This is a genomic window from Cupriavidus pauculus (assembly GCF_002858765.1).
In the GTDB taxonomy this organism is placed as follows: Bacteria; Pseudomonadota; Gammaproteobacteria; order Burkholderiales; family Burkholderiaceae; genus Cupriavidus; species Cupriavidus pauculus_B.
In genome coordinates, this window is sequence record NZ_PJRP01000003.1 from 309,284 (window position 1) to 421,799 (window position 112,516).

At 65.7% G+C, this 112,516-nt stretch carries 113 protein-coding genes and 1 pseudogene (2 of these 114 cut by a window edge); 54 read left to right on the forward strand and 60 right to left on the reverse strand.

Annotation, left to right across the window (positions count from 1 at the left end):
- Positions 1–1,581, reverse strand: partial view of a bifunctional aconitate hydratase 2/2-methylisocitrate dehydratase gene (locus tag CYJ10_RS09865; protein ID WP_101681311.1) — the 5' portion only. The gene continues 1,011 nt to the left of window position 1, outside the view; the window shows 1,581 of its 2,592 coding nt (coding positions 1–1,581); the start codon lies at positions 1,579–1,581; the stop codon falls past the left edge of the window.
- Positions 1,582–2,067: 486 nt separating this feature from the next.
- Between CYJ10_RS09865 and fliL the strand changes: the two genes are divergently transcribed.
- The 7 genes from fliL (at position 2,068) to fliR (ending at position 6,614) form a co-directional block, all read left to right on the forward strand.
- Entirely contained in the window at positions 2,068–2,556 is a 489-nt protein-coding gene (gene fliL, locus CYJ10_RS09870) for a flagellar basal body-associated protein FliL (RefSeq protein ID WP_066742072.1), read from the forward strand.
- A 149-nt stretch (positions 2,557–2,705) separates the two neighbouring features.
- Complete coding sequence (fliM, locus tag CYJ10_RS09875) at positions 2,706–3,716, forward strand: flagellar motor switch protein FliM (RefSeq protein WP_101681312.1); 1,011 nt, start codon at positions 2,706–2,708, stop codon at positions 3,714–3,716.
- Positions 3,709–4,176 carry a flagellar motor switch protein FliN gene (gene fliN, locus CYJ10_RS09880; RefSeq protein WP_101681313.1) on the forward strand — a complete coding sequence of 156 codons (468 nt, stop codon included), beginning with the start codon at positions 3,709–3,711 and terminating at the stop codon, positions 4,174–4,176. Before fliM ends, fliN begins: the two co-directional genes overlap by 8 nt.
- Positions 4,173–4,706 carry a flagellar biosynthetic protein FliO gene (gene fliO / locus CYJ10_RS09885; protein WP_101681314.1) on the forward strand — a complete coding sequence of 178 codons (534 nt, stop codon included), beginning with the start codon at positions 4,173–4,175 and terminating at the stop codon, positions 4,704–4,706. The genes fliN and fliO overlap by 4 nt, the downstream gene beginning before the upstream one ends.
- Positions 4,703–5,512, forward strand: coding sequence for a flagellar type III secretion system pore protein FliP (gene fliP / locus CYJ10_RS09890; protein ID WP_254775959.1), 810 nt, complete (start codon positions 4,703–4,705; stop codon positions 5,510–5,512). Before fliO ends, fliP begins: the two co-directional genes overlap by 4 nt.
- Before the next feature lie 12 nt (positions 5,513–5,524).
- Positions 5,525–5,794, forward strand: coding sequence for a flagellar biosynthesis protein FliQ (gene fliQ / locus CYJ10_RS09895; RefSeq protein ID WP_101681315.1), 270 nt, complete (start codon positions 5,525–5,527; stop codon positions 5,792–5,794).
- A 34-nt stretch (positions 5,795–5,828) separates the two neighbouring features.
- The gene (gene fliR, locus CYJ10_RS09900; RefSeq protein ID WP_101681316.1) at positions 5,829–6,614 is read left to right on the forward strand and encodes a flagellar biosynthetic protein FliR; all 786 of its coding nucleotides are present in this window, start codon (positions 5,829–5,831) and stop codon (positions 6,612–6,614) included.
- Between the two features lie 21 nt (positions 6,615–6,635).
- On the opposite strand, the gene blaOXA is transcribed toward fliR, so the two are convergent.
- Positions 6,636–7,460, reverse strand: coding sequence for an OXA-1206 family carbapenem-hydrolyzing class D beta-lactamase (blaOXA, locus tag CYJ10_RS09905; RefSeq protein ID WP_101681317.1), 825 nt, complete (start codon positions 7,458–7,460; stop codon positions 6,636–6,638).
- Positions 7,461–7,604: 144 nt separating this feature from the next.
- Here blaOXA and CYJ10_RS09910 point away from each other — a divergent pair, with 144 nt between their 5' ends.
- Positions 7,605–9,317 (forward strand): hypothetical protein, encoded by a 1,713-nt coding sequence (locus CYJ10_RS09910; RefSeq protein ID WP_308302966.1) that lies wholly within the window; start codon positions 7,605–7,607, stop codon positions 9,315–9,317.
- Here the strand turns inward: CYJ10_RS09910 and CYJ10_RS09915 are convergent.
- A complete protein-coding gene (locus tag CYJ10_RS09915) occupies positions 9,302–10,936 on the reverse strand; it encodes a methyl-accepting chemotaxis protein (protein WP_101681318.1) in 1,635 nt (544 codons plus the stop codon). The two genes, CYJ10_RS09910 and CYJ10_RS09915, sit on opposite strands and share 16 nt — an antisense overlap.
- A gap of 345 nt (positions 10,937–11,281) precedes the next feature.
- Between CYJ10_RS09915 and CYJ10_RS09920 the strand changes: the two genes are divergently transcribed.
- The 7 genes from CYJ10_RS09920 (at position 11,282) to CYJ10_RS09950 (ending at position 18,726) form a co-directional block, all read left to right on the forward strand.
- Positions 11,282–12,484, forward strand: coding sequence for an NnrS family protein (locus CYJ10_RS09920; protein WP_101681319.1), 1,203 nt, complete (start codon positions 11,282–11,284; stop codon positions 12,482–12,484).
- A gap of 137 nt (positions 12,485–12,621) precedes the next feature.
- On the forward strand, positions 12,622–13,065 hold the full coding sequence (locus tag CYJ10_RS09925; protein WP_101681320.1) for a nuclear transport factor 2 family protein: 444 nt from the start codon (positions 12,622–12,624) through the stop codon (positions 13,063–13,065).
- Between the two features lie 417 nt (positions 13,066–13,482).
- On the forward strand, positions 13,483–15,123 hold the full coding sequence (locus CYJ10_RS09930; RefSeq protein WP_101681321.1) for a sensor histidine kinase: 1,641 nt from the start codon (positions 13,483–13,485) through the stop codon (positions 15,121–15,123).
- Positions 15,124–15,269: 146 nt separating this feature from the next.
- Entirely contained in the window at positions 15,270–15,554 is a 285-nt protein-coding gene (locus CYJ10_RS34615; protein WP_257993212.1) for a hypothetical protein, read from the forward strand.
- Positions 15,555–15,574: 20 nt separating this feature from the next.
- Positions 15,575–16,510: a LysR family transcriptional regulator gene (locus CYJ10_RS09940; RefSeq protein WP_101681322.1), complete on the forward strand. Its 936-nt coding sequence runs from the start codon at positions 15,575–15,577 to the stop codon at positions 16,508–16,510.
- Positions 16,511–16,629: 119 nt separating this feature from the next.
- Positions 16,630–17,826, forward strand: a complete 1,197-nt coding sequence (locus tag CYJ10_RS09945; RefSeq protein ID WP_219621436.1) for an MFS transporter — start codon at positions 16,630–16,632, stop codon at positions 17,824–17,826.
- Positions 17,827–18,030: 204 nt separating this feature from the next.
- Complete coding sequence (locus tag CYJ10_RS09950; RefSeq protein ID WP_101681324.1) at positions 18,031–18,726, forward strand: hypothetical protein; 696 nt, start codon at positions 18,031–18,033, stop codon at positions 18,724–18,726.
- Here CYJ10_RS09950 and CYJ10_RS09955 read toward each other — a convergent pair.
- Positions 18,723–19,655: a LysR family transcriptional regulator gene (locus CYJ10_RS09955; RefSeq protein WP_101681325.1), complete on the reverse strand. Its 933-nt coding sequence runs from the start codon at positions 19,653–19,655 to the stop codon at positions 18,723–18,725. The two genes, CYJ10_RS09950 and CYJ10_RS09955, sit on opposite strands and share 4 nt — an antisense overlap.
- A gap of 133 nt (positions 19,656–19,788) precedes the next feature.
- Here CYJ10_RS09955 and CYJ10_RS09960 point away from each other — a divergent pair, with 133 nt between their 5' ends.
- The 9 genes from CYJ10_RS09960 to CYJ10_RS10000 all read left to right on the forward strand — a co-directional run bounded on the left by CYJ10_RS09960 (position 19,789) and on the right by CYJ10_RS10000 (position 31,038).
- On the forward strand, positions 19,789–20,877 hold the full coding sequence (locus CYJ10_RS09960) for a tartrate dehydrogenase (RefSeq protein WP_101681326.1): 1,089 nt from the start codon (positions 19,789–19,791) through the stop codon (positions 20,875–20,877).
- 219 nt (positions 20,878–21,096) lie between these two features.
- Positions 21,097–22,470, forward strand: coding sequence for a dicarboxylate/amino acid:cation symporter (locus tag CYJ10_RS09965; protein ID WP_101681327.1), 1,374 nt, complete (start codon positions 21,097–21,099; stop codon positions 22,468–22,470).
- Between the two features lie 15 nt (positions 22,471–22,485).
- Positions 22,486–23,760 (forward strand): glycerate kinase type-2 family protein, encoded by a 1,275-nt coding sequence (locus tag CYJ10_RS09970; protein WP_257993213.1) that lies wholly within the window; start codon positions 22,486–22,488, stop codon positions 23,758–23,760.
- A gap of 12 nt (positions 23,761–23,772) precedes the next feature.
- Positions 23,773–25,191, forward strand: coding sequence for a pyruvate kinase (gene pyk / locus CYJ10_RS09975; RefSeq protein ID WP_101681328.1), 1,419 nt, complete (start codon positions 23,773–23,775; stop codon positions 25,189–25,191).
- Between the two features lie 37 nt (positions 25,192–25,228).
- Positions 25,229–26,530, forward strand: a complete 1,302-nt coding sequence (gene eno / locus CYJ10_RS09980; RefSeq protein WP_101681329.1) for a phosphopyruvate hydratase — start codon at positions 25,229–25,231, stop codon at positions 26,528–26,530.
- Between the two features lie 64 nt (positions 26,531–26,594).
- Positions 26,595–27,563, forward strand: a complete 969-nt coding sequence (locus CYJ10_RS09985) for a tripartite tricarboxylate transporter substrate binding protein (protein ID WP_374703255.1) — start codon at positions 26,595–26,597, stop codon at positions 27,561–27,563.
- 209 nt (positions 27,564–27,772) lie between these two features.
- The gene (locus CYJ10_RS09990; protein WP_101681330.1) at positions 27,773–29,095 is read left to right on the forward strand and encodes an MFS transporter; all 1,323 of its coding nucleotides are present in this window, start codon (positions 27,773–27,775) and stop codon (positions 29,093–29,095) included.
- 33 nt (positions 29,096–29,128) lie between these two features.
- Positions 29,129–29,719, forward strand: a complete 591-nt coding sequence (locus tag CYJ10_RS09995; protein WP_101681331.1) for an RBBP9/YdeN family alpha/beta hydrolase — start codon at positions 29,129–29,131, stop codon at positions 29,717–29,719.
- Between the two features lie 125 nt (positions 29,720–29,844).
- Positions 29,845–31,038 (forward strand): porin, encoded by a 1,194-nt coding sequence (locus tag CYJ10_RS10000; protein WP_101681332.1) that lies wholly within the window; start codon positions 29,845–29,847, stop codon positions 31,036–31,038.
- A gap of 109 nt (positions 31,039–31,147) precedes the next feature.
- Here the strand turns inward: CYJ10_RS10000 and CYJ10_RS10005 are convergent, their stop codons facing one another.
- Positions 31,148–32,170: an AraC family transcriptional regulator gene (locus CYJ10_RS10005; RefSeq protein ID WP_101681333.1), complete on the reverse strand. Its 1,023-nt coding sequence runs from the start codon at positions 32,168–32,170 to the stop codon at positions 31,148–31,150.
- Between the two features lie 117 nt (positions 32,171–32,287).
- On the opposite strand from CYJ10_RS10005, the gene CYJ10_RS10010 reads away from it, so the two are divergent.
- The 5 genes from CYJ10_RS10010 (at position 32,288) to CYJ10_RS10030 (ending at position 35,612) form a co-directional block, all read left to right on the forward strand.
- On the forward strand, positions 32,288–33,346 hold the full coding sequence (locus tag CYJ10_RS10010) for a BKACE family enzyme (RefSeq protein ID WP_101681334.1): 1,059 nt from the start codon (positions 32,288–32,290) through the stop codon (positions 33,344–33,346).
- 26 nt (positions 33,347–33,372) lie between these two features.
- Positions 33,373–33,573, forward strand: a complete 201-nt coding sequence (locus CYJ10_RS10015) for a DUF1289 domain-containing protein (RefSeq protein WP_101681335.1) — start codon at positions 33,373–33,375, stop codon at positions 33,571–33,573.
- A gap of 163 nt (positions 33,574–33,736) precedes the next feature.
- A complete protein-coding gene (locus CYJ10_RS10020) occupies positions 33,737–34,714 on the forward strand; it encodes a Bug family tripartite tricarboxylate transporter substrate binding protein (RefSeq protein WP_101681336.1) in 978 nt (325 codons plus the stop codon).
- 81 nt (positions 34,715–34,795) lie between these two features.
- Complete coding sequence (locus CYJ10_RS10025) at positions 34,796–35,155, forward strand: ArsR/SmtB family transcription factor (RefSeq protein WP_101681337.1); 360 nt, start codon at positions 34,796–34,798, stop codon at positions 35,153–35,155.
- Positions 35,136–35,612, forward strand: a complete 477-nt coding sequence (locus tag CYJ10_RS10030; protein WP_101681338.1) for an SRPBCC family protein — start codon at positions 35,136–35,138, stop codon at positions 35,610–35,612. Before CYJ10_RS10025 ends, CYJ10_RS10030 begins: the two co-directional genes overlap by 20 nt.
- Before the next feature lie 58 nt (positions 35,613–35,670).
- On the opposite strand, the gene CYJ10_RS10035 is transcribed toward CYJ10_RS10030, so the two are convergent.
- Positions 35,671–36,567 (reverse strand): LysR family transcriptional regulator ArgP, encoded by an 897-nt coding sequence (locus CYJ10_RS10035; RefSeq protein WP_101681339.1) that lies wholly within the window; start codon positions 36,565–36,567, stop codon positions 35,671–35,673.
- 72 nt (positions 36,568–36,639) lie between these two features.
- On the opposite strand from CYJ10_RS10035, the gene CYJ10_RS10040 reads away from it, so the two are divergent.
- Positions 36,640–37,320: a LysE/ArgO family amino acid transporter gene (locus tag CYJ10_RS10040; protein ID WP_101681340.1), complete on the forward strand. Its 681-nt coding sequence runs from the start codon at positions 36,640–36,642 to the stop codon at positions 37,318–37,320.
- 59 nt (positions 37,321–37,379) lie between these two features.
- Here CYJ10_RS10040 and CYJ10_RS10045 read toward each other — a convergent pair whose 3' ends face one another.
- Genes CYJ10_RS10045 through CYJ10_RS10055 form a run of 3 tightly spaced genes read right to left on the reverse strand, consistent with a single transcriptional unit; the run spans position 37,380 to position 40,937 of the window.
- Positions 37,380–39,029, reverse strand: coding sequence for a long-chain-fatty-acid--CoA ligase (locus CYJ10_RS10045; RefSeq protein WP_101681551.1), 1,650 nt, complete (start codon positions 39,027–39,029; stop codon positions 37,380–37,382).
- 59 nt (positions 39,030–39,088) lie between these two features.
- Positions 39,089–39,937 (reverse strand): TauD/TfdA dioxygenase family protein, encoded by an 849-nt coding sequence (locus CYJ10_RS10050; protein ID WP_101681341.1) that lies wholly within the window; start codon positions 39,935–39,937, stop codon positions 39,089–39,091.
- 19 nt (positions 39,938–39,956) lie between these two features.
- A complete protein-coding gene (locus CYJ10_RS10055) occupies positions 39,957–40,937 on the reverse strand; it encodes a quinone oxidoreductase family protein (protein WP_101681342.1) in 981 nt (326 codons plus the stop codon).
- A 194-nt stretch (positions 40,938–41,131) separates the two neighbouring features.
- Between CYJ10_RS10055 and CYJ10_RS10060 the strand changes: the two genes are divergently transcribed.
- Complete coding sequence (locus CYJ10_RS10060; RefSeq protein WP_219621438.1) at positions 41,132–42,133, forward strand: AraC family transcriptional regulator; 1,002 nt, start codon at positions 41,132–41,134, stop codon at positions 42,131–42,133.
- 117 nt (positions 42,134–42,250) lie between these two features.
- Entirely contained in the window at positions 42,251–42,616 is a 366-nt protein-coding gene (locus tag CYJ10_RS10065; RefSeq protein ID WP_257993215.1) for a hypothetical protein, read from the forward strand.
- A gap of 40 nt (positions 42,617–42,656) precedes the next feature.
- Here CYJ10_RS10065 and CYJ10_RS10070 read toward each other — a convergent pair whose 3' ends face one another.
- The 6 genes from CYJ10_RS10070 to CYJ10_RS10095 are packed head-to-tail and all read right to left on the reverse strand — an operon-like array spanning position 42,657 to position 48,292.
- The gene (locus tag CYJ10_RS10070) at positions 42,657–43,106 is read right to left on the reverse strand and encodes an ion channel (RefSeq protein WP_101681344.1); all 450 of its coding nucleotides are present in this window, start codon (positions 43,104–43,106) and stop codon (positions 42,657–42,659) included.
- Positions 43,107–43,122: 16 nt separating this feature from the next.
- Positions 43,123–44,157: a DUF2955 domain-containing protein gene (locus CYJ10_RS10075; RefSeq protein ID WP_101681345.1), complete on the reverse strand. Its 1,035-nt coding sequence runs from the start codon at positions 44,155–44,157 to the stop codon at positions 43,123–43,125.
- Positions 44,147–45,298: an HlyD family secretion protein gene (locus CYJ10_RS10080; RefSeq protein WP_101681346.1), complete on the reverse strand. Its 1,152-nt coding sequence runs from the start codon at positions 45,296–45,298 to the stop codon at positions 44,147–44,149. The genes CYJ10_RS10075 and CYJ10_RS10080 overlap by 11 nt, the downstream gene beginning before the upstream one ends.
- On the reverse strand, positions 45,295–46,836 hold the full coding sequence (locus tag CYJ10_RS10085; RefSeq protein ID WP_101681347.1) for an efflux transporter outer membrane subunit: 1,542 nt from the start codon (positions 46,834–46,836) through the stop codon (positions 45,295–45,297). Before CYJ10_RS10085 ends, CYJ10_RS10080 begins: the two co-directional genes overlap by 4 nt.
- Positions 46,837–46,839: 3 nt before the next feature.
- On the reverse strand, positions 46,840–47,979 hold the full coding sequence (locus CYJ10_RS10090; RefSeq protein ID WP_101681348.1) for an AI-2E family transporter: 1,140 nt from the start codon (positions 47,977–47,979) through the stop codon (positions 46,840–46,842).
- A gap of 40 nt (positions 47,980–48,019) precedes the next feature.
- Entirely contained in the window at positions 48,020–48,292 is a 273-nt protein-coding gene (locus CYJ10_RS10095) for a hypothetical protein (protein ID WP_101681349.1), read from the reverse strand.
- Positions 48,293–48,456: 164 nt separating this feature from the next.
- On the opposite strand from CYJ10_RS10095, the gene ppk2 reads away from it, so the two are divergent.
- On the forward strand, positions 48,457–49,272 hold the full coding sequence (gene ppk2, locus CYJ10_RS10100) for a polyphosphate kinase 2 (RefSeq protein WP_101681350.1): 816 nt from the start codon (positions 48,457–48,459) through the stop codon (positions 49,270–49,272).
- Positions 49,273–49,297: 25 nt separating this feature from the next.
- On the opposite strand, the gene CYJ10_RS10105 is transcribed toward ppk2, so the two are convergent.
- The 13 genes from CYJ10_RS10105 to CYJ10_RS10165 all read right to left on the reverse strand — a co-directional run bounded on the left by CYJ10_RS10105 (position 49,298) and on the right by CYJ10_RS10165 (position 62,764).
- Positions 49,298–49,696 (reverse strand): hypothetical protein, encoded by a 399-nt coding sequence (locus tag CYJ10_RS10105; RefSeq protein ID WP_101681351.1) that lies wholly within the window; start codon positions 49,694–49,696, stop codon positions 49,298–49,300.
- Positions 49,697–49,739: 43 nt separating this feature from the next.
- Positions 49,740–50,327 (reverse strand): hypothetical protein, encoded by a 588-nt coding sequence (locus tag CYJ10_RS10110; RefSeq protein WP_101681352.1) that lies wholly within the window; start codon positions 50,325–50,327, stop codon positions 49,740–49,742.
- Between the two features lie 13 nt (positions 50,328–50,340).
- Positions 50,341–50,823, reverse strand: a complete 483-nt coding sequence (locus CYJ10_RS10115) for a glycine zipper domain-containing protein (protein WP_101681353.1) — start codon at positions 50,821–50,823, stop codon at positions 50,341–50,343.
- Between the two features lie 3 nt (positions 50,824–50,826).
- Positions 50,827–52,293: an efflux transporter outer membrane subunit gene (locus tag CYJ10_RS10120; protein ID WP_101681354.1), complete on the reverse strand. Its 1,467-nt coding sequence runs from the start codon at positions 52,291–52,293 to the stop codon at positions 50,827–50,829.
- Positions 52,290–55,463 (reverse strand): efflux RND transporter permease subunit, encoded by a 3,174-nt coding sequence (locus tag CYJ10_RS10125; RefSeq protein ID WP_101681355.1) that lies wholly within the window; start codon positions 55,461–55,463, stop codon positions 52,290–52,292. Before CYJ10_RS10125 ends, CYJ10_RS10120 begins: the two co-directional genes overlap by 4 nt.
- The gene (locus tag CYJ10_RS10130; RefSeq protein ID WP_101681356.1) at positions 55,460–56,710 is read right to left on the reverse strand and encodes an efflux RND transporter periplasmic adaptor subunit; all 1,251 of its coding nucleotides are present in this window, start codon (positions 56,708–56,710) and stop codon (positions 55,460–55,462) included. Before CYJ10_RS10130 ends, CYJ10_RS10125 begins: the two co-directional genes overlap by 4 nt.
- 50 nt (positions 56,711–56,760) lie before the next feature.
- Positions 56,761–57,003 carry an RNA recognition motif domain-containing protein gene (locus tag CYJ10_RS10135; protein ID WP_374703247.1) on the reverse strand — a complete coding sequence of 81 codons (243 nt, stop codon included), beginning with the start codon at positions 57,001–57,003 and terminating at the stop codon, positions 56,761–56,763.
- A gap of 135 nt (positions 57,004–57,138) precedes the next feature.
- Positions 57,139–57,510, reverse strand: a complete 372-nt coding sequence (locus CYJ10_RS10140) for a response regulator transcription factor (protein ID WP_101681358.1) — start codon at positions 57,508–57,510, stop codon at positions 57,139–57,141.
- Positions 57,511–57,670: 160 nt separating this feature from the next.
- Entirely contained in the window at positions 57,671–58,294 is a 624-nt protein-coding gene (locus tag CYJ10_RS10145) for a response regulator transcription factor (protein WP_101681359.1), read from the reverse strand.
- A 6-nt stretch (positions 58,295–58,300) separates the two neighbouring features.
- Positions 58,301–59,197: a sensor histidine kinase gene (locus CYJ10_RS10150; RefSeq protein ID WP_101681360.1), complete on the reverse strand. Its 897-nt coding sequence runs from the start codon at positions 59,195–59,197 to the stop codon at positions 58,301–58,303.
- A gap of 12 nt (positions 59,198–59,209) precedes the next feature.
- Positions 59,210–59,776, reverse strand: a complete 567-nt coding sequence (locus tag CYJ10_RS10155; protein WP_101681361.1) for a BPSL1445 family SYLF domain-containing lipoprotein — start codon at positions 59,774–59,776, stop codon at positions 59,210–59,212.
- A gap of 499 nt (positions 59,777–60,275) precedes the next feature.
- Positions 60,276–61,220: a DUF2950 domain-containing protein gene (locus CYJ10_RS10160; RefSeq protein WP_101681362.1), complete on the reverse strand. Its 945-nt coding sequence runs from the start codon at positions 61,218–61,220 to the stop codon at positions 60,276–60,278.
- 35 nt (positions 61,221–61,255) lie between these two features.
- Positions 61,256–62,764 carry a DUF3300 domain-containing protein gene (locus CYJ10_RS10165; protein ID WP_257993216.1) on the reverse strand — a complete coding sequence of 503 codons (1,509 nt, stop codon included), beginning with the start codon at positions 62,762–62,764 and terminating at the stop codon, positions 61,256–61,258.
- Between the two features lie 234 nt (positions 62,765–62,998).
- Between CYJ10_RS10165 and CYJ10_RS10170 the strand changes: the two genes are divergently transcribed.
- Entirely contained in the window at positions 62,999–63,988 is a 990-nt protein-coding gene (locus CYJ10_RS10170; protein WP_101681554.1) for a hypothetical protein, read from the forward strand.
- A 4-nt stretch (positions 63,989–63,992) separates the two neighbouring features.
- Here CYJ10_RS10170 and CYJ10_RS34620 read toward each other — a convergent pair whose 3' ends face one another.
- Entirely contained in the window at positions 63,993–64,133 is a 141-nt protein-coding gene (locus tag CYJ10_RS34620; protein WP_374703248.1) for a hypothetical protein, read from the reverse strand.
- A gap of 131 nt (positions 64,134–64,264) precedes the next feature.
- Here CYJ10_RS34620 and CYJ10_RS33660 point away from each other — a divergent pair, with 131 nt between their 5' ends.
- The 7 genes from CYJ10_RS33660 (at position 64,265) to CYJ10_RS10205 (ending at position 68,612) form a co-directional block, all read left to right on the forward strand.
- Positions 64,265–64,564: a TonB-dependent receptor domain-containing protein gene (locus CYJ10_RS33660; RefSeq protein WP_257993240.1), complete on the forward strand. Its 300-nt coding sequence runs from the start codon at positions 64,265–64,267 to the stop codon at positions 64,562–64,564.
- An 8-nt stretch (positions 64,565–64,572) separates the two neighbouring features.
- The gene (locus CYJ10_RS33665) at positions 64,573–64,986 is read left to right on the forward strand and encodes a TonB-dependent receptor domain-containing protein (protein WP_257993241.1); all 414 of its coding nucleotides are present in this window, start codon (positions 64,573–64,575) and stop codon (positions 64,984–64,986) included.
- Between the two features lie 67 nt (positions 64,987–65,053).
- A complete protein-coding gene (locus CYJ10_RS10185) occupies positions 65,054–65,734 on the forward strand; it encodes a Fe2+-dependent dioxygenase (RefSeq protein WP_101681363.1) in 681 nt (226 codons plus the stop codon).
- A gap of 2 nt (positions 65,735–65,736) precedes the next feature.
- Positions 65,737–66,813, forward strand: coding sequence for an alpha-hydroxy acid oxidase (locus CYJ10_RS10190; RefSeq protein ID WP_101681364.1), 1,077 nt, complete (start codon positions 65,737–65,739; stop codon positions 66,811–66,813).
- A 16-nt stretch (positions 66,814–66,829) separates the two neighbouring features.
- Entirely contained in the window at positions 66,830–67,447 is a 618-nt protein-coding gene (locus CYJ10_RS10195) for a TetR/AcrR family transcriptional regulator (RefSeq protein ID WP_101681365.1), read from the forward strand.
- A gap of 177 nt (positions 67,448–67,624) precedes the next feature.
- Entirely contained in the window at positions 67,625–68,032 is a 408-nt protein-coding gene (locus tag CYJ10_RS10200; protein ID WP_180862882.1) for a VOC family protein, read from the forward strand.
- A 130-nt stretch (positions 68,033–68,162) separates the two neighbouring features.
- Positions 68,163–68,612 carry a CBS domain-containing protein gene (locus tag CYJ10_RS10205; RefSeq protein WP_101681367.1) on the forward strand — a complete coding sequence of 150 codons (450 nt, stop codon included), beginning with the start codon at positions 68,163–68,165 and terminating at the stop codon, positions 68,610–68,612.
- A gap of 28 nt (positions 68,613–68,640) precedes the next feature.
- Here CYJ10_RS10205 and CYJ10_RS10210 read toward each other — a convergent pair whose 3' ends face one another.
- Both CYJ10_RS10210 and CYJ10_RS10215 read right to left on the reverse strand, forming a co-directional pair.
- Positions 68,641–69,522, reverse strand: a complete 882-nt coding sequence (locus CYJ10_RS10210) for a sensor histidine kinase (RefSeq protein WP_180862883.1) — start codon at positions 69,520–69,522, stop codon at positions 68,641–68,643.
- Positions 69,523–69,751: 229 nt separating this feature from the next.
- Positions 69,752–70,669 carry a helix-turn-helix transcriptional regulator gene (locus CYJ10_RS10215; protein ID WP_101681369.1) on the reverse strand — a complete coding sequence of 306 codons (918 nt, stop codon included), beginning with the start codon at positions 70,667–70,669 and terminating at the stop codon, positions 69,752–69,754.
- A gap of 234 nt (positions 70,670–70,903) precedes the next feature.
- Between CYJ10_RS10215 and mnmH the strand changes: the two genes are divergently transcribed.
- From mnmH to CYJ10_RS10240, 5 genes are all read left to right on the forward strand, one after another.
- Positions 70,904–71,965 (forward strand): tRNA 2-selenouridine(34) synthase MnmH, encoded by a 1,062-nt coding sequence (mnmH, locus tag CYJ10_RS10220; protein WP_101681370.1) that lies wholly within the window; start codon positions 70,904–70,906, stop codon positions 71,963–71,965.
- A gap of 636 nt (positions 71,966–72,601) precedes the next feature.
- On the forward strand, positions 72,602–73,657 hold the full coding sequence (locus CYJ10_RS10225; protein ID WP_180862884.1) for an acyl-CoA dehydrogenase family protein: 1,056 nt from the start codon (positions 72,602–72,604) through the stop codon (positions 73,655–73,657).
- Positions 73,654–74,256, forward strand: a complete 603-nt coding sequence (locus tag CYJ10_RS10230; RefSeq protein ID WP_101681372.1) for a class I SAM-dependent DNA methyltransferase — start codon at positions 73,654–73,656, stop codon at positions 74,254–74,256. The genes CYJ10_RS10225 and CYJ10_RS10230 overlap by 4 nt, the downstream gene beginning before the upstream one ends.
- Positions 74,253–74,933, forward strand: a complete 681-nt coding sequence (locus CYJ10_RS10235; RefSeq protein WP_101681373.1) for a glycosyltransferase — start codon at positions 74,253–74,255, stop codon at positions 74,931–74,933. The genes CYJ10_RS10230 and CYJ10_RS10235 overlap by 4 nt, the downstream gene beginning before the upstream one ends.
- A 36-nt stretch (positions 74,934–74,969) precedes the next feature.
- Complete coding sequence (locus CYJ10_RS10240; RefSeq protein ID WP_101681374.1) at positions 74,970–75,710, forward strand: PIG-L deacetylase family protein; 741 nt, start codon at positions 74,970–74,972, stop codon at positions 75,708–75,710.
- Positions 75,711–75,821: 111 nt separating this feature from the next.
- On the opposite strand, the gene CYJ10_RS10245 is transcribed toward CYJ10_RS10240, so the two are convergent.
- From CYJ10_RS10245 to CYJ10_RS10270, 6 genes are all read right to left on the reverse strand, one after another.
- On the reverse strand, positions 75,822–76,400 hold the full coding sequence (locus CYJ10_RS10245; protein WP_180862885.1) for a recombinase family protein: 579 nt from the start codon (positions 76,398–76,400) through the stop codon (positions 75,822–75,824).
- Positions 76,401–76,871: 471 nt separating this feature from the next.
- The gene (locus CYJ10_RS10250) at positions 76,872–78,278 is read right to left on the reverse strand and encodes an epoxide hydrolase family protein (RefSeq protein ID WP_374703249.1); all 1,407 of its coding nucleotides are present in this window, start codon (positions 78,276–78,278) and stop codon (positions 76,872–76,874) included.
- 264 nt (positions 78,279–78,542) lie between these two features.
- Positions 78,543–78,884, reverse strand: a complete 342-nt coding sequence (locus CYJ10_RS10255) for a hypothetical protein (protein WP_101681556.1) — start codon at positions 78,882–78,884, stop codon at positions 78,543–78,545.
- Between the two features lie 208 nt (positions 78,885–79,092).
- Positions 79,093–79,626 (reverse strand): cytochrome P460 family protein, encoded by a 534-nt coding sequence (locus tag CYJ10_RS10260; protein WP_101681376.1) that lies wholly within the window; start codon positions 79,624–79,626, stop codon positions 79,093–79,095.
- Positions 79,627–79,779: 153 nt separating this feature from the next.
- A complete protein-coding gene (locus tag CYJ10_RS10265) occupies positions 79,780–81,075 on the reverse strand; it encodes an MFS transporter (RefSeq protein ID WP_101681377.1) in 1,296 nt (431 codons plus the stop codon).
- 71 nt (positions 81,076–81,146) lie between these two features.
- The gene (locus CYJ10_RS10270; RefSeq protein WP_219621440.1) at positions 81,147–82,352 is read right to left on the reverse strand and encodes an MFS transporter; all 1,206 of its coding nucleotides are present in this window, start codon (positions 82,350–82,352) and stop codon (positions 81,147–81,149) included.
- A gap of 80 nt (positions 82,353–82,432) precedes the next feature.
- On the opposite strand from CYJ10_RS10270, the gene CYJ10_RS10275 reads away from it, so the two are divergent.
- On the forward strand, positions 82,433–83,248 hold the full coding sequence (locus CYJ10_RS10275) for an AraC family transcriptional regulator (RefSeq protein ID WP_101681378.1): 816 nt from the start codon (positions 82,433–82,435) through the stop codon (positions 83,246–83,248).
- A gap of 60 nt (positions 83,249–83,308) precedes the next feature.
- On the opposite strand, the gene CYJ10_RS10280 is transcribed toward CYJ10_RS10275, so the two are convergent.
- Positions 83,309–84,382, reverse strand: coding sequence for a sensor histidine kinase (locus CYJ10_RS10280; protein ID WP_101681379.1), 1,074 nt, complete (start codon positions 84,380–84,382; stop codon positions 83,309–83,311).
- Between the two features lie 619 nt (positions 84,383–85,001).
- A complete protein-coding gene (locus CYJ10_RS34625) occupies positions 85,002–85,382 on the reverse strand; it encodes an EF-hand domain-containing protein (RefSeq protein WP_257993219.1) in 381 nt (126 codons plus the stop codon).
- A gap of 316 nt (positions 85,383–85,698) precedes the next feature.
- Here CYJ10_RS34625 and CYJ10_RS10290 point away from each other — a divergent pair, with 316 nt between their 5' ends.
- The 3 genes from CYJ10_RS10290 to CYJ10_RS10300 all read left to right on the forward strand — a co-directional run bounded on the left by CYJ10_RS10290 (position 85,699) and on the right by CYJ10_RS10300 (position 88,028).
- Entirely contained in the window at positions 85,699–86,034 is a 336-nt protein-coding gene (locus tag CYJ10_RS10290) for an HdeA family protein (protein WP_101681380.1), read from the forward strand.
- A 67-nt stretch (positions 86,035–86,101) separates the two neighbouring features.
- Entirely contained in the window at positions 86,102–86,587 is a 486-nt protein-coding gene (locus CYJ10_RS10295) for an outer membrane lipoprotein (RefSeq protein ID WP_101681381.1), read from the forward strand.
- Positions 86,588–86,774: 187 nt separating this feature from the next.
- On the forward strand, positions 86,775–88,028 hold the full coding sequence (locus tag CYJ10_RS10300; protein WP_101681382.1) for a cupin domain-containing protein: 1,254 nt from the start codon (positions 86,775–86,777) through the stop codon (positions 88,026–88,028).
- Positions 88,029–88,053: 25 nt separating this feature from the next.
- Here CYJ10_RS10300 and CYJ10_RS10305 read toward each other — a convergent pair whose 3' ends face one another.
- Positions 88,054–89,043: an NADPH:quinone reductase gene (locus CYJ10_RS10305; protein ID WP_101681383.1), complete on the reverse strand. Its 990-nt coding sequence runs from the start codon at positions 89,041–89,043 to the stop codon at positions 88,054–88,056.
- 143 nt (positions 89,044–89,186) lie between these two features.
- Between CYJ10_RS10305 and CYJ10_RS10310 the strand changes: the two genes are divergently transcribed.
- The gene (locus CYJ10_RS10310) at positions 89,187–89,519 is read left to right on the forward strand and encodes a winged helix-turn-helix transcriptional regulator (protein ID WP_101681384.1); all 333 of its coding nucleotides are present in this window, start codon (positions 89,187–89,189) and stop codon (positions 89,517–89,519) included.
- 866 nt (positions 89,520–90,385) lie between these two features.
- Here the strand turns inward: CYJ10_RS10310 and CYJ10_RS35335 are convergent.
- From CYJ10_RS35335 to CYJ10_RS10330, 3 genes are read right to left on the reverse strand one after another with little or no spacing between them, the layout of a single operon-like run.
- A complete protein-coding gene (locus CYJ10_RS35335) occupies positions 90,386–90,847 on the reverse strand; it encodes a (R)-mandelonitrile lyase (protein ID WP_101681386.1) in 462 nt (153 codons plus the stop codon).
- A gap of 18 nt (positions 90,848–90,865) precedes the next feature.
- A complete protein-coding gene (locus CYJ10_RS10325; protein WP_257993221.1) occupies positions 90,866–91,717 on the reverse strand; it encodes a carboxymuconolactone decarboxylase family protein in 852 nt (283 codons plus the stop codon).
- Positions 91,698–92,093, reverse strand: coding sequence for a (R)-mandelonitrile lyase (locus CYJ10_RS10330; RefSeq protein ID WP_219621442.1), 396 nt, complete (start codon positions 92,091–92,093; stop codon positions 91,698–91,700). Before CYJ10_RS10330 ends, CYJ10_RS10325 begins: the two co-directional genes overlap by 20 nt.
- A 286-nt stretch (positions 92,094–92,379) precedes the next feature.
- On the opposite strand from CYJ10_RS10330, the gene CYJ10_RS10335 reads away from it, so the two are divergent.
- Positions 92,380–93,288, forward strand: coding sequence for a LysR family transcriptional regulator (locus CYJ10_RS10335; RefSeq protein WP_101681389.1), 909 nt, complete (start codon positions 92,380–92,382; stop codon positions 93,286–93,288).
- Here CYJ10_RS10335 and CYJ10_RS10340 read toward each other — a convergent pair.
- The 6 genes and pseudogenes from CYJ10_RS10340 to CYJ10_RS10365 all read right to left on the reverse strand — a co-directional run bounded on the left by CYJ10_RS10340 (position 93,285) and on the right by CYJ10_RS10365 (position 99,270).
- Positions 93,285–95,591, reverse strand: coding sequence for a xanthine dehydrogenase family protein molybdopterin-binding subunit (locus tag CYJ10_RS10340; RefSeq protein WP_257993222.1), 2,307 nt, complete (start codon positions 95,589–95,591; stop codon positions 93,285–93,287). The genes CYJ10_RS10335 and CYJ10_RS10340 overlap by 4 nt on opposite strands.
- Positions 95,588–96,070, reverse strand: coding sequence for a (2Fe-2S)-binding protein (locus tag CYJ10_RS10345; RefSeq protein WP_101681390.1), 483 nt, complete (start codon positions 96,068–96,070; stop codon positions 95,588–95,590). Before CYJ10_RS10345 ends, CYJ10_RS10340 begins: the two co-directional genes overlap by 4 nt.
- Positions 96,071–96,266: 196 nt before the next feature.
- Complete coding sequence (locus CYJ10_RS10350; protein WP_101681391.1) at positions 96,267–96,896, reverse strand: NUDIX hydrolase; 630 nt, start codon at positions 96,894–96,896, stop codon at positions 96,267–96,269.
- 3 nt (positions 96,897–96,899) lie between these two features.
- Entirely contained in the window at positions 96,900–97,541 is a 642-nt protein-coding gene (locus CYJ10_RS10355; protein ID WP_257993223.1) for an HAD family hydrolase, read from the reverse strand.
- A 221-nt stretch (positions 97,542–97,762) separates the two neighbouring features.
- The gene (locus CYJ10_RS10360) at positions 97,763–98,332 is read right to left on the reverse strand and encodes a YdeI/OmpD-associated family protein (RefSeq protein ID WP_101681393.1); all 570 of its coding nucleotides are present in this window, start codon (positions 98,330–98,332) and stop codon (positions 97,763–97,765) included.
- A gap of 28 nt (positions 98,333–98,360) precedes the next feature.
- Positions 98,361–99,270, reverse strand: a pseudogene (locus CYJ10_RS10365) (LysR family transcriptional regulator).
- 130 nt (positions 99,271–99,400) lie between these two features.
- Between CYJ10_RS10365 and CYJ10_RS10370 the strand changes: the two are divergent.
- On the forward strand, positions 99,401–99,799 hold the full coding sequence (locus CYJ10_RS10370; RefSeq protein WP_101681560.1) for a RidA family protein: 399 nt from the start codon (positions 99,401–99,403) through the stop codon (positions 99,797–99,799).
- A 282-nt stretch (positions 99,800–100,081) separates the two neighbouring features.
- Here CYJ10_RS10370 and CYJ10_RS10375 read toward each other — a convergent pair whose 3' ends face one another.
- The 3 genes from CYJ10_RS10375 to CYJ10_RS34635 form a co-directional block, all read right to left on the reverse strand.
- Complete coding sequence (locus CYJ10_RS10375) at positions 100,082–100,993, reverse strand: alpha/beta fold hydrolase (protein ID WP_101681561.1); 912 nt, start codon at positions 100,991–100,993, stop codon at positions 100,082–100,084.
- A 216-nt stretch (positions 100,994–101,209) separates the two neighbouring features.
- Complete coding sequence (locus CYJ10_RS34630) at positions 101,210–101,842, reverse strand: glutaminase (RefSeq protein WP_257993224.1); 633 nt, start codon at positions 101,840–101,842, stop codon at positions 101,210–101,212.
- Positions 101,808–102,188, reverse strand: coding sequence for a glutaminase (locus CYJ10_RS34635; protein ID WP_257993225.1), 381 nt, complete (start codon positions 102,186–102,188; stop codon positions 101,808–101,810). The genes CYJ10_RS34630 and CYJ10_RS34635 overlap by 35 nt, the downstream gene beginning before the upstream one ends.
- A 280-nt stretch (positions 102,189–102,468) precedes the next feature.
- On the opposite strand from CYJ10_RS34635, the gene CYJ10_RS10385 reads away from it, so the two are divergent.
- On the forward strand, positions 102,469–103,413 hold the full coding sequence (locus CYJ10_RS10385; RefSeq protein ID WP_101681394.1) for a histone deacetylase family protein: 945 nt from the start codon (positions 102,469–102,471) through the stop codon (positions 103,411–103,413).
- 203 nt (positions 103,414–103,616) lie between these two features.
- Here CYJ10_RS10385 and flgL read toward each other — a convergent pair whose 3' ends face one another.
- The 8 genes from flgL to flgE all read right to left on the reverse strand — a co-directional run.
- A complete protein-coding gene (gene flgL, locus CYJ10_RS10390) occupies positions 103,617–104,852 on the reverse strand; it encodes a flagellar hook-associated protein FlgL (RefSeq protein WP_101681395.1) in 1,236 nt (411 codons plus the stop codon).
- A 43-nt stretch (positions 104,853–104,895) separates the two neighbouring features.
- Positions 104,896–106,815 (reverse strand): flagellar hook-associated protein FlgK, encoded by a 1,920-nt coding sequence (gene flgK / locus CYJ10_RS10395; RefSeq protein ID WP_101681396.1) that lies wholly within the window; start codon positions 106,813–106,815, stop codon positions 104,896–104,898.
- A 243-nt stretch (positions 106,816–107,058) separates the two neighbouring features.
- The gene (gene flgJ / locus CYJ10_RS10400) at positions 107,059–108,081 is read right to left on the reverse strand and encodes a flagellar assembly peptidoglycan hydrolase FlgJ (protein WP_101681397.1); all 1,023 of its coding nucleotides are present in this window, start codon (positions 108,079–108,081) and stop codon (positions 107,059–107,061) included.
- The gene (locus CYJ10_RS10405) at positions 108,081–109,256 is read right to left on the reverse strand and encodes a flagellar basal body P-ring protein FlgI (protein WP_374703250.1); all 1,176 of its coding nucleotides are present in this window, start codon (positions 109,254–109,256) and stop codon (positions 108,081–108,083) included. Before CYJ10_RS10405 ends, flgJ begins: the two co-directional genes overlap by 1 nt.
- A 22-nt stretch (positions 109,257–109,278) precedes the next feature.
- The gene (flgH, locus tag CYJ10_RS10410; protein ID WP_101681399.1) at positions 109,279–109,983 is read right to left on the reverse strand and encodes a flagellar basal body L-ring protein FlgH; all 705 of its coding nucleotides are present in this window, start codon (positions 109,981–109,983) and stop codon (positions 109,279–109,281) included.
- Between the two features lie 8 nt (positions 109,984–109,991).
- Positions 109,992–110,777 carry a flagellar basal-body rod protein FlgG gene (flgG, locus tag CYJ10_RS10415; protein ID WP_101681400.1) on the reverse strand — a complete coding sequence of 262 codons (786 nt, stop codon included), beginning with the start codon at positions 110,775–110,777 and terminating at the stop codon, positions 109,992–109,994.
- A 55-nt stretch (positions 110,778–110,832) separates the two neighbouring features.
- Positions 110,833–111,576, reverse strand: coding sequence for a flagellar basal-body rod protein FlgF (gene flgF / locus CYJ10_RS10420; RefSeq protein ID WP_101681401.1), 744 nt, complete (start codon positions 111,574–111,576; stop codon positions 110,833–110,835).
- A 26-nt stretch (positions 111,577–111,602) separates the two neighbouring features.
- Positions 111,603–112,516: the 3' portion of a flagellar hook protein FlgE gene (gene flgE, locus CYJ10_RS10425; RefSeq protein WP_101681402.1), read on the reverse strand. The gene runs 328 nt beyond the window's last position; the window shows 914 of its 1,242 coding nt (coding positions 329–1,242); its start codon lies off the right edge, out of view — the gene reads right to left on this strand; the stop codon is at positions 111,603–111,605.

Sequence of the window (112,516 nt, forward strand, 5' to 3'; positions counted from 1 at the left end):
CATCACGCCGGTGGCGGCGGCAAAGGCCACCAGGCCCGAACCGGCCGGGAAGCTGATGCCGATCGGGAAGCGGGTGTGCGAATCGCCGCCGGTGCCCACGGTGTCGGGCAGCAGCATGCGGTTCAGCCACGAGTGGATCACGCCGTCGCCCGGGCGCAGCGAGATGCCGCCACGGGTGCTGATGAATTGCGGCAGCGTGTGGTGCGTCTTTACGTCGACCGGCTTCGGATACGCGGCGGTGTGGCAGAACGACTGCATCACCAGGTCGGCCGAGAAGCCCAGGCAGGCCAGGTCCTTCAGCTCGTCGCGCGTCATCGGGCCGGTGGTGTCCTGCGAGCCCACCGAGGTCATCTTCGGTTCGCAGTACGTGCCCGGGCGGATGCCCTTGCCATCTGCCAGGCCGCACGCGCGGCCAACCATCTTCTGGGCCAGCGTGAAACCCTTGCCGGTGTCGACCGGGTTCTGCGGCAGGCGGAACAGCGTCGACGGGGCCAGGCCCAGCGACTCGCGGGCCTTGGCGGTCAGGCCACGGCCGATGATCAGCGGAATGCGGCCGCCGGCGCGCACTTCGTCGAACAGCACGTCCGACTTGACCTTGAATTCGGCGATCACGGCGCCGTTCTTCAGGGCCTTGCCTTCATAGGGGCGCAGTTCCACGACGTCGCCCATTTCCATCTGCGACACGTCGAGTTCGATCGGCAGCGCGCCGGCGTCTTCCATCGTGTTGTAGAAGATCGGGGCGATCTTGCTGCCCAGGCACACACCGCCAAAGCGCTTGTTCGGCACGAAGGGGATGTCTTCGCCCGTGAACCACAGCACCGAGTTTGTGGCCGACTTGCGGCTCGAACCCGTACCGACCACGTCGCCGACGTAGGCCACCAGGTTGCCCTTGTCCTTCAGCGATTCGACGAAGGCCACCGGGCCGCGCTTGCCGTCTTCTTCCGGCTGGAACGCCGCGCCTTCGCGCTTGTTCTTCAGCATGGCCAGCGCGTGCATCGGGATGTCCGGGCGCGTGGTGGCGTCGGGGGCCGGCGACAGGTCGTCGGTGTTGGTCTCGCCCGGCACCTTGAACACGGTGATCGTCATCGATTGCGGCAGTTCCGGGCGGCTCGTGAACCACTCGGCATCGGCCCAGCTCTGCAGCACAGCGCGGGCGTTGGCGTTGCCCTTGTCGGCCTTTTCCTTCACATCGTGGAAGGCGTCGAACATCAGCAGCGTCTTCTTCAGCGCGTCGGCGGCCACGGTGCCCACTTCGGCATCGTCCAGCAGGTCGATCAGCGGCGAGATGTTGTAGCCGCCCAGCATCGTGCCGAGCAGTTCGGTGGCGCGGGCGCGCGAGATCAGGGCGGTCTTTTCCGAACCCAGGGCCACGGCGGCCAGGTACGAGGCCTTGACCTTGGCTGCATCGTCCACGCCGGCCGGCACGCGGTACGTAATCAGGTCCACCAGGGTCTGCTCTTCACCCGCCGGCGGGTTCTTGATCAGTTCGATCAGCTCGGCCGTCTGCTTGGCGGTCAGCGGCAGAGGAGGAATGCCAAGCGCAGCGCGTTCGGCGACATGGGCGCGATAGGTATCAAGCATGGGAACCTGCTGTTAATAGGGTTGTGACGGGTACTGCCTTGTCTCTTGTAGGCCGGCGGCGCAATACCACCAGCGGCGGCGTGATTGTAATCCGAAGTCCGCCGGAGATCAAATGTCTTATATCTTATATAAGAGTTAAATTGGCGGAAACACGATACGGCAAGGGCCGGCGGGTGAAGGACTGTTGCAAACCTGCAGATTAGGACTGTTCCGGCGACAAGCAAAGCTGTACCGCATCGTCCGTCGCAAAGCGCCTCATGCATTACATTTGCGTCATGAACCGCGGCGATCCGGCCATGCATGTCTTAAGTTCCGCGCCCCGCTATCGTTAACCAGCGTAGCAGGCGCAAATGGCGCGCCAATGCGCCCCTGCGCCCGATGCCCGCTCGCTCAAACGGCCAAGCTGAGCGGGTTTCCCCCTTTTTATCGGCCCTTTGCTTACCTGCAATTCAGGAAGAATGGCAGGCATTCCGACACAGGCATCTCATGGCGAACACGCTTTCCCCCTCCCAGACTGGCGGCACTTCGAGCAAGCGCGGCCGACTGCTGCTGATTGGCGGCGGCGTGCTGGTAGTGGTGCTGGCTGCTGGCGGCTTTTTCCTGGGCAGCATCCTTAGCAGCAATCATCAGCCGGCAGCACCGGCTGCCCCGGTCGTGCCGCCGCCGATCTTCGTGCCGCTGGATGCGTTCACCGTCAACCTCAAGAGCGAAGACGGCGACCGTTTCCTGCATACCGGCCTGTCGCTGAAGGTGGCGGATGCCGACACCCAGGGACGTCTGGCGCAGTACCAGCCGGAAGCACGCAGCCGCATTCTGCTGCTGCTCTCGGCACGCCAGCCGGCGGATCTGGCCACGGTGGAAGGCAAGCGCAAGCTGGCCCAGGACATTCAGGCGGCGATCAGCCAGCCGTTTGCCCCGGGTCTGCCGCCGCAGAAGATCCTGGATGTCTTGTTTACTTCGTTCGTGGTGCAGTAATTCTGCTGTCCGCACCGCGAACCCTGAGCCTAACCGATAGATATGAAACTGCCCGCCGAACTTCTCTCCTGCCGTCGCGTGACGCGCGACGTCTGAAGCCGGATATGGACCGTTTCATCCTCACAGCCGTTCACGGGGCAGGACACTAGATGGCCTACGACAAGTTCCTCTCGCAGGACGAGGTAGACGAACTACTGAAAGGCGTATCCGGCGAAGCCGATACGCCAACGGCCAGCGCACCGGTCGTCGAAGAAGGCGGCGTGCGGCCGTACAACCTGGCTAACCAGGAACGTATCGTCCGCGGCCGTCTGCACACGCTCGAGATCATCAACGAGCGTTTTGCCCGGGCACTGCGCACCGCGCTGTTCAACTTCATCCGCCGTGGCGCCGACATCTCGGTAGGCACGGTCAGGATCGAGAAGTACGGCGATTTCGTGCGCAACCTGCCGGTGCCGACCAACCTGAACCTGGTTCACATGAAGCCGCTGCGGGGCACCGCGCTGTTCGTGTACGACCCGAACCTGGTGTTCCTGGTGGTCGACAACCTCTTCGGCGGCGACGGACGCTTCCACACCCGTGTGGAAGGCCGCGACTTCACCCAGACCGAGCAGCGCATCATCCGCCGCATGCTCGACCTGACGCTGAACAGCTACAGCCAGGCCTGGCGCACCGTGCATCCGATCGAGTTCGACTATGTCCGCTCGGAGATGCACACCAAGTTCGCCAACGTGGCGGGCCCGAACGATGCCGTGGTCACCACCGCGTTCCATATCGAACTGGGCGCCGTGGGCGGGCAACTGCATATCTGTATCCCCTTCTCGATGATCGAGCCGCTGCGCGATCTGCTGATGAATCCGCTGCAGGACGAAGTCGAGGTGGACAAGCGCTGGCTCGGCCAGCTTTCCAACCAGCTGCGTGCCGCCGAAGTGGAACTGGTGGCCGAATTCGCGCACCTGCGCAGCACCGTGGCCGAGGTTCTGGCCATGCGTGAAGGCGACGTGCTGCCGATCGAACTGCCGGAGAAGATCTTCGGCAAGGTCGACGGCGTACCCGTCATGCAGTGCGGCTTTGGCACGATGAACGGCCAGTACGCACTGCGCGTGGAACGAATGATCAATTACCAAGACAGCGATCCCAACAAGGAAACCGATCATGACTGACGGCACTCAGGACAAGCCGGTCGATCCGATGGACGATTGGGCTAGCGCCCTGGCGGAGCAGACCAGCGTCGAACAGGCTGCGCCCGCTGCCGAAGCGGCCGCTACCACGGCGCCGGCAGCCCCGGCCATGCCGACCGCCACGCCCGCGGCTTCCACCGTATTCCCGCCCCTGGCACAGGAGGCACCGAGCGGCTTCCACAACGATATCGGGATGATTCTCGATATCCCCGTGCAGCTGACCGTGGAACTGGGCCGCACCAAGGTACCCATCAAGAACCTGCTGCAACTGGCGCAGGGCTCGGTGGTGGAACTGGACGGCCTGGCCGGCGAACCGATGGACGTGCTCGTGAACGGCTACCTGATCGCCCAGGGCGAAGTGGTGGTGGTGAACGACAAGTTCGGCATTCGCCTGACGGACATCATCACGCCGTCCGAACGTATCCGGAAGCTCAACAAATGACAGCCGCCTCGCGCCGGTCAGCAGCTGCCGTGCGCATTGCCTCGGGCATCGTCCTTACGGGCCTTGCCGTGACTGGTGCGCAGGCCGCTGATGTCGTGCTCAGTACTGCCCAGGCGGGCAACCCCGCCAGCAGTGCCGCCGCCAGCCATTCGTTCGCCAGCAACGCGCCGGCGATCAGTAGCGGCGGCAGCCTGGTCCAGGCGGGCCTGGGCCTCTTCGCGGTCATCGCGCTGATCCTGGCCATGGCCTGGGTCGCGCGCCGCGTGGGCCTGGTGCGCCACGGCGCCGGCACCGCATCGATCAAGGTCGTGAACAGCCTGACGCTTGGCACGCGCCAGAAGGTCGTGACCGTGGAAGTGGGCGATACCTGGCTCGTGCTGGGTGTCTCGCCCAATGAAATCCGCCCGCTCCATACGCTTCCGGCCCAGCCGGACAGCGGCGCGCCCACCGGTTCGCCATCGACCCCGCCGATGCAGGGCGGCTTTGGCGAACGCCTGATGCGCGCCATGCAGGAAAACCTCAAGAAATGAACTCGCCGCGTGCCGCCGCTGTCCAGCGGCTACCCGTGAAGCCCTTCGTGCGTCCGTCGCGCGTGGCGGCCGCCCTGCTGGCCCTGCTGCCGCTGGCGTTGTGGCTTGCGCCCGACGCCGCGCTGGCACAGTCGCTGCCGGGCGTGACCAGCCGCGCCGCCGCCGGTGGCGGCCAGGTCTGGTCGCTGTCGATCCAGACGCTGGTCCTGCTGACGTCGCTGTCGTTCCTGCCGGCGGCCATGCTGATGATGACCGGCTTCACCCGCATCATCATCGTGCTGGGCCTGCTGCGCAACGCGCTGGGCACGGCGTCGTCGCCGCCCAACCAGGTGCTGGTGGGCCTGTCGCTGTTCCTGACGTTCTTCGTGATGTCGCCGGTGCTCGACAAGGTCTACGCCGACGCCTACAAGCCGCTGTCCGAGAACCGCATCAGCCTGGAAACCGCGGCGCAGCGCGCCGCGGTGCCGGTGCGCGCCTTCATGCTGCGCCAGACGCGCGAGAAGGACCTGGCGCTGTTCGCCCAGATGGCCAAGACGCCCGAGATGCAAGGCCCGGACGACGTACCGTTCTCGGTGCTGGTGCCGGCGTTCGTCACCAGCGAGCTGAAGACCGCGTTCCAGATCGGCTTCACGATCTTCATTCCCTTCCTGATCATCGACCTCGTCGTGGCCAGCGTGCTGATGGCGATGGGCATGATGATGGTGCCACCCGCCACCATTTCGCTGCCGTTCAAGCTGATGCTGTTCGTGCTGGTCGATGGCTGGCAACTGCTGCTGGGATCCCTGGCGCAGAGCTTCATGAATTGACCGGAGCTTGAGATGACACCCGAGATGGTCATGACGATCGCCACGCAGGCGATGAAGATGACGCTGATGCTGTCCGCCCCGCTGCTGCTGGTGGCGCTGGCGGCCGGTCTGGTGGTGAGCCTGTTCCAGGCCGCCACGCAGATCAACGAAATGACGCTGACGTTCATTCCGAAGCTGATCGCGCTGTTCGTGACGATGGTGCTGGTCGGTCCGTGGATGATCAACACGTTCGTCGACTACATGCGCGAAGTGTTCCAGGGCATCCCCGCCCTGGCGCACTGACCCGTCCCCCTCTTCCCCGCAGGACCCAGGCACCGTGTTCGAGGTCACCACCGACCAGATGTACGGGTGGATCGCCGCCTTCCTCTGGCCTATGTTCCGGCTGATGGCGCTGATCTCGACCGCGCCCCTGTTCAGCGAATCCACCATTCCGCGCCGCGCCAAGATCCTACTGGCCGCCGCGCTGGCCACGATCGTGTCGCCCACGATCGGCAACATCCCCACCGCACCGATCTATTCGTACGAAGGCCTGCTGGTCGTCATGAACGAAGTGGGCATCGGCGTGGCCATGGGCTTCTCGATGCGGCTGATCTTTGCCGCCGTGCAGATGGCTGGCGAACTCATCGGCCTGCAGATGGGCCTGTCGTTCGCGGCGTTCTACGACCGCTCGTCGGGCGGGCAGACGATGGTGCTGTCGCGCTTTCTCAATATCGTGGCCACGCTCATGTTCCTGTCGCTGGACGGGCACCTGATGATGCTGGCCGCCCTGGTGGACAGCTTCCAGGGCCTGCCGATCGCCGGCGTGCCACTGTCCGGACACGGCTGGGGCATGGTGGCCCGGACCGGGTCGATGGTCTTTTCCTCCAGCACGCTGCTGGCGCTGCCGATGATTGCCGCGCTGCTGACGCTGAACCTGGCCATGGGTATCCTGAACCGTGCGTCGCCGCAGCTGTCGATCTTCGCGGTCGGCTTCCCGGTGACTCTGCTCGGCGGCATGCTCGTGATGTCGCTGTGCATGCCGGAGATGGGCGTCTACATGCAGCACCTGGTCGACACCGGCCTGCAGACCGCTGCCCAGGTACTCGATCAGCTCGCGCCCTGATCCCCGGCCGTGGCTACCCGGTCAGGGCAGCGCGCCCACCTGCCTGAGCACCGCGCGGGCGATTTCCTGCCGTTTCGCACCCACTTCGGGACGCGGCATGTCCAGGTTCATCGCGAATACATAGATATCGTCGCCGCGCGAGACCCAACCCACCCACCAGCCGACATCGACCTTGCCCGACGCGGCCCAGCCCGTCTTGGCGCGCAGCGTGTAGGCGGGCGTGCTTTCGATGGTCAGGATGTCGTCGAGCGCCGCGAAGCTGTGCTCGGAAATCAGCGGCACCTTGTGCGCGGCGGCGTTAGTCAGGAAATCGACCTGCTGGTACGTGGTGATCTGCAGCTGGCCGTTGAGCCAGAAGCGGTCCACCGGGCCGTCGACACCGGCATTGCCGAAATGCGCGGCACGCAGGTACTTGCGGTACTGCGCGGTCCCCACGCGGCGCGCCAGCGCCTGGTAGGCGGGGACGCAGGAGTTCTTCAGCGCCACGCGCAGCGCCACATCGCCATTGCAGGCCTCCGGCAGGATCGGCTTGCCATGCTGCAACCACACCTTGCCGTCCCACGGCAGCTTGTCGTTGTCAACATCGGCCACGGCGCCGGTTTCGAGCCCGATCAGCGAGTTGAAGATCTTGAAGGTAGACGCCGGCGAGTAGGCGGTGGCCGCGCGCTTCGGGTTGTAGGTGAGCATGCGCTGCTGGCGCACGTCGTAGACCACCATGGTGCCGTCCACGCCCGCGGCGTCGAACAGCGGCTTGGCGTCGAGGGGGACTTCTGCGGCATGCAGCGTCGTGGCGGCGCAGGCCACCAGCAACGGCATCAGGAAAAATCGGGCAAGTCTGTTTCGCATATCAACACGCTATGAATTTTGTGGTTATCGGGGTTGTCGTCATGCAGACGGTTGGCAATCCAGGCCCGGATCGTGGTGCGGAGCATAGGCGCAGTCCCGCAAGTCGCCAACCGGCGTAGCTGTAACACGCGTAACATGGCGGCCATGCCCGCCCCTGCATCCTCCCGCTCCACGGTCGCCATCGACCTGTCCGGCCCGTATCGGGTGGGCGAACACGTCGCGCGTCATCAATCCGTCTGGATGCTGGCGCGGATCTGGCTGGCCGCCTCGCGCGATCGCGAGGACCTGGGCGCGGCCACGGTGCGCGCCCGGTTTGCCGATGCCGCCAATGTGCGCATGATCGTCTCGCGTGCGTTCAACGACTTCGTCCGATGGGGCGTACCGGTAGGCTGGGGTCACGACAAGGCCATCGGCATTTCCGCATTGCGCGCCGATGGCCGCAGCCGCGGGCCGTTCTGGATGTCGGCCGCCACGGCCGGCAGGCTGCGCTTCACGGCGCACGGCAGGCCACTGGGTGCCACCGGCGTGGCGCGCTGGCTGGGCCAGGCCCCTGCCGGGGAAGCCGCACCGGCCGCCGAAGCCAGCAGCGAGGGGCTGCAATATGTGATGCGGGACATGGCGTTCTGGCGCCATCTGACACAGGCCATGCGCGGCGCGCAGGATGGCTTCGCGGGCGTGCTCGACCACGGCGTGGCGGAGTCGTTCCGGGCCGCCCACCGCACGGCGGCCGACGACTTCCAGCAGGCCTTGTCGCTCCTGAAGGAAAGCCTGGCCTGGCGCCGCAGCGATCGGCTGGACAAGAGCCGCGCGGCACTGCGGCGCTTCGAGCGGATCGTGGTGGCCGGGGGCGTCAACGCGGCGCTGCCCACCTTCGCGGCCATGGCGCACGTGGTGCGCGCCTGGGAACACTACGCGCGGGGCGAACTCGACGCGGCGCAGCGCGAACTGGCGCGCCTGTCGGGCGATGCCGAACTGCGCCCCGTCGTCCGCTATAACCCGCGCATCCGCTTCGAGACGCTGAACCTGGAAGCGCTGGTCCACAAGAGCATCGCCCTGCGACCCGATGGATCGAATGGGCCGAACGGGCTCGGGCCAGCCGCCGCGCAGGCCAGCGCATCGCAACGCCAGGATGCCGCACGCCTGGCGCTCGATGCGTTCGCCGGCGCATTGCAGGCGGCTTACGAGGCCGACTCGGTCGACGCGGTGCAGCACGCGGCGGCCAACATCGGCTGGTCGCTATGGCTGTTCTGGCTGTATCGGCTGGTCGATGTGGCGCGCGAGATGGCGCCGGGCGATGTCCAGCGGCAGGCCATGCGCTGGCTGGGCCTGTCGGAATGGATCTGCGACCGTTTCGGCGTGGGGGGGCGGGACGGCGTGGAACACGATCTTCCTGTTGCGCGTGGCGCGCGGCAGCGTCAGCGGCGGCCCGCCCGCGTCGCTTGCCGCGTTCCGCGCCGGGCAGCCACTGACGGTGGCGGCCGCCATCGACGCCCTGCGCCCGTTTCACGCACCGTTCGCGCCAGCCAAGGGCTTTGTGCGCTGGTCGTCCGTGGCGGCCTTCGCGCTGGAGGAACACGACACCGGCCGCGTGTGCTACAACGCGCTGCAACTGGCCAATCTTCTGCTGGAATCGGCCTGGCATCTCACGCACGAGCAGGGAGCATCGGCACAGGCCTACGACGCCATGGAGCGGCTGGCTACGCAGCTCGGCGCGCTGCGCGCCGCCGAGCGCGGCTTTTTCCATTCGGAAATCCGTGCCTTTCCGCCCGAACTGCGCGCGGCCGCCGCCGAAGCGGCACGCGCGCGGCGCGGACGGAAGGCCGCGACCTGAATCGCGTGAATCAGGCCTGGCCGTAGGCCATCTCGCCAGCCATTGCCCGACGTCGGCCTGCCGCCATACGGCCCGATGCGCCACCGCTGCCCGGCAGCTTGAAGAAGGCCACCGCGTCGGTCAGCATCTTGCCCTGGTCTTCGAGCGATTTCGAGGCCACGGCGGCCTCATGCACCAGCGATGCGTTCTGCTGCGTCACCTGATCGATCTGCACGATGGCCTGGTTCACCTGCTCGATGCCGCGGTTCTGCTCGGCCGACGCCGCCGCGATCTCGCCGACGATATGGGTCACCCGCGCCACGGCCTGCGTGACTTCGACCATGGTCTGGCCGGCCTCGCTGGCCAGCGTCGAACCCGCCTGCACCTGCGCCACCGAGGCATCGATCAGTTCCTTGATCTCCTTGGCGGCGTTCGACGACCGCTGCGCCAGGCCGCGCACCTCGCTGGCCACCACCGCAAAGCCACGGCCCTGTTCGCCCGCGCGCGCCGCCTCCACCGCTGCGTTGAGCGCCAGGATGTTGGTCTGGAACGCGATGCTTTCGATGATGCCGGTGATGTCCGCGATCTTCGACGAACTGGCGCTGATGCCCGCCATCGTATCGACCACGCGCCCCACCGTGCCACTGCCCTGCTGCGCCACTTCGGCGGCATTGCGCGCCAGTTCGCTGGCCTGGCGGGCGTTTTCGGTGTTGTGGCGTACCGTGGCGGTCAGTTCCTCGATGCTCGCCGCCGTTTCCTCCAGCGACGCCGCCTGCTGCTCGGTGCGGCTGGACAGGTCCATGTTGCCGGTGGCGATCTCGCCGGTGGCCAGCGCGATGCTGCCGCTGCTTTCGCGCACGCGCACGACCGTTTCGGCCAGCCGGTCGTTCATGTCGCGCAGCGCGGCCAGCAGGCGGCCCGGCTCGTCCTGGGAATCCACCTCGATCTGCATGCCGACCTCGCCCCGGGCCACCGTGCGCGCCACGTCGACCGCGCGCTGGATCGGGCCGGTGATGGCCCGCGTCAGCAGCAGCCCGCCGAGGATGCCGAACGCCACGGCGGCGATGGCCACCACGATCAGGAACGCGCGTTGCCGCGCGTAGTCGTCATCGAGATTGCGGATCATCTCCTGCTGGCGCTCGTGCGTGAATTCCGCGTAGTCGCGCGTGGCCTTGACCAGCGCCGCCAGCAGCGGCCGGCATTCGGCGTTCATCTTGGCAATGGCGGCGTCCTTCTTGCCATCGAGCGCCAGCCCGACGATGTCGGTTGCCACGGGGCCGTAGCGCGACTCGATGCGGTCGATCTCGGCCACCAGGTTGCGCGCGCCTTCGCTGGCGCCTTGGACCGCGATCATCTGCTTGAGCTTGCCCAGCCGCGCCGCCACATCGCTGTGCGCCTTCAGCACCTCGGCCTTTTCCAGGTCGAGATCGGCCTGCGTGGTCACCAGTACCAGGTTGCGTGCGGCAATGGCCCGGCGGTCCACAGCGGTACGCACCTGCGCGGCCACTTCGGCCCGGGCATTGAGCCCGTTGATATAGGCAGAAAAGCCTTCGGTGGACCGGCTCAGCGCACGTAGCGACAACCCGGACACCACCAGCACGACCAGCGCCAGCGTGCCAAACCCCGCAAGGAGCTTGGTCTTGATCGAAAGATCTTTGAATTTCACGGTCCTTCTCCCTCTTTTCCCGATTCATTGGCCCAACGGCAGGCCTAAAACGATTGGAGCCATGGCGTGCGCCATGGCCGACATCGCTGAGAGAACCCGTTCTATTGGTATTGGCAGGCGTCATGGCGCCGCGCTCGATTTAATGTCTGCTTTGTCTGGCTAACGGGTAGACATGGCATCGATTGACCCCTACCCGAGGAGGGGTTGAGGGTAAATCGCATCGGTGTTTTCACTTAAGCAACAGATTGCATGCGGCATTGCATCAATAAATTGCATTTCACATGCATCTTTCCTAGAATCGATTCCGTCACACCGCACGTTCTCCACGCCTTCGCGCTCCTCATCATGTCCGTCCTGCTGCAGATCTCCCCACCTTCGCGCACGCCGACCTATCGCGGCCTGCCTATCCTGGCGCTCGGTTTCCGTCCCTTCTACCTGCTGGCCGCGGCATTCGGCGCCATGGCCATGGCCGCGTGGGTGGCGATGTATCTGGGCTGGTGGATGCCAGCCACGCAACCCTGGCTGGGCAGCATGGCGTGGCACGCTCACGAGATGGTGTTCGGCTTTTCGGCCGCCGTCGTGGTGGGCTTTCTGTTTACGGCCGGCAAGAACTGGACGGGCCTGCAAACGCCGCAGGGGGCCTGGCTGGGCGCCCTGGCCGGCGTGTGGGTGCTGGCCCGCGTGCTGATGTGGACCGGGCCGGCCTGGGCGGCCATTGCGGCCGATGTCGCCTTTCTCCCCCTGTGCAGCCTGAGCTTCTACACCATCCTGCGCCGGGCCAAGAGCCAGCGAAACTATGGCCTGGCCATCGCGCTCGGCATCATGGGGGCACTCAATATCGGCTTTCATGCCGCCGTGCAGACCGGTCGCATCGACTGGGCGCTGCATGCGGCCGAAGCCGCCACCGGGCTGGTGGCCATCTTCGTGACCGTGATCGGCGGGCGCGTGATTCCGATGTTCACCGCCAACGCCATTCCCGGCGTGCGCATTCGCCGCTGGCAGCCGGTGGAACGCTGCGTGATCGCGCTGACCCTGCTGGCCACCGTCGCCGCCGCGCTGCAGGCGCCCGCCTGGCTGACCGGCGTACTGGCGCTGGGCGCGGCCGTCGCACATGGCGTGCGGCTGTACGGCTGGGATCCGCATCGCACGCTGCGCAAACCCATTGTCAGCATCCTGCACGTGGCCTATGCGTTCCTGCCGATCGGTTTCGTCCTGATCGCCGTGGCAGCGGCCGGCTGGCTTGACCGATCCACAGCCCTGCATGCACTGACTGTCGGCGTGATCGGCTGCGCCATCATCGCGATGGTCACCCGTACCGCGCTCGGCCATACGGGCCGCCGGCTCGAAACGGGCCGCATGGAGCATCTGGCCTATCTGTGCATGGCGCTGGCCGCCGTGGTACGGGTGGCCGGCCCGCTTTCGCTGCCGGACCTGAAGCCCCAGGCCATTGCCCTGGCCGGCGCCTTGTGGGTACTGTCGCTGGTCCTGTATCTGATCAAGTACACCCCATTCCTGGCTCGCCCGCGGCTGGATGGCAAGGAGGGCTGACCCGATGTCTCCCGGCCGCAACCCCGATGTTGCGGCCCCGATTGCTGTGATACGATGACTTACAACTGATGGCGAGCGTGAATCGCATCGGTTGCCCTTATCGACACCCAGGCAGTTCAGAACAATCGGGAGACATCATGCGTAAATTCACCGCGGCGCTGGGCGCTGCCATCGTGCTTGGCATTGCCGCATCGCCGGTGCTGGCGCAATCGGCCGACAACCAGGCCGTCACCTCCGCCGCCGAAAAGCTGCGCGTGGCCATGGTCGATCCGGACCAGGCAACGCTGTCGGGCCTGGTGGCCGAATCGCTGAGCTACGGCCACTCCGGCGGCCGCATCGACACAAAGACCAGCTTCATTGGCGATCTGCTCGACAAGAAGTCGGACTTTGTCAGCATCAGCATCACGGACCAGTCGGTGCACGTGTCCGGCGATGTCGCGGTGATCCGCCACACGCTGTCCGGTGAGACCCTGGACAGCGGCAAGCAGGGCACGGTGCTGCTCAAGGTGCTGCAAGTGTGGCAAAAGCAGAGCGGCCACTGGAAGCTGATCGCCCGCCAGGCAGTGAAAGCGGCTGCCTGAAGCCCGCACCTGCCTGTCTGGAAGTCCGGACATTGATAGGATGTCTGACATCTTCCGATAGGCATGAGCCGACAGGAAAAAGGGCGCACCCACGCGGGTTGCGCCCTTTTTTATTGCGCCCCGGCGAGGAAATGCGCCAAACGCCGCAGAAGCCGTGTGCCAGGGGACTTCCTGTACCATGTGGGCTCGCATTCCTGCGCATCGCCCATGCCTCCGCCAGGCCCGATGCGCTGGCATGACTTTCGGGACTCTCAGATCATCCCCGGCGTGACTGAACACTCGACCCCATCGACTTCCCCCGCCCCATCGCCCCTTTTCCGCGACGTGCTGGCTTTCCTGCGCGCCGTCACATTGGCGCAGCACGCCCGCGCTGCCGCGTTCACCGATTCCGGTACGCGATAAAGGCGCGAGACCACCATGCCAGACGCCGCCGAACAACAGCGCCCCGAGGAACGCCTGCTTGATATCGCAGCGTTGTTCGACGCCCTGCCCGAGTCGTACCTGGTACTCAATGCAGCCTTCGAGGTGGTCGCGGCCAACACGCGCTATCTGGCCATGGCCGGCCGCACGCGCGGCGACGTGATGGGTAAATCGGTCTTCGACATCAATCCTTCGCTGTCCGAATCGCAGATGGTGGCGCGCCGCGAGTGGCTGACCGTTACGCTCGACAACCTGGCGGAAGGCGAGTCGCGCCTGTCGCCACCGATCCGCTACGACGGCCACCCCGCCGGCCATGGCAATACCGAGCGCTACTGGCAGGCCAGGGCGTCACGCCTGGCCGGTGCATCGGAAGCGGCATTCGTGCTGCAGGTCATGGACGTGACCGAACAGATCGTCAGGACCGAGCAGACCCGCCGCGAGCACGACAAGCTGCGTTCGCAGGCGCAGCTGCGCCAGATGCTGGTGGAAGAAGCCAACGCGGCGCTGCAAACGCACCGCAAGCAACTGGAAGAACTGCTGTCGTTCGCCAAGGTCGGCGCGTGGGAACTCGACGTGGCCACCGGATTCATGGCCTGCACCGACCAGTGCAAGGCCAACATGGGGCTGCAGCCCGACGACACCATCGACGAGGCACGGGTGTTCGGCGAACTGATGCACGTCGACGACCGTGACGCGGTGCGCGCCGCGATGGCACACGCCATCGCCAGCCGTGACCATTTCGAGGTGGAGTACCGCGTGGTCTGGCAGGACGGCACGATGCGCTGGCTGATGTCGCGCGGCACCGCGCATTACCTCGAGGACGGCTCGGCCCAGTCGCTGATAGGCTTTACGATCGATATCACCGCGCGCAAGGCTTCGGAGCTGCACTACCAGGCGGTGGCACAGGAAGAACAGCGCGCCCGCGAAATCAGCGAGCGCGGTGCGCGCGCCATGGACCATTTCGTGGCGGCGGTCAGCCACGAACTGCGGTCGCCGCTGCACGCCATCCTGTGGTGGACCACCTTGCTGGAGCGCGGCACCGACCCGGCCCACGTGCGGCGGGCCGCCGAAGTCATCGAACGCAATACCCGCCAACTGGCCCGCATGGTGGACGACCTGCTCGACAGCGGCGCCATTGCCACCGGCAAGCTGTCGGTGGACCTGCGTCTGCTCGACATGGCGGCAGTGGCCGCCATGGTGGCCGAGGATCTGCGCCTCGATGCAGAGTCACGCAACGTGACGCTGATCGTGGCGCCAGCCCTGCCCTGCATGGTGATGGCCGATGAACACCGGCTCAAGCAGGTGGTGCTGAACCTGCTGACCAATGCGCTGAAGTTCGCGGAGCGCGGCACCGTGGAACTGGCCGTCGCGTCGGACGGTGTCGACGTCGTACTGTCCGTGCGGGATTCCGGCGCGGGCATCGCGCCCGAAGCGCTGGAGCGCATCTTCGAGCGGTTCGAGCAGGCGCACCGCGAACATGCCAATCGCGCGCCGGGGCTGGGCCTGGGGCTGTGGATGGTCAAGAACCTGGTGCTGATGCACAACGGCAGCGTGACCGCCCACAGCGACGGTCTGGGCAAGGGATCGATGTTTCGCGTGCAATTGCCGCTGGCGCAACTGTCAGGCAGGACGCTCTAGCCGGGATGCGGTCGCATGACGCCCTGAACGCGTAACCCGCGGGCACCGGCCTGGTGCCACCGCCCCGGTGCGTTGCCATTCTTGTGTACGATATGCGTAACTTTTGTATTCACTCGTTGCCCCGGCAGCGGGATATCGCGCCCGACATGGCAACCCGACGCACAAAATCCGCGGACTCCGAGCTGCCTGCCACGCAGGATCGCGGCGAACCCGCGGCATCCGAAGCCGCCGAGTCATCCGTCAACGAAGGCATCTACCAGGATCTGCTGCACGCGATCATGGAGCATCGGCTGCTGGCCGGCACCAAGCTCGTGGAAGAGCGGCTGTGCGAGGTGACGGGCGCCAGCCGCGCCAGGTCTTTCAGGTGCACCGCCCTGACCGTGCGCGAAACCGGCGCGCCCGACTTCTACAGCATCTTCAGCAAGGGCTGACCCGCCCGCCCCGCCCGCCCATGGACAAGCTGCTCGCCCTGAAGATGTATGTCGAGATCGTTGATGCGAAGGGCTTTTCCGCCGCCGCGCGACGCATGAACCTGGCCACGTCGTCGGTCACGCGCACGCTGGACGGCCTGGAGGCATCGCTGGGCACCGTGCTGCTCAACCGTTCCACGCGGAAGGTTACGGTGACAGAGGCCGGTGCCAGCTACTACCAACACGCCCGCCAGATCCTCGAAGCCGTGGCCGAAGCCGATGCCTCGATTGCCGATCACGGCGAACTGCCGGTGGGGCAACTACGGGTATCGCTGCCGGTCGCGTTTGGGCGCTGCTGCATTTCGCCCCATCTGGGCGCGTGGCTGGCGCGCTATCCGCAGCTTGAACTCGATGTCGAACTGACCGACAGCATCGTCGACCTGCTGGGCGCCCGCGTGGATATTTCCGTGCGGCTTGGCAGCGCGGCGGCCTACGACAACGTGATCGCGCGCGAGATCGGCCGCTTTCGCCGCCTGGTGGTCGCCAGCCCCGCCTATCTGGACCGGCACGGTACGCCCGCCGAGCCGGCCGACCTGGTGAACCATCGCTGCCTGCGCTTCAGCTTCGCAACCCGTGACCAGGTCTGGCGGTTCCACGCCGATGGCGGCGACAACGGCGTTGCCAGCGAGCCGGTCAGTGTCCCCATCAACGGGCCCTTCCGCAGCAACAATATCGAGGTGCTGCGCGACATGGCGCTGGCCGGTGGCGGCGTGGCCCTGCTGCCGGACTGGCTCGTCGATGCCGATATCGCGGCTGGCCGGCTGAGGGTGCTGTTCGACGACTGGTCCGTCACGCCGAACCAGTCCAATTCGGTCGTCACTGCGCTTTACCTGCCGAACCAGCGCGGCTCGCGCCGCATCGCCGCCTTTCTGGATTTCCTGGCCTCGCTGCCCGGCCCGACGGGCCAGCGCGACTGATTTCACTTTGGCCCGCTTTGCGCGGGGTGCAACGCTGCGTTGCGCCACATTGTGATTCCCGCAACGCCTTCGGGCGCCTACGCTCTGGACATCGCAACCCGATCTCCACTTCCAGAGCCATGCAAGCCCAAACTTCTCCCAACGCCGGCGCTTCCAGCGCCGCACCCATGTCCGGCACGCTGGTCGCACTGTTCTCGCTGTGCGCTGGCGTGCTGGTGGCCAACCTGTACTACGCCCAGCCGATCATCGAGCTGATTGCCCCTGCCGTGGGCCTGTCCACGCAGAGCGCCAGCGTGATCGTGTCGCTGACCCAGATCGGCTATGCCATCGGCCTGTTCTTCCTGGTGCCGCTGGCCGACCTGCTTGAAAACCGCCGGCTGCTGATGGTCAGCGGCGTGGCCGCGGCGGCCAGCCTGGTGGGTGCGGCACTGTCGTCGCAACCCGGCGTGTTCCTGCTGGTATCGCTGCTGCTGGGCCTAAGCTCGGTCAGCGTGCAGATCCTGATTCCGCTGGCGGCGCACCTGGCGCCCGAAGCGCTGCGTGGCCGTACCGTGGGCACCATCATGGGCGGCCTGCTGTCGGGCATCCTGCTGTCGCGGCCGTTGTCGAGCATGGCGGCGCAGTGGTTCGGCTGGCGCGCGGTGTTCTTCATCGCAGCTGCCATGACGCTGGCCACCGTGGCCATCATCGCGATGACGCTGCCGCGCCGCGTGCCGCAGCACCGCGCCAGCTATGGCAGCCTGCTGGCCTCGCTGTGGCACCTGTTCACGCGCTTCGCGGTGCTGCGCCAACGCGCGCTGCTGCAAGGCCTGCTGTTTGCCGCGTTCAGCCTGTTCTGGACCGCCGCGCCGCTGGAACTGGCCGCGCGCTACGGACTGTCGCAATCGCAGATCGGCCTGTTCGCACTGGTGGGCGCGCTCGGCGCCGTGGCCGCACCCATTGCCGGCCGCCTGGCCGATGCCGGCCACACCCGCGTGGCATCGTTCGCCGCCATGATCGTCGCCGCGCTGGCGTTCATCCCCGGCCTGATCCATGGCCATGCCGGCCTGTATGGCCTGGCGCTGACCGGCATCGTGCTCGACTTCGCGGTACAGATGAACATGGTGCTGGGCCAGCGCGCGGTCTACGCGCTCGACGCCCATAGCCGCGCCCGCCTGAACGCGCTGTACATGACCGCGATCTTCGCCGGCGGTGCGGTGGGCTCGGCCATCGCCAGCACGCTGTACACGCATGCGGGATGGCAGGGCGTGGTGGCGGCAGGCAGCGGACTGGCGCTTGTGGCGCTGGGCGCGCTGGCCATCACCGCGCGTCGCTGATCGCGGTTTCCCCTCTGCGCCCCTCTGCGCCCCTCGCCCGCGTCAGCGAGAGAGGGGCGCCACCCGTCAGCCCCTGCGCAGACAGTGGCTTTGCAGTGCATCAGGCCTCAATTGAACTTTGGGCGCCCGTTTCATAGAATCCAGCGCGATACCGTTCCGGCCTTGTTGCAAGACCACCCACAATCACTGCGCGGAGAATTACCGATGAAAGCCGTGCTTGCCCACATCCTGCGCAGAAAGCTGGCGTACGCGGACCTGCCGCTCTTCGTGCATATGCGCGACGAAAGCCTGCCCCCGCAGGTCCGGCTCAGCTTCATGCGCGGCTTCGCCTTCTTCGTCATGGCCTTTGGCGACCTCAACCGCCATGTGCTGCGCAGGGATCCGCCGCGCGACGCATGGCAGGAACAGGTCAATCTCCACACCTTCGAGGACGACCATCACTGGCCGTGGTATCTGGAGGATTTCGAGACGCTCGGCTGGGATCGTGTCACCACCACGACCGACGCCTTGCGCGAGCTCTGGAGCGACGACACCAGCCGCAGCCGCGTGCTGATGTACGACTTGTGCGCCATCGTGGCCGATGCCCACGGCCCGGAACGACTGGCTGTGATCGAAGCCATCGAGGAAACGGGCAATGTGTTGTTCTCGCTTACGACGCCGCTGGCCAACGCGCTCCAGGCGCGACTGGGCGCCGAACTGCGCTACCTGGGCGCCTTTCACCTCGCGCTCGAATCCGGCCATGCCCAGCACGCCGACCATCGGGCGCTGGCTGCCGTCGCGCTGTCAGACCCGCAGCGGCAGCACTGCTTGGCACTGGTGGACCGGGTGTTCGACGCCTTCGCCCTGTGGACCCACGAGGCCGACGCTCAGATCCACCACGCAGCCGCCTGCGCCCCCTAGCCGGCGTCGCGGCCGAAGGCGCTGAACTTCTTCGCCAGGAAATCCACGAACAGCCGGATGCGCGACGACAACTGGTGCCGCTGCTGGTACACGGCGTAGATGTTGGCTTCGGGCGTCACGTACTGCGGCAGCACCTGCACCAGCCTGCCGCTGCGCAGGTAACGTTCGACATCCCACTCGGCGCGCAGCACGATGCCGTGCCCTTCCAACGCCCAGTTCACGGCGATCTCGCCGTCATTGGTCGTCAGGTTGCCCCGCACGTGGACCGATTCCGTCCGCGCCTTCGCCCCCTTGACCGGCGCCAGCCGCCACACCCCGTAGGCATCGCTGCCCTGCCGGATGCCGATGCAGTTGTGGCGCGGCAGCTCGCCCGGCGTCTGCGGCGTGCCGTGTTCGCGCAGATAGCGCGGCGACGCGCATAGCAGCCGGCGGTTCGGTGCCAGCAGCCGCGCCACGATCCGCGCATCGGGCGGTTCGCCAAATCGCACGCAGACATCGAAAGCGTCCTCGCTCAGCGGCGGCGGATCGGCCGAAAGCTGCAGTTGCACATCCACGTCCGGGTACATGCGGCTGTATTCGGAGATCACCGGCGCCACATGCATGCGCCCAAAGCCCAGCGTGGCATTGACACGCAGCAGGCCGCTGGGCCGGCCCCGGGCGCTGGTCAGCAGTTGCTCCAGATCGTCCAGTTCGCCCAGGATGCGGCGCGCATGTTCAAGCAGCACCTCGCCCTCCGGCGTCAGGCTCATGCGCCGCGTGGTGCGCGTGACCAGCGGCGTGCCGATGCGCGTTTCCATCTGCCCCAGCCGCTTGCTGACCGCTGCCGTGGTGATGCCCAGATCCCGCGCCGCCGCACTGAGGCTGCCGGCCGTGGCCAGCGTCGTGAAGAAGCCCAGTTCCGACGGCTGGATCGCGCTGTTGGATGCCATCCTGCACCTTTAACCTGTGAGTTAAGAATGGTTTAACTTTAGTGCCGATCCAAAACTTCGTCCACCGTCCAGAATGCGTCCAACGCTCAAGGCAGCGGTGAAGCAGATTCCCAGACCAGACAGGAGACGAACCATGAAGACCTACAAGATCGCAACCATCCCGGGCGACGGCATTGGCAAGGAAGTGGTGCCCGCCGGGCGCGAAATCATGGAAGCCCTGGCCGCCGCCGGCGCCAGCTTCCGCTTCGAGTTCGAGAACTTCGACTGGGGCGGCGACTACTACCGCCAGCACGGCGTGATGATGCCCGCCGACGGCCTCGACGCGCTGCGCGACAAGGACGCCATCCTGTTCGGCTCGGCCGGCGACAACCAGATTCCCGACCACATCACCCTCTGGGGCCTGCGCCTGAAGATCTGCCAGGGCTTCGACCAGTACGCCAATGTGCGCCCGACGCGCATCCTGCCCGGCATCGACGGCCCGCTGAAGCGCTGCGCCCCCGAAGACCTCAACTGGGTCATCGTGCGCGAGAACTCCGAAGGCGAATACTCGGGCGTGGGCGGCCGCGTCCACCAGGGCCATCCGATCGAGGCCGCCACCGATGTGTCGATGATGACCCGCGTGGGCGTGGAGCGCATCCTGCGCTTCGCCTTCAAGCTGGCGCAATCGCGCCCCCGCAAGCTGCTGACCGTCATCACCAAGTCCAACGCCCAGCGCCATGCCATGGTGATGTGGGACGAGGTGGCCGTGCAGGTAGCCAAGGACTTCCCCGATGTCACCTGGGACAAGGAACTGGTCGACGCCGCCACCGCGCGCATGGTGAACCGCCCGAAGACGCTGGACACCATCGTCGCCACCAACCTGCACGCCGACATCCTGAGCGACCTGGCCGCCGCGCTGGCCGGCAGCCTGGGCATCGCCCCCACCGGCAATATCGACCCCGAACGCCGCTACCCGTCGATGTTCGAGCCGATTCACGGCTCCGCGTTCGACATCATGGGCAAGGGTCTGGCCAACCCGGTGGGCACGTTCTGGTCGGTGGTCATGCTGCTGGAACACCTTGGCGAGAACGAAGCCGCGCAGCGCGTGATGGCCGCCATCGAGGCCGTCACGGCCAACCCGGCCCTGCATACGGGCGACCTGGGCGGCAAGGCGAAGACCGTCGACGTTACCAAGGCCGTGTGCGATTTCCTGGTCGCCGGCAAGCAGGCCAAGGCCGCCTGATAGGCCGACTCCCCTCTCCCGCTCGCGGGAGAGGCGCCGGGGGAAAGGGGTGTGGCCGCTCAACGGCCACCGTAGCATCCCGAGAGGCCTGCCCTCTCCCCTAACTCCTCCCCCGCACGCGGGAGAGGGGAACCCGCGCCCCCAAACCTTGCGGTCCCAGACAACGGCCACCAGAGCCCCGACCGCAGGCGACTTACCTCGAATCAGCAGGAGACAGCCATGATTCAAAGGCTATTGGGCAAGCTGTATGTGCAGGTTCTGCTCGGCGTATCGGCCGGCATCGCACTCGGCGTGTTCTACCCCGACTTCGGCAGCAGCCTCAAGCCATTCGGCGACGTATTCATCAAGCTCATCAAGATGGTCTTTGCGCCGATCATCTTCGCCACCGTGGTGCTGGGCATCGCGCGCATGGAGAACATGAAGGAACTGGGCCGCGTCGGCGTGCGCGCCCTGCTCTACTTCGAGGTGCTGTCCACGTTTGCGCTGGCCCTCGGCCTGATCGTCGTGAACGTGGTGCAGCCGGGTGCGGGCATGAACGTCGACCCGGCGCACCTCGACGCCAAGGCCATCGCCACCTACACCCACGCGGCCGAACAACCGCACTCGTTCATCGACTTCCTGATGAACATGGTGCCCACCAGCGTGATCGATTCGCTGGCCCGCAACGACATCCTCCAGATCCTGGTCTTTGCCACGCTGTTCGGCATCGCGCTGTCCCATATCGGGCCGCGCGCCCGGCCGGTGGTCGACTTCCTGGATTCGTTCACGCACGGCATTTTCTCGGTGGTCGGCATGATCATGCGCCTGGCGCCGCTGGCGGCCTTCGGCGCCATGGCCTTCACGGTGGGCAAGTACGGCCTGGGTTCCGTGGTGTCGCTGGGCAAGCTGATGGGCACCATGTACCTCACGTGCCTGCTGTTCGTGGTCATCGTGCTGGGCGGCGTGGCGCGGATATCGGGCTTCAGCCTCTGGAAGTTCCTGCGCTACATCCGCGACGAACTGTTCACGGTGCTGGGCACCAGCTCGTCGGAATCGGTGGTGCCGCAGTTGATGCGCAAGCTGGAGAACGCAGGCGTGTCGAAGCCGGTGGTGGGCCTGGTGGTGCCGGCCGGCCTCACCTTCAACCCGGACGGCCAGTGCATCTACTACACGATGGCCGCCATCTTCATCGCCCAGGCCACCAACACCCCGCTGACGCTGACCGACCAGCTTGTGGTGCTGGGCGTGCTGCTGCTGACGTCGAAGGGGTCCGCTGGCGTGACCGGCTCGGGCTTCATCACGCTGGCGGCGACCCTGGCATCGATGGGCAAGATTCCGGTGGCCGGCATGGTGCTGCTGCTCGGCGTGGACCGCTTCATGTCCGAGGCCCGCGCCATCACCAACACGATCGGCAACGCCGTGGGCACGCTGGCCATCGCCCGCTGGGTGGGTGCCATCGACCAGCAACGGCTCAACGACGCGCTCGACGGCAAGCTGCAGGACGACCCCGAAGTGCTGGCCGATCCGACCCCGACACCCGCGCCGGCGTCCGCATCGTCGATCGGCACGCACCTGACCCGCGCCGCCGATGCCCACGCCGGCCTCATGCACTGAGAGGACGACATCGCCATGGACACCTCACAGGCAAGCGCGCTGCTGCGCCGCATGTTCGATGCCGCCATTGCCGCCGCGCAACCGTCGCTCACGCTGGCCCGCCACCTGCCCGAACCGCCGACATCGCCCAAAGGCCGCACCATCGTGATCGGCGCCGGCAAGGCATCCGCCGCGATGGCCCAGGCGTTCGAGGCCGCCTGGCCGGGGCCGCTCGAAGGGCTGGTGGTCACGCGCTACGGCTACGCGGTGCCCTGCCAGCGCATAGAGATCGTCGAAGCCGCACATCCCGTGCCCGACACCGCCGGGCACGACGCCGCGCGCCGCATGCTGGAACTGGTGTCCGGGCTGACCGAAGATGACCTCGTGGTCAGCCTGATCTCGGGTGGCGGATCGTCGCTGCTGCCGTTGCCGCTGGCTGGCGTGTCGCTCGAAGACAAGCAGGCCGTGAATCGCGCGCTGCTGAAATCCGGCGCCACGATCACCGAGATGAACTGCGTGCGCCGTCACCTGTCGGCCATCAAGGGCGGCCGGCTGGCGGCGGCGTGCCATCCGGCGCGCGTCTGCAACCTGCTGCTGTCCGATGTGCCGGGCGACGATCCGATCGACATTGCATCGGGGCCCACGGTGGCCGACCCCACCACGCGGCACGATGCACTGGAGATCATCCGCCGTTACGGCCTGGACCTGCCCGCGCATGTCTTGCGCGTGCTCGGCTCCGAGGCGGCCGAAGCCGTCAAACCCGGCGACCCCCGCCTGCCACGCATCGACACCACGCTGATCGCCACGCCGCGCATGGCACTGGAAGCGGCCGCAGCGGTAGCGCGCGACGCGGGGCTGTCCGTTCACCTGCTCGGCGATGCCATCGAAGGCGAGGCGCGCGACGTGGGCCTGGTGCTCGGCGGCATCGCGCTCGAAGCGGCCGACCACCGGCTGTTTCCCACGCCCTGCGTGCTGCTGTCCGGCGGCGAGACCACCGTCACCGTGCGCGGCAACGGGCGCGGCGGCCGCAACGTCGAATTCCTGCTGGCGCTGGCCATGACGCTGCGCGGCCACGCCGGCATCCATGCACTGGCCGGCGATACCGATGGCGTCGATGGCCAGGAAGAGATTGCCGGCGCCGTCATCGGCCCCGACACGCTGCGGCGCGCGTGGGCCCTTGGCATCCGCCCGCAGGACGCGCTGGCCAACAACGACGGACACGGCTTTTTTGCAGCACTGGGCGATGCCGTTATCACCGGCCCCACCCTCACCAACGTCAACGACTTCCGCGCGATCCTGATCGCGCCCTGATGGAGCAACCCCATGAGACGCCTTCGCAACGCGAAGATCGTGGCCACGCTGGGCCCCGCCAGCACGTCACCCGAGATCATCGATGCCCTGTTCGAGGCCGGCGCCGATGTCTTCCGCCTGAACTTCAGCCACGGCAGCCATGATGACCACCGGCAGCGGCTGGACACCATCCGCGCCATCGAACAGCAGCGTGGCCGTCCGATCGGCGTGCTGCTGGACCTGCAGGGCCCGAAGCTGCGCATCGGCACGTTTGCCGATGGCCCGATCGTGCTGGCCGCGCAGGCATCGTTCCGGCTGGACCTGGACCGCGATACGCCGGGATCGGCCACGCGCGTCAGCCTGCCGCATCCCGAGATCTTCGCCGCGCTGCGCGAAGGCGCGGAGCTGCTGCTGGACGACGGCAAGATTCGCCTGCGCGTAGACCGCTGCGGCGCCGAGTTCGCGGAAACCACGGTCATCAACGGTGGGCCGCTGTCCGACCGCAAGGGCGTCAATGTGCCCGGCGTGGTGCTGCCGCTGTCGGCGATGACCGAGAAAGACCGTCGCGACCTGGATTTCGGCCTGACGCTGGGCGTCGACTGGATTGCCCTGTCGTTCGTGCAGCGCGCCGAGGACATCCAGGAGATCAAGGCCATCGTGCAGGGCCGCGCCGGCATCGTCGCCAAGCTGGAGAAGCCCGCCGCCATCCAGAGCCTGGAGGCCATCGTTGCCGAGGCTGACGCCGTGATGGTGGCGCGCGGCGATCTGGGCGTGGAGATGCCGGCCGAACAGGTGCCGTCGCTGCAGAAGCAGATCGTGCGCGCCTGCCGCAAGGCCGGCAAGCCCGTGATCGTGGCCACGCAGATGCTGGAATCGATGATTGCCGCACCGGTGCCCACGCGCGCCGAGGCCTCCGACGTGGCCACGGCTGTCTACGACGGTGCCGACGCCGTGATGCTGTCGGCCGAATCGGCATCGGGCCGCTATCCGGTGGAGGCCGTGAAGATGATGGACAGCATCATCACGCGCACCGAGTCCGACCCGCTCTATCACGACGCGATCCAGGCGTCGCACACGCCGCCGCGTGCCGAAGCCGCCGACGCCATCGGCCACGCGGTGCGCCACGTGGCCGGGCTGCTCAAGGTGCCGGCCACTGTGGCGTACACCAGCTCGGGCTACTCCGCGCTGCGCATGGCGCGCGAACGCCCCGAGGTGCCGATCCTCGGCATGACGCCGCGCGTGGCCACGGCGCGCCGGCTGGCGCTGGCATGGGGCGTCCATGCCGTGCTGTGCCACGAAGTGGTCGACGTGCTGGAGATGACCGAACTGGCCAGCCGCACCGTGCTCAAGGAGCGTTTCGGCGAGCGCGGCCAGTCCATCGTGATCTCAGCCGGCCTGCCGTTCGCGGTAGCCGGCACCACCAATCTGCTGCGCATTGCGCAGGTCCAGTAACGGCAAGCAGGGCAACCAGGGTAACGAGGGCCATCCCATGTCAGTGATTCAGGAAGTGCGCGGCTACGAGATTCTCGATTCGCGCGGCAATCCCACCGTGGCGGCACAGGTGCTGCTGGCCGATGGCAGCGAGGGGTTCGCGGCAGCGCCGTCGGGCGCGTCCACCGGCTCCCGCGAGGCCATCGAGCTGCGCGACGGCGACACGCATCGCTACGCCGGCAAGGGCGTACGCCGCGCCGTGGGCCATATCAACGTCGACATCGCCCGCACGCTGGCCGGCATGCCTGCCGCAGACCAGGCGGAAATCGACCAGTGCCTGATCCGGCTCGACGGCACGGCCGACAAGTCGCGCCTGGGCGCCAACGCACTGCTGGCCGTCTCGCTGGCCACGGCGCGTGCGGCGGCTGCGTCGGCGGGCGTGCCGCTGTACCGGTACATAGGCTCCATCGGGTCCGGCAACGGTAGCGGCGACCTGCGCCTGCCCATGCCGATGATGAACATCATTAACGGCGGCGCGCACGCGGACAACAGCGTGGACATGCAGGAATTCATGATCCTGCCCGTGGGTGCGCCATCGTTCTCCGAGGCGGTGCGCTGGGGCGCGGAAGTGTTCCACACGCTCAAGTCGCTGCTCCGGCAGCGCGGATTCGCCACGGCCGTGGGCGACGAAGGCGGCTTTGCGCCGGACCTGAAGTCGAACGAGCAGGCGCTCGAAGTCATCATGCAGGCTATCGACGCCGCCGGCTTCTACGCCGGGCGCGATATCGCGCTGGGCCTGGACGTGGCCAGTTCGGAGTTCTACCGCGATGGCAGCTACGTGCTGCAGTCGGAAAACCGCCGCCATGACGCCGCCGGCTTTGTCGACCTGCTGGCCGGCTGGGTCTCGCAGTACCCGATCGTCACCATCGAGGACGGCATGGCCGAAGTCGACTGGGCTGGCTGGAAGCTGCTGACCGAACGCCTGGGCAAGCAGGTGCAGCTGGTGGGCGACGACCTCTTCGTCACGAACACGGCGATCCTCAAGGAGGGGATCGACTGCGGCGTGGCCAACGCCATCCTGATCAAGCCGAACCAGATCGGCACGCTGACCGAGACCCTCGCCGCCATCGACATGGCCCACCGCGCCGGCTACGCGTCGGTGATCTCGCATCGCTCCGGCGAGACCGAGGACACGACCATTGCCGACCTGAGCGTCTGCACCGCCGCCACGCAGATCAAGAGCGGCTCGCTGTCGCGCTCCGACCGCGTGGCCAAGTACAACCGCCTGCTCTACATCGAGGCCGAGCTGGGCTGCGCGGCCACGTTCGCGGGCCGCCAGGCGCTTTCGGTATCGATCTGAACCCGCATTTTCCCAACCACGACAAGAAGAGGAGACAACCTTGCGTAACTTCAACCTTCGGGCGATTCGGCAGGTCTGCGGCCTGTCGCTGTGCGCCATCGGCCTTGGCAGTGCGTCGATGGCCATGGCGCAGGAATGGCCGGCCAAGCCGATCAGCCTGGTGGTGCCCTTCCCGTCGGGCGGCACCACGGACATCCTGGCCCGCGCGCTGGGCGACCAGCTGTCGAAGAACCTCGGCCAGCCGGTGATCGTGGAGAACCGGCCCGGCGCGGGCGCCACGGTGGGTGCCGACTACGTGGCCAAGGCCAAGCCCGACGGCTACACGCTGCTGATGGGTGCCGTGCATCACACGATCGCCACGTCGGTCTACCGCAAGCTGCCGTACAGCTTCCAGAAGGACCTGGCGCCGGTGTCGACGCTGGCCATGGTGCCCAACGTGCTGGTCATCAACGGCGCGAAGACGCCCGCCAGGAACGTGGCCGAACTGGTGACCCTGGCGAAGAAGGCGTCGCCCGAACTGTCGTACGGCTCGAACGGCAACGGCACCGCGCAGCACCTGATCGGCACGCAGTTCCAGGCAGCCACCGGCACCCAGTTGCTGCATGTGCCCTACAAGGGAAGCGGCCCGCTGACCACCGACCTGCTGGGTGGGCAGGTGACGATGTCGTTCGACACGCTGACCACCGTGCTGCCGCACATCAAGGCCGGCAAGCTCAAGGCGCTGGCCGTCACCACGGCCAAACGCTCGAGCGTGTTGCCTGACGTGCCGACGCTGGAAGAAGCCGGCCTCAAGGGTTTCGATATCGGCACCTGGTTCGGCGTGCTGGCGCCGGCGGCCACGCCCAAGCCAATCGTGACGCGGCTGAACGCCGAAATCGTGAAGATCGTGAACTCGCCGGACTTCCAGCAGCGCATGGTCGCGGCCGGGGCGGAGCCCATGGCAAGTGCGCCTGAAGCCTTTGCCAAGCGCATCAACGACGAGACATCGAAGTTCGCCGTGCTGGTCAAGGAAGGCAAGGTGACGATCGAGTAACTGGACGCGCGGCGGACACGCCGCGGCTACGCAGCAACCCGAAGCGGGTTTTCCCGCACTGTCCCGTCAAGCAAAACGGATGTCCCGATAAGTCAAACCGTAGGCTGTTATTCCCCGATACTTCGCTGGGTCGCGGCAAGTCCGCGGCAAGCCAGCCGACCCCCGGCATTGTGCGGGGCGCGGCTGAGACTATCAGGAGACGGTTCATCATGTCGGGACTTCGTATTTCACGTCCTCAAGTTTTTGCCGGCGCGCCGAGCGCCCGGGCTTCACGCTACTACCCTTGGCTGGTCTTTGCGCTGAGCTTTGGCCTGCTGCTGTCCGACTACATGTCGCGGCAGGTACTCAACGCGCTGTTTCCGCTGCTGAAGGCGGAATGGGCGCTCACTGACGCCAATCTTGGCGCGCTGGGCGGTGTGGTGGCTCTCATGGTGGGCGTGCTCACCCTGCCGCTTTCGATCCTGGCCGACCGCTGGGGCCGCGTGCGCAGCCTGACGCTGATGGCCGCGCTCTGGAGCCTGGCCACGCTGGGCTGCGCCATCGCCAATTCGTTCGGCGAGATGTTCGTCGCACGGCTCTTCGTCGGCATCGGCGAGGCGGCCTACGGCAGCGTTGGCATCGCACTGGTGCTGTCGGTCTTTCCGCGTCATTTGCGGGCCAGCCTCAGTGCCGCATTCATCGCCGGCGGCGCGTTCGGATCGGTGCTCGGCATGGCGCTGGGCGGCGTGATCTCGGCCCACTTCGGCTGGCGCTTCGCGTTTGTCAGCATGGCCCTGTTCGGCCTGGTGATGGTGGGCTTCTACCGCCTGCTGGTCACCGAGGAACGCCTGCAGGCCCAGCGCCTGGCGCTGAATGAACAGGCCACCGCGGAACCGCGCCTCGGTCCGATGCCGCTGCGCGCACTGTGCAGCGCCCTGGTGGCCTCGCGATCGATTATCTGCGCCTACGTCGGCAGCGCCCTGCAGCTGTTCGTGATGGGTTCGCTGCTGGCGTGGATGCCCAGCTTCCTGGGCCGCTACTACGGCCTGTCCACCGCCCATGCCGGCCTGGGCGCCGCAGGCTTCGTCCTGGTGGGTGGTGCCGGCATGATCGTGTGCGGCGCACTGACGGACCGCGTGGCACGCCACGCCCCGGCCCGCAAATGGCTGATGGCCGTCACGTACAGCGTGCTCTGCTTCGCACTGCTTGGCTCTGCCTTCCACCTGCCTGCGGGCACCGCGCAACTGGTCCTGATCGCTGGCGGCATGATGCTGGCGGGCGGCAGCGCCGGCCCGGCCAGCGCCGCCGTGGCCAACCTGACCGATCCCCGCATCCATGCCAGCGCGTTCGCCACGCTGACCCTGGTGAACAACCTGCTTGGCCTGGCACCGGGACCGTTCTTTACCGGCCTGATGGCTGACCACATCGGTCTGGCGGGCGCCCTGCAGTGGATGCCTGTCGCCGGCCTGATCGCCGCGATCTGCTTCCTGATCGGCCGCCGCACCTATACCGCGGACCTGCAACGCCTGGCGCAACATCGCGCCGCAGCCTGACCGCGCATTTCCCAACACGCAAGCGATTCAACGATGTTTTTGTCCCCCGATATCACCGTGCTGCTGGTGCCCGGCCTGCGCGACCACGTGGCCGAACACTGGCAGACCCTGCTGCAAGCCGAACTGGAGGCCCAGGGCCAGAAAGTGGCGTCCGTGCAGCCCCTGGAACACGACAAGCTCAGCTGCGCCGCACGCATGGTCGCCCTTGACCAAGCCATCGCCGCCATCGACGGGCCGGTGGTGCTGGGCGCCCACAGCGCCGGCGTGATGATTACCGTGCACTGGGCCAGGCACCTGCACCATCGCGTGCCGGCCGGCAAGGTCCTTGGCGCGCTGCTGGCGACGCCCGCCGACCTGGAAACGCCGATGCCGCAGGGCTATCCGGAAGTGGCCACGCTCGACCAGCATGGCTGGTTGCCGATGCCACGCCAGGCGTTGCCATTCCCGACGTTGCTGGCGGCCAGCCGCAACGATCCGCTGGCCTCGTACGAGCGTGCCGGCGCCATGGCGCAGGACTGGGGCAGCGAACTGGTCGACCTCGGTCACGTCGGCCACCTGAATCCCGCGGCCGGCTTCGGCCCGTGGCCGCAAGCCATGGCGCTGCTGGCACGGCTGGCGCACTGAACCGCGGGACCACAAGCACCACAGCAAGGCGGCCCCGGCCGCGACACAACAACATTTTCGCAGCACCGTAGTACCCATTCCGACGGGAACCCCACTACACAAGACGTCAATAAGGAGACTGTTTCATGAAGCTCAAGGGCATGGCCGCCGCGGCCGCTTTGTTCGCCTGTACTGGCAGCGCATTCGCGCAATCCACCGTCACGCTGTATGGCGTGATCGACGCAAGCGTGGAATACGCGAACCACGTCGCCCCGTACTCCGCGGCAGGCTTTACCCCGAATCCGGGCGCCGGCGACACCGTATATCGCATGAACTCTGGCGGCCTGTCCGGCTCGCGTTGGGGTCTGCGTGGTACTGAAGACCTGGGCAACGGCCTGAAGAGCCTGTTCGTGCTGGAAAGCGGCTTCAGTGGCGACAACGGCACGATGCAGCAGAGCAGCCGCCTGTTTGGTCGCCAGGCATTCGTTGGCCTGCAGCACCAGACGTTCGGCCAGATCACGCTGGGTCGCCAGTACACGTCGCTGTTCGCGGCAATGGCCAACTTCATGCCGACGGCCTACGCCACGCAGTACGAGCCGGCAGCCCTGATGGCAGGCAACAACTTCCGCGAGGACAACGTGCTGGCCTACACGGGCACGTTCGGCCCGCTGACGGCCCTGGCGCACTTCTCGTTCGGCGCCGGCGTGCCGAACCTGCCGGCCGGCACGATCGCCTTCGGTGGCAACGGCGAAGTGCCGGGTGCCTTCCGCCGCGACAACGCCTTCGGCGCGGCCGCCGTGTACTCGTCGGGCCCGTTCGGCGCCGCCATTGCCTATGACCAGTGGAATCCGTCGATCAACAACGTCGCCGGCATCTACCAGGGCAACACCGCCACGCTGAAGAAGGCGTCGGTCGCGGCCAGCTACACGATCGGGGCGGTCGCCAAGATCATGGGCGGCTACCGCTGGGGCAAGGCCGAGAACAACGGCACGAATGCCCAGATCCAGCGCGACGACTACTACTGGATTGGTGTGAACTACCAGGTCACGCCGGCCGTCGGCCTGACGCTCGAGTACGACTACGACGACCTCAAGCGCGACTACTTCAACCGTACCAACGCGCCGAATCCTTGGCAGGTCGCCTTCGTGGCCAACTACGCGTTCTCGAAGCGCACGGACCTGTACCTGAGCACGGCCTACGCCAAGCATGCCGGCCTGACGCTCGATGGCGCCAACACGAACCAGCTGGCGTCGACCGGCGCCACGGGCAACAGCTACATCCTGGGCAACGGCCAGAGCAGCATGGTCGGCGTCAGCGTCGGCATCCGCCACAAGTTCTGATCATGTAGGGATCGGCATGGCCGGGCGGGGCACTCCTGCACCCCACCGCCCGGTCGTGTCGAGCTTCGTTTGGCCACTCCGGCGTGCGCGCTGGTGTGGCCGTTTTTTTTTATGGCGCCGGCGCCTCGTCCGCCTGTTCCTGCTGCGCCCGCCACTTCGACACGCTGCAGCCGTACTGCGCGCCAAACCAGCGCGAGAACGCGCTCAGCGACGAGAAGCCCAGCAGCGTGGCCACCTCGGACAACGGCCGCGCACGGTTCTCGATATAGCGCGTGGCCAGGCTGGCCCGTGCGTCGTTGAGGATGTCCGAGTAGGTGGCGCCGTCCTGGGCCAGCCAGCGATGCACGGTGCGCCGGTCCACGCCCAGTTGCTGGGCCACACGGTCGACCGAGCACATGCCGCTGGGCAGCAGCGCATGCACGAGCTTGCGCACCTTGTCGGTCATGCTGGTGTTCGACTGCGCCAGCAGCGTGCCCAGGTAGAGCTTGACCTGCTGCGCCATGACGGGGTCGTAGGACGGCAAAGGCGCTTCCAGGTCCCTGGCCACGCAGACAATGCCGTCGAAGTCCTGCCCGTAAAGGGCATGCATGCCGAACACGCGCATGCAGGCGGCCTGGCTAACGGGCGCCGCGTGCGTAAAGCAGATGCTGCGCGGACGCCAGGCCGGCCCCAGGAACAGCGTAAGCATGCGGAACATCACGCCAGCCGCCAGCTCGGTAGCCTGGCGCACGCTGCCCGGGGCATCGCTGAGCAGTTGCAGGCGGATCAGCACCACATCGTCGACGTCTTCCACGCGCATGACCAGCGCCTCGTTCTGCAGGCCCATGTAGCGGACCATCGACTCCAGCGCGCGGCGCAGCGTGGGTTCCTCGCGCACCACGAAGGCCAGCGGACCCAGGTTCGCAAATGGGCGCAGTTCGGCCATGCGCAGGCCGAAATCGTCGACCTGCGCGGCGCTGGCCGAGGCCTCCAGCAGCTTGCCCACCAGCGCTGCCGGTATGCGGATGTCGGGATCCAGCAACACGTTGCGGCTGATACGTGCGGCACGCAGCATCTGGTGGGGATCGAGCCCCACGGCCCGCGCCACATCCACGTAGTTGGTAAGGCTCGCACTGCGAAGAAAGTAGGACATCGCGTTTTCCCTGACTGTCCCGAAATGTAAATCGAGCGTCCCCGATCGTCAAATTGCGGCGCACCGATAGCCGATACTTCGATCACCGAAGCACGCACTCTACACAGGAGACAAAACATGCAATTCCTCGACGATTCCCTGCACCCCGAAAACATGGACAAGGTGGTCATCACCGTGGCCCCGTACGGCCCGGAGTGGATGCCCGAAGATTTCCCGGAAGACATTCCGGTCACCATGGAAGAACAGATCCAGAAGGCCGTTGATTGCTACAACGCCGGCGCCACCGTGCTGCACCTGCACGTGCGCGAACTGGACGGCAAGGGCTCGAAGCGCCTGTCCAAGTTCAACGAACTGATCGCCGGCGTGCGCGCCGCGGTGCCCGACATGATCATCCAGGTGGGCGGCTCGATCTCGTTCGCACCCGAAGACGAAGGCCAGGCCGCCGTGTGGCTGTCGGACGATACGCGCCACATGCTGGCCGATCTGACCCCGGCTCCCGACCAGGTCACCGTGGCGATCAACACCACGCAGATGAACATCATGGAACTGCTGTACCCCGAGTACCTGGCCGGCACGTCGCTGTCGAACCCGGCGTACATCGAGGCGTACCGCGAGATGACCGTGCCGGCCGGCCCGGGCTGGGTGGAAGAGCACCTGCGCCGCCTGTCGAACGCCGGTATCCAGCCGCACTTCCAGCTGACCGGCATCCACGCCCTGGAAACGCTTGAGCGCATGGTGCGCGCCGGCGTGTACAAGGGCCCGCTGAACCTGACGTGGATCGGCATCGGCGGTGGCTTTGACGGCCCGAACCCGTTCAACTTCTTCAACTTCATCCATCGCGCGCCGGACGGCTGCACGCTGACCGCCGAGTCGCTGCTCAAGAACGTGCTGCCGTTCAACATGATGGCGATGGCAATGGGCCTGCACCCGCGCTGCGGCATCGAGGACACGATCATCGACCAGCACGGCAACCGCATGACGTCGGTGCAGCAGATCGAGCAGTGCGTGCGCGTGGCGCACGAGCTGGGCCGCGAGATTGCCACGGGCAAGGAAGCGCGCGAGATCTATCGCATCGGCACCTGGTACGACAGCGCGGACGAAACGCTGGCAGCCCACGGCATGCTGCCGAACCGCCAGTCCGGCCAGAAGGCCCTGCCGCTGCGCCGCGCAGCCTGATCCATCCTTTCAGCCCAAGACCCGTCATGTCACAACCCACGGACACCCGGCCCGCCAACCCCTGCATCAACATCTGCCGCATGGACAGTGCGCGGCGGTACTGCCAGGGATGCCGCCGGACGTCGACCGAAATCGGCCTGTGGGACGGCATGACCGACGCGCAGCGCGCCTTCATCATCGAGGCGCTGCCTGCGCGGCGCGGTCAACCGGCGGCAGGCCAGTCCTGACCGCTCCCCCGCATTCCCCGGCGACGCGCCGCACAACGCATGCGGCGCGCGCCATCCGTTTCACCGGGTCCGCCAATTCCAACGCGACGACACTTTCCTCTACAGCCCAATGCGCGGGCAGGTCCGGCTTTCTATACCCACAAGACCTATCATGGAGACAAACATGCCGAACCAACCTGCCCCCCTTCGCATGCGCCGCGCCATCCTTGCGGCCATCATGACGCTGGCGATGCCGGCCGCCATGGCCTGGACCAGCAAGCCCGTGCGCGTGCTGGTGCCCGCGCCTGCCGGCGGCACCATGGATGTCATGGCGCGCGTGCTGGCCGAACAGCTGGCTGCCGACCTGGGCCAATCCGTCGTGGTCGACAACAAGCCGGGCGGCGGTGGTGCCATTGCCATCAACACGATGCTGGCCGCGCCCGCCGATGGCCAGACCATCATGGTGACGGCCACCAATGTGCTGACCGAAGTGCCGCAGGTGCAGAAGACGCCGTACGACACCATGAAGGACGTTCGACCGCTGGCGGCGGTTGGCCGCTCGCGCATGGTGCTGGTGGGCGCGCCGAACCTGCCGGCCAAGGATCTCAAGAGCCTGATCGCGTATGCCAAGGCCAACCCGGGCAAGCTCAGCTTTGCCTCGTACAGCGCGGGCACGGCATCGCACTACGCTGGCGCCATCATGAACCAGGAAGCCGGCATGGACCTGCAGCACGTGCCGTTCGCCGGCTCGGGCCCCGCGCTGGCGCAAGTCATGGGCGGCCAGATCCCGCTGATGTATGACGGCATGGTGACCTCGCTGCCGATGATCCGCGCCGGCAAGCTGCAGCCCTACGCCGTGGCGTCCCGGACGCGCTCGCCGCTGCTGCCGCAGGTGCCGACGTTTGCCGAGCAGGGCTATCCCGATATCGACTTCAGCAACTGGGTGGGCGTCATTGCGTCGGCGCAGATGCCGGCCGACGTGGCCCAGAAGATCCAGAGCGCGGTGTACAAGGCCGCGGCCAACCCCAAGGTGCGCGAGCGCCTGGAGACGCTTGGCTACGAGCCGATGCCGGTGCAGTCGCTGCAGGACCTGAACCAGTCCCTGCACGCCGAATACGACCGCAACGCCGGCATCGTCAAGACGTTCAACATCAAGCCGTAACCGCATCACCCCGCCACCCGCAACACGCTACCCCCCAGGCCGTTATTGCAACGGCCTTTCTCTTGCCCTATAGTTAGCTTCATGGCTAACTATCAAGACTCGGTGAGCGACGTCTTTCACGCGCTTGCCGATCCCACCCGCTGCGCCATCGTCTGCGCGCTGGTCGGCGGCGCGCAGACGGTGTCGTCGCTGGCGGCGCCGTTCGACATGGCGCTGCCGTCGTTCATGAAGCACGTGACGGTGCTGGAACGCAGCGGCCTGATCCGCACCAGCAAGGCCGGGCGCACTCGCACCTGCGAACTGGTGCCGGAAACGCTCTCGCAAGCCGAGCAGTGGCTGGCCGAGCAGCGCGCGGTGTGGGAAGCCAGATCCGACCGCATGGTCGATTTCGTCGAGCGACTGCATCAAGAGGAGCAAACCCATGCCGGAAAACGCCGCTGAATCCCGCGATCTCGTGATTTCCCGCGTGCTGCGCGCGCCAAGGTCCGCGCTCTGGCGCGCCTGGTCGGACCCCGCCCTGCTCAAGGAATGGTGGTGCCCCAAGCCGTGGACCACACAGGTGCGCGACTTCGACCTGCGGCCGGGCGGCAACTTCCATACCTTCATGCAGGGGCCGGACGGCGGCACCAGCGACAACCCGGGCTGCTTCCTCGAAGTCGTGCCGCAATCGCGCCTGGTGTTCACGTCGATGCTGACTGGCGGCTGGCGCCCGCACAAGCCCTGGCTCGGCTTCACCGCGATCATCACGATGGAGGACGACCCCGGCGGCAGCCGCTATATCGCCCGGGTCATGCACCCCGACGACGCCACGCGCGACCAGCACGAGAAAATGGGCTTCTTCGACGGCTGGGACACCGTCATCACGCAACTCGACGCCTTCGCCTCGACATTGCGCTGAGCTGGGCTGGGCTGAACCGAGCGCGCCTGGCGATGGTGGGCTCGGCCGCGTGGCGCGTTCAGGGCGGCAGCAGTGCGGTCCGGGCTGCCGCCAGCACTTCGCTGGTCAACCCCTCCAGCAGGCCCGATGCCGCGCGTGCGTGCTGCCAGTGCAGCGGCACGTCCAGCGGCGTTTCGGGCACCAGTTCCACCAGCGTACCGGCCTTCAGATAGCCATCGATCATGGCCTGCGGATGCATGCCCCAGCCCATGCCGGCCAGCGCCGCCGTGACAAACGCATACGACGACGGCAGGGTGTGCCGGGGCAGTTGCACTGGCCTGTGACATAGCCGGTTCACCCAGCGCGCCTGCAGTTCGTCCTTGGCATTGAATACCAGGCTCGGCGCCTGGGCGAGACTGCCGGCTCCCACGCCGGCGGCGAGATGGCGCGCCACGAACGCCGGGCTGGCCGCCGCCACATAGCGCATGGCCCCCAGCGGACGGCTGTTGCATCCGGCCGCCGGCCGCGCCGTGGCCGTCACGGCGGCCAGTACGGCGCCGCTGCGCAGCCATTCGGTCGTGTGGTCCTGGTCGTCGACCGCCACCTCCATCAAAACCGGATGCCGCGCCGCAAAGGCCGCAATCGGTTGCGCCAGCCAGGTGGCCAGGCTGTCGGCGTTCACGGCCACCGGCAACGGCACACGGGCCTCGCCTTCCGTCGCCAGCGCCGGCAGCGCCCCTTGCAACGCCTGTTCGAGCAACCGCACGTGATCGACGTGCTGGCACAGCCGGCGGCCGGTTTCGGTGGCACGGCAGGGGCTCTCGCGGATCACCAGCGCGCAGCCCACGCGTTCCTCCAGCATGCGGATGCGCTGCGAAATGGCCGACGGCGTGACATGAAGGGCGCGGGCCGCCCGCTCGAAGCTGCCCTCGCGCACAACGGCGGCCAGGGCGGAAAGCGCGGCATAGTCGAGCATGATGGAGTCTGGCTAATGTCGATGAAGATTGTTTAGTTTGTCTTCACCGCACGCCGATGGCAAGCTTGCGCCATGAATCCGACCGACGTCCTGACTCCCGCCGTGCCACCCGGTTTTGCCGTCCTGCTGCAGGGCCTGGCCCTGAGCCTGGGCCTGATCGTCGCCATTGGCGCACAAAACGCGTTCGTGCTGCGCCAGGGCCTGCGCCGCGAGCACGTGGGCAGCGTGGTGCTGCTCTGCGCACTGGCCGACGCGCTGCTGATTGCCGCCGGCGTCATGGGCATGGCCCGCGCCCTGGGTGAACGGCCCGCGCTGGCCGCCGCGCTGGCACTGGCCGGTGCGGTGTTCCTGGCCTGCTACGGCTGGCAGGCATGGCGCCGCGCGCACCGGCAGCAAACGCTGCAGGCTGCAGATGCCCCGGCCAGCGTCGCCCGAGGCGCCGTGCTGGCGCAGGCCCTGGCCTTCACGTTGCTGAATCCGCATGTCTACCTGGACACCGTGCTGCTGGTGGGCAGCATCGGCGCGCAACAGCCCGCCGCCATGCGTGGATGGTTCGTGGCGGGTGCCAGCGTCGGCAGCCTGGCCTGGTTCGGCGCGCTGGGATTCGGTGCGCGATGGCTTGCGCCGTGGTTTGCCAATCCGCGCGCCTGGCAGATGCTGGACCGCCTGGTCGGCGTGACCATGCTGGTGCTTTCGGCACTGCTGGTGCGGCACGCCATCGGCGGATTCCGAGCCCTCGACTGGCTGTCGTAAACGCAAAAAGGCCGCCCTCCAAGCCGGGGAGGGGGCGGCCATCAATTTTCCCTTTCGCCTCAGGCTGCTTTCTTTTCCCGCAGCAGCTTCTTGTCAATCTTGCCCACGCTCGTCTTCGGAATCGCCGCGACGAACGCGATACGGTCGCTTTCCGGCACCGCGAACTTGCTCAGGCGCTGCGCTTCCACGTGGCCAAGCAGCACCGTGCGGATCTGCTGGGCATCTACCTCGATGCCAGCCTTGCGCACCACGTAGGCCATCGGCCGCTCGCCCCAGCGTGCGTCGGGCACGCCCACCACCGCGCATTCCTGCACGCCGTGTACCTGGGTAACGAGGTTCTCGATCTCGATCGACGACACCCATTCGCCGCCGGTCTTGATCACGTCCTTGAGCCGGTCCACGATCTGCACGAATCCATCCTCGCCCCTCACCGCCACGTCCTGCGTGTGCAGGTAGCCATCGGCCCACAGGTCTTCCGATGCGGACGGCTTGCGGAAGTACGACTTGGTCAGATACGGCGCGCGCAGCACGATTTCGCCCTGCGCCTTGCCGTCGTGCGGCACGTCGCGCATATCGGGGCCAACGATGCGGAAGTCGGCCAGCGGCACCGGGCGGCCCGTGGCGCAGCGCATGCGCACCTCCTCTTCGCGGGTCAGCGGCACATGACCCGGCGGCAACTGGGCCAGCGCCACGATGGGGCCCGTCTCCGACATGCCGTAGCCGGCAAAGATGTCGATGCCGCGCGCCAGCGCCGCCTCGCACAGCACAGGCGGCAGAGCCGATCCGCCGATGATCATCTTCCAGCCCCACAGGTTGTGCGCGCCTTCGTCCGCCGCCTGCAACAGCATCTGCAGGATGGTCGGCACGCAGTGCGAGAACGTGACCTTTTCGGTCTTGTGCAACTGCAGCAGCGTCGCCGGCACGTAGCGGCCCGGCAGCACGGTGCGCAGGCCCAGCATGATCGCCACGTAGGGCATGCCCCAGGCCATCACGTGGAACATCGGCGTGATCGGCATGTACACGTCTTCGCGGTGCATGCGCTGGCCTTCACGTGGCGCGCACAGGCTGGTGGCCGTGGTCAGCGTGTGCAGCACGATGTCGCGATGGCTGTAGCACACACCCTTGGGGTCTCCCGTGGTGCCCGTGGTGTAGAACGTGGTGGCCTTGGTGCGCTCGTCAAACTCCGGGAAATCGAACTCCGGCGCAGCGGCGCCCAGCAGGGCCTCGTATTCGCCCTCGAACGGCAGGGTGCCGGCAGGCACGTCCTGGCCATCGGCCATCAGCACGAAGCGCGGCTGGCGTACCAGGCCGTCGCGGATCTGCTCCAGCACCGGCAGGAAATCCGGATGTACCAGCACCACGTCGGCGCCGGCGTCGTTCAGCGTGTAGAGGATCTGCTGCTGCGACAGCCGCACGTTCACCGTGAACAGGGTAGCGCCCATCATCGGCACGCCAAAGTAGCACTCCAGGTAGCGATGGCTGTCCCAGTCCATCACGGCCACGGTGCTGCCGTGACGCACGCCCAGGATCCCCAGCGCATTGGCGAGCTTGCCCAGGCGCTGGTGGAAATCGCGATACGTGTAACGCATCTCGCCTCGATAGCTGATCTCCTGATCGCCATACAGGCTCATCGCGTTGGTCAGCAGCTGCTTGACCAGCAGCGGGTAGGCGTATGCCGAGGGGGTGGTAACGACGAGGTTGTCCTTCATGCCTGCTCTGTCCTTCATGTCCATCACGTCTTGCGGGTTCTGCATGATCCGTACGCGGATCAGTACGGCACGCTGCCGATGATGCCGGCGCGTTCCATCTTGCGGTGGCACGGTGCGTAGTCCATCACCGCGTAGTGCTGGGTGGCCGTGTTGTCCCAGATCGCCACGCTGTTGGGTTCCCAGCGCCAGCGCACCTGGAATTCCGGGATGTACGCCTGCGACACCAGATAGCGCAGCAGGTCGGCCGCGCCCGGGTTGGCATCCTGGCCGTAGCGCACCCGCGCTGGCGTGTGGTAATTGGTGAAGTGCGAGGTGAACGCGTTCACGTACAGCACCTTCTCGCCGGTATCGGGATGCGTGCGCACCACCGGGTGTTCCGCATCGGGGAACTGGGCCTTGAGCGCCAGCCGCTTTTCGATCGGCATGGCCGCGCCGAAGCTGGCCTCGATGCTGTGGCGGGCGCGCAGGTCGGCAATCTGTTCCTTGACTGTGTCGGGCAGCCGCTCGTAGGCCAGCGCCATGTTGGCCCACATCGTGTCGCCACCGACCGGCGGGCATTCGATGCAGCGCAGCACGGCGCCAAACTGCGGCGCCTCGCGCCAGGTGGTGTCCGAGTGCCAGCTGTTCTCGTAGCGGTCGTTCGGCTGGTCCGGGCGCTTGTAGATGCGCACGAGGCCCGGATATTCCGGATCGCTGCCCGCGACCGGGTGGTCTTCCAGCTCGCCGAAGCGGCGGGCAAATGCCACGTGCTCGGCACGGCTGAACTGCTGGTTGCGCAGGAACAGCACGCGGTGCTTCAGCAGTTGCGCACGGATCTCCCCAAACAGGTCGTCGTTGCGCACGGCTTCGGCCAGATCCACGCCCACCAGCTCGGCGCCCAGGGCACAGCTTAGTTGTTGTACTTTCATGACTGTCTCCTCAAATTCCTCAGACGACGAAGATCGACGAACCCGTGGTCTTGCGCGACTCCAGGTCGCGATGGGCCTGCACCGCGTCTTCCAGCGCATAGCGCTGGTTGATCTCGATGCGGATACGACCCGACCCCACGTGGTCGAACAGCTCGCCAGCCAGTTCGGCTTTCTCGGCCGGGTCAGCGATGTAGTCGGCCAGCGCCGGACGCGTCACGTAGAGCGAACCCTTCATGGCCAGCAGCACCGGATCGAACGGCGGGATCGGACCCGAAGCCGTACCCACGCAGACCAGCAGCCCACGGCGCTTGAGCGAATCCAGCGACGCCATGAAAGTGCTCTTGCCCACGCTGTCGAACACCACGTTGGCGCCCACGCCGTCGGTCAGCTCGCGCACCCGCGCAGCCACGTCCTCATGGCTGTAGTTGATGATGTGCTGGCAGCCATGGGCCCGTGCAATCTCGCCCTTCTCTTCGGTCGACACCGTGCCGATCACGTTCAGCCCTAGCAGGCGCGCCCACTGCGAGACGATCAGCCCCACACCGCCGGCCGCCGCGTGCAACAGAATCGTGTCGCCCTTGCGGAACGTGTGGATGCGGCGCATCAGGTAGGCCGACGTCAGGCCACGCATGGTCATAGCGGCGGCCGTCTCGAAGCCGATGGTCTCCGGCAGGCGGATCAGCGGCGCGGCCGGCACCAGGCGCTCGGTGCTGTAGGCACCCAGCGTATTCAGAAAGCCGGTGTACGTCACGCGGTCGCCCACGGATACATTGGTCACACCGGCACCCAAGGCCTGCACCACGCCCGACGCTTCCACGCCCATGCCCGCGGGCAGCGGCACCGGGTAGGTGCCATTGCGGAAGTACGTGTCGGCGTAGTTGAGGCCCACCGCCACGTGACGGATGCGGACCTGACCCGGTCCCGGGTCGCCTACCTCGACGTCTTCGTAGCGAAGCACCTCGGGTCCGCCGGTTTCATACATTCGCACTGCCTTGGTCATGGGAATCATCTCCAGAGTTTTGGGGCGGCACCACTTGCGCCGCCATGACCTCAATGTAGAAGTTGCCGGTCCCCACTGCTTTGCACCGCAATCCGGAGACTTTGCATTTCATGCCACAGCCACCTATCATCGCGCCAACGACGCGTCATGGCCCCTTGCATGTGACGCGCGCAAAACGATATCGGGAGACCCTCTTGAAAACCCTGGTACGCGCCGCAGTGATGACCAACTTCTTCGACGTCGCGCGCGGCCTCGGCGTCAATCCGCTGCCGCTGCTGCGCACGGCACGGCTGAGCCAGGCGCTGCTGGCCGACCCCGAGCAGCGCATTCCGGTCCAGGCCTGCGCCACGGCGCTCGAAGCCGCTGCGGACGCCACCGGTTGCCTCACGTTCGGCCTGCGCATGGCGGAGTCTCGGCAACTGTCGGACTTTGGCCTGATGAGCCTGCTGATCAGCCAGCAGGCCACCTTGCGCGACGCGCTGGAAACCATCATCCGCTACCGGCACCTGGTGAACGAATCGGTGGCCATCCTGCTGGAGGCGTCCGACAAGGTCGTGTTGATCCGGCAGGAAGTGGTGCTCGATACGCCCTCGCGCCAGGCCACGGAACTGGCGCTGGGCGTGATCTTCCGGCTCTGCCGCGCGCTGCTGGGGTCGCAGTGGCACCCACAGAGCGTCAATTTCACGCACGCGGCACCGCCAGACCTGCAGGTGCATCGCCGCCTGTTCGGCTGCCCGCTGGAGTTCGGCAGCGAGTTCAACGGCATCGTCTGCCTGGCCGCCGACCTGGACGCGCCGAACCCGACCGGCAATCCGGCCATGGCCCGCCACGCCGAGCGGGTGGTGGAATCCCTGCCGCGCGCCAACGACGTGTCGGTCGGGCGCGAGGTGCGCAAAGCCGTCTACCTGATGTTGCCCATGGGACGCGCCACCAGCGAAGCCGTGGCGCAGGGGCTGGGCATGAGCCTGCGCACCATGCAACGCCAGCTCGACGCCTCTGGCGAGACCTTCTCGGACATCGTCAACGGCGTGCGGCGTGATTTGGCGCAGCGCTACGTCGCCAACCCCGACTATTCACTGCTGCGGGTGTCGGAACTGCTGGGCTACGCCTCGGCCGCGGCGTTCACGCGCTGGTTTTCCGCACAGTTCGGCGAGGCGCCGATTGTCTGGCGGCGGCGGCACGCCAGCCCGCGTTGACGGGTACACGAGGTCGCTCATGCTGCCCTTGCGGCGCGGGACCGCTGCGCCTAGGCTAAGGAAACGTCACTACGCGTCACTGAGCACCCTACCCATGAACCCGAAAGCGGAGCCCGCATGCCGAACGTCATGAAGCCGTTGCAGTACCTGATCGTCGCCACCGGCGCGCTGAGCATCAGCCTGGGCGCAATGCCCGCGCAGGCGCAGCAGATGCCAAGTTCGGGTGCCGCGGCCATCTCCGATGCGGTACGCGAAGGGGGCAATCCCTATCGCCCACCCTCGGCGGCCAGCGCGAATCCGGCAGACGCAAAGCGTGACCGTTGCGAGGCATTGCTGCAGGAGCTCAACGGCACCTCGAAGCAACGCGCCTACACGTCGCCCGGCACCGCCACGCAAAGCGCACAGGGTCGTTCCATCCCCAAGCTGGAGCGTGACAACTCGCGCAAGCAGCTTGAGGAAACCTACCGCGCCAACTGCACCTGAGCGCGAATATCAACGCGGACATCGGGCGATGGCCCGTGCGTCATGACGGCCCGGCCTCCCGCAGCCGGGCCATCTGATTCTTGACCACGTCAAGCACCGCGGCCGTCATCAGCGCCGTGGACAGTCCGAACATCAGGATGCCCAGCGCCGATTCGATCGGCCCCAGCATGCGCCAGCGGGGCGACATCACGATATCGCCGTAGCCGAGCGTGGCGAAGTTCACCGCCGAGTGATACAGCGCCGCCCCGAGCGTGTCGAACTCGCCCAGCATCATGAACAGGCCGGCCCACACCACCATCTGCGCGAAATTGCAGAACAGCGTCAGCAGCATCACGGCCGCCAGCAGCACGGCATCCATCCACAGGGGCTCATGCCCCTGCCACGTGTTCTGGAACCGCGCGTAACGCCGCAGGCACAGCGCCACAGCCCCGCACTGCAGCAGCAGGCACAGCAACATCACGGGCGCGGCAATCAGCAGGTGCAGATGCATGACGGTCTCTCCCGGTTCACGCCGGCACCGGCGCGCGAGGCCGCTCCAGCAGCGCAATCATCAGCCACGCGTACAGCGACACCCCGACGAACAGCCCCATGCGCACCATGAACGCCTGGTAGACGTCCTTGCCCGCGGCGCTGTCCGCCACCGACTGGCCCAGCAGGATGATCATCGTCACGAAGCTGTTCAGCCAGAAGCCCGGGGACAACCGCCCCGACCGAAGTCGGAACAACCGGCGCGCCACCCACAGCCCGAACAGCAGCATCCAGAGGAAGAACATCCAGATATGGACGAAAAGCCCCAGCGCCAGCCAGCACAGGATGGCCAGCGCCCCGCCCATCAGCGTGGAGCCCACCAGCTCCAGGGCCGCACCGCGCGCCGTGGTGCTGCAGCTCAGCCGCCCCAGACTGACGGCCTTCATGATGATCGGCAGGTACGCGGCCGGATCGGCCATCGCCAGCAGGAACGGCGGCATCACCACCAGCGTGGCGCGCAGGGCCATGCCATCGGCGTCGCCCGCTGCGGTACTGGGCTTCGGCGGCATGCGCATGCCGCCCGGTTCCGGAATGAGCTGATAGCAGATGCCCAGCATCAGCACCGCACACAGCAGCCCGCGCACCAGCGCGCCGATCACGGTCAGTGCCAGCGCGCTGTTGGCGGTGCCCGCCGCCGAAATCAGCGTGACGCCCGCCACCAGGAACGTCGACACCAGGTTGTTGCCGCCGCGCAGCCCATGGCGGAACGCCAGGAACAGGCACAGGCCCGCCATCAGTACCCCGGTCAGCGGCGCATGCCGCAGGAACGGCACCAGCAGCATGCCGCTGCCGGTCGTCAGCAAGACCACCAGCGCCATGCCCACGCTGGCCTTGAACGATAACGGCCGGTCCAGCGTCGCAAACAGGAAGACCGCCAGCACCGGCGCCATCACGGGCACCGCCCATTGCATGCCGAAGCTGACGGCCAGGCAGGCCGCCGTGCCCAGCGCCATCCGCAAGGCGCGACGCGCCAGCATCTCGCGCATGGCCGACGCGGCAGCGTCAGTAGACATACGACACCCAGCTCATGACACGCAGGAATGCGCGGCCCAGCAGGTTCAGCGGATTGCCCTCGTTCGGAAAGGCCATCACCTCGGCCTGCCCGCCCACGCGCACGCCGCGCATCGTGGACAGTTGCCCCGGGTCGATGTCGACAATCACCGGAAAGCGCTGCGCGGGGCGCAGCCAGTCGCGGCTGTTCTGGATGGTCGGCAGCGTGCCGGGCGGCGTGCTCTGGCCCGCGCTGACGCCGTAGCCGATGCTGCGCACCTTGCCCGTCAGCACCGTGCCGGGCAACGCGTCGAGCACGATCCGCACCGGCGAGCCGGGCGCCAGATGGCCAAGGTTGTTCTCGGTCATGTCGGCGCTGATCCAGACATCGTGGATGGCAATCAGCGTCATCAACGGGGCGCCTGCCGCCGCGTACTGGCCCACCTCGGTACGCAGGTCGGTAATCAGCCCCGCCGTTCGCGCCCGCACCTGCGCGTTGGCCAGGTCGAGTTCGGCCTTGTCCACGGCGGCGGCGGCGCTGCGCAACTTGGCATTGTCGTCGTCGCTGCCGCCCTGCTGCTCGCGGGCGCGCTCCACCTCGGCACGTGCCGCCGCCACCTGGCTGATGGCCTGCGTATGCGTGGCCCGTGCCACTTCCAGGCGGCGCACGGAGACCGTGCCCGGGTCCTCGCGATACAGCCGCTCCAGCCGCTCGCTGTCCTGCTGCGCCTTGAGCTCGTTGGCCTGCGCGGCACGCAGCGACGCCCGGGCAGAGTCGATGCCGGCGGTATTGGCGCCAATCCCGCGCCGGGTGGTTTCCAGGTCGGCGCGCGCGCGGTCCAGCGTAATCCTGTAGTGCTGCGGATCCACGTCGAACAGCACGGCACCCGCCGCTACGTTCTGGTTGTTCTGCACGTAGACGCGTGTCACGCGGCCCGGCACCTCGGAAGCCACCGGAATCACGAACGCCTGCACCCGCGCCTGCTGTGTGTAAGGCGTGAAGCGGTCGGCCAGCAGATACCACGCCAGGCTCAGCACGATCAGCACCACCACCCAGCGCAGCGCCTTGTGCGACGGGTCGCCCGTCGTCGGCTTTGCAGGCGGCGCGGGGGCATCGGCCCGTTTGTCGTCGATCGCGGTATCGTCGGTTCGCGTGTCGTTCATGGCCGCGCGCTCCCCGTCTTTGCCGGCAAGCTGGCCGCCGGCAGCGGCGACACCTCGTCGATCAGCCCGCCCCAGTTCGTGCGCTGCTGCATCTGGGTCCGCGTACCGGCGTCAAGCAGCGGCGCGGTGGTGTCCCATCCGCCGCCAAGTGCCTTGTAGAGCCCGATCAGGTAGTTCACGGCGTTGCCTCGGTTGACCAGATAGGCGTCCTGCTGCGCAAACAGCGCGCGCTGCGCGTCGAGCACGCGCTGGAAATCGGAATACCCTTCGCGGAATACCGTGTTCGCCAGCGACAGCGACCGCTCGGCAGACTGCGCCGCCTCCCCAAGGATGCGCTCGCGCTGCAGCGCCTTGGCCAGGCCGCTGGCCGCATCGTCGGCTTCGCGTGCGGCCAGCCGCACGGCTGACTGGTAGTCCACGATCAACTGCTGCAGCCGCGCATCCTGCACGCGCACGTTGTTGACGATGCGCCCGTAGTCGAAGATGTTCCAGCGCACGCTGGGCCCACCCACCAGCAGCAGGCCATTCTGGGTACCCGGCAGCGAAGCCGCGGTCCAGCCGATGCTGCCCATCAGCGTGACGGCCGGATACAGGTCGGCCTTGGCCACGCCGATCAGTGCGGACTGCGCCGCGATGCGCCATTCGGCCGCACGGATGTCCGCGCGACGCAGCAGCAGGCTGGCAGGCACATCCTGCAGCACGGCATGATCGATCAATGGCAGCACCCCCTCGCGGTCGGCGGCGTCGGCCAGCTCGGGCAGCGGCCCCGGCGGCCGGCCCAGCAGCACGACCAGCGCATTGCGTGCCTGGCCGATCTGGTTTTCCAGTTCCGGAATGCTGCTCAGCGTACCCAGGTACTGGGTACGTGCCTGCTGGAAGTCGAGTTCATCGCTCTCGCCGCCCTTGAACAGCCGTTCCGTGATCTCGAAACTGCGCTTCTGCAGCCGCGCGTTGTCGCGTGCGATGCGCAGTCTGGCCTCGGCCGTGCGTACCGCGAAGTACGTCGTGGCCAGTTGCGCGTGCAGCAGCACCAGCACCGCCTCCCGGTTGGCCTGCGCGGCAAAGTACCCGGCATCGGCCGATTCGATGGCCCGCGCGAAACGCCCCCAGAAATCTAGCTCCCAGCCAACGTCCACACCGGCGCTGTATTCCCAGAGCCGCGCGCTCTGCGCGGTGGGCCCGGATTGGCGACTGTGGACGTACATGGCTGACGCGCTGGCCTGCTGCATCTGCGGATAGCGGCCCGCCAGCGCGATACCCAGCTGGGCACGCGCCTCCATCACGCGCAGCCCGGCAATCCGCACGTCGGCATTGCCGGCGTCGGCCTCGGCCATCAGCGTTTCGAGTATCGGGTCGCCGAACACCTGCCACCACTGGCGCAGGTCAGGTTCCGCCTGCTGGACACTGGCCAGGTCGATGGCATCGCTGCGCCACGTGGCGGTCCACGCCTCGGGCTGCGGCTGAAAATCCGGCCCCACCCGCGCGCATCCGCCAAGCACGGCGGCCAGGGCCAGCCAGGCACGGGCGGAGGCGGCCACGGCTTACCCCCTGGTGATGTCGGCGCCGGTGATGTCGGGCACGCTGCGCGGCTCCGTTTCGCCCTCGACGCGCGGTGGCGGGTCCTCCACCCATTGCCAGAACAGCTGATAGCCCACTGCCAGCACGATCGGGCCAACGAACAGCCCGATCACGCCGCCGGTGACCATGCCGCCCAGCGCGCCGATCAGGATCACCGGCATCGGCACGTCGACCCCGCGCCCCAGCAGCAGCGGCTTGAGCACGTTGTCCGACAGCCCCGCAATGAACACGTAGATCGCGAACACGATATTGGTGCCAGTAGCACCCTCCGCCGCGAAGACCAGCACGATCACGGGCACCGTGATCAGCGTGGCCGGTAGCTGCATGATGCCCAGCAGCAGCACCGCCAGCGCCAGCAACCCCGCGCCCGGCACGCCCTTGATGACGAAGGCGATGCCGATCAGCAGCATCTGGATGAACGCAATGCCCACCACACCCTGGGCCACGGCGCGCACGGTCGCCGTGCAAAGTGTGGTGATGCGGGGCCCGCGTTCCGGCCCGGAGATACGCGACGCAATTTGCACCGCGCTACGCGTGCCCAGTTCGCCGTAGGCCATGATGATCCCTGCGATGATCAGCGCGCCCACGAAGACCAGCAGCCCCACGCCCACCCCGCCCATCGCACCCAGGACCCCGAGACTGGCGGCCTTGATCTGCGGCCCCAGCTTCTGGATCAAGCCGCTGGCATCGGTAGACGCCATCTGCCAGGCGTCATGCACCCGCTGTCCGATCACGGGCCAGCCGGCCACCGATTCGGGCGGCGGCGGGATGGTGAACTCGCCGGTCTTGGCAATCGCCATGGCATGCTCGACCGATTCGATCAGCGCGATGCCAAGCAGGTATGTCGGCACCATGACCACGGCAATCACAAGCACGATGATCAGCGTGGCGGTACGCCCTTCGCCGTCAAAGACCTTGCCGCGCAGCCGCACCTGCAGCGGATACATCGTGATGGCCAGGATGACCGACCACAGCAGCAGGTTCATGAACGGCTTGAATATCTGGAAGCAGAAGACCGCCAGCAGCGAGATCAGGCCAAACCGGATCAGCGTGTCGATCAGCGTGCGCGACGCGGTCGCGCTGGAATACGGAGCTTGCAGCATCGGTTGGCCTCCCTTGTGCGGCGGGACAGCGGGCACGCCATCAGGCATCCTGGCGCCTGCGCGCAATCAGGACCGCGACGGCGCCAACGGCGAACAGCACGACGCAACCCAACAGCCAGTCGCGGGCGAGCACGTTCACCAGGTAGCGTGGCGGGTCGCTGCCGGTCCGGAACATCTGCACCTCCAGGCCGCGCATGGCCATCCTGAACAGATTCAGCTTGTCCGGCATCTGCCCGCTGGGATCGCTGAAGAAGATGCCCACCACGGCCAGCCACAGCGCCCCCGCCATCAGCACGACACCGCATTTATGCATGATGGCCAACTCGAACAGGTTCTGTCAGTAGAGTCAGTCAAGCACCGGTGCAATGCAATTGGTCCTTGGGCCAAGCATTGGACCAAGGTCCATTGCCAAAGCACTGCGCAGTGTCCAGATTGATACTCAGGGAAAGTGTCCCCACCGAGACTCTGGGAGCAGACATGGCAAAACAACGGCGTGCCGAAAGCGAGGCGGAAGCCGGCACCGCGCTGGGCCGCAAGGACTATGACAACGCACTGGCCGCGCTGCATGTGGAACTGGTACACATGCAGAACTGGATAAAGGCCAGCGGCACCAAGGTGTGCGTCGTCTTCGAGGGACGCGACGGCGCCGGCAAGGGCGGCACCATCAAGGCCATCACCGAGCGCGTCAGCCCCCGCGTGTTCCGCGTGGTGGCGCTGCCTGCCCCCACCGAGCGGGAAAAGACCCAGATGTACATGCAACGGTACATCCCCCACCTGCCCGCCGCGGGCGAGGTGGTGATCTTCGATCGCAGCTGGTACAACCGCGCCGGCGTGGAGCGCGTGATGGGCTTTGCCAGCGACGAACAGGTGGACGTCTTCCTGCACGCCGTGCCGCTGATGGAACGCGCCATCGTCGGATCCAACGTGCTGCTGCTCAAGTACTGGCTCGAAGTCACGCCGGAAGAGCAGACGCGCCGGCTGCAGTCGCGTATCGAGGACGGACGCAAGACCTGGAAGCTGACGGAGATGGATCTGAAGTCGTACAGCCGCTGGTACGACTACTCGCGCGCCCGCGACGCCATGTTCGCGGCATCGGATACCGAATTCGCCCCGTGGCACGTGGTGCGCTCCGACAACAAGCGCAGCGCCAGGCTGAACATCATCAGCCATTTGCTCGCTTCCGTGCCCTACGAACGGATCAAGAGCAAGAAGATCACGCTGCCGGCGCGACAGAAGCCGGGCAACTACAAGGCGCCCGACTATCCGTACCGCTACATCCCCGAGAAGTACTGAGCGCCGCCCCGCCGTCCCGTGGCGGTCATTCCTTGATCATCGTCTTCTTCCAGTCGCCACTCGACTGCTGGCAATACCATCCCGTCCAGCGTTCGGGCTGCCGGCCCGGCTGACGTAGTTCGCTGCGTACCTTGCGGCAACGCTGGCCGCTCTCGGTACGTGTCTTGAGCGGCGTGAACGTGCCGTCGGTGGCCTTGCTCTTGGGGTTGGTGGTACTGGCGTCCAGGTGAAACGGCACGCTGGCACCGTCGTCGGAATCCGACAGTGTCTTGCCAAAGGCCGTGCGCAGTTCCGCCACCTGGTCTTTGTCCAGCGTGCCGATGATCGTGCCGTTGAGGAAGTGATCGAAATACGCATGCGCTGGCCAGGCCAGGCCCAGCAGCGCGGCCGCGCACAGGCCATGCCATTTCGCAGTGTGTTTCAAGGCGGCCTCCTTGGCTGCTTGCCGGACAGGATGAAAAACCCGACTACTTCGCGGCCCCCGGTGTGACCGATACCGCGACTGCCTCAGTATAGACAGCCTGCACGCGGTCGCCCTTCTTCACGGACTTCATCTGTTCGGGGTCTTCGACCATGAGGTCCACGGTGTGGCCACGCGGCCCCTTGACCGTGACGATGTTCTTTTCCTTGTCGACCTTGACGACCTGTGCCACCACGGTCACCTCGCGTCCCACCCGGCCACCCGGCTTGGCGCCGGGCTCGGAGCGCTCGGCGATCTCGCGTTCCTGCATGGTCGCCGCGCCGGCGCCCTTCTTCAGGCTCACCGTCAGGGCTTCGGTGTACTCGACGGCAACCTTGTCGCCCACGCGCAGCTGGTCGAAGTTGCGCGCCTCGTCGCCCACGGTCATGTCCACGACCTTGCCTGCCTGGGTCTTGAGCGTGACCTTGCGCGTTGCCGTGTCGATGGCGGTGATGGTGGCGTTGACCTTGGCCGTGCCGGTCGCCGTGGTCTGCCCGGCAGACCGCTGCACGTCCGTCTTCACGTCCGGCTGGGCGTATGACACCGTCGAAACGCTGAGCAGCACCGCTGCTGTAATGGCGACTCGCTTGAACATATGACCTCCTTGGTTATTGGATCGTGTAGCCGCGCCCCTGCATGCAGGCCGAGTACGCGCGGTAATAGGTGTTCATGGCCCCGGATTGCTGCGACTGCGCGTTGGCTTGCGCGTTGCGCTGGTTCTGGCGTGCCCGGTGTCCGCCCGCCATCGTGCCCACTGCGGCGCCGGCGGCGGCGCCCTTCCCGGCATCGCCCGCGATGGCGCCAATGACCGCGCCTCCCGCCGCGCCACGCGCCGCACCGCCCACGCGTTCCCCGCCCCCTACGGCCGGGCCGCTGGGCGCAGGCGGCGGTGCGGCAGCCACGGCCGCCGGATCGATACCGGTGTTCGACTTGGCCCACGAATAACAGTAGCCGTCATCCTCTTGCTGCTTGGCCTGGCTTTGGCCCTTGGCCGGATAGGCGATGGGTTTCGATTGCGCGAGCGCGCCCGCGCTCAGGCCAACCAGGACAGTGGCGGCAAGCAACGCCGCCGGAATGCTCGATCTGGACATGATTCACTCCTTGGCGGGGCCGGCCGACTGGTTGACGCTGGCCTGGTGTGCGCTGTCGACGGGCCACCCGCCGCCCAGCACCTTGTAGAGCTGGACCAGCTGGCCAAACTCCGTGCCGCGCAACGTCGACTGTTCGAGTTGCGCGGAAAACAGCGAACGCTCGGAATCGAGCACCTCCAGGTAGCTGGTGTAGCCACCTTCGTAGCGGTCGCGCGCCAGCAGCGCGTAGCGCGACAGGGCATCCACCTGGTCGTTCTTGGCCAGCAGCTGGCTGCGGGTGTACTGCACGCCGGCCAGCGCATCGGCGACCTCGCGGAAGGCGGTCTGCACCGACTGCCGGTAGCCGTACAGCGCCTGTTTCTGGCGTGCCTCGGCCTGCTTCACGTCACCGGCAATCGCACCGGCGGTGAAGATCGGCACGCTGATCAAGCCACCGTACGACCATGCCCTGGATGAACCCACCCATAGCCCGGACAGCGCCGTGCTGGCCGCGCCGAACATGCCGGTCAGCGAGATCGTCGGGAAATACTGGGCGCGTGCGGCGCCAATCTGCGCGTTGGCCGCCACCAGCGACTGCTCTGCCTGCAGCAGGTCCGGGCGCTGTTCCAGCAACGACGACGGCAACCCCACCGGCACCACTGGCAGAATCAGTTCGTCGATCGACTTGCCCCGCGGCATGGCGCGCGGGTTGTCGCCGATCAGCACCGCCAGCAGGTCTTCCTGCTGGGCCACCAGCTGGCGGAACTGTTCTACCGATGCCTGGGCCGACGCATACTCCGAGCGCGACTGCGCATACTCGACCTCCGACACCACACCGCCCTGGAACCGTTCGCGAAACACCGTCAGCGCGCCCTCGCGGCTGGTCAGCGTGTCCTGCGCGATGCGCAGGCGGTTGTCGAGGTCGCGCAATGTGATGTAGCCACTGGCCACCGCTGCCACCACGCTGATCTCGGTGCTGCGGCGCGCCTGTTCAGACGCCGCCCACTCGGCCCGGGCGGCCTCGGTCATGCGCCGGATCCGCCCGAACAGGTCAATCTCCCAGGACGCATAGACATCGGCTTTGACCGAGTTGAACGGGTTGTCGATGGGCAGCACCGTGCCGCTACTGGTGCTGATGCGCTGCCGGCCGCCACCCGCCTCGGCACCCACCTGTGGGAACAGCCCGGCCCGCGTGGTCATCACGCGCCCGTAGTATTCCTCCACGCGCGCCGTGGCAATCAGCACGTCGTAGTTGTGTGCACGCGCCGCGGCGATCAGGTCGTCGAGCACCGGATCACCAATCTGTGACCACCAGTATTGCGTGGTCACCACGTCGGTCGCCTGCGGCGACTCGGGCCCGAAACGGTAGGTCTCCGGCACCACCACATCGGGACGCACGTAGTCCGGGCCCACGGTGCAGCCGCCGGCCAGCAGTGTCATCGCCGTCAGCCCCGACACCAGGGCGCGCGCTGGCCAGCCGCGTTGGCTCATAGCGTGCCTCCGGTAGGCGCGGCGGGGTCGGTACCCGCCCCGGCGTCCTTCTCGGCCTGCGTGGCGAGCTTCTTCTTGCTCTCGCGCTCCAGGCCCCAGAAGAACATCGGGATGAAGAAGATGGCGATCACCGTGGCGCCGAGCATGCCGCCGATCACCCCCGTGCCCAGCGACTGGCGGCTGGCCGCCGACGCGCCACTGGCAATCGCCAGCGGGATACAACCGAGGATGAACGCCAGCGACGTCATGATGATCGGACGCAGCCGCATCTTGGACGCTTTGACCGCCGCGTCATACGGGCTCAGCCCCTCCTTGACGCGCATTTCCACCGCGAACTCGAAGATCAGGATGGCGTTCTTGGCAGCCAGCGCAATCAGCACCGTCAGCCCGATCTGGAAATACACGTCGTTCTCCATGCCCCGTATCAGGATGCCGACCAGCGCACCGAACAGCGCGAACGGCACGGCCAGAAGCACCCCGATCGGCAGCGACCATTTCTCGTACTGCGCCGCCAGGATCAGGAACACCATCAGCAGGGCGAACGCGAACACCATCGCCGCCGTGGACCCGGCCTTCTTTTCCTCGTAGGCCTGCCCGCTCCACGCATAGCTGTAGCCTGTGCCCAGCACCTCGGCCGCCACTTCCTCCATGGCCTGCAGCGCCTGGCCCGAGCTGTAGCCCGGCGCGGCGTCGCCCGTGATCTTGGCCGCCGGGAAGTTGTTGAAGCGCGTCACCAAATCGGCGCCGGCCACCCAGCGTGCGGTGGTCACGGCCTTGATCGGCACCATCTCATTGTGCGAGTTGCGCACGTAGACCTTGTCGATGTCCTCGGGCTTGGACCGGTATTCTGGCTCTGCCTGCAAGATCACCTGGAACAGCCGGCTGTTCTTCGGGAACTGGCTCACATACAACGAGCCGAACATCGTCTGCAGCGCGGAGTACACCTGCTCCACGGGCACGCCTTGCGTTTCGGCCCGCTCGCGGTCCAGGTCCACCAGCAGCTGCCGTGAGCGCGTGTTGATCGTCGAACTCACGCCGCGCAGTTCCGGCCGCTGCCGGGCCTTGGCGATAAAGGCGTGGGTGCGTTCCTCGAGTTGCTGGTAGGTGCCGTCACCGGTGCTCTGCAGCCAGAACTCGAAGCCGCCCGTGGTGCCAAGACCTGGGATCGACGGCGGATTCACGGGTATCACCAGCCCCTCGCGGTAGGTGGAGAACTCCTTGTTCGCCTGCGCGATCAGGTCGGCCGCGCTCTCGCCCTTGCCACGTTCGTGGAAGCCCTTCAGCGTGATGAACAGCGTGCCGGCGTTCGACTTGTTCTGCGAATCGATCAGGCTGTAGCCATCGGGCACCGCGACCGACTTGACGGCGGGCTGCTTCTCGAACCATTCGGCGGCCCGCTTCGAGAGCGCGCCAGTACGGTCCAGACTGGCCGCATCGGGCATGATCACCGCGCCCAGCAGATAGCCCTGGTCCTCCACGGGCAGGAACGACGACGGAATGCGGATGAACATCAGCACGGCGGCCACGATCAGCGCGATGACGATGCCAACCGAGATCGCCGTGCGCCGGATCACGGCCTGCACGGTCGAACCATAGCCTTCCACCAGCCGGTCGAAGCTGCGGTTGAACCAGCGAAAGAAGCGGTTCTTCTCATGGCTGCCGGGCTTGAGCAGGATGGCCGCCAGCGCCGGCGACAACGTCAGCGCCACCACCCCGGACAGCAGCACCGACACCGCCAGCGTGATGGCGAACTGCTTGTAGAGCTGGCCTGTGATGCCGGACAGGAATGCCACCGGGATGAACACCGCCAGCAGCACGAGCACGATGGCGATCACCGGGCCGCCCACTTCGTCCATGGCGGCCTTGGCGGCCTCCTTGGGCGGCATGTGGAACTCCATCATGTTGCGCTCGACGTTCTCGATCACGACAATGGCGTCGTCCACCACAATGCCGATGGCCAGCACCATGCCGAATAACGTAAGCATGTTCACTGAAAAGCCGAACGCGGCCATGGCAGTGAAAGTGCCGATGATCGACACCGGCACCGCCAGGATCGGCACCAGCGTGGCGCGGAAACTCTGCAGGAACAGGTACACCACCAGGATCACCAGGATCACCGCGTCGCGCAGCGTATGCACCACCTCGTTGATCGACTCCTGCACGAACTCGGTGGTGTCCAGCGCGACCTCGTACTCCAGGCCCGGTGGGAACGTCTTCTTGGCCTCTTCCAGCGCCTTGCGTACCTGCCCGGCCACGGCCAGCGCGTTGGCGCCCGGCTGCTGGTACACCGCCAGCAGCGTGGCGGTCTTTCCCTTGTAGCGGCTGCGCAGCGAGTAGTCCTTCGAGCCCAGTTCGGCGCGGCCGATGTCCTTGAGGCGCACCAGTGCGGCGTCGCCCGATGCCGCGCGCAGGATGATGTTCTCGAACTCGGCCGGTTCCGTCATGCGGCCCTTGGTGGTCACCGGGAACGTCTGCTTGACCGGGCCGGACGTGGGCGAACTGCCGATACGGCCCGCCGAGAACTGCTCGTTCTGGTTGGCAACCGCATTCTTGACGTCCTCTGCCGTGATGCCCAGCTGGGCCATGCGGTCGGGCTTGAGCCAGATGCGCATGGCGTAGTCCGGCGTGCCGAAGATGGCCGACTGGTTGGCACCCGGGATGCGCTTGAGCGAATCGAGGATGTAGATGCTGGTGTAGTTGTCGACGAAGGTCTGCGGGTAGCTGTTGTCAGGCGAATAGACGGCAATCACCATCATGAACGCCTGGGAACGCTTTTCCACGGTCACGCCCTGCTTGGTCACGGCGTCGGGCAGGGTCGGAAGGGCCAGATTCACCCGATTCTGCACATCCACCTGCGCCAGCGACGGGTCGGTGCCAATCTCGAAATACGTGGTCAGCGTGATATTGCCCGTGGACGAACTCGTGGACGACATGTAGAGCATGTTGTCCGCGCCGTTCACCTGCTGCTCGATCGGGGCGGCCACGTTCTGCGCCACCACTTCCGAGCTGGCGCCCGGATACGTGGTCGATACCGTGATGCTGGGCGGGGTGATGTCGGGAAACTGGGCGATCGGCAGGTTGAACAGCGCCACCAGCCCACCCACCACGATGATGATCGACAGCACCGACGCGAAGATCGGGCGGTCGATGAAGAAGTGGGACAGTTTCATGACGCCGCACCCTTGCCGGCTTCCGCCGCGCCGGGGGCGCCTGGCGCCGCTGGCCGCGAAGGGGGTGCCGACGGAGGCACCGGAGACGGCCCGTCGCTGGGCTGACGCGGCGCGGCCGCCACCGGCTTGACCGGGGCGCCCGGCGCCAGGCGTACCGAGCCATCGACGATCACGGTATCGCCCTCACGCAGGCCCGAACGCACCACCCAGTTTCCCTGCGACCATTCGCCCACGTCGATCACGCGCGATTCGGCCTTGTTCTCCTTGCCCACCAGCCAGACGGATTGGCCGCGCTGGCCCTGCACCACGGCTTCCTGCGGCACGGTGATGGCCTTGGTGCGCACCGCGCCAATCAGGCGCACGCGCACGAACTGCCCCGGACGCAGCATGCCCTTGGTGTTCGGCATCTCGGCGCGGATCAGGTAGGTGCCGGTCTCGGAGTTGAACGACGCATCGGCAAACGCGATACGGCCGCGCTGCGGATACGTGGTGCCGTCGGCCAGCACGATCTCCACCTCCAGCGCGCCGCGTTCGGGCATGCGGAGGGCGCCGGACGCGGTCTGCGACTGGTATTGCAGCACCTCGTTTTCGGACAGGCTGAAGTTGATCCAGATCGGATCAAGCTTGGCCACGTACGTGAGCAGGCTGTTGGTGGCGTCGATGTACGAACCCACCTGCTTCTTGGCGTAGCTGGACAGGCCATCGACCGGCGACGAGATAGTCGTGTATCCCAGATTCAGCTTGGCGTTCGTGACGTTGGCCTTGGCCGCTTCCACGGCGGCGGCGGCGGCCTGCTCCTGGCCCGTGGCTTCGTCCAGGTCCTTCTGGCTCAATGCGTTCTTGGCGGCCAGCGGCTTCACGCGCGCCAGATTCGAGCGCGCGGTGGTCAGCCGCGCCTGCTGCTGGGCCAGTTCGGCCTGCGCGGCGTCCAGCGCGGCCTGGAACGGCTTCTGGTCCATGCGGAACATGACCTGGCCGGCCTTGACCATCGTGCCTTCGGTGTACAGGCGCTGTTCCAGGAAGCCGCTCACGCGGGCCCGGATCTCCACCTGCTGGGAGCTTTGCGTCTCGCCCACGAACTCGTACGTCAGCGGCACGTCGTGCAGCGTCACCTTGACGACGCCCACTTCGGACACCGGCGGCGCGGCCGGCGCCTTGGCCTCCTGCTTGTGGCAAGCGGACACCGCCAGTGCGGCCAGGACCAGCAATGCCCAACGACCGCGCTTGGATTCCAGACCGCTTGCCATCGTCGTATCTCCTGCCCGCGCCGGCCATGGGCCACGCGAGACTTGTGCGATTACCTGAAGTGTTCGCGCAGGATCAGCGCATTGATCTTGTGGCCGTTCCAGAACACGCCGTGGATGCGCGGCACAAGTTGCTGCAGCGCGGCCGTATCCACCGTCCGGAACGTCAGCGTCATCGACGGCCGGGTGCCGTCGCCTTCCTGCTGCTCGATCTCGTCGGCTGACGGAAAGCCATAGCGGCCAAGGAATTCCCTGACCTGCTCCTCGGTGGTGTCCGGGTGGAGGTTGGAAAGCATCAGTAGCGCCATTTGCCGGTCCTCCTGTTTCGGGCTGCGAGCCAAGCGTGCTGCAGGGCGCCTGCTGCACGCCCTGATAAGAGTTTGCCTGTTGGGGCCTGAATGACAATTGGACCAAGGACCAAAGGCATGGGGCTAAGGCATCACGCTACGAACGAGGTCCACCAGCTGGACGGCATCGAACGGCTTGCGCAGATAGCCGACAGCACCGGCCGCCAACGCCTTGTCGCGTGCCTCCGGCACCTCGTGGGCCGTAATGAAGATCAGGGGGAGCGCCAGCCCGGCCAGTTGCTGCTGGACTTCCAGCCCGTCCATGCCCGGCATGCAGACATCGAGAATCACGCAGAACGGCCGGTAGGCGGGCTTGCCCTGGATGCTGGCAAGAAAATCGGTGCCACTGGTGAACGTGTCGACCGTGATACCCGCGGCACGCAACAGCCGCGACGTGGATCGCGCCACAGACGCGTCGTCGTCGACAACCACCACGAAGTTTCCGCTAGCACCCATTTGCACGTTGCGCAGCCGATCGTAAGCACGTAATGCCTAGGCTACGAGACAGGCGAGGCGGGCGATATTGGCCCATGGTCCAGCGGCGATTCCGAACGGAGACAGACAGGGCGCGGCAGAACACCGCGCCCGGGCGGGAAAACGCAAAGCCAGATACGGCTCAGGCGGCCGGATCGGCCACCATGCCCATCCGGTCGGCAATGCGGACCAGGGCCGGCAGGGAATCCACTTCCAGCTTCTGCATGACGTGGGCGCGATGCACCTTGATGGTCTTCTCGACGGTGCCAAGCCGGTTGGCCACCTGCTTGTTGCGGAAGCCCGTGACGATCCAGGCCAGCACCTCGCGCTCGCGCGGCGTCAAGCGGTCGATCTTCTTCTTCAGGTCGCGCAATTCGCTGGCCAGCGCAAACTGGCGCGTGGCACAGTCGCAGCCCTTGCTGACCGCAGCCAGCAGTTGCACGTCGGATACCGGCTTTTGCAGGAAGTCGATGGCGCCGGCCTGCATCGTCAGCACCGCGCTGGCCACATCGGCGTGCCCGGTCAGGATGATGACCGGAATCCGGCTGCACAGCGCCTGCTGCAGGTCGATGCCGCTGATATCGGGCAGTTGCAGGTCCAGCAGCATGCAACCGGGTGCGTTGTCCAGGTCGGCTTCCTCCAGAAACTGGCTGGCCGAGGCAAACCCGGCGGTCAGATAGCCGTGCGCGCCCAGCACACGGCCCAGCGCCCGTCGCACGCTGTCGTCATCGTCCACGATGTAGATGGTGGTCCTGGTTGCGAGCATGGAGTCCTACCTCCGGGAAAATGCAGTCCTGAACCGGGCCGCCACGACCGCCGGCGAGCGATGATGCGCCGCGGACGAAGCAGAGTGTTCGGTGCGCAGCAGGCACTCGAACGTCATGCCCCTGTCGCTGTTTCGGATGGCGCGCAGCCGACCGCCATTGCGTTCCATGAGCGCGCGGCTGAACGACAGACCAAGGCCCATGCCCTTAGGCTTCGACGAAAAGAACGGCCGGAAGATCTTGTCGAGATCGCCCTCGGCCACGCCGCAGCCGTTATCGCGCACGGATAGCTTCAGCACGCCGTCCTGTGCGGACGCGCTGACCGATACCTTGCGCGCGCCACGCGCGGCGGCTGTTTCCACGGCGTCCAGCGCATTGACCAGCAGGTTCAGCAGCACGAGCTGGATTTCCATCGGATCGCCCACGGCGCGCGGCAACTCTCCGTCGGTCGCGCCATCGACGGTCACCTCGCGCGCCCTGGCTTCGTCGTGCACCAGTTCCAGCGCACGCGCGATCACTTCACCGATCTGGAACGGCACCAGATGTGGGGCCTCGCCACGAATCAGCGCCCGCACGCCCTTAACGATGTCGCTCGCGCGCGAGGCGTCGCTGACGATGTCATCGAGGATTTCGCGGATCTCTCCCTGATCGGGCGTGCCAGACATCAGATACTCGCGCGCGGCCTGGGCGTTGCTGGTAATGGCGGTCAGCGGCTGATTCAGTTCATGCGCCAGCGACCCCGCCAGTTCGACCATGCCGGGGCGGCTGGCGATGTCCGAGAAGGGACTGGAGTCGACCACGCGCTGGGTATCGCCCTGGCGACGCGGCGAGGCGCGCGGACGTGGCAGTACGCCCATCGCAAGCGCGACGGACGCCCCCATCAGCAACATCGTGACCCATCTCATGACCAAGCGCGTTCAGATATCGAGCTTGCTGATCTTGGTGCCTTCCAGCGACAGGTTGGCCATCAGCCCGGCGTTGGTCAGCACGAACCCGATGATCGGTGCGCGGGCCGTGTTGGTGTCGACCTGCCCGTTTGCGCCGATGGTCGCCAGCGCCACCGAGCCGTCCACGCCGGCCGTCCAGCCCTTGCTGGCCTGAAAGGCCTGCAGCGCGGCGTCGGTCATGAACATCATGATGAGCGCCTTGGACTGTGCGCCGGCCAGGAAACCGAACGATGCGGTAGTGGTGCGGTAATAGCCCACCGGCGAATTGGCCACCCTGAGCGACCCTTCGCCATACTCCGCGCCGACGATAAAGCCGGCGGCCAGGATTTTGGGGAACACGAGTATGCCCTTGGCCTGCTGCGCCAGCGCCTGCGCCGAACTGGCGGACGCGAACAACTTGCTCATGGTGCCGTCCACGCCGGCATCAATCTCGCGGCGCTTGGCCGCGGCATCACTGCCAGACATGTTGGTGGTACAAGCAAACAAAGCCGGCGCCAATGCCAGTGAAGGCAGGCTCACGAACAACCGTCGATTCATCATGGTCTCCCAGACATAACGGGGAGCAAGCCAGGGCGAGCAGGCCCTACAACGGGCAGCGGCCAGCTACGTGCCGCGGCGCCAGATCCATGAAACGTCCCTGGGCGTGCCTACCCCACGCCAAATACGATCGATCCTTATTGCTTTTTCTGGATATTCCGTTAGTGCCATATCAAAGTAGGTCGATGACCTGCCGATTGCAATCTTTACTTCCCTTGATATGTAAAGATGAAACACGGTCGAAAAAAATATCAGAACGCCGCCTGCTTGCCATTAATCTGGCATTCATATTCAACGTCTCGTCAAGGGTACGTGATACTGCACGGCGGGACGCCCGGCCAATACTTTCTGCGAAATCACCCCGAAATTAAACAGCCTGCTTAGCATCTGGCCGTTTGTCATCCATCGTGGAAACCGGAAGTAGAAATGCCCTGACCGGTATTGCTGCCGGTCAGGGCATTGTTGCGAATTGGAGATGTCGTCAGGGGCTTGCGCCCGCCTAGTCTGCGCTGCCCCCCGTCACGGGTTGCAACAGTTCCGGCGCCACCTTGCTCCACCCCGCGCCCGGATCGAACGTCTCGATACCTGCGGCCCGCTTGCCGGTGTCGCGGCCCAGGTCGCGTTCGTAGACCTGGCCGTCGTGGCTGACCATGAAGCTCTTGATTCCGGTTTCGCCATACCGGGCGGGCCACGCCAGCACTGCAAATCCGCCGAACAGCTTGCCGTTGACCAGGTACGTGTACTTGCCGCCGGGCGCGGTCGGGCCTTGACCGTTGAGCAGCTTGTAGCGGTAGCCGTTATACCCGTCCGATTCAGTGCGATGGCTCGACACGGCATCGATGAAGGCCGGTCCGAGCGGGCTTTCCGGTTCGCCTGTCCGGGTCGGCCAGTAAAGCCCGTCCTTCTTGCCGGGCGAACTGACCAGCTTGCGCGCATAGACCGTTAGGCCATTGCCTTCAGGGTTGCTCAGCGCGTAGTCGTGCTGGGCGTCATAGATGGCCAGCATGGTCTGGATGGTCGACAGCTCGTTCCGGCCGATGTGTCGCAACCGGATCTCAGTGACGCCTTGCTTCACATCGAAATGCCAGCGTCCGTTGGACTTGACCAGCGGAATCGGCAGCGTCCAGCCGTTGTTGCCGACCGCCACGCGCGCAGTGCCGTCGTCGCCACCCTCGATGCGGTGCGACTGGCTCCATGCCGACAGGAAGCGATACCTCAGATCCGCACCCACCGGCGGGATCATGCGGCGGGATTCCTGTCCCAGCAGCGCTGTGATGGCCGCGTCATTGCTGGTGGCCACGGCGTCACCGAACGCGTTCATGGCGGCCTCGGGCGTATCGAACGCCTTCTGGGCCTGCGCAGCGGACATGAGCACCACGCTCAGCACCACCGGCAGAACGGTACGCGCGATGCGCGACGGCAGGATTGCTTTCATTGCACGCATGCCTGACACCTCGTGATTGTCATCGCTATCTCCGGCTACCGGCGGCCGCCGCCACCACCCCGGCCACCGCCGCCACCACCAAATCCGCCGCCACCGCCCCGGCCGCCACCGCCCTGGAAGCCGCCACCGCCGCCTCCGCGGCTGGCGCCACCGCCGCCCTGGAAGCCACCGCCGCCACCGGCACTGCGCTGCGCCGCGCCCTGTCCGCCGCCCCCCGAACTGGCGCGTCCGCGATCGAGGTCACGCTGCGACGCCGCACCACTTCCGCCCACGCCCTGGAATGCGTTGTCCCGGCCACCGCCGCTGTAGCTGGTGCGGTTTGCGCCCGCGCCGCCACGGTCGCCCGCCCCTCCGCGATCCGTGGACAGCCTGTCGCCGGTACTGGCACGATCGCCGCCAACACCCTGGCCACGGTCGCCCGCGCGGTTGCCAGCCCGGTCGCCACCCCGGTCTGCCGACCGGTCGCCCGCCCGATCTCCGGCCCGGTCTCCAGCCCGATCCGCACTGCGGTCGCCAGCCCGGTTGCCCGAGCGATCACCTGCGCGATCGCCACCCCGGTCACCCTCGCGGCCCCGGAAGTCGTTGCGCCGATCGGCGCCGCCCACGTTGTTGCCGAATTTCTCGCGCGAAGCATTATCGCGATAGGCCACGCCCTTGCGGTGGCTGGAGTCGTGCTTCCACTTGTTGCCGCCTTCCACGTTGTTGCGGTTGAAGTTGCGGTCGATGTTGGTGGCGCGGTTCACGTTGATATTCACGTCGCCGCCGCCCCAGTTGCAGTTGCCGAAGATGGCGCCGGCGGCCGCCAGGCCTACGCCCCAGGCAAACCCGGTGGCCAGCGCGGCGCCCGGGTAGTAAGCCGGATACGGCGGCCAGTAGTAGGGCGGATAGCTCGGGTAGCCCCAACTACCGTAGGCAGTGGCCGGGTTGTACGCCGGCACGTAGATCACCTGGGGATTCGCGGGCTCGATGATGATGGTCTGCTGCGTGCCGCTGCTTTGCGTAGCTGGCTGAACCGTCACATTCTGCTGCTCGTTCGACTTCAGGTTGCCGGACTGCTGGGCCTTGTTGCGCAGCCGCTGCACGGCGGCCAGCACGTCCTTTTCCTGGGCCAAAAAAGCGTCGCCAAGCTTCTGCGTCCAGTCGAGCTTGTCGTTCATCGGCTCCAGCACCTGCGGAAACGCCACCAGCGACTTCACGCTGACGTCCCATGGCTGGTCCTGCACGGCCTTCACGGCCGCATCGCCCTTGAGGCTCGAATTGGCCTTCAGCCAGCGCGCGGCCTGGACGATTTCCAATGGATAGGTCGCCGCCATCAGCACCTGCGACAGCACCGAATCCGGATACAGCGCGATAGGCGCCACCAGCGCCTCGATTTCCTCTGGCTTGAAGGTCTGCTGCTCCGATGTCGCCTGCTGGCCCTGCGCAGACGGCTGTGCCGGCGCCGGCTGCGCCAGGACGCTGCCTGTAGAGACCACCAGGCAGGCAAGCATCCAGTGGCCGATGCATCGCATGCGCCGCATATATCGCCCGCTGCCACCCGTCATGGCGTCCCTCCGCAAAATGGTGCCGACGTCCCCTTCTCCGGCTATCAGCACAAGATATAGATGGCGGCCAGACGCGCCGCAATGGAACCTTGGGCCAATAGGTCGCTTTGGCCCGCCCGCCCGGCCATGCCCATACGGCTTTGGTCCAATTCGCAAGCCGCCTCGCGCTGGCGTACGCTTTGCAGCATTGCCGACCGCCGCCGGTCCTATCCGGCCGACCCCCCAATGGGCCGCATGACGCTTCCAGGATCCGGTTTCGTCCGTCGGCGCTGCCTGGCCGCGCTGCTGCCCGCCGTGCTGCTGTGGGGCGGCGCGGCGCCGGCGCACGCGCAGCAATCGCCCGATTTCAACGTGGTATTCGGTCCGGCCGTGCAGCGCCAGGCCAATGCGGTGCTGACGCTGATGAGCTTTTCGGTGGTCCCGGACCTGGCGTCGAGTTCGCTGTCGATCTCGAATGGGCAGACTGCCAACCCCGGCATCGTCATGTCGCAGCTGGGCGGCGGCTTCACCCTCAGCAAGTCCACGCCGATCTACATGGAAGGGTCGATCGCCTACAGCCGCTACGACCCCACATTCGTGGCATCGAACGGCACGGAGTCGCGCGAACTGCCCACCCGCTGGAACACGGTGGCGGGCACCGTGGGCATCGGCTGGGACTTCCCGTTGACCGAGAGCCGGGAACTGGTGTTCCGCCCGATCTTCAACGCGTCGCTGGGCAATGTGTCCAGCGACCTGCGACTGGCGCAAGGCTTCCTGAACCGCAGGAGCGACCGCACCATCAACTTCCTCGACGGCGGATCGCTCAACGCCTACGGGCTAGGCGGCTCGGTCATGATCGACTGGGAACACTACCGGCCCGAGCACGACATCGACGTCGAACTGCGCTACACCAATATCCACCTGAAGAGCTTCGGCGGGTCGTCGGATGCCGTGCAGGGCTCGGCCATCGCCCAGACCGCCAACCTTTATGCGCGCTATCGCGCCCCGACCGGCTACTTCGCGATGGACCGCCCGGTGCGCTACGTGCTCGAGCTGTCGCACTCGCATTACCTCGGGGCCCAGGCCGGGGCGCTGGGATTCAACTATCTGACGACGCTCGGGATGGGTCTGGAACTGGACACCACGGCGCACGAGGTTTTCGTCACGCGCGTGCGCGCGGTGGTGCGCTACGTGTTCGGCAACAACGTGTCCGGGGTATCGCTGGGCCTGGCGGCCAGCTTCTGAGCGCTCACACCCCGTCCGCCCCGCCGCCCAGCACCTTGTATAGCGTCACCAGGTTGCCCTGCCACGTCAGGCGAAGCGTGACGAGGTCCTGCTCCGCCGCGTACAGCGAACGCTGCGCCACCAGCACGCTCAGATAGCTGTCCACGCCCTTGCGATAGCGCGCCAGCGACAGGTCGTAGGCAGCCTGGCTTGCATCGGTCAGCCAACTCCACCAACGTCGGCGTATTCGTGAGCGACCGCGTCTAGCTGACTGAACAGGTCTCGCTGCTCGGCAGCCTGCGCTGGGACTTCTTCCGCAGCGAATACGAGACCAGCGCCTCGACGGCGGGTGGCACGGCGGATTCCAAGAAACTGAGTCCGGCCATCAGTGCGATCTGGGAACCGACCAAGGACGCCATGCTCTATGCGTCGTTCTCGCGCTCGTACCGGCCGGTGGGCACCGATATCACCTTGGCCGTGGGCGGCGTGCAGACCGAGGTGCCTAAGGCCGGTGCCGCCAGCGAGCCGGCGCGGTCGCCAGCGGTTTTTCCGACAGCGGCGAGGGCCGGCGCATACGCGGCACGGAGTTTGGGCTGACCGGCCGGATCACCACCAACTGGTCGGCCAATCTGGCCTATGCCTACCTGGATGACGAGGAGACGTCGGCCACCAGACCGGCGCTGGTTGGCAATGTGGCGCCCGGCGTGCCGCACCACAACATCACGCTGTGGACGGCGTATGACATCCCGCACGCGCTCGTGCCATTGCCGGGCAAGCTGACACTGGGCGGCGGCGTCCAATATGCGTCGGGGTACTGGGCGAATTCGGACAACACCGACCGCGTGCCCGACACCTTCTCGCTCGACGCCATGCTAGCGTTCCAGCAGGGCAAGTTCCGCGCATCGCTCAACGGCTACAACCTGACCAACAGCCTGAACTATGCGTCGGCGTTCAACGCGTCACGGGCCCGGCCGGCTTCGGGCCGCGCCGCGCTGCTCAACGTCGGCATGACGTTCTGATCCTGCCGAATCTGGCTGGCCCCTTCACTGTTCGCAGGGGCTGGCCATCCTTTGAAGAATCCCCACAATGCTGATCCGCATTCCCGATGTCCTGACGCCTGACGAAGTCCGCACGCTCAGGCAGCGCCTGGAAGCGTCCGACTGGGTAGACGGCCGCGTCACGGCCGGCGACCTGGCCGCGCAGTCCAAGGCCAACCTGCAATTGCCGATGCACACCGCCGAAGCCCTGGAGCTGGCCGACGGCATCCTGAAGGCACTGGGCCACTGCCCGGCCTACCATTCGGCTGCGCTGCCGCTGCGTGTGCTGCCGCCAATGCTCAACCGCTACGAAGCCGGCATGACGTTCGGCACGCACGTCGACAACGCCATCCGCACCATGCCCGGCACGGGCGGCATGCGCATGCGCGTCGACGTCTCCACTACATTGTTCCTGTCCGACCCCGACGAATACGACGGCGGCGAACTCGTCATCGAAGACCTGTTCGGCACCCACGCCGTCAAACTGCCGGCCGGACATATGGTGGTGTATCCTGCCTCGTCGCTGCATCGGGTCACGCCCGTCACGCGCGGCTGCCGCTGGGCCTCGTTCTTCTGGGCCCAGTCGATGGTCAAGGACGATGGCATGCGCACCACGCCGCACGCGCTCGACATGACGATCATCGGCATCCGCAAGCGGCTCGGCGACGACGCGGTGCTGTCACTGGTCAACCACTATCACAACCTGCTGCGGCGCTGGGCCGAGCCTTGACGATGATTCCTGCCGATACCGTTTCCGTGCTCGACTACGAACGCCGCTTTCGCGAACGCGTGCATCCGGCCGTTGCGGCGTATATCGCCGGGTACTCGGCCGATGGCATCACCCAGCGCGACAACCAGACGGCCTTCGAGCGCATCCGCCTCATGCCGCGCGCGCTGGTCGACATGTCGCAGGCGTCGGCGTGCTCGGAACTGTTCGGTCAGGCGCTCGACTATCCGGTGCTGATCGCGCCCACCGCGTATCACAAGCTCGTGCATCCCGACGGCGAACTGGCCACCGTGCACGCGGCATCGCTGACGCGTACCTGGATGACGGTCAGCACGCAGGCCAGCGTATCGCTGGAAGACATCGCCCGCACATCCACCACGACGCTGTGGTTCCAACTCTACCTGCAGCCGCGCCGCGACGACACGCTAACTCTGGTGCGTCGCGCCGAGCAGGCCGGCTACCGGGCCATCGTGCTGACGATCGATGCCGTGGTCAATGGCATCCGCAATGTCGAGCAGCGTGCGGGATTCCGCCTGCCCGACGGCGTCAGGGCTGTGAATCTGGCGGACCTGCCACCCCAGCAGGCCCACGACGCCAGCCACGGCAGCCCGGTTTTCCGGAGCATGCTGCGCCACGCGCCCACCTGGCAGGACGTGGCATGGCTGCGCAGCCAGACGACGCTGCCGGTGCTGGTCAAGGGGCTGCTCAATCCTGCCGATGTCCGGCCCGCCTTGGATGCGGGGGTGGCAGGCATCATCGTCTCGAACCATGGCGGCCGCACGCTGGACACCGTACCGGCCACCATCGACGCGCTGCCGGCCGTGGCACAGGCCGTGAATGGCGCGGTGCCGATCCTGCTGGACGGTGGCATCCGGCGCGGCACCGATATTGCCAAGGCCATTGCGCTGGGCGCCAGGGCCGTGCTGGTCGGCCAGCCGATCCTGCACGCGCTGGCAGTGGGTGGCATGCCCGGCGTGGCGCACATGCTAACGATGCTGCAGACCGAACTGGAAGTGGCGATGGCCCTGCTGGGCTGTCCGCGCCTTGAGGCGCTGGACAGCGCCGCCATCCAGCAGCGATAGACGAGGTCGCCGCGCAATGCCCCAATCCAAACCCAGCGCGCCGCTGCGCCCGCGCAAGACCCCGCGCCAGGCACGTGCCGGCGAGACCGTGGCCGCCATCGTCGAGGCAGCCGCCCAGGTGCTGGAGGCCGGCGGCGTCGAAGGCTTCAACACCAACGCGGTGGCTGATCGTGCCGGCGTCAGCATCGGCTCGCTCTACCAGTACTTTCCCGGCAAGGATGCGCTGACCGTGGCGCTGATCCAGCGTGAAACCCAGCGGTTTCGCGACGACATGGCGTTTGCGCTGACCCGGCGCGGCGGCAGGGCCGCGCTCGAATACCTGCTGGGCGCCTGCGTGCGACAGCAATTGCAGCGGCCCATGCTGGCCAAGCTGCTAGACATCGAAGAAGCGCGGCCCGCGTTGCGCGACGAAGTGGATTCGGCCGAGCTGCAAGCCCTGTTCACCACGATCGTGGGCCGCGTGGTGCCAGATCCGGCCCAGGTCGAGATGGTGGCTGGCGACCTGTTTGCCATGATTCGCGGCATGGTCGACGCCGCCGGCGAGCGCGGCGAACGCGATATCGAAAGCCTGGAACACCGGCTGCGGGCAGCGATTTTCGGCTATCTGGCCCGCGTCGGCAAACGCCGAATGTGAGCACGCCCTGTTCGCGAGCCTGCGTCACAGCCGCCTGGAACCCCGGCCTGACGCGGGTCTTGCGGCCATGTGGCACATGCCTCCAATGCGAGTTGTGGCGACGGGTCGCCGCCAATAATCTGACGTCCTCGGGCGAGCCGGGCAATGGTGCCCCGCCGCCAGCATGAGAGACCGACGATGACTGACGTTACCCATACCATGAAGCTCAACCACCTGAGCTTTCCCTCCGCCGACACCGCGGCCACCGCTCGCTTCTTCGAGCAGTACCTGGGATTCACAATCGCCGGGACGTGGCAGCAGTCGTTCATCCTCAAGCGCGCAGGCTTCGACGTGGTGATCGACCATGCAAGCGACTACGTGCCCGAATGGCCCGGCAATTTCCACTTGGGCTTCGAGCTGCCGACGCTCGAAGCCATGCGTGACCTGTACGCGCGCTTCCAGAACGATGGCGTGAAGCTCGAAACCAGCGTCTTCAACAACGGGCGAGGCTCGCGCTTCTTCTGCCGCGCACCGGGCGGCGTGATGTTCGAGCTCAATACGCGGTCCGATGCCTCCCCCGAGTATCAGGGGACGTTCGACGACTGACGCACGCCGGCCGGCGCTTCAGCTTCCGGCCGATGCTGCCGTTATACCTACCGTGCACATGTCACCCGCGCGTCCGCCTGCCGCAGCATGTGGCGACGCGCGTGCCTGATCTAGCTGAACGGAGCCAGTAGTGAGTATTGACAGCATCATGTCGAAACAGGTGGCCACCGTGGTCTTCGATGACACGTTGGCAACCGTGAAGGATATTTTTGACGCCGCGAACTTCCACCATCTGCTGGTGGTGGAGGACGGCAGGCTTCACGGCGTGGTGTCGGATCGCGACCTGCTGCGGGCCATGAGCCCATTCATCGGCAGTAATGTGGAATCGGCCAGGGATCTCAATACCCTGAACCGGCGCGTCCACCAGATCATGTCCCGCCAGCCGATCACGCTGCGCCCGGAAGCCGCCATCGCCGACGCGATCGACCTGTTCCTGGCGCACCAGGTATCGTGCATTCCCATCGTGGACGAACAGTTCCGGCCCGTCGGCATCGTCAGCTGGCGCGACATCCTGCGCGCCATGCGCCCGGAGCCCCAACAAGCCGAGCCCGACGCAGCCGCCGCGACCGACGCGGCCTGATTCCCCTGGCGCCAACGCGCCGGCTTGCCTAAGCGGCGGGCGCGTACAACGGCAGCGCCACGGTCACCGTGGTCTGTCCGTCGCCCGACGTAGCGGCGATGGTGCCGCCATGCAGTTCGACGATCGAGCGGCAGATGGCGAGACCAATCCCCATGCCGTCGTCCTTGGTGCTGAAGAACGGCTCAAAGATCCGGGCGAGTTGCCCCGCTTCGATGCCGCGACCGTTGTCGATCACCTCGATCACGGCCATCCGGTCGGCGCCGTGCCGCGTGCGTAGCGTGACGCGGGCGCTGCCCGGCGGGCCGTCGCGCCTGGCTTCCACCGCGTTGAGCAACAGGTTGAGCATGACCTGCTGGATCTGCACGCGGTCGCCATGTACCGGCGGCAACGTCGGATCGAGATCGAGCCGGAGGTCGACGCTGGCGACGCTAATCCGGCAATCGGCCAGCGGCAGTACCTCGCGCAGCGCTTCATCCAGCCGAAAGGGCTGGGGCGGCAAAGGCTCGCGACGCATCAGCGCACGCAGGCTGCGGATCACGCCCTCGGCGCGCTCGGACTGCTCCTGGATACGGCGAATGCCGTCGGTGATTTCTCCGGCCATCGGCGCGTCGCGATGCATCCAGCGCGCGATGGTGCCAGCCTCGATGCGGATGGCGGTCAGGGGCTGGCGGATTTCGTGCGCGATCGAGGCCGCCAGTGTGCCCAGCGTGGCCACGCGAGACAGATGCACCATCTGGTCCTGCAGGCACTGGATGATGGCCGTATCGCTATGGCACGGTCCCGTGTCGGGGCCGGCACCCCTGAGGTTTTCCTGAATACGCCGCTCGATGGCTAGCGCGACCTCACGCACCATGCGGATGGCGTCCCGCTGGAATGCCGTTCCCGAGGACGGGTCACTTTGCGGTGTCATAGCCGGCATCTCCCATTGGCAAACAATAAAACACCGCAGGCGGCCGGGGACAGAAGCTTGTGGCTTCTGGTGGCGCGCCGTGCGGCAGTCAGACGTAATCTACGTCATGTATCAGACATTGACTTGTCAATTTGTGACGCGTCTGGGATGTTTGCGCGCTGGATTGCCGCTTTATGTGTGACGAAAATGCCACCCCATCGACCAGCTTCCGGTGGCCGCCGGGCCAGCGCTAGCCGAGATAGCGGCGGCGCCAGACGCCGGGCGTCATGCCCATGTGCCGCGTGAACACGCGCGTGAAATGGCTCTGGTCGGAAAACCCGCAAACCATGGCCACCTCGGCCAGTGGCACGGCAGCGGCGCCGCGCAGCAGTGCGCAGGCGCGTTCCAGCCGCTGGGCCATTAGCCACTGATACGGGGTCTGGCCGGTGGTATCGCGGAATGCACGCGTGAAATGGCTGCGCGACAACTGGCAGGCGTCGGCCACATCGGCAATCGACAGGTCGCCGTCGATCTTGGCCGCCAGAAATTCCTTGGCCCGGGCCACGCTGCGCGGCGACAGCAGGCGATTGACCTTGCGTGACGCCACCGGCTCCTCGCCATACTGGCTCACCAGGTGCACGCCAATGGTCAGGCTCAACTGGTCGATGAACAGCCGGCAGGCATGCTCGGGATGGCTCAGCGCGGGCACCATGGCCTGGGCCAGGTGGGCCAGCACAGGGTCGGGCTGGCCGGCGGCCTCGCGCAGTGCGCGCTGTCGCGCACGACCCATCTCACTGCTGGTGCGCTCGATGAAGCTGCGCGGCAACTCCATCAGGATGAAATCGAAACGGGTCTCGTAATCGGCCTTGTAGTCTTCGGACAGGCTGCGGACGTAGATGTCGCCCGCCGCGAAATCGTGCGTGCGCGCGTGGCGCCCGGCAATGATGCGGCGACGGTGGCCAGCCTCCAGGGCGATGCCCGCGACAAAGCCGCGCTCGGCCGCAGGCATGGCAATCTGACCCGACTCCAGGCGCGAGCTCTTGCGATGGAACTGGATGTCGCTACTTGACAGGGCCTGGTCGGCGCCGAGCTTGTCCGCCGAGCAGCCGAACGTATCGACCAGCCCAGGCGGACCCTTCGGGGCGGAGGTGGTTTGGGTTGTCGACATGGCGAAAGTCCGCGATGAATCATGATGATGCCGCCTGATTCTTACCGGATCCTTGCAGAAGCAGGGCGGCGCAGCATAGCACGCAGGCCCCGGCCGCCGCATGGCGCCGCCGCCGGCTTTTCGCATCCTTGCGGGCCGGCCGCTGCCCGCAAAAATCTCGGCCATCCCGGGCGGCCTCCGTTACAGTAGGCGTCATCCCCGAACCATTTCCCTGCCCGCTCTGCCCGTGCTCTCATGAAGCCCTTTGTGCGCGTAGAAGACCGCCACGCCTTCGACACCATCATCGACGCGCGTTCGCCGGCCGAGTTCGAGATCGACCATATTCCGGGCGCGATCAACTGCCCGGTGCTCGACAACGAGGAACGGCGCATCGTCGGCACGCTGTACAAGCAGGCCGGTGCCTTCGAGGCCCGCCGGGTTGGCGGCGCCATGGTGGCCGCCAACCTGGCCCGACACCTGCGCGAACGCTTTGCCGACCGGCCGCAGGACTGGCGGCCGCTGGTCTACTGCTGGCGCGGCGGGCTGCGCAGCGGCGCGATGACCACCTGGATGCGCATGGTGGGCTGGGACGCCCAGCAGCTGGCTGGCGGCTACAAGTCATGGCGACGGCATGTCATCGCCGCGCTGGAAGCCCTGGCGCCGCAACTGCCACTGGTCGTGATCTGTGGCGCCACCGGCAGCGGCAAGACACGGGTGCTGCAGGCCCTGGCGGCCCACGGCGAGCAGGTGGTCGATATCGAACGCCTGGCGCGGCACAAGGGATCGCTGCTGGGCGCGCTGCCAGGCGTGCCGCAGCCCTCGCAGACCGCTTTCGAGACGACACTGGCCGACGCCATCGAGTCCATCGACCTGTCCCGCCCGCTGTTCGTCGAAGGCGAAAGCGCGCGTATCGGCCAGCTCAACCTGCCGGTGCCCATGGTGGCCCGTATGCGCGACAGCCTCTGCCTGGAAATCGAGGTACCGATGCCGGCGCGGCTGGCCTTCCTGCTGCGCGACTACGCCTACCTGGGCGACCGGCCCGAATGGCTGGCCGAACAGCTCGGGCGGCTCAAGGCCCTGCACGGCAAGACCACCATCGACGCCTGGCAGACCATGGCGCGGGCCCGCAACCTGCCGGACCTGTTCGCCGAACTGGCTACCCGGCACTACGACCCGTCCTACGCGCGTTCACAGCGCAAACACTTCCATCGGTGGGACGATCGCATGACCATCACCGCAGACAGCCTGTCGGCCGAGGGGATCGACGCGCTGGCCTGCAGCATTGCGGATCGGGTCAGGGCGCGCTGGCCGGGGTAACACCGCCCGGCTGCGGCAGCCTAGCCTATCCGTGGTAACTGGCCAGACCGAAGCGGCAACTCAGACGATGTACGCCTTGCGCTACACCATCTGGCGAGCGGGTTTACAGCATCCCGTTATCGCCGCTGCGCGCGCACCAGGAACGAATGATGCGAATCCTCGCCCATACGGATCAACCGGATGGCTGCGATGGATCGCATGCGCTATAGCGACGACGACCTGGAGACACAACGGCAACAGGCCCTGATCGAACGAGAGATACTTCCCGTCGGCCACCGGATACAACGGTTGCGCCGCGAGATTCGCGCGCCTGCAACATCTGCGGCTCCTGAAGCAGAAGGGATACCCTGCCGCACATTCCGAGCGGCTGCTGGCACTGCTGTGCCGCACGCTTGCCGCCGACCGGGCCTATCGGCGGGCCATGTTGAAGGCGATCGGGGTCCGCACACCATAGTTCGTGGTCGGCCACGGCCACTCGGCTTTCGCTTGTAACCGCTACAACCAATCGGCAAATATGGGCCCACGCCGGGCCGGCCAGCATGCCGTGCGGCCGACGCTCCGCGTCTGCGAATCCCGTGCCATGGGTCTCGGGGACATCCGGTGGTATTGGCAGGAAACTTGCGGAGCGCCGTGCATGTGAACGCAACGCCCGCCACCATGGCCCCGAACGACACGCTCGGATCACTGATCGCCCGCTACGCTACGCCTGACGGCATCCCGCTGCCGGGCAACGGACAGACACTGGCCCGCTGGCGACTATTCTCGGACATCGCCGCCACGCACGGCGCCATCGCCATCAAGCTGTTCGAGGCGCATGCCGACGCGCTGGCCATCCTGATGGAAGTCGCGCAGGGCCGCCCCGAAGCCAACACGCGCTGGGCAGTCTGGGCCGCCGAGCCGCCCGACGCACGCGTGCAGGCGCGGGCTGCCATGGACACCGGCATCCGCGCGCTGGCGGCGCGCACCGGCCTGGCGGGCGGCAGGCCGCTCCGGCTTGACGGTCGCAAGGCGTGGTGTTCGGGCGCGCAGGCCGTGTCGCACGCACTGGTCACCTGCCACGACGGCAATGGCGGGGCGCTGATCGCGGTCATCGACGTGCACGGCCCCGGAGTGCGCATCACCAGGGAGGGCTGGCACGCCGTGGGCATGCGCGACACTGGCAGTGGCGACGTCATACTGGATCAATGCCCCGCCCTGCAAATCGGCCGTGCAGGCGCCTATCTGGATCGGCCCGGGTTCTGGCAGGGCGGCGCGGGCATCGCCGCGTGCTGGTACGGTGCCGTGCTGCCCTTTGCGCAGGCCGTGCGGCGTGCGGTATGCCGCCATGGCGATCCCCACGCTGCCGCGCATCTGGGCGCCATCGACAGCGACTTGCGCGCGGCAGCGGCCTTGCTGCGAGAATCGGCTGACTGGATCGACACACACTCGCAGACCGACGCCTACGTGGCAGCCATGCGAGTGCGCTGGGCGGTCGAGGCCACCGTCCAGCGTGCGATGCAGCGCGCGGGCAACGTGCTTGGGGCAGGCCCGCTCTGCCGCGATGCGCGGCTGGCCGCGCTGTTCGCGGACCTGCCTGTACTCCTGCGGCAAAGCCACGCGGAGCGCGATCTGGCCAAACTGGGGGACAGGCTGAGCCAGGCTACTGGCGACGGCGATGTCAGCCATGGCAGCGAGCACGACTACCAGCTATGACACCCACCGACGCCACCACCGACTTCGCCGGGCTCTTCGAGCAGGACGACCCCTGGGGCTTGGCATCGCTCTGGTACGAGGCACGCAAGCGCGACCTGCTGATGGCCGCCCTGCCCGAGCCCCGCTACGCCCGGGCGCTGGAAGCTGGCTGTGCCACTGGCTTGCTGACCGAGCGGCTGGCCGCGCGCTGCGACGCGCTGCTGGCCGTGGATGTCGTACCGCGCGCCATCGCACGTACCCGTGCGCGCGTGGCGGGCGTGGCGCATGTCGAGGCACGCGTGGCGAACCTGCCGGACGTATGGCCCGTCGGCCGTTTCGACCTGATCGTGCTCAGTGAGCTTGGCTACTACTTCGATCGCGCGCCGTGGCTGCAGACCGTGGCCCACGCCGCCGAGGCGCTCACGCCAGCCGGCACCCTCCTCGCGTGCCACTGGCTGCGTCCGTTCGCGGAGCGCCGCCAGCCGACCCGCCATGTCCATGCTGCCATCGCGCGCCAACCCGGTCTGTTTCGGCATGTACGGCATGTGGAGCCAGACTTCCTGCTCGATGTCTGGTCTCGCAACCCTGCACCGCTGCGCAGCCGGGAGCCCACGCGATGATCGGTGTTGTCGTGCCCGTCCATAACGAAGAGGCGAGCCTGGAGGCGTGCCTGCTTGCGCTGCGTGCCGCCGCGCTTCACCCTGGCCTGCAGGGCGAACCGGTGATGCTGGTCGTGGTGCTCGACGACTGCAGCGACCGTTCGCTGGACATCGCCAGCCGCCATGCACCGGCGCAAGTTACCTGCCTGACCATCGCCGCGCGCAATGTCGGCATCGCACGGCACGCCGGTGCCGAACTGCTGCTGGCCCTTGACGCACGCTGGCTGGCCTTCACCGATGCCGACAGCCGCGTGGCACCGGACTGGCTTGTGGCACAACTGGCACTGGCTGCCGATGCCGTGTGCGGTCTGGTCACCGTCGACGACTGGAGCGAGCATCCCCCGCATGTCTCGATACGGTTTGCCGCCCGCTATCAGCGCACCGACGATCACCGCCATGTGCACGGCGCCAATCTCGGCGTCTGCTCGCAGGCCTATCGCCGTGCCGGCGGATTTCCGCCCCATGCCAGCAGCGAGGATGTGGCGCTGGTGCAGCGCCTGCTTGCGCTGAACTCCCAGATCGCGTGGAGCACGCTGCCACGCGTGGTGACCAGCGCCCGCGCCAATGGCCGCGCGCCCGGCGGCTTCGCCGATCACCTGGCGATGCTGGCTTGCCTTTGCGACGAGACCCTGCGCTAGCGCGTGACGTCACCCGACTGACTTTCGCTGATATCGATGCCGCGCCTCCAGATCCCCGAACCGCTGACCGTCATTTCTCCCCACCTGGACGACGCCGTCTTCAGTTGCGGCGCGCTGCTTGCCGCCGCCCAAGATGCCGTCGTCGTAACCGTGCTGGCGGGCGTTCCCGGCGCCGGGATCGAGGTGCCAGACTGGGATCGGGCGGCAGGCTTCAGCAGCGTGACGCAGGCCATCTCGCAACGGCGCCGCGAAGACGCACGTGGCCTGAACCTGCTTGGCGCACGGCCTGACTGGCTCGACTTTCTCGACGGGCAGTATGGTCGACAGCACGGCGCAGAGGAGATCATGGCCGGGCTGGCCGCTTCGCCGTCGATGCAACGCGGCGGTACGGTCGTGGCCCCGATGGGCCTGTTCCATAGCGATCACGTGCTCGTCGGCAAGGCGTGCATGCTGTTGCGCGCCACCATATCGACCATGCAGACAGCCGATACGGCGGAAGGCGGTGCGCCGGTGCCTCCGGTGTATTGGCTGTTCTATGAGGACGCCATCTACCGCCGATTGCCCGGCATGGTGCAAAGCCGGCTGATAGGCTGGTGGCAGGCCGGCCTGATTGCCGCCCCGGTGCACTTTCCGCTCGCACCCTGGCAAACCCTGAAAATGGCGGCGGTCGAGGCCTACGCAAGCCAGTTGCCGTTGTTCAACGCCGGCCAACTCGCGGACATCGGCGTGCCCGAGCGCTACTGGTCCCTCGACATCGTGCCGGCAAAAGGCACGTAAATGCCAATGAACAGCGCCCCGTGGCACCCGGGCATCAGCGTGGTGGTGCTGACCTTGTGGGCAAGATTTGCATCGCGCCACCCGATCGTACATGCCGCATGGGAACTGGCGTCACTCCGCGTGGACGTCCCGAATCCGCATGATGGTCTGGCGCGACACCTTGAAAGTGCGGGCCAGTTCGCTGACGGAAGCGCCGCAGCGGAGGGCCGCCCGGATTTCATCGTGCATGTCGGTTGCCAGTGCCGGACGGCGTCCCAGGCGGCTGCCGCGCTCCACGGCCTGTTCCGCGCTGGCCTTCATCCGCGCGCTACGCGTGTCGTGTTCTAGGCCCTCGACGGCCTGCAGTGTCCGAAATGCTACCGAGGCGGCATCGGTCAGCATCGCCTCGCCGGTTTCCACACAGTGAAGTTTCACGCCGAGCGACCGGAATCGCTCGACCGTGGCCACCACATCGCGAACCGAACTGCCAAGACTGCAGAGCCGCAGGGTTGCCACTAGGTCACCGGCACGCAACCGTCTGAGAAGCTGCTGCATGCGCGGGCGGTCCAGCGCGGCAACGGAGGCCGGGCTGCATTCCCACCACGCCTGTCCGAAATCCACGACATATCCGGCGGCGTCAAAGCTGACGCATTCGCCTTCAAACTCGCGAAGGGTGGAAGCCTGATTGGTATAGACGTGGGTCGATGGCATGGGGCGGTGCGTGACCGATAGTGAGTGCAAGCATATCAGGGATGTCCTGAACCCGGACATTCCGGACAACACTGCAATGTACCGCCGGCGGCGGCGTCCTTCTTACAATTTTCTCAAAGGCATTGGATATGTCTGGGTAGCTGTTTCTGGGGGAAAACAATTGGCAGGCATCCGGGCGCGTGGCGCAAAGCGGCGCGGTCCTGGTGCAGTCATGTGATATCGGCGTCTTCCGGACTTGCGAACGGGCCATGGCCGAAGGGCTGGCCTGGGGCAATGACTGGATCGACCGCAACCGAGTCAGGCGAAGTGGAGCGTGGCGGCGTGGAGAAGACGGTGGCGCTATTGGGGATCTGGCGCGAGATCGGTGGCGCCTGACGAGCCCCGCCCACATACCGTCATGTGGGCGGGGCAAGGACGACCATCGCATGCGACACGCGATGGCGCGGATGGTCGCCCCGCCCTGTCACCCGATCACGACTGCGCGCCGCGCAACGGCCGGAAGCTTGCGCGCAGTTCCTCGGAGAACGCCTTCGGCTGTTCCCAGGCCGCGAAATGGCCACCCTTCGACAGTCGGTTGTAGTGAATCAGCTTCGGATACGCACGCTCTGTCCAGCTGCGCGGGGCGGCGTAAATCTCATCCGGGAACACGCTCACGGCCACCGGAATCTTCAGGTTCTTCACATCGAAGAACGGCAGCTTGTTCTCCCAGTACAGCCGCGCCGACGACACCGCCGTTCTGGTCAGCCAGTACAGCGTGATGTTGTCGAGCACATCGTCGCGCGTCAGACCTTCGCTCTTTCCGTCGAACACCCGCGCAATCAGCGCGTGGCTGGCGGCGTCGTGGTCGAGCATCCACGAGGCCAGGCCGATGGGTGAATCCTCGATGCCATAGAGCGTCTGCGGACGATTCGCCATCTCGATCGCGTACCCCAGCCCGTGCTTGAAGAACGTGTCGAGCTGGTCAAAGGCATGGCGCTCTTCGGCCGACAGCCCCGCCGGTGCCGGTTCGCCATACTTGAGCGCCTTCGAGATGTCGGCAGGCACGGTCGCCGGCATGTTGACGTGAATGCCAAGCAGCCCCAACGGTGCGATCAGCGCCATCTGCTCCGAGATGGCGTCACCCCAATCGCCGCCCTGCGCCACGTACTGCCGATAACCCAGGCGTTGCATCAGCACGATCCACGCACGGGCCACACGCACGGGGTCCCAGCCCGTGGTGGTCGGCTTGCCGGAGAATCCATGCCCCGGAATCGACGGGATCACCACGTCGAACGCGTCGGACGCCTGGCCGCCGTGGGCCGTCGGGTCCGTGAGCGGGTCGATGATCTTCAGCTGCTCGATGACCGAACCCGGCCACCCGTGCGTGATGATCACCGGCAGCGCATTGGGGTGCTTCGACCGCACGTGGATAAAGTGGATGTCGACGCCGTCGATGGTCGTCTTGAACTGCGGCAGGGCATTGAGCCTGGCTTCGACCTTGCGCCAGTCATACTGGGCGGTCCAGTAGCGGGCAAGCTGCTGCACGGTGTTTAGCCGGACGCCTTGCGATGCGTCGGTGACGGTCTCGCGGGTCGGCCAGCGCGTAGCCAGAATCCGTTGCCGCAGGTCGACCAGCGCTTCCTTCGGAAACGACACGCGGAACGGGCGGATTGCATCGGTCGGCACAAGCGTATCGGTCGCGCCTTCGGGCGCCTGCCCGGCCATCACGTCGCCGGAGAATGCGGCGATGCCCATGCCGTAGCCCGCCACCGCGGCGGATACTCCGAGGAAGCCCCGCCGGGTGAATCTTCTCGATTCCGGCGTTGCGTGGGTCGCGTTGGTCGCGTGGGTCGAATTGTTCGAGGCGTTCGGGTTGTTCGAGTTGTCAGGGGTGTTCACGGAGCCCTCCATCACGTCTGATTGATGTCTCGCCGGCCCACCACCATTGGGGGCGCAACGTTGATCGCATGATGAAAGGGAGATGTATCCGGCTTGTGTGGCAAAGCCTCAGGAATTGTATCGACGTGTGGTGTGGAAAATCGCGATGTCCGCCGACCTGCTGGCCCTCTGTTGAGGACGCGGGACGAGCGCGAGCGACACTCGCGTCGGCGTCGCGCACAGCCCCGGTGCGGATGGCGTCCGATCAGACACCCATCCGGCAGTTCACTTCTTTGCGCCGTCGGTGTACGGGTCGGGCTTGCCGGTCCGGGCACCGTCCAGATACGGATCGGGCTTGCCGACCTTGGCGCCGTCAGTGTACGGGTCGGCCTTGCGAGGTGCCAAGTCCGTGCGGGTCGACGTCTTGGCACCGCCGGCGTACGGATCGAACTTGTCGGCCTTTGCGCCGTCGGTGTACGGGTCGGGCTTGCCGACCTTCGCGCCATCGGTGTACGGGTCGACTTTCCGCAGGGTGCGGCCCGAGTTGGTCTGCGCGTGGGCCAGTTGCACGGCGCTCACGGCCGTCAGGGCGGCAACGATCAACATCGGTACGGTCTTCTTCAGCATCATCATTTTCCTCTCGAGTAAAAGGCCGGATGGGACTCTCCGGCGACAGAAAAAACCTGGGAACGCAAACCACGAAAGCCCGCACACGGCGGCGCCGGCGTAGCTTGCGCGATGCCGGCTTAGCACTTTGTCGAAATCGCCCGCTTTTTTTGTCATAGCACGATGAGCCGGCGCCACGGTGCCGTGCAGGCCTGGCGGCTGCGCGCTATCACGGCGCGAGTCGCGTGAATACGTAGTCGCGGTTCTTGACGAGCGAGGCGTGGCAGGCGAAGCAGGTTTGATGCTGCGCAAGATCGGCGGGCTTGCCGTCGATAAAGCGTCCGTAGCCCCAGCCGCCCGATGCGGCGTACTTCTTCGAGTCCTTGACCATGACCTGCACTGTGGTGGCATGCCCAGGCACCAGGGCCGACTTGAACTCGGGCGATTGCGTGTATTTCCACGCCAGCTTGACCAGTACCGCGCCATCCGGGAACGGCAGCTCGCCGCGCTTGTACGCATTGATGGCGATCTTGTTGCCAACCACGGTGCGCAGTTCGTTCAGCGGCTCGCCTTCCAGGGCGGGGCCAACCAGCTGCCAGTTGCGGTAGCCCTCGGGCAGGGTCACGCCGTAGATGGGCGACGCGTTGGGATTGCCACTCTTGACGGGATTGGTACTCGCGCCGGACTGCGCGGCGGCAACGGTGGCGCCCGTGAGCAAGGCAGCGGCGACCGCGGTCAGGGCTACGACAGACATCAGCTTCATGGTGGCTCCGCGATAATCGGTGATCGGGATTCCATTAGGCGACGAGGACGTATCGCGGGTGTGTCACCGCGCCACGTCCTCGTATCAGCATGCGTCAGTCGTCTGGCTGGATACGTAGTGATACAAAACCCCGCGTCCGGTCGCGGGGCGGGCTTACTCGCTGGCGGGCTGCCCCCCCAGCGAAGCCCCCTTGGTCTCAGGCAACAGCAGTACCGTCAGCAGCACCAGGCCATATGCTGCGCCCGAAAAGATGGCAATGGCTGTGGCAAGGCTCGCGGTGTGGCTCAGCACCCCGACCAGACCCGGAAACAGCGCCCCGATGCCACGGCCGAAGTTGTAGGTGAAGCTCTGGCCGTTTGCGCGCGATTCCGAGGGATACAGTTCCGTCAGGTAGGCACCCACCCCGCTGAAGATGCCGCACGACGAGAAGCCGAGCGGAAAGCCGAGCCAGAGCATCTGCTGGTTCGAGAGCGGAAGCGTCAGGTACAGGTACACCGACACCATCGACAGCACCGAGAACAGGATGAAGTTGCGCCGCCGTCCCCAATAGTCGGCCAGGTACGCACCCACGACGTAGCCGCAGAACGAGCCCGCGATGATCACGAACAGGTAGGCGCCGGTGTCGAATACCGACAGACGCCGCTCGATCCGTAGATACGCGGGCAACCAGGTGGACATCGCATAGAAGCCGCCCTGGATGCCGGTACAGAGCAGCGCGGCCAGCACCGTGCGGCGCAGCATCGACGGCGCGAAGATCGCCCATACCGAGACCGGGCGGCCACTCTCCCGCCTGGCAGAATCCGCCACGAATACCTGCGGTTCCGGCACGTGCTTGCGGATGTATAGGACCAGCAGCGCAGGCACGATGCCCACCCAGAACAGGCTTCGCCAGGCGATGGATTCGGGCAGCAACGTGAACGCGATGCTGTAGAGGATGGCCGCGACACCCCAGCCTATCGCCCAGCCACTCTGCACCAGGCCGACAGCCTTTCCGCGATGCTGGGGCGCGATGATCTCGCCGATCAGCACGGCGCCAACCGCCCATTCGCCGCCAAACCCCAGCCCCTGCAGGGCGCGGAGCACGAAAATCTGCTCGAAATTCTGCGCAAACCCGATAGCCAGCGTGCAGACCGAGAACCAGAGGATCGTCCACTGAAGCACCCTGACCCGCCCGTACCGATCGGCCAGCATGCCGGCAATCCAGCCACCGATCGATGAAAAAATCAGGGTCACGGTGCCCAGCAAGCCCGCCTTGCCGCGATCCAGTCCCCAAAGTTCGATCAGCGACGCCAGCACGAAGCTGAACACCATGAAGTCGAACGCATCGGTCGCCCAACCGGCAAACGATGCCTTGAAAGCGCGCTTGCCATCGGGGCTGAGTTCCGCATACCAGTCGGGGAGCAACGCACCCGGTAACGAGGTTTGACTTATTTTATTGGTGGTTGTCATCGTTCAATGCCGTGATGAAGTGCTGCATGGGGCGACCGGCGATGATACAGCCAGGCAATTCTCCCCCGCAATCAGCGATGTGCGCCTTCCACCAGGGGCCGCGGCTTGAGCATCGGCGTCAGGACCAGGAGGGCAATGGACGCGGCTACGAGCAAGCCGTAGGAAGCCTGGAACGCCCCGGTCAGGTCGCGCAGGAAGCCGAACGCGAAGGGCCCCAGCGCGGCAACGAGGTAGCCGACGAACAGCATGAAGGCCGTCCACTGGCTGGCTTCGTGATGGGTGCTGGTGTTGTCGAGCGGCAGCGTCATTGCCAGCGCGAAGCAGGTGCCCTGGCCCAACGCGATGGCAAGCACCGGAAGCGCCCCGAACCGGCCCGGCGCGAGCCAGAGCACGGCGGCGCCTGCAATCGACAGGATGGCCGACAGGGCCAGCCAGCCACGGCGGTCCAACGACTTGCCGGTGACAAATCCCGACAGGAAGCTGCTGACGGCAATCATCGCCGCGAACAGCCCGAGGTTCACGCCCGGGCTCCACGCATTGATCTGCATTTCCCGGCTGCTCTCGCCGACCCACGCAAAACAGGCGTAGCAAATGAACTGCCCGATGCCGAAGTACGCGGCGATGAGCCAGGCGCGCCCGGAGCGCAGCGGCGAACGCCCCACGGCGACTTCCGTCCGGGCGGCTTGCGGCTTCGAGGGGAAGGCCGACGTCAGCCGCTGCCAACTGACCATCGCCAGGACACAGACGACGGCCCAGATGCCCGCGCCAAGCCGCCATCCACCGCCAGCCAGCGCAATCGACTCGCTGCCCACCGCCGCCAGCGTGGCACCGATGCCCAGGCCCGCCGCATAGATCCCCATGAAGAACGCCGCCTCGCCTGAGAAATGGCTCTTGATCCAGCCGCCGATCAGCGGCCCGGAGATGGCAATCCCGATGCCAACCAGCAGGGTCGAGAACAGCAGGCTGGCGGGCGATCCGGCCCACGCCCGCAAGACCAGCGCGGCGGCCAGCAGCGCGAGCGAGAACATGACGACCCGGTCGCCGCCGAAGCGACGACCCATCGCGGGAACGAAGAGCGCGAAGCATCCCATGCACAGGTCAGGGATGGCAGTCAGCAACGCTGCTTCCGCGTGTTTCATGCCAAACTCCGTCTGAATGGCATGCACCAGCGGGCCCATCGATACGATGCCTGGCCGCAAGGCCAGCGCCATCACGAACAGCCCGACGCCTGCCAGCAGCCTGAGCGATTTCGATTCATACCTGATTCCAACCAACATTGGCGCCTCCAGTCATTGAGCCATCGCTGCATGATTCCGTTGCTGGATGTTAGTCTCGACACCGCCCCGAGAGTAATCGCATGAATGCCAGAATTCGTCGCGAAAGTGACAACCCGGAAATTCCGGTCCGGAGCGACGACCACCACGACTATCAGGACCTGCCACGGGTGATTACGGCGTTCGGCAGCAACAAGAAGGCGGGGAGCTACAACGTGCCGCACAGCCATCCGCGAGGCCAGTTGCTCTATGCGAGCAAGGGGCTGATGCGCGTGGCCAGCGAGAACGGCATATGGTTTATTCCGCCCCAGCGCGGCCTGTGGATTCCGCCCGGCGTCGTGCACGACCAGGCGATGCTGACGGACACGCAGATCCGCACGATCTACATCGCGCAGAACAGGGCCAGGCAATTCGGGACGCGCGTGAAAGTGGTGGAAGTTGACGCGCTGCTGCGCGAACTCATCCTGGCGCTTGTCGACCAGCCGATGCTTTATCCGGATAACGCGCCGAACCGGAGCATCGTCACGCTGATTCTCGACAAACTGGGCCAGACGCGGACGCTGCCCATCGAGATTCCGTGGCCACGCGACCGGCGTGTGGTCTCCATTTGCGAGCAGATCCTGAAGTCGCCGTCGATGCCACGCACGATCGAGCAGTGGTCGGATATCGTGGGCGCCAGCACGCGCACGCTGATCCGGCTGTTCCTTCGGGACACCGGCATGACTTACCGGCAGTGGATACAGCAGGTTCGGCTGGCCCAGTCACTGGCGATGCTGGAATCCGGCACGCCGATCCATCGCATCGCCGGTGAACTGGGCTTTGCCAGCCCAAGCGCCTTTTCGACGATGTTCAAGCGCATGCTGGGCGAGGCGCCCAGCCATTTCCTGAGGGAAGCGTGAATCCGTAAGCGTGCGGGCACGCCCGGCCCGCTTGCGCTGTCATCGTTGCTATCGCTGTTATCACAGCGGCAACGACAGCCGTGCTTCGAGCCCGCCCTCGTGCCGGTTCTGCAGCGCCAGATCTGCACGGATGGCCTGGGCCAGCCGGCGGGCGATCGCCAGGCCCAGCCCGCTACCCGGTCCGCGCGCGGCGGTTTCCGCCGATCGATACCAGGGCATGAAGACGGCGTCCAGTTCTGCCGGGGCGATACCGGGCCCGGAGTCGAGCACGGCCAGATGCAGGCGGCCACCTTCGGCACGCACCCGCACGCGGACGTTGTTGCCATAGCGGAAGGCGTTGTCGACCAGGTTGACCAGGATGCGGCGCAGCGCGTGCGGACACGTGAGAACCGGCCGGCCCACCAGCCCATCCAGCGCCAGCGTGCAGCCGGCATCGCGATAGTTCTGCACCAGCGTTGCCAACATGCCATCGGCGTCGACATTCCGCAGCTTCTGCGCCAGGCCACTTTGCATGCGGGCACAGGCCAGCCCGGCCTCGGCAAGCTCGCGCATCTCGTCAAGATCGCGCTCCATCGCCGCGCGCAGCGACGCGTCGTCGATCAGATCGCAACGCAGGACCATGCGCGTCAGCGGCGTGCGCAGGTCGTGAACGCACGACGCCTGCATCGTCAGCCATTCCGATTCGCGCTCGGCACACCGGCGCCGGGCGCCGTTGATGGCGCGAACCAGCCTGTCCATCCCGGGGAAGCCCATCTCGGGCAGTGGCTCGCTGCGGCCCGGCACCGCGCCGGAATGCTGCTCCAACTGGGCGGCCAACACCACCATGGCGGCCCGCAACCTGCGCATGCGTTGCACGCAGACCGCTGCGATCAGCACCACGCCGGCGCCCGGAAGCAGCAGGACGATCCACGGGATGCCGGCGCGAGGCGCGGTCGTCGCCGCATGCCCGTGTACTCCCGCCGGCCACTCCGCGGCAAGCAGCAGGAACAGCACGGCCAGGGCCGCCACGTACCATATTCGGCCGATGCGGGACCAGTACCGGCTCCACAGGGCAATCGCTGCCCGGTTGGTCCGGTCCGTGTACACGGAAGACTGGGAAGAAGCGTTAGGCGGCGCAGCCGTGTCCAAGGTCATGGTCATTCTCCGATTACCGTTTCTGCGAACGGTGCGGCGGAATAACACCATGGTTTGCGGGCAACGCACCATCAGCCCGGCAGGTGAGCCCGTCTATACCAGCATTTGCGAAGGCATTTAGAAAATGAAGATTGGCTAAACGTCGCCGACGGTCCCGGGCACATGCCGGTTAGCGGGTGGCGCGGCACAGCACCATCGCGCACGGCCTGTCGAAGGGCATGAAGATCTGGAGCGATGGCACATACGACCGTAGGCAGGCAGTCATACCAATGTATGGCCCATATGGCTCTGCCAAACCAGTGCAGGGGTATTGGCGGCGAACTGTGGTGGTGCCCGTGCCAGCCGCTTGCTCGTCGCCCGCAGTTCATACAGGGAACACTACATGAGCGAATGGATCATACCCGGCACTTTTCCGATACGCAATACGGAAAACTACAACCGTTTGCTTTCAAGGGCTTGCGGCGGGCGACAGGCCTTTTCAAGCGATGCGAGACGCCTGTGCAGGGCGTCTCGCATCAGGCACGACTGTGGGCGAGGCATCCATTTCTGTTAATGGAGCTATCACTACATGAGCGGCCTTGGAGCCCGAAGACTCCGGCGCCCGGTTTCCATCCCGCACTCAATTGATGATCGGGTTCTTCTTCTGCATATCGTCCTGGATCATCTTCGACCAGGCTGCCCCCACCTGCCGCTCGGTCACGTAGCCGCGCTTGCGCGTGTCGATCTTGTCGAAGCGCTTGTAGACCTCGGGCATGCCAACGCGTGCCTCTTCGCGGGTCAGCTTGCCGTCATGATCGGTGTCGGCCGCCTTGAATCGCTCGATAAACCATTTCTTGCGGTCGGCCGGTGACATCCCTTGGGGTGGCTGCGGTACTTCGTTGACATCGGTGGTGGCAGGCGCTGCCGGAGCCATGGGCTCCGAGGCCTGCGCGCTGGCAACGCCGCTCGCGAGGCTGATCGACAAGGCCAGGGCAGCAACAAGGCAATTCATTCGGTCCATTTCTTCTCCTCGATTTCTTCGTTTTGTGACGATGCCCCGGCCGGGAGGCGCCGCCATTCCGGGGAACGGCGGCACTCCACACGGGTATCCGTCACAGTATTGGCGAAAATTCGGCGGACCATTTGACATTTTGGGACCGTCGTTTGATGCGTCGGGACATCACCGGGGAACCGGGCTCCCCGCCATGTGATTTGGCAATGGCTTGCGAGTTGCGGAAACGGTCCAGCGCGACGGCACCCTACGATCGTTCTCGACCGGATGGCGACATCCACATGCCTCTCCGGCCAACCCATCCCATGCGACGTTAGGAGCCAACATGAAACGCCTGATCCTCTCCCTTGCCATCGCCGCCCTTTCCGCCCCGCTCGTGGCCTCGGCCGCGACGGAAGACGTGAAGACCGTAAAGCCGTTCAAGATGACCTGCGAGGAATTCCTGTCGGTCAGCGAGACCTACAAGCCGGCGGTGATCTACTGGATCGCCAGCGTCGACAAGCTGGGCGTGCGCGAGAACGACCAGATCGTCGTCGACACGCCGCACACGGTCGCCCATGTGGTGGACGAATGCCGGAAAGCGCCGACCAGGAAGCTCTCTGACAAGGTACGGACGTCGCTCGACAACCAGACGCTGAAGATCAACTACAACGGCGCCTGACGGCATCCATGCCCGGCATGGCCGCATTGCCTGGCGGGCATTCCCAACCGCGGCGACAGGAGCACCCATGCTTTCAACCTTCAATCGGATGCGCGTCGTGAGCGCGCTGCTGATTACCACCGGGCTTGCGTCGGGCTGCGCGAGTTTCGATCCGCCCGGCAGCGTCTATGAGGCCGGGCAGCTGCAACGGCCGGAGTCGGTGAGTACCGCGGTGGTCGAACGAGTCCGACCGGTGCAGATCGATGACAGCAGCCCCACGTCCACACTGGTCGGCGAACTCGGCGGCGGATTGCTGGGCGCCGTCGCGGGCAGCGCCATTGGCGGCGGGCGCGGATCGTGGATCTCCGGTGTCGCGGGCGGACTGGCCGGCGGCGTCGCCGGGCACGAGATCGAAGACCACGTCGACCGCAAGCCCGGATACGAGATCACGGTGCGCCTGCACGACGGCCGACTGCAGGCCATCACGCAACCGGCGTCCGAAGGCAACTTCTATCCGGGCGAGCACGTCAGGCTCTTGCGGTCTGACAACGGCACCGTGCGTGTCACGTTCTGATTCCGCACGCGAAGCCGATGACTTCATGCCGGGGGGCCAGGCCGACAAACCATCGTATAGCGCCGCCATGGTGATGGTCTGATAGGCGAGGCCCGCTTCGCTGCCTAACCTTAAATCACGGTCCGCCGTGTCTTCGATGCCTCAGATACGCGCCGGACTGCTCCATCCAAGCCAAAGGGAATGCATCATGACTGACCTGACCAGACGAAAGGTAATGATCGGCGCGGCAACCACCGCGTTTGCAGCGGCCGCAGCATCGGCGCACGCCGCCTCGTTCGGCAACCCCGACCGTCCGCCCGAAGGCGCGATCAATGCGCGCAACCGCCAGGGCCTGACCGATCCCGGCCCACGCAACGATGCCCTGGCGGAGCAGTTTCCTTCGTTCCAGGACGCGCCGGCCACCGACGTCAATGGCATGCCGCAATTCTGGTCGTCATTCAGCAATGCCCACAAGCGGATCCAGAACGGTGGCTGGGCGCGCGAGGTCACGCAGGAAGACTTTGCCATCTCCAAGGACATCTCCGGAGTGAACATGCGGCTCTCGGCCGGCGGCATCCGCGAGATGCACTGGCACCAGCAGGCCGAGTGGGCCATCATGCTCGACGGAAGGTGCCGCATCACGACGCTCGACGAAGAAGGTCGCCCCTCGGTGCAGGACGTCAAGGCGGGCGACCTCTGGTACTTCCCACCGGGGCTGCCACATTCGCTGCAGGGCGCAGGCACCACCGGCGCGGAATTCCTGATCGCGTTCGATAACGGCATGGCATCCGAGTTCAACACGCTGCTGGTGACCGACTGGATCGCGCATACGCCGCCGGAAGTGCTGGCCGCCAACTTCGGCGTGCCCGTCGAGTCGTTCAAGAATATCCCGGTCGACAACCTCTGGATCTTCCAGGGCAAGGAGCCGGGGCCGCTGGCTGCCGCGCAACGCGCCTCGGCGTCGCGCAAGGGCCCACCCGCCCTGCCCGTTACGTTTTCGCTGTCAGATTCCACGCCGGTGCGCAAGACCCGTAGTGGCTATGTGCAGATTGCCGACAGCCGGAATTTCCACATCTCACAGAACGTCGCTGCGGCGCTGGTTACGGTGAAGCCGGGCGGCCTGCGCGAACTGCACTGGCATCCGAACGCCGACGAATGGCAGTACTACATCAAGGGCAAGGGCCGCATGACGGTGTTCGACACAGGCCCCAAGGCGATGACCGCCGACTTCAACGCGGGCGATATCGGCTACGTGAAGAAGGGTCTGGGCCACTACGTGCAAAACGTCGGCAACACGGACCTGATCATGGTCGAGGTCTTCAAGGCCGACCACTTCGCCGAGGTGTCGCTGTCCGACTGGCTCGCCCACACGCCGCCGGAGATGGTCATGCAGACGCTGAACATCAGTGCCGAAACCCTGGCGCAGTTCCCGCGTGATCGCCCCGACATCGTGCCGGAATGAACGCCGACCCGCAGATGTCCGCAGCCTAATGGCCGGGCTCGACAATGATCTTGCCGATCACCCGGCCGGACTCCTGCGCCTCGTGCGCTTCGACGATAGCATCGAGCGGCACCTGCATCCCTATCGTGGGCGCATAGGCGCCGTCTGCGAGACATTGGCTGATTGCGGAAACCGCTGCGGACTTGGCGGCTGCCGGGACGGTGTAGATGTAGACGAACCGGAACGAGCAGCCGGCAATCATGGTCTTGAGCAAAGGCAGCGGCAAGTGGTCGGCGGCATCGTTCACGGCGTAGGCGCTGATGATGCCGCCGTTGGCCAGGCAGTTCATGTCGATGTCGAGGTTGTCCTGCAGCCCGACGTCCACGATCCGATCGACGCCGCGCTGGCCCGTTTCCGATTTGACGATGGCCGCTACATCGTCCGACCACCGATGGATGACAACGTCTGCGCCGGCACGCCGTGCGGCATCGGCCTGCTCAGGCGTCGAAACGGTCGTCGCAACCCAGGCGCCGGCCCACTTTGCCAGCAGGATGGCCGCGGTCCCGACCGCCCCCGCGCCACCGTGGACAAGTATGAAACGCCCCTTGATGTCACCGTCCGCAAACAGGCAGCGATGCGCGGTGAGTGCCGGAACGCCGAGGCACGCTCCGACCGTGAACGGAACGTTGTCGGGCAGCAGCACCGCTTGCCGCGCCGGGACGACGGTGTACGCCGCCGCGGTGCCAAAGGCACGACGATACTGCGCCTCGAACAGCCATACGCGCTCGCCGATGCGTGCCGCCGCAACGCCGGTCCCGACAGCATCGATGACGCCAGCGCCATCCTGATGCGGAATAACCAGCGGGAACGCAGCCGGACCCGAGAAGCCGGTGCGTGCCTTGATATCGCTAGGATTGAGACCGGACGCATGGATTCGCACGCGAACTTCGCCGGGTCCCGGCGACGGTAGTGGAAAATCTCCAAGCCTCAGCACTTCCGATGCCTTGCCCTGTCGTTCGTAGTAGGCGGCCTTCATCCATCCAACTCCTTGCATCAAACTGGCCGTCGCCTGGCGACGCGCCAGGCAACCGAGCCGCGACTATCGGCTGTCGACCGGTTTTTCACAAGACGGCACATCTTTGATATATAGGGATAAAAAGTATCCTATTGGGACCTGGCATGACTTCTTCGGTTAGAACCTATCAATGCTCCGTCGCTGCAACGGTCGACGTTGCAGGCGGCAAATGGAAACCCCTGATCGTCCATTATTTGATGAGCGGCACCAAACGCTTTGGCGAACTGCAGCGATTGATCGGCACCGTGACGCAACGCTCATTGACGCTGCAGCTTCGAGAACTGGAATCGGACGGTATCGTGACCCGCGAGGTTTTCGCGGAGGTGCCGCCCCGGGTCGAATACTCGCTGACCGAATTCGGTACGACGCTTGCGCCCGTGCTTGAAGCGATGAAGAAATGGGGCGATGCCTACATCGAACTGAGCGCCTTCAAGTGACGGGCACGCCGGCCCCAAAAGTGCATGGCGCCTGACAACGCCCGACGCCCAGCCCGGCTGAGGCACCGGTGAAGCTCAGGCCGGCTGACGCGCGCGAGGGAAGGGAATAAATTGGAAGGCGTAGCGGTTTACCGGGTAGCGGCGCGGCGTCTGCCCGCCAAACCCGACGCGCCAGGATCGGCGTACCGGGACATCCAGTAAGCCAAGCAGGGGGCACATCGTGAACGGGCGCAGGTTTTGCAGGATCGCGCTGGCCTTGGTGGCGGGCGTTGCGTTGACCGCCGGCACCCCCGCGCTGGCTGGCGGGCGGGGCGGAGGGAGCGGCGGCGGCAGTGCGGGCATGCATCAAGGCAGCATGCCAGTCGGCGGATTCCGTGGTCAGGACGGCGGCCACTTCGGCTTTCGTCATGGGGGCTTCCATCGTGGCCAAGGGCGCGTTGTCTTTCTTGCGGTAGGCACAGGCTGGCCGGGATGGTGGGAATACGCCTACGACGGGTGGACAGATGAACCCGTTTACTTCGGATACGTTGCACCCCCGACGCAGTACGTCGAGAAAGGCAAGCCCGCAACGGCGTCTGGCGGCGCCGTACCGAGCAGCTGGCGGTATTACTGCGACCAGCCCAACGGCTATTACCCGCACGTCAAGCGCTGCCCAGGCGGCTGGCAAATGGAGCCCGGCCGATCCCCTTCCTAATTCGACCGGATCATTCCATGCGGAAACTGACAGGTTGCCGTGCGGTCGCTGTGAATGGCTTTCCGTTTTCGATGTAGGGAAGGCACCGCATTGTCCGCACCGATTCCTCCGCGGCTTCGTCCAGCGCCATCGGCGCAATAGCAAAACGGCGGTGATGCAAGGCCTGCGCAGCTCACGCAGGCTGCCGCAGTGCGTGACGATACTGCTCGGGGCTGACTTGCTCCATCCACACCACCGCAGAGCCGTCCATGGCCTCCGCGATCGCGATATGTGCCATGCTGACCGAGGCGGTCGCGCCGTGCCAGTGCTTCGTGTTCGGCGGAATCCATACAAGATCGCCGGGTCGGATCGTCTGAACCGCCTCACCCCATTGCTGGACAGCGCCGACGCCCGCGACAACCAGCAGCGTCTGTCCGAGCGGGTGGCTGTGCCAGGCCGTCCGCGCGCCCGGCGCGAACGTGACCATGGCCCCGCCCACCCGTGCCGGCGCTTCCGCCTGAAAATGCGAATCGATACGGACGCTACCCGAGAAATTGGCAGCCTGCCCGTCGCTGGACGATTGCTGGCACGGGGTTGTCACTCTAATCATGTCGGATGGATTCGGTTCGTTACGCGGCATTGACGGCCAGGACATTACGCATTGGGGGGCGCGTCACCCCGCGCGCTTCGCAAAGACGTCCTTGAACACGGGCATGGCAGAAAAAACGCTCGGCCAGCCCGCATAGAAAGCGAGATGGGTCAGCAGCTCGGAGGCTTCTGGCTGGGTCAGGCCGTTGTCCATGGCACGGTTGAGGTGATAGGGAATCTGCGCCACCTGTCCAGTGGCGACGAGCGCGGCCACCGTGACAAGACTGCGGTCGCGTTGCGCCAGCGCGGGGCGGAGCCACAAGTCCCGGAACAGGACGTCCGTTGTGTACTGCACCACGCCCAGCGCCACCGCACCGAAGTTCTGCTGCACACCGGCGGCTCGCGCGGCTTCGGCGGCGTCGTTCAGCGGCAAGCGATCGCCACCTGCGGGTGGCAGCACAGCAACGTCAACGCCCCGTGCGACAAAGACCTGCCTTGCCGCGGGGATCGCCGCAAGGGCATTGCCCAGGCCGGTGTAGAACGCCAGGTGCAGGATGATCTCGGACAGTTCAGCCGGCTTCACGCCATGATCCAGCGCCAGCGCGAACTGCGCCGGCATATCCGCCGGCTGGTTACGGGCGATCAGTGCGGCCACCGTCGCGACGCTGCGGTCCCGTGCGCTCATCTGGGGCCGCTGCCACACCTCACCCTGAAGCCGGCCATGGATGAACGCTGCCAGCGCCGGTGACACCGACGCAACGTCGGCGATCGAAGCAGACGCTGCCGTCGCACTCCCCCGCACATTGCCGCCAGTGGCGCCTTCAACCTGCTGCGCCATGACAGCGTTCCCCGATGCCGCCAGCGATGCCGCCGCGACTGCCAGAACATGTTTCATTGCCTTGCTCCCTTGGCCTTTCTTACTTGCGATACTGGTCATCGCTGACGGGCTCGAGCCAGCTGACATTCTTGCCGTCCACGGATTCCTGTATCGCAAGATGCGTCAGCGGCCCGCCAGTTGTGGCACCGTGCCAATGCTTGACCCCCGGTGGGGTCCAGACCACGTCGCCAGGCCCGATCTCCTGCTTGGGCTGCCCTTCCTGCTGGATCCAGCCATGCCCCGCCGTCACGACGAGCATCTGGCCGGCGGGGTGGGTATGCCAGGCGGACCGGGCACCCGCCTCGAATGTGACCTGACCCGATGACAGCCGCGATGGCGCGCTGCCGGCAAACATCGGAGCAAGTCGTACCGTGCCGACGAAGTTCTGCGCGGGTGCCGGCATAGGCGCGCGCGAGCCTGCCGGGATGACCGTCATCGTCGTGGCGCCTGCCGCACCTTGCTCACCTGCTGCCAGGGCGTTCGCCGCGCAAGCGCTCAAGGCAACAAGCGCCACCGCACCGGACAGACTGCCAGTGATCCGGCTCCTACGATGCGGGATGTGCAAACTGTGCATTGGGGTTCTCCTGATGAAAATGCTTGCGCATGGCGCGCCTCGGACTGAACAATAGCGGAGGTATTCATGAAATGCCTTCATAGCTCCATACAGACCGCAGGCCGCAGCCGCCTCGTCCGCACGCGTCGCACACAAGAAAGCCCGCCCCATGCCCCGCCATAACCTGAACGACCTGCTTGCCTTGATTACCGTCGCGAAGGAGCGCAGTTTCACGCGTGCCGCGGCCCGGCTTGGTGTCACGCAATCGGCGCTCAGTCACACGATTCGCAACCTGGAAGCCAAGCTGGGGGTCCGGCTGCTGACCCGGACCACGCGGAGCGTGTCGACGACCGACGCCGGTGAATGGCTGATCCAGTCGCTGGGTCCGAAGTTCGAGGGCATCGAGGCCGACCTCTCGGCGGTGGCCGACCTTGGGGACAGGCCGTCCGGGACGATCCGCATCACCGCCGTCGACCATCCGATCGACGCCATCATCTGGCCCCGACTGGCCAAGGTGCTGCCGCAGTATCCCGATCTCAATGTCGAGCTGACTGTCGACTATGGGCTAACCAACATCGTCGGCGAACGGTACGACATTGGTGTACGCTTTGGTGACCAGATCGAGAAAGACATGATTGCGGTGCGCATCAGCCCCGACGTGAAGATGGCCATCGTCGGCGCGTCGGCGTACTTCAAGGGCCGCGACAAGCCGACCACGCCGCGTGACCTGCTGGCGCATCGATGCATCAATCTGCGGCTTTCCACGAGCGGCGGCCTCTACGCCTGGGAACTGGCCAAGGGCGCCAAGAAGGTGCAGGCGCGCGTAGAGGGCCAGGTCGTGTGCAACAGCGTCAACCAGATGCTGAATGCCGCGCTGGACGGATTCGGACTGACTTTCCTGCCCTGGCCCATGCTCCAGCCCTACGTCGAGGCGGGACGCCTCGTCCGGGTGATGGAAGACTGGTGCCCGACCTTCCCCGGCTACCACGCGTTCTATCCCAGCCGTCGCCAGTCTTCGCGCGCACTCAAGATCGTCATCGACGCCATCCGGTACCGGCCAGATGGCGCCCGCGGTTAGGCCTGGGTGAGCTGATCGCGGATCGGCAGCGAGCGGATGCGCTGGCCCGTGGCCGCGAAAATCGCGTTGCACAGCGCCGGTGCAACGGGTGGCACAGGGGGCTCGCCCACGCCGCCGGGCGGCACGTCGAAGTCACCGCCGACCAGCCACGTGTGAATGGCGCGCGGTGCCATCTGCGAGCGCAGGATTTCAAAGTCGTGGAAATTGCTCTGCTGCACACGACCGCCCTGGAACGAAATCTCGCCCAGCATCGCCAGACCAATACCCATCACGCATCCGCCCTCGACCTGCGAGCGAATACGTTCCGGATTGACCTGCGGGCCGCAATCGATCGCCATGTCCACGCGCGGGATGGTGATCTGGCCCTTGGCGTCCACGGCCACTTCGACCACCGTCGCCACATAGGTCACGAAGCTGTATGCCATGGCGATGCCCAGACCATGTCCCTTCGGCAGCTTGCGGCCCCAACCGGCCCGACGCGCGGCTTCCTCGATCACGCGACGCATGCGGCCCGTATCCAGCGGATACACGTCCGGCGACTCGCTGTAGTTCCATTTGTCGGATAGCGTCGCGGGATCGATCTTGCGCGGCGGCCCGATCAGATCCAGCAGATAGTCCTTCGGGTCGCGCCCTGCCTGATGCGCCAGTTCGGCAACGAAGCTCTGCACCGCAAACGCATGCGGAATGTTCGACACCGAGCGGAACCAGCCAATGCGCGTGTGCGCCGGCACATCGGCCGACTCCAGCCGGATCGACGCAATCTGGTAAGGGATGTTGATGGCCGTCATCGCGGCCTCGAAATCGGCCTTGCCTTGCGCACCGACCTTGAATGTGGAACCGATGGTCGGCGCAGCGGACCGGTGGAGCCATGCCGTCGGTTTGCCGCCGGCGTCCAGTACCGACTCCATGTGCTCGACCGAAACCGTGTGGTAGTAGTCGTGCCGGATATCGTCGTCGCGCGTCCATTGCAGCTTCACCGGCGTGCCACCCATCGCCTTGGATACCAGCGCGGCCTCGGAAATGAAGTCCGCCATCGACTTGCGGCCAAACCCGCCGCCCAGCAGCGTCAGGTGGACCGTCACGTCCTTGGGATCCAGCCCGACGTGCTTCGCCACGCTCTCCAGCGCGCCCTGCGGCGCCTGCGAGGGCGCCCAGATTTCACACTTTCCGTCGACAAAGCGTGCCGTGGCCACCGGTGTTTCCATCGACGCGTGCGCCAGATGTGGCACGTAGTACTCGGCCGAGACCTTGCGTTGACCGCTGCCCGCCGAGATCGCGGCTACGGCATCGCCGTCGTTGCGCAGCGCCTTGCCCGGCTGACGCGCCGCCGCTTCCAGCGCGCGTCGAAACGCGGCCGAATCGTAGCTGGAGTTCGCGCCGTCGTCCCACTCAAGCTTGAGCGCCGCCCGACCCTGCATTGCCGCCCAGGTATTCGTGGCAACCACCGCCACCCCGCCCACCGGGTTAAACAGCGGCGGGCCGTCATAACCCTTCAGCTCCACCACGCGCAATACGCCCGGCACCTTGAGCGCGTCGGCGCTATCAACCTTGCGCAGCTTGCCGCCATAAACCGGCGGCCGTGCGATGACCGCGTAGACCATGCCGGGCAGCCGCACGTCGATCCCGTACACGGCCTTGCCCTGCGCAATATCACGGCTGTCCGTCGGCACGACCTTGCCCTTGCCGATGTAGCGGAACGCTTCCGGCTTCTTGAGCCGGAGCTGATCGTGCGCCGGCACCGGCTGCCGCGTGGCAGCTTCGGCCAGCTCGCCGTATCCCAGCCGGCGGCCCGTCGGCGTATGGATGACTTCGTGATGGCGCGCCTGCACCTCGGCGACGGGCACCTTCCATTGTTCGGCGGCGGCCGCCTCCAGCATCTGGCGCGCCGACGCACCCACACGGCGCATGGGCGCCAGGAAATGCCGCATGCTGCGCGAGCCATCGACATTCTGGCTGCCATAGCGCGCCTCGTTGGCATCGGCCTGCACGATCTTCACGCGGGCCCAGTCGGCCTCCATCTCGTCGGCCACCACCATCGGCAGGCTGGTCCGTACACCGGTTCCCATCTCGGCGCGGTGCGCGAGAATGGTCACGGTGCCATCCTTCGCGAGCGAGACAAAGACCAGCGGGTTGTCGACCACACCGCCTGGCATCGACAAGGCCCCATACTTCTTCGCCGCCTCCGCGGCATCGGCCTTGGCGATCAGCCCGCCAAACTGCACGGACAGCGCAAACGCGGCCCCCGCCTGCAAGAGTCGACGGCGTGCCGGTTGTTCCAGAGGCTGCATATCGGTACGCGTCATGCCTTGGCTCCCGTCTTGTTGCCGGACAGCCGTGACGACGCCAGCCGCACGGCGGCGTTGATCCGCGTATAGGTGCCGCAGCGGCAAAGGTTGCCACTCATCGCGGCGACGATTTGCGCGTCAGTCGGCTTGGGATTGTCCTTGAGCAACGCCGTGGCGGTCATGATCTGGCCAGCCTGGCAGTAGCCGCATTGCGCCACGCCAAGTTCGACCCACGCGTCCTGCACGGCTTTGCCAACCCGGTCGGCATCCATGGACTCGATCGTCCGGACGGGCTTGTTGCCCAGCGCGGAGATTGGCGTGACGCAGGAGCGCACCGCCTGTCCGTCGACATGCACCGTGCAGGCGCCGCACAAGGCCATGCCACATCCGAACTTTGTACCGGTGAAACCAAGGGCGTCACGGAGCGTCCACAGCAGGGGCGTATCGGGCGACAGGTCGACGTTGTGAACCTGGCCGTTGATTTTTAGTGTTGTCATGGGGATCGGGCGTGGCAGGGATTCGCGGGATGGTAGCGGAGAATCGCGGCGGGATTGTGCAACCATGGCGCATGCCTTCATGAATGCAGTTCACGAATCGACGGGTCCCCGCCAATTGCGCAAGCATCGATTATCGCGCTGCATCCGACTGACAAATCCGGCCGTCGGGCGAGCGCGACAATTCGATCCATCCCGATCAATCGAACAGCGCGCTCTGGCCCGGCTGGCGATAGTGAGAGAACGCCCGTTGAATGTCCTCCTCAACCACACGGTCTTTGCACAACTCGGGCAAACGATCACGCGGGAAGAATGCCACCTCGGAAACTTCCGGGCCTGGTACCGGTGTTTCCTGGCCAGTACGCTCGCAAATGAAATACAGCTTGTAGAATTCTCGCGCGTCAGGATTGAACTGTCCTTTCGCTTTATGCCGAACGCTATATAGCTGCTTTGCCGTCACGCTGATACACGCTTCCTCGGCGATCTCTTTCACGACGTTTTCTGCGGGAGACAAGCCAACGTCCGCAAATCCGCCCGGAAGCGTCCACAGTCCGCTAACACCTTCGCGAACGAGCAAAATCTGATTATTTTCAATCACTGCGCCGCGAACATCGGTCATCGGCGTGACATAGCTCTTGGCGCCTGGCGCCAGAACGGCAATTTGCTCGAGCGGTGCCATGAAGAGCTTTGCGAGCATTTCATCCGCAATGCCTCTAATTTCCTGGAAGCGCTCGATGTCATACGGGTCTTTGCAGTAGGCTAGACCGGTCAGCGCGGAAGCCTGCAGGCGTTTGGCGTAGGTCAGCCACTCGTTTTCCGTAAACGCCATGTTCTACGCCTCCTCCGGCAGTGCAATGCCGAGTGCCTGCAATGTGGAACGCAATTCGGCTGGGCTCTCGAAATGAACGCCGCGGAGATTCTCTCGGTTCGCAGCTTCCACGTTGCGCATACTGTCGTCAATAAAGGCCGTCGCCTCAGGGCGTAGCTGGTATCGCTTGATAATCAGCCTGAAGATGGCTGGATCCGGCTTCATGATGCATTCCCGACCCGATACGACAATGCCTTCGAACCATTTCAAAAATGGAAACCGCGCCTCGGCAACGTGGAACGTCTCGGCCGACCAATTGGTCAGCGCCAGGAGTCGGACATCGAGATTGCGCAACTGCTCAAGAATCTTCACGGTCCCCTCGATCTCGCCGGGTATCATTTCCGACCAACGATCGAAGTAGGCTCTGATATTGGATTCATGTGCGGGATGACGTTCGACCGCTTCAGCGATAGCGTCCTTCCATGGACGGCCACGGTCCTGTTGCTCGTTCCATTCCGTGTTGCAGACTTCTGACAAGAAATGTTCCATCGCAACGTCATCGGAACCGAAGATCTTTCTAAAAAGATGGCGCGGGCTCCACTGAATGAGAACATTCCCGAGATCGAAAATGACCGTATCCACAGAATGTGGCGGCTGCGATGTCATGTGTTGGCTCATACTTCCTTCCAAAGTCGCTCGTATCACCGGCGAAGGTAGCAGCCGATTATAGCGAAGCGGAAAATGGCCACGGTTCGCGCACGGGTGGCCACTGGCAGCATTTGGAGAGTCGTCCGATTCAATGAACGCCCCGTGGCAAAGGTCATGCCACTCCTGGCCGGGCGGCTCGGCAAGGCCGCCATTTCCTTCGGCAGTCCAACTCCCCTGGCCTAGGGATGAAAGGTTTCGCCGCGGTTCAGCATATCGATGAACTCCTCGATCTTGCGATTCCGTGTTGCAGGCGTTTTGACATTCTGTAACCGGAACAGGATAGCGTAGCGGTTGCGGCTGTTCAGCGTCGCAAAGCATGCGCTGGCTGCTGGATTGGCATTTAGCGCGGCCTGGAGATCGTCCGGCACGACCGCATTGCTGGCGGACGCATAGGCAGCCTGCCAGCGGCCATCCTTCCTGGCCTTCTCGATCTCCCGCATGCCAGCTGGCTGCATTTTGCCTGCGGCGACAAGCGCTTCGGCCCTGTCCTTGTTGCGCTTGGACCAGATACTTCTTGCTGAACGTCGAGTGAAACGTTGCAGCCAGTATTTTTCGCTTTCGGCCTGTTTTCGACCGTCAATCCAGCCATGACAAAGCGCGCTGGCCAGCGCCTGTTCGTATGTGAAGGTTGGCTGCCCGGCGCCTTTTTTGGCAAGGCGCAGCCATACCCCGGTGGAGGTGCTACCGTTTTGTGCCAGCCAGTCATCCCATTCCCTCTGGCTTGAAAATGTCAGATGAGGTTCGGTCATGGAGTCATCCGAATAATGGAACTCATGATCAAGGCGCCTCGCAAAGACGCCCGTTCATCACCGCGACAACCCAATCGATGAACACACGCAGCTTCGCGCTGACGTGGCGGTTCGGTGGATACGCAATGTAAAGCGGCATCGGATCCAGTTGCCAGTCCTCGAACAGCGCGACGAGCTCGCCCTGCTTCAGATGGGCTTTCGACATATAGCGGGGGAGCCACAGGATGCCCAGACCGGACAACCCCGCTGCAAGATAGGCCTTGCCGTCATCAACGGCGAGCGCATATCGGGCCATCACCTCTGCCCGCTCGCCGCGGCGATGCATGACGAGGGGATAAAGATGGCCTGCGCGTCCCCAGGAAAACTCGACGATGCGGTGATGCGAGCATTTCCGCAGGATGTGAAGGCACACCTGCCATTGCCAGATACTTGGGCGAGGCGAAGACGCCGAGCGGCAGCTCAGCCACGCACCGGGCGATCATGGACTGATCTTTCGGCTCGCCCCCGCGCACGACGCAATCCACGTTCTCACCAATGATGTCAACGGTGCGATCACTGACGCCCAGGTCGACTTGAATGTCGGGATAGCGGGCGTAGAAATCCGGCATCGCCGGGATGAGCAGCAGGCGCGCGAGGGGACTTGGCACATCCACGCGAAGCCGACCTTGCGGTGCAGCCGATGCGCTCGACAGGCTCGTCTCGGCATCGTCCATATCGGCAAGCAGCCGCGTCACGCGCTCGTAATATGCAATGCCGTCCGGTGTGACATTGAGCTTGCGTGTCGTCCGGTTTAATAGCCGCACGCGCAAACGCGCTTCCAGTTGCTGCACCAGATGCGTCACCGTGGTCTTGCTCATATGAAGCGTCTCGGCCGCCCTCGTAAAACTGCTTGCCTCGACCACCCGAACGAAAACGCGCATCGCGTCGAAACGATCCATGAGTGTTACCCGGTGCCTGAATTGTTTGCATTCTACAAACAGTCATGACCAGAGTCAGCGGTTTATCGCGCGGGAGCCGACCGCTAGAGTGACTCAGATCGTAATCAATGACTTTTCAATGGAGGCAAGCGTGGGCAAGCGTGATGTGATTTTCCCGGCGGGGCGCCGGGCGCTTTACGAGCGTAATCGTTATTCCCCGGCCGTACGGGCAAATGGTTTGTTGTTTGTGTCTGGCCAGGTCGGTAGCCGCGAAGACGGAAGCCCCGAACCAGACCTGCAGGAACAGGTGCGGCTCGCTTTCCGGAACCTGAACGCGATCCTGCACGAGGCCGGATGCACGTTCGACGATGTGGTGGACGTCACCGTATTCATGGTCGATCCCCAATCGACATTCGAGCGCGTGTGGCAGATCGTTCCCGAGTTCTGGGGCGAAACGCCGTACCCGGCACTGACCGCAGTCGGCGTGACATGGCTTTACGGCTTCGATTTCGAGATCAAGATCATTGCGAACCTGCCGCCCAATGACTGAGGAGTCGGGCAGATAAGCCAGCTTACCGGCTTATCAAAAGATCTATGTGAATTGTTAATGCAGTCTTTAATCGCTCTTGCAACGGTGCGCCATCTGAGACGCCCCCTACGGACGTGCGATCGCCGTGGCTTTTCGACGACCAGTTGGTCCAGCTCCTGCTGGACCAACCTGGGTCACGAGCGCCTGGACATCTTCCGCCATCGCAACGGCGGCGAAATCTCGCTACCCGTCAAGGGACGCTCACCATGGCGGACAGACAAGAACTCTGGCGCCCCATTTCCTTCACTGAAGAAACCCGCTGATGGCCGCACTTGTTGCCTGCTGTTGCTCTTCCATCAGCCAATGGCCGGCATTTGGAATCACAACCCCCTGCACGTTACTAGCTGCCGCGCGGGCGACCGTTTCCATCATGACGCCAAAGGATTTTTCACCACCGATGGCAAGTACTGGCATCGGCAACGCACCTTTCGCGAGATTGGCCTTGTTGTCGATGACATCCTGGTCAAAAGCGTGAAACTGCTCGAAGCCGGAATGCATCGCGCCGGGCAATGCGTAAAACTTCGCGTAGTGTTGGCGCGATGCCTCACCAAAACTCTTGGGATCGGCCGAGAATTCGTTCCAGAAACGGTCTAGATAAATTCGTTCGCGCCCTTTTACCAGCCGTTCCATGTCCGGGCCGCCAAAACGGAAATGCCAAAGCAGAGGGCTCTTGAGGATGTCTTCCCACGGGCCGACACCGGGAATGGGGGCATCCATCAGCACGAGCTTGGTCACCCGTTCCGGCTGCTCGGCCGCGAAAGCATAGGCAACCATGTTTCCGATGTCATGGGCGACCACATCGGCTTTTGCAATCTGGAGGGCGTCCAGTACACCGGCAATATCGCGCGCCTGGTTTTTCTTGTCATAACCGGTTGCCGGATGGTTGGACAGCCCCATTCCGCGCAGATCCGGGACAACCACGGTATGGTTCACCGCCAGCTTCGTGGCGAGCGGTATCCACATGTCGCCTGTTTCTCCGTAACCGTGCAGCAACACCACAGCGGGTCCGTGGCCGCCGACACGTACGTACATTTTCACGCCGTTGGTGGAAATGATCTCTTTCTTGAAATCGGCCGGAAATGAAAACACAGCGGCAGCGACCGGGAAAATTTGAATCGACGCAATCAACAGCAGAAAAGACAAAATCTTTCGCATTTCCGACCCCAGATGGTTGATCAAATCAAACAGTTTTCTGGCGCGGATATTCTCACAATTTGTCGCGTTTAGGTGCCCTTCGCCATCGTGGTGCATTAACTCATTGTGTGATTGCCATTCCTGGCAACACTCCCGGTCGAAAATGAATGGCACGATCCGGCCTGAACCGTTGCGCTCACGCCTATTGCATGACGGGTCGCTTCCGCTGCATCAAATCTAGTCAGGCAGGCGCTCTGCGGGTGCAGAAATGAACAGGTTCAAACCCAGTTGCTCCGACAGAAAGCGCATGACAAGCTGGCCGCGTACGCTGTTTCCCGCACCGTCCAGTGGCGGCGAGAACGTCGCGACGGCACCCTTGCCGGGAGCGATCGTCAATATTCCGCCGCTAACGCCGCTTTTACCAGGCAGGCCCACTTCGTACAGCCAACTCCCGGAGCGCTCGTACAGACCCGCTGTCGCCATGACCGCCAGCACACGCTGGCAAGTCGAGGCGCTTACGACCTGATTGCCGGTGAGCGGTTGGACGCCGCCACTCGCCAAGATCGCGCGCACTGACCAGCAGCGCACATTGACGCGGTAAACGTCCACAGCTTCATCCGGATCGCAATAGAGATGACCGTGCCCGCGCAATAGGTGCGCCAAACCAGCGTTGCGCTGGTTAGTGGTTGCTTCGGAGGCGTAGACGCGTTCATCGCATTCGAGTTCTCGGCCTGCGAAGAGAGACAGCCCCTGGCGAACCTGATGCCAGCGGTCCTCCGCGTCGGAGCCGGGCACCAGGCTGGTCGCCGCGATGGCGCCGGCGTTGACCAGGGGATTACTGGTGCCATCGGGTCGCAGTTCCATCGCCATGACGGAGTTGAAGGGCAACCCGGTAGCGTCTACCCCGCGCCGCGGCCTCGGATGGACCGAGGGCATCGCATATCAGCGCAAATACAAAGGGCTTGGACACGCTCTGAATCGAGAAAGGCTGCGCCGCATCGCCAATCATGAGCGTGTCGCCACGCGTGTTGGCAACGCAGATACCAAAGGCGGATGGATCTGCTTCGGCCAATGCCGGGATGTAGTCGGCCAGTTTGCCGCCGGTGTCCTCGCGGAAGTGCGCATAAGCCGCTTCCACCAACAGCCGGACCGGATCAGGCCCAGGCAGGTTGCCCGTGGAAACAAAGGGTGGGGTTACGGTGGTCGACGGGGTCATGCTCGCCCTCCTCTGTAGCTTCCACAAGGTTACACAGTTACACACTGTCGACATGCGCTCCACGGGACTTGGGTCCTAGACGCTTGTAGCGCAAATCGGCATATCGCCCTTCACAACGGTCTGGATGGCTTGCGTCGTTCCGCTGAAATTCACCTGCCCGGCCCCGGATCGGGCAAGCGCTGATATATTACATACCTGACCAGGCTGCCGTGGCGATCGCTGCAGGCCCTGGATATGCGATGTCGGGAAAGTCGCCGGTTGAAACCGAGTACAGCCGAATATGACAACTACGATTATTTACACGCACACCGCGTGCCTCGAGCACCGCCCCGGGCCGCACCATCCAGAGTCGCCTGAACGATTGACAGCCGTCGTGGAGGCATTGCGAACGCCGGCGTTCGCTTCGCTGGAATGGCGCGATGCGCCGATGGGCACCGTCGAGCAGTTGCAATTGATCCACGATTCGCACTTCATCGACGAGATCGCGCAACGCGCCCCCACCCAGGGCTACGTGCCGCTGGACGCAGGCGATACGATCATGTCGCCAGGCTCGTGGGAAGCGGTCATGCGCTGCGTCGGCGCCGCGTGTGCGGGTGTCGATGCGGTGATGGATGGCCAGGCGCGCAACGTATTCTGCGCAACACGACCGTGCGGCCATCACGCTGAACCGGCGAAGGCAATGGGCTTTTGCATTTTCAATCAGGCGGCAATCGCGGCAGCCTATGCCTATGAGGTCCACAAAATCGAGCGCGTCGCTGTGGTCGATTTCGATGTGCATCACGGCAATGGAACCCAGGCGGCATTTTTCGACCGTCCCGAGCTGTTTTACGCGTCCAGCCACCAGTCGCCTTTCTATCCCGGCACGGGCGCCCGCGCCGAGACAGGGATGAGCCACAATATCGTCAACGTTCCGTTGCCTCGTGGCTGTGAGTCGGCGCAATTCCGTGCTGCGATTTCTGCCCTCGTACTTCCCTCGCTAAGGGCCTTCGCCCCCGAAATCCTGATTGTTTCCGCTGGATTCGACGCGCACCGCCTGGATCCCCTCGCTGGCATGAATCTGGAAGACAGCGACTTCCATTGGATCACAAGAGAACTGATGCAGATTGCCGACGAGACGTGCGACGGCCGCATCGTGTCGATTCTGGAAGGGGGCTATAGCCTGGACGCATTGGCCACGAGCGCGGTGGCTCATGTCAGCGCGTTGATGCAAGTCGAAGCCGAATGAACGGATAGCGGCGATGTCGCCTTGGCGCCCCGGCATTCAAACGGAGAATGGGGAAAACCAGACTTTGGAGGGTCGAAGTTTGAAGGCAACAGGTTGGGAAGCCGCGTCCCACTCTGGTTTGCGGCTTTTTCCCAGTTCTCAACGGGAGTTTCCAAACCTATATTCCGGCACGACAAGAGGTGGCCTAAGGCCACCTCACTTCATCATCCCAGGAACCTGAACAGGTTCATTTGCTGGATCTGCATGAAGGATTGCTGCGCCCCCTGCAGTGCAGTCTGACGCTGGTAGTACTCGGTGATGGCCGATGCGTAGTCCAGTTCGGTCAGGTCCGACAGCGTCTTTGAATTGCTGAGATCGCGGTTCGAGCCGATGGTGTCCAGCGCATCGAGTTCGTTCATGCGCGAGCCCACCGATGCACGCACCGTCAGCACGTTGTCCAGCGAATTGTTGTTCTGGCGCAGGCCCGTGGCGATCGCGTTCTGCAAGTTGGCCGCGGCCACGTCCTGGGCGGTGCCCGAGTTGATCGGCGTACGCAGCGCGTTGATCACGTCCTTCAGGTTGGCGAACATGTCGGCGCCTGCCTGCTGGGCCGGCTGCACGGCAAACGTGTCGCCGTCGGCGGGCGTACCCTTGATCGAGAACGACACGCCAGCCACGCTGATGTCGCCGCCATCCACGTAGTTCGTTGCCGCGCCAACAGGCGTGCCGGTCGTCAGGTCGTTGACCGTGTACTGCTTGACGCCCGCGCCATTGGTCGAGAACGTCACGCTCAGCGAGTGGCCGTACAGCGCGTTGCTGGGGTCGGTCACCGAGATCGAGCTGAAGGTACCGGTGCCGCCGTTCGCGCTGTTGCCCTTAATGACATAGCCTGCGTTTGCCGTGACCGACTGGAAGATCTCCGCGCCGTTGTTGCCGGCTTCCATCTGGCGCGCCACGTCCACCTGCAGCAGCTGGTGACCCGTATCGCCCTGGTACGTCAGGTTGCCGGCAGCATCGGCCACGAACGGTGCGGCGCCGGTCTTCAGGCCCGCGAACAGGTAGTTGCCGTTGCCGTCATCGGCGTTGGCCAGACCCACCAGCTGGTCGTACTGGCCTTGCAGGGCGGTGGCCAGCGATGCGCGGTCGTTGTCGCTCAGCGTGCCGTTACCGGCGTTCACCAGCATCGTCTTGATGTTCTGCAGCGCGGTGGTTACCGTCGACAGCGAGTTTTCTTCGAGCCCCAGCGATGAGTTGGCCTGCTTGCGCGACGCCGTGTACTGGCCGTTCACGGCGACCGACTGCGACACGCCCAGGGCGCGCGTGGCCGCGACGGGATCGTCCGACGGAGTCAGCACGCGGCGGCCGGTAGCCAGCTGCTGCTGCACGTGCAGCAGGTTCGACTGCTGGTTGTTCATCGAGGACAGGCCCTGGTGATACAGGGTGGAGGTTGCGACGCGCATGGCGTGATTCCTTCTTTTCCGGTGTTGTCAGGGATGTCCGCGATCAGGCGATGCTGACCAGCGTGTCGAAGATCGTGCTGGCCGCCTGAATGACCTTGGCGTTGGCCTGGTACAGTTGCTGGAACTTCAGCAGGTTCACGGTTTCCTCGTCCATGTTCACGCCCGATACCGATTGCTGGGCCGTGTAGATCTGGTCCGTAATGCTGTCTTGCGAGGTCGATGCGATGTCGGTCGACTTGGCCTTGCTGCCCACGTCATTGACCAGCTGGGCGTACGCGTCGTTGAAGCTCGACGTGCCGTTGATAGTCTTTGCGGTCTGCAGCTTGGCCAGCTTGAGCATGTTGCCGTTGTCGGCCACCGAACCGGTGTTGTTCGACAGCGTGAACGTGTCGCCATTCTGCGGCGTGCCGTTGAAGCTGAACGTCATGCCGTTGATCGTGTAGTCGACGCCCGTTGCCGTGGCGGTGCCCGTCGGCTGCGGCGTCAGCGCCGTGCCGGTTGCGTCGGAGAACACGTAGGTCGACGTCGCGGAGTTGTACTTCGCCGTCAGGCTGCCCGTGAGCAGCGAGAAGCCCGGGGCCACATTCGTCAGCGATGCCTTCGCCGTTCCGGCGTTCTGCGTGCTGGCATCCACGCGTGCCGGCGATGCCGCGGCGATCTTGGCCGGATCGGTGATCAGCGAGCCGAAGCCGGCTGCGGCGTTGCGCGTGGGCTGGACCTCGAACGAGTCACCGCCGGACATGGCCATGTTGATGCTGACCGAGAAGCCGTCAGCGGCGATAGCCATCGGATACGTGGCGGTGGCGCCAGCCTGGGTTGCCACGACCTTGTTGTCGGACTTGCGCAGCAGCGTGTAGTTGGTGCCATCGTACTTCAGCGTGTAGTCGCTGGTGGTCAGGTTGCCGGTGTTGGTGATCGTGGCCGTGGCTACCGCGTTCGACGTGTTCTTGTCGTTCGCAAAGACCGTTGCCGAACCCAGCGAGAAGACGTCGGTGCCGATGGCGCCGTTCAGGTCGATGCCCAGCTTGTGCTGATCGTTGAACGTCTGGCCGATGGCCAGCGAAAGGCGGCCGATGGCATTCTGTGCCGCGTCCAGCGATTCGGTGCGGAAACGCAGCAGGCCACCGATCGAACCGCCCTTGACGGCGCCTTCCTCGGCCTCGACGGTGTTACCGTTGGGCAGCGTGTAGGCAATGGTGGTGCGGCTCGGATCGCTCGACGAGGGCACTGCCTTGATGTCGTAGGAATCGCTGCCCATCACCAGCGGCTGGCCGTTGCCGACGAACACGTTATACGTGCCGCCGTCCTGCACCACCACCTTGGCGCCCACCAGTTCGGTCAGCTTGGCCACGGCCTGGTCGCGCTGGTCGAGCAGGTCGTTGGGCGGCTGGCCGCCGGAGGAGGCGGTCATGCGCGAGATTTCGGTGTTCAGGTTGGCGATCTGCTTCGTGTAGTCGTTCACCTGCGTGACCGACGACTGCAGCTGCGTGTTGATGCCGTTCTGCAGTTGCTTGAAGTAGTCGCTCGACGACTTGATCTGGCCCGCCAGCGCCTGCGCCGACGAGATCATGCCCTGGCGCGTGGCCGGGTCAGCCGGCGTATCCGACACCGCCTGCACGGCCGCGAAGAACTTCTGCATCAGCGGCGCCAGGCCGCCCTTCTCGTCTGCCAGCAGGTTGTCGATCTGGCGGATCTGGTCCGAGTACGTCGACAGGTCGTAGCTGGCCGAGGTGGCGCCACGCAGCTGCCCGGTCAGGAAGCCGTCGTACACGCGCTGCACGGTGATCGTGTTCGAGCCCTGGCCATAGAAGCCCGAACCCGTTGCCTGGCCGCCGGCCGAGGCAATGATCGTGTTCTGGCGCGTATAGCCCGCCGTGGCCGCGTTGCTGAAATTGTGGCCGACCGTGGTGAGCCCGTTCTGGGCGACGTTCAGGCCCGACAGACCGATATTAAACAGAGACATGTTTGTCTGACTCCGGATCGAATGGCTAGCCAGCGGCAAATGGCCGACGGCGGTGGATGTGTTGGTTATCGGCGGAAATGCGGCGCGACTTTAGCGTCGCAATACCTGGAAATATGCGGCAATCGTGAGCAATCACTCTCACCGAAACGCAATGTAGAAGCGCAAACAGCGCGACCGCTAAACGGTCACGCTGGATGCGAAACGGGGCGGCCATGTGTGCTGCTGGCATGGTCGCCGGCGTTGTCAGGTCGAGACTTTCTTCATGATCCGCACGAGCTTCTCGCCGTAGGCCGGATCGGTGGCATACCCCGCGCGTTGCAGCCCGTGCGCGGCTTCCTCGGCATTCGAGGCGGTCACGACGCCAGCATAGCGCGGGTTGTTGCTGATGAGCTTGGCGTAGTCGTTGCAGGCTTCTTCATACGACCCGTACGCACGGAACTTCGCGCGCACCTTCTGCGGCTGGCCGTCCACGTATTCGGTGGTCAGGATCTCGGTCGTCGGTCCCTTCCAGTTGGCACCCGCCTTGATGCCGAACACGTTGAAGGTGCTCGAACCATCGGGATTGCGGATCTCGCGGCGGCCCCAGCCCGATTCCAGCGCGGCCTGGCCCACGATCAGCTTGGCCGGCACGCCCGAGGCGCGCGACGCCGCCATCGCCGGCTCTGCCATGCGGTTGACGAAGTTGCTGATGTGCTCCGGCGAATCGTCCGGCAACTGGCCCAGCTGCGTCTGCCCGTTGCCCTGCCAGTCGGCCTGGTTCTGGTACTGGCGCACGCCTGCGGTGGGGTTCCATGCGGCGCCCGGCAGCGTGGTGCCGACCGGCGGCGGACCATCGGCATCGGTGGCGCCGCGGCTGTCGAGCATCTGCGCCATTTGGGCGTCGCGCACGCTCGCGCCGGTAATGCCACCGGCGGCATTCATGCCAGGCGGCAACTGCGTGCCCGTGGCGCGGGCCAGCTGGCGAATCATCACATCGGCCAGGCCAATGCCACGCGACGACAGCTGCTGCGACATCTGCTGATCCATCATCGACATGTAGAGCTTGGTCTGCTCGTTGTCGAAGAGGCCATCGGACGGCGTGGCGTCGCGCATGCTCTTGAGCACCATCTGCGTGAACACGGCCTCGAACTGCTTGGCCGCGGCTTGCAGCGTGGTCGAGTTGTTGCCGGCGCGGGCCTGGTTCTTGAGCGCCTCGAACCCCTGGGTATCCAGGGCGAAGCGCTGCGAGATGTCGGCCTGGCCGCCGAGCGTGTTACCCGCCGACATCAGATGATCTCCAGTTCGGCGCGCAGCGCGCCAGCGGAGCGCATGGCCTCCAGGATGGTCTGCAGGTCGGCTGGCGTAGCGCCCAACGCGTTCAGGCCCTTGACCACAGCCGCCAGCGATGCACCTGCCTTCACGATCTGCAGCGAACCGCCGTCACGCTTGAGGTCGATCTGCGACACCGGCGCCACCACGGTCTGGCCCTGGCTGAACGGTGCCGGCTGGCTGATCACCGGCTGCGTGTTGATGACGACCGACAGGTTGCCGTGGGCAATCGCGCAGTCTTCCACCGTCACCGCCTGGTTCATCACGATCGAACCGGTGCGGGCGTTTAGGATGACCTTGGCGGCGGCCTTGGCCCGCGTCACGTCGATGTTCTCGATACGCGCCATGAAACCCACGCGTGCCGTCGGCGTCTGCGGCGTGCGAACCTGCACCACGCGGCCGTCCATCGCGGCGGCGGTGCCCGGGCCGAGATTGCGATTGATCGCCTCGACCACGCGTTCCGCGGTGCCGAAGTCGGTATCTTTCAGCTCCAGGTTCATGAAGCCGTTTTCGGGCTGGAACGACGCCACGGCGCGTTCGACGATCGCGCCATTGGCGATACGGCCCACGGCCAGCTGGTTGATCTGCACCTTGCTGCCGTTGGCCGACGCGCCCGCGCCACCCACCAGCATGTTGCCCTGGGCGATGGCGTACACCTGGCCGTCGGCGCCCTTGAGCGGCGTCATCAGCAGCGTGCCGCCGCGCAGGCTCTTCGCATTACCCATCGACGACACCACCACGTCCATCTGGCTGCCGGGCTGCGCATAGGCCGGCAGCGTTGCCGTCACCATCACCGCTGCCACGTTCTTGAGCTGCATGTTCTTGCCGGCGGGCAACGTAATGCCCAGCTGCGACAGCATGTTGCTCAAGCTCTGCGTGGTGAACGGCGTCTGCATGGTCTGGTCGCCGGTGTTGTCCAGGCCCACGACCAGGCCGTAACCGACCAGCGGGTTGTCGCGCACGCCCTGGAACGTCGCCAGGTTCTTTAGGCGTTCCGCATGCGCGGTGCCCGCGCCCAGACCCAACAGGAGCAGGAACAGGAGCAGCAGGCAGGCAAAAGATACCGCGCGACCTGAGCGGGAAAGACGGCCGGGCGGGGTGCCAAAATACGAGCCTGGCTTTTGGAAAGGCATCGGAGGCAGAAACATGGCGGGATCAGTACGGTAAGACATTGAGGAAGAAGCGCTGCAGCCAGCCCATGTTCTGCGCCTCGTCGATATACCCCTTCGCGGTGTATTCGATGCGCGCATCCGCCACCTGGGTGGACGGTACTGCGTTGTCGCCGGTGATCGTGCGCGGATTGACCACGCCCGAGAAACGAATGAACTCCGCGCCCTGGTTGATGGCCATCTGCTTCTCGCCGGACACCACCAGGTTGCCGTTGGGCAGCACTTCCAGCACCGTCACGGTAATCGTGCCGTTGAAGGTGTTCGCGGCGCTGGCGCCGCCCCCTGCCTTCAGCGAATTGGCACCGTTGATGTCGGCGTTCTGGCTGGTGCCGAACAGGCCGCCCAGGGCGCGCGGTACCGCGTTGAACGCCAGCGCGGTGGTGCCGGTGCGGTTGGCGTTGGTGGCGGAGTTCTTGCTCGCGTTGACGTTCTCGCTGATCACAATCGTGAGAATGTCGCCAACGTTACGCGGCCGCCGATCCTCGAACAGCGGATTTCCCGCGTACGAGGATGCGTAGATCGAGCCCGTGGCAGGGCCCAGCGCGCGCGGTTCGGCGCGCGCGGTGGTGGGCATCTGCACAAGCGGCTCCTTGGGCATCATCGCGCAGCCGCCGCTTGCCAGCGCGGCCAGGCCGACGATGACATGAACGACGATTGCGCTGATGCGATACTGCGTGGCGGCCATGATCATTCCCGTTCTTAACCCATCTGGCTCAGACGCTGCAGCATCTGGTCCGACGTCTGCACCGCCTTGCTGTTGATTTCATAAGCGCGCTGGGTCTGGATCATACTGACCAGCTCTTCCACCACGTTCACGTTCGAGGCTTCGACGTAGTTGCTCTGCAGCGTACCGGCGCCGTTCAGGCCAGGCACCGAGGTATTCGGCGCGCCCGAGGCATCGGTCTGCACGTACAGGTTCTCGCCCATGCTTTCCAGGCCAGCGGGGTTCGGGAACGTGGCAACTTGGATCTGGCCCACGGTGGCGGCGTTGGTCGAGCCAGGCTGCATCACGGTCACCGTGCCGTCACGGGCGATGTTCACCGAGGTGTAGTTGGCCGGCAGCGTGATGGCCGGGTTCAGCACGAAGCCGCTGGACGTCACCAGCTGGCCGTTCGGGTCCACCTGGAACGAGCCGTCACGCGTGTACGAGGTGGTGCCGTCCGGCATCGTCACCTGGAAGAAGCCCTGGCCGATGATGGCCACGTCGCGCGAGTTGCCCGTTTGCGTCGGGTTGCCTTGCGTGTGGATGCGTTCCGTGGCCACGGGGCGCACGCCGGTACCCAGCTGCATGCCCGACGGCAGCACGGTCTGGTCCGACGACAGTGCGCCGGGCTGGCGGATCGTCTGGTACATCAGTTCCTCGAACACCGCGCGGCTGCGCTTGAAGCCCGTGGTCGACACGTTGGCCAGGTTGTTCGAGATCACGTCCATCTGCGTCTGCTGCGCATCAAGGCCGGTCTTGGCGATCCAGAGAGAGCGAATCATGGAGTTGTCCTGGTTCGTTAGTTCGTTGTGCGTGCGATCGATGCCGCGCGCTTCATCAGTTGTTCGACAGCAGGGCGTTAGCCCGCTGGTCGTTGGTGTCGGCGCCCGTGATCATCTTCATCTGCATCTCGAAGCGCCGCGCGTTCGCAATCATGTCCACCATGGACTCGACCGGGTTGACGTTGCTGCCTTCGATCGCGCCCGAAATCACGCGTACATTGGGGTCCTGCTGCAGGGCGTCCACGCCGGGACGCAGGCGGAAGTAGCCGTCGTCGCCACGCGCCAGCCCTTCGGGCGGCGGCGTGACCACGCGCAGCTTGCCCACTTGGGCCAGGCCGTTGGCGGCCTCGCCCGGGCCGCGCGCCACAACGCTGCCGTCAGTGCCGATCGACACCGTCGAGCCAGGCGGCACGGCAATCGGGCCGCCGTCGCCCAGCACCGGCCGGCCGGCCGACGTCTGGAGCTGGCCGTCGGCCGACACCTGCATGGAACCTGCACGGGTGTAGGCCTCGGAGCCGTCAGGCATCTGCACCGCCAGCCAGCCGTTGCCCTGCAGCGCCACGTCGAGATCGCGGCCGGTGTAGGTCAGCGGGCCGGCCTTCATGTCGGCGCCGGGCGTGGACGCGAGCGTGAACGCCCGCGTCTGCATTTCCTGGCCCTGTACCGGGACGGCCCGGTACAGGTTCACCTGCGCCTTGAAAGCCGGCGTCGAGGCGTTGGCCAGATTGTTCGATACCGCGGCCTGCTGGTCGAGGATCTGCTTGGCGCCCGACAGGGCGGTGTAGAGCATGCGGTCCATGGCGAGTGCTTCTGGCTAGGCGTCGATCAGATGTTCACCAGGGTCTGCAGGACGGTGTCCTGCGCCTTGATGGTCTGCGCGTTGGCCTGGTAGTTGCGCTGCGCCACGATCAGGTTCACCAGCTGGCCGGACAGGTCGACGTTCGACTCTTCCACGGCGTTCGACTTCAGCGTACCCATTGCGCCGCCTGCCGTACCCAGCAGTTCCTGGCCCGATGCACCGGTGGCGGACCACACGTTGTCGCCTTCCGGCTTCAGGCCTTCGACGTTGCCGAACGATGCCATGGCGATCTGGCCCAGCGACATCGTCTGCTCGTTCGAGTACGAACCCAGGATGGTGCCGTCTTCCTGCACCGAGAAGCCCACCAGCGCGCCCGACGTGTAGCCGTTCTGCACGATGCTCTTCGGGTCGTTGTCGGCGCCGAACTGGGTGGTGCCGGTCAGGTTGAGCTGGGCGGTCATGGCGGCGGCGCCATTGTTGGCCGGCAGCGTGATGGTCGGCATCGCGGCGGCGGTCGGGGCGCGCAGCGCGCCGTTGGCGTCGAACGACAGCGTGACCGTCTGCAGAACATTGCCGGCGGAGTCGGTGACGTTCATGGACCAGTCATTGCCACCGAACGCGTTGGTCGGTGCCGGGGCGACGGGCGGGCCTGCCACGACCGACTTACCGAAGTACGCGGTCAGCTGCTGCTTGTTGCCCAGCGAGTCGTACACCGTCATGGCCGTGCTGTAGCTGAACATCGACGAGTCCGGCGCTACGGGCGGGGTGGCCGCCGGGTTGCTGGCGAACACGTTGGTCGGCACGGTGCTGCGCGAATCGATCTGGAACTGGGCCGCGATGTTCGTGGTGGCCTTCGGCGGCATCTGCGCGTTGCTGATCGTGATCGGCTGCGGTGCCACGCCGCCGGCGGTTGCGCCAGCCGGGTAGCCCGTCACCTGCA

Bases quoted from the DNA above. Each gene is read 5' to 3' on its own strand.
- fliL (WP_066742072.1), top strand. From the start codon at position 2,068: ATGGCGAACACGCTTTCCCCCTCCCAGACTGGCGGCACTTCGAGCAAG.
- fliM (WP_101681312.1), top strand. From the start codon at position 2,706: ATGGCCTACGACAAGTTCCTCTCGCAGGACGAGGTAGACGAACTACTG.
- fliN (WP_101681313.1), top strand. From the start codon at position 3,709: ATGACTGACGGCACTCAGGACAAGCCGGTCGATCCGATGGACGATTGG.
- fliO (WP_101681314.1), top strand. From the start codon at position 4,173: ATGACAGCCGCCTCGCGCCGGTCAGCAGCTGCCGTGCGCATTGCCTCG.
- fliP (WP_254775959.1), top strand. From the start codon at position 4,703: ATGAACTCGCCGCGTGCCGCCGCTGTCCAGCGGCTACCCGTGAAGCCC.
- fliQ (WP_101681315.1), top strand. From the start codon at position 5,525: ATGACACCCGAGATGGTCATGACGATCGCCACGCAGGCGATGAAGATG.
- blaOXA (WP_101681317.1), bottom strand. From the start codon at position 7,460: ATGCGAAACAGACTTGCCCGATTTTTCCTGATGCCGTTGCTGGTGGCC.
- CYJ10_RS09910 (WP_308302966.1), top strand. From the start codon at position 7,605: ATGCCCGCCCCTGCATCCTCCCGCTCCACGGTCGCCATCGACCTGTCC.
- CYJ10_RS09920 (WP_101681319.1), top strand. From the start codon at position 11,282: ATGTCCGTCCTGCTGCAGATCTCCCCACCTTCGCGCACGCCGACCTAT.
- CYJ10_RS09925 (WP_101681320.1), top strand. From the start codon at position 12,622: ATGCGTAAATTCACCGCGGCGCTGGGCGCTGCCATCGTGCTTGGCATT.
- CYJ10_RS09930 (WP_101681321.1), top strand. From the start codon at position 13,483: ATGCCAGACGCCGCCGAACAACAGCGCCCCGAGGAACGCCTGCTTGAT.
- CYJ10_RS34615 (WP_257993212.1), top strand. From the start codon at position 15,270: ATGGCAACCCGACGCACAAAATCCGCGGACTCCGAGCTGCCTGCCACG.
- CYJ10_RS09940 (WP_101681322.1), top strand. From the start codon at position 15,575: ATGGACAAGCTGCTCGCCCTGAAGATGTATGTCGAGATCGTTGATGCG.
- CYJ10_RS09945 (WP_219621436.1), top strand. From the start codon at position 16,630: ATGCAAGCCCAAACTTCTCCCAACGCCGGCGCTTCCAGCGCCGCACCC.
- CYJ10_RS09950 (WP_101681324.1), top strand. From the start codon at position 18,031: ATGAAAGCCGTGCTTGCCCACATCCTGCGCAGAAAGCTGGCGTACGCG.
- CYJ10_RS09955 (WP_101681325.1), bottom strand. From the start codon at position 19,655: ATGGCATCCAACAGCGCGATCCAGCCGTCGGAACTGGGCTTCTTCACG.
- CYJ10_RS09960 (WP_101681326.1), top strand. From the start codon at position 19,789: ATGAAGACCTACAAGATCGCAACCATCCCGGGCGACGGCATTGGCAAG.
- CYJ10_RS09965 (WP_101681327.1), top strand. From the start codon at position 21,097: ATGATTCAAAGGCTATTGGGCAAGCTGTATGTGCAGGTTCTGCTCGGC.
- CYJ10_RS09970 (WP_257993213.1), top strand. From the start codon at position 22,486: ATGGACACCTCACAGGCAAGCGCGCTGCTGCGCCGCATGTTCGATGCC.
- pyk (WP_101681328.1), top strand. From the start codon at position 23,773: ATGAGACGCCTTCGCAACGCGAAGATCGTGGCCACGCTGGGCCCCGCC.
- eno (WP_101681329.1), top strand. From the start codon at position 25,229: ATGTCAGTGATTCAGGAAGTGCGCGGCTACGAGATTCTCGATTCGCGC.
- CYJ10_RS09990 (WP_101681330.1), top strand. From the start codon at position 27,773: ATGTCGGGACTTCGTATTTCACGTCCTCAAGTTTTTGCCGGCGCGCCG.
- CYJ10_RS09995 (WP_101681331.1), top strand. From the start codon at position 29,129: ATGTTTTTGTCCCCCGATATCACCGTGCTGCTGGTGCCCGGCCTGCGC.
- CYJ10_RS10000 (WP_101681332.1), top strand. From the start codon at position 29,845: ATGAAGCTCAAGGGCATGGCCGCCGCGGCCGCTTTGTTCGCCTGTACT.
- CYJ10_RS10005 (WP_101681333.1), bottom strand. From the start codon at position 32,170: ATGTCCTACTTTCTTCGCAGTGCGAGCCTTACCAACTACGTGGATGTG.
- CYJ10_RS10010 (WP_101681334.1), top strand. From the start codon at position 32,288: ATGCAATTCCTCGACGATTCCCTGCACCCCGAAAACATGGACAAGGTG.
- CYJ10_RS10015 (WP_101681335.1), top strand. From the start codon at position 33,373: ATGTCACAACCCACGGACACCCGGCCCGCCAACCCCTGCATCAACATC.
- CYJ10_RS10020 (WP_101681336.1), top strand. From the start codon at position 33,737: ATGCCGAACCAACCTGCCCCCCTTCGCATGCGCCGCGCCATCCTTGCG.
- CYJ10_RS10025 (WP_101681337.1), top strand. From the start codon at position 34,796: ATGGCTAACTATCAAGACTCGGTGAGCGACGTCTTTCACGCGCTTGCC.
- CYJ10_RS10030 (WP_101681338.1), top strand. From the start codon at position 35,136: ATGCCGGAAAACGCCGCTGAATCCCGCGATCTCGTGATTTCCCGCGTG.
- CYJ10_RS10035 (WP_101681339.1), bottom strand. From the start codon at position 36,567: ATGCTCGACTATGCCGCGCTTTCCGCCCTGGCCGCCGTTGTGCGCGAG.
- CYJ10_RS10040 (WP_101681340.1), top strand. From the start codon at position 36,640: ATGAATCCGACCGACGTCCTGACTCCCGCCGTGCCACCCGGTTTTGCC.
- CYJ10_RS10045 (WP_101681551.1), bottom strand. From the start codon at position 39,029: ATGAAGGACAACCTCGTCGTTACCACCCCCTCGGCATACGCCTACCCG.
- CYJ10_RS10050 (WP_101681341.1), bottom strand. From the start codon at position 39,937: ATGAAAGTACAACAACTAAGCTGTGCCCTGGGCGCCGAGCTGGTGGGC.
- CYJ10_RS10055 (WP_101681342.1), bottom strand. From the start codon at position 40,937: ATGACCAAGGCAGTGCGAATGTATGAAACCGGCGGACCCGAGGTGCTT.
- CYJ10_RS10065 (WP_257993215.1), top strand. From the start codon at position 42,251: ATGCCGAACGTCATGAAGCCGTTGCAGTACCTGATCGTCGCCACCGGC.
- CYJ10_RS10070 (WP_101681344.1), bottom strand. From the start codon at position 43,106: ATGCATCTGCACCTGCTGATTGCCGCGCCCGTGATGTTGCTGTGCCTG.
- CYJ10_RS10075 (WP_101681345.1), bottom strand. From the start codon at position 44,157: ATGTCTACTGACGCTGCCGCGTCGGCCATGCGCGAGATGCTGGCGCGT.
- CYJ10_RS10080 (WP_101681346.1), bottom strand. From the start codon at position 45,298: ATGAACGACACGCGAACCGACGATACCGCGATCGACGACAAACGGGCC.
- CYJ10_RS10090 (WP_101681348.1), bottom strand. From the start codon at position 47,979: ATGCTGCAAGCTCCGTATTCCAGCGCGACCGCGTCGCGCACGCTGATC.
- CYJ10_RS10095 (WP_101681349.1), bottom strand. From the start codon at position 48,292: ATGCATAAATGCGGTGTCGTGCTGATGGCGGGGGCGCTGTGGCTGGCC.
- ppk2 (WP_101681350.1), top strand. From the start codon at position 48,457: ATGGCAAAACAACGGCGTGCCGAAAGCGAGGCGGAAGCCGGCACCGCG.
- CYJ10_RS10110 (WP_101681352.1), bottom strand. From the start codon at position 50,327: ATGTTCAAGCGAGTCGCCATTACAGCAGCGGTGCTGCTCAGCGTTTCG.
- CYJ10_RS10115 (WP_101681353.1), bottom strand. From the start codon at position 50,823: ATGTCCAGATCGAGCATTCCGGCGGCGTTGCTTGCCGCCACTGTCCTG.
- CYJ10_RS10120 (WP_101681354.1), bottom strand. From the start codon at position 52,293: ATGAGCCAACGCGGCTGGCCAGCGCGCGCCCTGGTGTCGGGGCTGACG.
- CYJ10_RS10125 (WP_101681355.1), bottom strand. From the start codon at position 55,463: ATGAAACTGTCCCACTTCTTCATCGACCGCCCGATCTTCGCGTCGGTG.
- CYJ10_RS10130 (WP_101681356.1), bottom strand. From the start codon at position 56,710: ATGGCAAGCGGTCTGGAATCCAAGCGCGGTCGTTGGGCATTGCTGGTC.
- CYJ10_RS10135 (WP_374703247.1), bottom strand. From the start codon at position 57,003: ATGCTTTCCAACCTCCACCCGGACACCACCGAGGAGCAGGTCAGGGAA.
- CYJ10_RS10140 (WP_101681358.1), bottom strand. From the start codon at position 57,510: ATGGGTGCTAGCGGAAACTTCGTGGTGGTTGTCGACGACGACGCGTCT.
- CYJ10_RS10145 (WP_101681359.1), bottom strand. From the start codon at position 58,294: ATGCTCGCAACCAGGACCACCATCTACATCGTGGACGATGACGACAGC.
- CYJ10_RS10150 (WP_101681360.1), bottom strand. From the start codon at position 59,197: ATGAGATGGGTCACGATGTTGCTGATGGGGGCGTCCGTCGCGCTTGCG.
- CYJ10_RS10155 (WP_101681361.1), bottom strand. From the start codon at position 59,776: ATGAATCGACGGTTGTTCGTGAGCCTGCCTTCACTGGCATTGGCGCCG.
- CYJ10_RS10160 (WP_101681362.1), bottom strand. From the start codon at position 61,220: ATGCGTGCAATGAAAGCAATCCTGCCGTCGCGCATCGCGCGTACCGTT.
- CYJ10_RS10165 (WP_257993216.1), bottom strand. From the start codon at position 62,764: ATGACGGGTGGCAGCGGGCGATATATGCGGCGCATGCGATGCATCGGC.
- CYJ10_RS10170 (WP_101681554.1), top strand. From the start codon at position 62,999: ATGACGCTTCCAGGATCCGGTTTCGTCCGTCGGCGCTGCCTGGCCGCG.
- CYJ10_RS10185 (WP_101681363.1), top strand. From the start codon at position 65,054: ATGCTGATCCGCATTCCCGATGTCCTGACGCCTGACGAAGTCCGCACG.
- CYJ10_RS10190 (WP_101681364.1), top strand. From the start codon at position 65,737: ATGATTCCTGCCGATACCGTTTCCGTGCTCGACTACGAACGCCGCTTT.
- CYJ10_RS10195 (WP_101681365.1), top strand. From the start codon at position 66,830: ATGCCCCAATCCAAACCCAGCGCGCCGCTGCGCCCGCGCAAGACCCCG.
- CYJ10_RS10200 (WP_180862882.1), top strand. From the start codon at position 67,625: ATGACTGACGTTACCCATACCATGAAGCTCAACCACCTGAGCTTTCCC.
- CYJ10_RS10210 (WP_180862883.1), bottom strand. From the start codon at position 69,522: ATGACACCGCAAAGTGACCCGTCCTCGGGAACGGCATTCCAGCGGGAC.
- CYJ10_RS10215 (WP_101681369.1), bottom strand. From the start codon at position 70,669: ATGTCGACAACCCAAACCACCTCCGCCCCGAAGGGTCCGCCTGGGCTG.
- mnmH (WP_101681370.1), top strand. From the start codon at position 70,904: ATGAAGCCCTTTGTGCGCGTAGAAGACCGCCACGCCTTCGACACCATC.
- CYJ10_RS10230 (WP_101681372.1), top strand. From the start codon at position 73,654: ATGACACCCACCGACGCCACCACCGACTTCGCCGGGCTCTTCGAGCAG.
- CYJ10_RS10235 (WP_101681373.1), top strand. From the start codon at position 74,253: ATGATCGGTGTTGTCGTGCCCGTCCATAACGAAGAGGCGAGCCTGGAG.
- CYJ10_RS10240 (WP_101681374.1), top strand. From the start codon at position 74,970: ATGCCGCGCCTCCAGATCCCCGAACCGCTGACCGTCATTTCTCCCCAC.
- CYJ10_RS10245 (WP_180862885.1), bottom strand. From the start codon at position 76,400: ATGCCATCGACCCACGTCTATACCAATCAGGCTTCCACCCTTCGCGAG.
- CYJ10_RS10255 (WP_101681556.1), bottom strand. From the start codon at position 78,884: ATGCTGAAGAAGACCGTACCGATGTTGATCGTTGCCGCCCTGACGGCC.
- CYJ10_RS10260 (WP_101681376.1), bottom strand. From the start codon at position 79,626: ATGAAGCTGATGTCTGTCGTAGCCCTGACCGCGGTCGCCGCTGCCTTG.
- CYJ10_RS10265 (WP_101681377.1), bottom strand. From the start codon at position 81,075: ATGACAACCACCAATAAAATAAGTCAAACCTCGTTACCGGGTGCGTTG.
- CYJ10_RS10270 (WP_219621440.1), bottom strand. From the start codon at position 82,352: ATGTTGGTTGGAATCAGGTATGAATCGAAATCGCTCAGGCTGCTGGCA.
- CYJ10_RS10275 (WP_101681378.1), top strand. From the start codon at position 82,433: ATGAATGCCAGAATTCGTCGCGAAAGTGACAACCCGGAAATTCCGGTC.
- CYJ10_RS10280 (WP_101681379.1), bottom strand. From the start codon at position 84,382: ATGACCTTGGACACGGCTGCGCCGCCTAACGCTTCTTCCCAGTCTTCC.
- CYJ10_RS34625 (WP_257993219.1), bottom strand. From the start codon at position 85,382: ATGGACCGAATGAATTGCCTTGTTGCTGCCCTGGCCTTGTCGATCAGC.
- CYJ10_RS10290 (WP_101681380.1), top strand. From the start codon at position 85,699: ATGAAACGCCTGATCCTCTCCCTTGCCATCGCCGCCCTTTCCGCCCCG.
- CYJ10_RS10295 (WP_101681381.1), top strand. From the start codon at position 86,102: ATGCTTTCAACCTTCAATCGGATGCGCGTCGTGAGCGCGCTGCTGATT.
- CYJ10_RS10300 (WP_101681382.1), top strand. From the start codon at position 86,775: ATGACTGACCTGACCAGACGAAAGGTAATGATCGGCGCGGCAACCACC.
- CYJ10_RS10305 (WP_101681383.1), bottom strand. From the start codon at position 89,043: ATGAAGGCCGCCTACTACGAACGACAGGGCAAGGCATCGGAAGTGCTG.
- CYJ10_RS10310 (WP_101681384.1), top strand. From the start codon at position 89,187: ATGACTTCTTCGGTTAGAACCTATCAATGCTCCGTCGCTGCAACGGTC.
- CYJ10_RS35335 (WP_101681386.1), bottom strand. From the start codon at position 90,847: ATGTCCTGGCCGTCAATGCCGCGTAACGAACCGAATCCATCCGACATG.
- CYJ10_RS10325 (WP_257993221.1), bottom strand. From the start codon at position 91,717: ATGACCAGTATCGCAAGTAAGAAAGGCCAAGGGAGCAAGGCAATGAAA.
- CYJ10_RS10330 (WP_219621442.1), bottom strand. From the start codon at position 92,093: ATGACGGTCATCCCGGCAGGCTCGCGCGCGCCTATGCCGGCACCCGCG.
- CYJ10_RS10335 (WP_101681389.1), top strand. From the start codon at position 92,380: ATGCCCCGCCATAACCTGAACGACCTGCTTGCCTTGATTACCGTCGCG.
- CYJ10_RS10340 (WP_257993222.1), bottom strand. From the start codon at position 95,591: ATGACGCGTACCGATATGCAGCCTCTGGAACAACCGGCACGCCGTCGA.
- CYJ10_RS10345 (WP_101681390.1), bottom strand. From the start codon at position 96,070: ATGACAACACTAAAAATCAACGGCCAGGTTCACAACGTCGACCTGTCG.
- CYJ10_RS10350 (WP_101681391.1), bottom strand. From the start codon at position 96,896: ATGGCGTTTACGGAAAACGAGTGGCTGACCTACGCCAAACGCCTGCAG.
- CYJ10_RS10355 (WP_257993223.1), bottom strand. From the start codon at position 97,541: ATGACATCGCAGCCGCCACATTCTGTGGATACGGTCATTTTCGATCTC.
- CYJ10_RS10360 (WP_101681393.1), bottom strand. From the start codon at position 98,332: ATGACCGAACCTCATCTGACATTTTCAAGCCAGAGGGAATGGGATGAC.
- CYJ10_RS10375 (WP_101681561.1), bottom strand. From the start codon at position 100,993: ATGCGAAAGATTTTGTCTTTTCTGCTGTTGATTGCGTCGATTCAAATT.
- CYJ10_RS34630 (WP_257993224.1), bottom strand. From the start codon at position 101,842: ATGGCGATGGAACTGCGACCCGATGGCACCAGTAATCCCCTGGTCAAC.
- CYJ10_RS34635 (WP_257993225.1), bottom strand. From the start codon at position 102,188: ATGACCCCGTCGACCACCGTAACCCCACCCTTTGTTTCCACGGGCAAC.
- CYJ10_RS10385 (WP_101681394.1), top strand. From the start codon at position 102,469: ATGACAACTACGATTATTTACACGCACACCGCGTGCCTCGAGCACCGC.
- flgL (WP_101681395.1), bottom strand. From the start codon at position 104,852: ATGCGCGTCGCAACCTCCACCCTGTATCACCAGGGCCTGTCCTCGATG.
- flgK (WP_101681396.1), bottom strand. From the start codon at position 106,815: ATGTCTCTGTTTAATATCGGTCTGTCGGGCCTGAACGTCGCCCAGAAC.
- flgJ (WP_101681397.1), bottom strand. From the start codon at position 108,081: ATGTCGGCGGGTAACACGCTCGGCGGCCAGGCCGACATCTCGCAGCGC.
- CYJ10_RS10405 (WP_374703250.1), bottom strand. From the start codon at position 109,256: ATGCCTTTCCAAAAGCCAGGCTCGTATTTTGGCACCCCGCCCGGCCGT.
- flgH (WP_101681399.1), bottom strand. From the start codon at position 109,983: ATGATCATGGCCGCCACGCAGTATCGCATCAGCGCAATCGTCGTTCAT.
- flgG (WP_101681400.1), bottom strand. From the start codon at position 110,777: ATGATTCGCTCTCTCTGGATCGCCAAGACCGGCCTTGATGCGCAGCAG.
- flgF (WP_101681401.1), bottom strand. From the start codon at position 111,576: ATGGACCGCATGCTCTACACCGCCCTGTCGGGCGCCAAGCAGATCCTC.